The 91,625-nt window shown below is 40.9% G+C and carries 79 protein-coding genes, 2 tRNA genes and 3 pseudogenes; 45 read left to right on the forward strand and 39 right to left on the reverse strand.

Annotated features, from left to right (window positions below; translation table 11 throughout):
* Window positions 1–295, reverse strand: a 295-nt coding sequence (locus tag RMX89_RS13615; protein WP_416211979.1) for a hypothetical protein, incomplete at its 3' end; no start/stop codon positions are given.
* A gap of 673 nt (window positions 296–968) precedes the next feature.
* Here RMX89_RS13615 and RMX89_RS13620 point away from each other — a divergent pair.
* Window positions 969–1,607 (forward strand): MotA/TolQ/ExbB proton channel family protein, encoded by a 639-nt coding sequence (locus RMX89_RS13620; RefSeq protein ID WP_416211980.1) that lies wholly within the window; start codon window positions 969–971, stop codon window positions 1,605–1,607.
* Window positions 1,567–1,971 (forward strand): biopolymer transporter ExbD, encoded by a 405-nt coding sequence (locus RMX89_RS13625; protein ID WP_322689302.1) that lies wholly within the window; start codon window positions 1,567–1,569, stop codon window positions 1,969–1,971. Before RMX89_RS13620 ends, RMX89_RS13625 begins: the two co-directional genes overlap by 41 nt.
* Before the next feature lie 171 nt (window positions 1,972–2,142).
* Here RMX89_RS13625 and RMX89_RS13630 read toward each other — a convergent pair whose 3' ends face one another.
* From RMX89_RS13630 to RMX89_RS13655, 6 genes and pseudogenes are all read right to left on the reverse strand, one after another.
* Window positions 2,143–3,576, reverse strand: coding sequence for a vWA domain-containing protein (locus RMX89_RS13630; RefSeq protein ID WP_322689303.1), 1,434 nt, complete (start codon window positions 3,574–3,576; stop codon window positions 2,143–2,145).
* Between the two features lie 315 nt (window positions 3,577–3,891).
* Window positions 3,892–4,077: a hypothetical protein gene (locus RMX89_RS13635; protein ID WP_322689304.1), complete on the reverse strand. Its 186-nt coding sequence runs from the start codon at window positions 4,075–4,077 to the stop codon at window positions 3,892–3,894.
* Window positions 4,078–4,184: 107 nt separating this feature from the next.
* Window positions 4,185–4,253, reverse strand: a tRNA-Lys gene (locus RMX89_RS13640).
* A gap of 32 nt (window positions 4,254–4,285) precedes the next feature.
* Complete coding sequence (locus RMX89_RS13645; protein ID WP_322689305.1) at window positions 4,286–5,008, reverse strand: hypothetical protein; 723 nt, start codon at window positions 5,006–5,008, stop codon at window positions 4,286–4,288.
* Between the two features lie 472 nt (window positions 5,009–5,480).
* Window positions 5,481–5,677, reverse strand: a pseudogene (locus RMX89_RS13650) (hypothetical protein).
* Window positions 5,678–6,187: 510 nt separating this feature from the next.
* Complete coding sequence (locus RMX89_RS13655; protein ID WP_322689306.1) at window positions 6,188–10,930, reverse strand: GAF domain-containing protein; 4,743 nt, start codon at window positions 10,928–10,930, stop codon at window positions 6,188–6,190.
* A 289-nt stretch (window positions 10,931–11,219) separates the two neighbouring features.
* Here RMX89_RS13655 and RMX89_RS13660 point away from each other — a divergent pair, with 289 nt between their 5' ends.
* The 4 genes from RMX89_RS13660 to RMX89_RS13675 all read left to right on the forward strand — a co-directional run bounded on the left by RMX89_RS13660 (window position 11,220) and on the right by RMX89_RS13675 (window position 16,087).
* Window positions 11,220–11,543, forward strand: a complete 324-nt coding sequence (locus RMX89_RS13660; protein ID WP_322683656.1) for a YnfA family protein — start codon at window positions 11,220–11,222, stop codon at window positions 11,541–11,543.
* Between the two features lie 805 nt (window positions 11,544–12,348).
* Complete coding sequence (locus tag RMX89_RS13665) at window positions 12,349–13,746, forward strand: ammonium transporter (RefSeq protein ID WP_416211981.1); 1,398 nt, start codon at window positions 12,349–12,351, stop codon at window positions 13,744–13,746.
* 178 nt (window positions 13,747–13,924) lie between these two features.
* Entirely contained in the window at window positions 13,925–14,782 is an 858-nt protein-coding gene (locus RMX89_RS13670) for an SGNH/GDSL hydrolase family protein (RefSeq protein ID WP_322689308.1), read from the forward strand.
* A gap of 96 nt (window positions 14,783–14,878) precedes the next feature.
* Window positions 14,879–16,087 (forward strand): 4-hydroxy-3-methylbut-2-enyl diphosphate reductase, encoded by a 1,209-nt coding sequence (locus tag RMX89_RS13675; RefSeq protein WP_322670167.1) that lies wholly within the window; start codon window positions 14,879–14,881, stop codon window positions 16,085–16,087.
* 279 nt (window positions 16,088–16,366) lie between these two features.
* Here the strand turns inward: RMX89_RS13675 and RMX89_RS13680 are convergent, their stop codons facing one another.
* Together RMX89_RS13680 and RMX89_RS13685 are read right to left on the reverse strand one after the other, a co-directional pair.
* Window positions 16,367–16,519: a lmo0937 family membrane protein gene (locus RMX89_RS13680; RefSeq protein ID WP_322670168.1), complete on the reverse strand. Its 153-nt coding sequence runs from the start codon at window positions 16,517–16,519 to the stop codon at window positions 16,367–16,369.
* Window positions 16,520–16,690: 171 nt separating this feature from the next.
* Complete coding sequence (locus RMX89_RS13685; protein ID WP_322689309.1) at window positions 16,691–16,870, reverse strand: hypothetical protein; 180 nt, start codon at window positions 16,868–16,870, stop codon at window positions 16,691–16,693.
* A 359-nt stretch (window positions 16,871–17,229) separates the two neighbouring features.
* Here RMX89_RS13685 and RMX89_RS13690 point away from each other — a divergent pair, with 359 nt between their 5' ends.
* The 3 genes from RMX89_RS13690 to RMX89_RS13700 all read left to right on the forward strand — a co-directional run bounded on the left by RMX89_RS13690 (window position 17,230) and on the right by RMX89_RS13700 (window position 18,964).
* Window positions 17,230–18,213, forward strand: a complete 984-nt coding sequence (locus RMX89_RS13690; RefSeq protein WP_322689310.1) for a VOC family protein — start codon at window positions 17,230–17,232, stop codon at window positions 18,211–18,213.
* Window positions 18,214–18,275: 62 nt separating this feature from the next.
* Complete coding sequence (locus tag RMX89_RS13695) at window positions 18,276–18,581, forward strand: hypothetical protein (RefSeq protein WP_322689311.1); 306 nt, start codon at window positions 18,276–18,278, stop codon at window positions 18,579–18,581.
* A complete protein-coding gene (locus RMX89_RS13700; protein ID WP_322689312.1) occupies window positions 18,581–18,964 on the forward strand; it encodes a type II toxin-antitoxin system VapC family toxin in 384 nt (127 codons plus the stop codon). The genes RMX89_RS13695 and RMX89_RS13700 overlap by 1 nt, the downstream gene beginning before the upstream one ends.
* Before the next feature lie 10 nt (window positions 18,965–18,974).
* Here the strand turns inward: RMX89_RS13700 and RMX89_RS13705 are convergent, their stop codons facing one another.
* Both RMX89_RS13705 and RMX89_RS13710 read right to left on the reverse strand, forming a co-directional pair.
* Window positions 18,975–19,541 carry a DoxX family protein gene (locus tag RMX89_RS13705; protein ID WP_322689313.1) on the reverse strand — a complete coding sequence of 189 codons (567 nt, stop codon included), beginning with the start codon at window positions 19,539–19,541 and terminating at the stop codon, window positions 18,975–18,977.
* Complete coding sequence (locus tag RMX89_RS13710) at window positions 19,538–20,467, reverse strand: SMP-30/gluconolactonase/LRE family protein (RefSeq protein WP_322689314.1); 930 nt, start codon at window positions 20,465–20,467, stop codon at window positions 19,538–19,540. Before RMX89_RS13710 ends, RMX89_RS13705 begins: the two co-directional genes overlap by 4 nt.
* A 605-nt stretch (window positions 20,468–21,072) precedes the next feature.
* On the opposite strand from RMX89_RS13710, the gene RMX89_RS13715 reads away from it, so the two are divergent.
* Both RMX89_RS13715 and RMX89_RS13720 read left to right on the forward strand, forming a co-directional pair.
* Window positions 21,073–22,647 (forward strand): GMC family oxidoreductase, encoded by a 1,575-nt coding sequence (locus RMX89_RS13715; protein ID WP_322689315.1) that lies wholly within the window; start codon window positions 21,073–21,075, stop codon window positions 22,645–22,647.
* A gap of 209 nt (window positions 22,648–22,856) precedes the next feature.
* Window positions 22,857–23,204: a hypothetical protein gene (locus RMX89_RS13720; protein WP_322670176.1), complete on the forward strand. Its 348-nt coding sequence runs from the start codon at window positions 22,857–22,859 to the stop codon at window positions 23,202–23,204.
* Window positions 23,205–23,373: 169 nt separating this feature from the next.
* Here RMX89_RS13720 and RMX89_RS13725 read toward each other — a convergent pair whose 3' ends face one another.
* Window positions 23,374–26,337, reverse strand: coding sequence for a calcium-binding protein (locus RMX89_RS13725; protein ID WP_322689316.1), 2,964 nt, complete (start codon window positions 26,335–26,337; stop codon window positions 23,374–23,376).
* Window positions 26,338–26,923: 586 nt separating this feature from the next.
* Between RMX89_RS13725 and ggt the strand changes: the two genes are divergently transcribed.
* Window positions 26,924–28,687, forward strand: a complete 1,764-nt coding sequence (gene ggt, locus RMX89_RS13730) for a gamma-glutamyltransferase (RefSeq protein WP_322670178.1) — start codon at window positions 26,924–26,926, stop codon at window positions 28,685–28,687.
* A 47-nt stretch (window positions 28,688–28,734) separates the two neighbouring features.
* Here the strand turns inward: ggt and RMX89_RS13735 are convergent, their stop codons facing one another.
* Window positions 28,735–28,998 carry a hypothetical protein gene (locus tag RMX89_RS13735; RefSeq protein ID WP_292785151.1) on the reverse strand — a complete coding sequence of 88 codons (264 nt, stop codon included), beginning with the start codon at window positions 28,996–28,998 and terminating at the stop codon, window positions 28,735–28,737.
* 514 nt (window positions 28,999–29,512) lie between these two features.
* Entirely contained in the window at window positions 29,513–30,112 is a 600-nt protein-coding gene (locus RMX89_RS13740; protein ID WP_322689317.1) for a DUF1802 family protein, read from the reverse strand.
* A 71-nt stretch (window positions 30,113–30,183) separates the two neighbouring features.
* Here RMX89_RS13740 and RMX89_RS13745 point away from each other — a divergent pair.
* From RMX89_RS13745 to RMX89_RS13775, 7 genes and pseudogenes are all read left to right on the forward strand, one after another.
* Window positions 30,184–30,698: pseudogene (locus RMX89_RS13745) on the forward strand (aldo/keto reductase); the annotation flags it as partial.
* Window positions 30,699–31,340: 642 nt separating this feature from the next.
* The gene (locus RMX89_RS13750; protein WP_322689318.1) at window positions 31,341–32,060 is read left to right on the forward strand and encodes a hypothetical protein; all 720 of its coding nucleotides are present in this window, start codon (window positions 31,341–31,343) and stop codon (window positions 32,058–32,060) included.
* 21 nt (window positions 32,061–32,081) lie between these two features.
* Window positions 32,082–32,204 carry a hypothetical protein gene (locus tag RMX89_RS13755; RefSeq protein WP_322689319.1) on the forward strand — a complete coding sequence of 41 codons (123 nt, stop codon included), beginning with the start codon at window positions 32,082–32,084 and terminating at the stop codon, window positions 32,202–32,204.
* A gap of 76 nt (window positions 32,205–32,280) precedes the next feature.
* The gene (locus RMX89_RS13760; protein WP_322689320.1) at window positions 32,281–33,309 is read left to right on the forward strand and encodes a hypothetical protein; all 1,029 of its coding nucleotides are present in this window, start codon (window positions 32,281–32,283) and stop codon (window positions 33,307–33,309) included.
* Window positions 33,306–35,072: an ATP-binding protein gene (locus tag RMX89_RS13765; RefSeq protein ID WP_322683670.1), complete on the forward strand. Its 1,767-nt coding sequence runs from the start codon at window positions 33,306–33,308 to the stop codon at window positions 35,070–35,072. The genes RMX89_RS13760 and RMX89_RS13765 overlap by 4 nt, the downstream gene beginning before the upstream one ends.
* An 8-nt stretch (window positions 35,073–35,080) precedes the next feature.
* Window positions 35,081–36,262 (forward strand): exonuclease SbcCD subunit D, encoded by a 1,182-nt coding sequence (locus tag RMX89_RS13770; RefSeq protein WP_322689321.1) that lies wholly within the window; start codon window positions 35,081–35,083, stop codon window positions 36,260–36,262.
* Window positions 36,249–39,275 carry an SMC family ATPase gene (locus tag RMX89_RS13775; protein ID WP_322689322.1) on the forward strand — a complete coding sequence of 1,009 codons (3,027 nt, stop codon included), beginning with the start codon at window positions 36,249–36,251 and terminating at the stop codon, window positions 39,273–39,275. Before RMX89_RS13770 ends, RMX89_RS13775 begins: the two co-directional genes overlap by 14 nt.
* 107 nt (window positions 39,276–39,382) lie before the next feature.
* Here RMX89_RS13775 and RMX89_RS13780 read toward each other — a convergent pair whose 3' ends face one another.
* Window positions 39,383–40,318, reverse strand: a complete 936-nt coding sequence (locus tag RMX89_RS13780) for an alpha/beta fold hydrolase (RefSeq protein ID WP_322689323.1) — start codon at window positions 40,316–40,318, stop codon at window positions 39,383–39,385.
* A gap of 127 nt (window positions 40,319–40,445) precedes the next feature.
* On the opposite strand from RMX89_RS13780, the gene RMX89_RS13785 reads away from it, so the two are divergent.
* The 7 genes from RMX89_RS13785 (at window position 40,446) to RMX89_RS13815 (ending at window position 46,250) form a co-directional block, all read left to right on the forward strand.
* Complete coding sequence (locus tag RMX89_RS13785) at window positions 40,446–41,327, forward strand: shikimate dehydrogenase (protein ID WP_322689324.1); 882 nt, start codon at window positions 40,446–40,448, stop codon at window positions 41,325–41,327.
* A 335-nt stretch (window positions 41,328–41,662) separates the two neighbouring features.
* Window positions 41,663–41,911 carry a helix-turn-helix transcriptional regulator gene (locus tag RMX89_RS13790; protein ID WP_322689325.1) on the forward strand — a complete coding sequence of 83 codons (249 nt, stop codon included), beginning with the start codon at window positions 41,663–41,665 and terminating at the stop codon, window positions 41,909–41,911.
* Between the two features lie 272 nt (window positions 41,912–42,183).
* Window positions 42,184–43,365: a hypothetical protein gene (locus RMX89_RS13795; protein WP_322675642.1), complete on the forward strand. Its 1,182-nt coding sequence runs from the start codon at window positions 42,184–42,186 to the stop codon at window positions 43,363–43,365.
* Window positions 43,366–43,958: 593 nt separating this feature from the next.
* Complete coding sequence (locus RMX89_RS13800; protein WP_322689326.1) at window positions 43,959–44,207, forward strand: hypothetical protein; 249 nt, start codon at window positions 43,959–43,961, stop codon at window positions 44,205–44,207.
* 140 nt (window positions 44,208–44,347) lie between these two features.
* A complete protein-coding gene (locus RMX89_RS13805; protein WP_322674866.1) occupies window positions 44,348–44,500 on the forward strand; it encodes a hypothetical protein in 153 nt (50 codons plus the stop codon).
* Between the two features lie 121 nt (window positions 44,501–44,621).
* Window positions 44,622–44,828: a hypothetical protein gene (locus tag RMX89_RS13810; protein WP_322689327.1), complete on the forward strand. Its 207-nt coding sequence runs from the start codon at window positions 44,622–44,624 to the stop codon at window positions 44,826–44,828.
* A 351-nt stretch (window positions 44,829–45,179) separates the two neighbouring features.
* Complete coding sequence (locus RMX89_RS13815; RefSeq protein ID WP_322689328.1) at window positions 45,180–46,250, forward strand: NADH:flavin oxidoreductase/NADH oxidase; 1,071 nt, start codon at window positions 45,180–45,182, stop codon at window positions 46,248–46,250.
* 291 nt (window positions 46,251–46,541) lie between these two features.
* Here RMX89_RS13815 and RMX89_RS13820 read toward each other — a convergent pair whose 3' ends face one another.
* Window positions 46,542–47,969, reverse strand: a complete 1,428-nt coding sequence (locus RMX89_RS13820) for a DUF2252 domain-containing protein (protein ID WP_322689329.1) — start codon at window positions 47,967–47,969, stop codon at window positions 46,542–46,544.
* A 132-nt stretch (window positions 47,970–48,101) separates the two neighbouring features.
* Between RMX89_RS13820 and RMX89_RS13825 the strand changes: the two genes are divergently transcribed.
* Window positions 48,102–48,782: a RibD family protein gene (locus tag RMX89_RS13825; protein WP_322689330.1), complete on the forward strand. Its 681-nt coding sequence runs from the start codon at window positions 48,102–48,104 to the stop codon at window positions 48,780–48,782.
* 116 nt (window positions 48,783–48,898) lie between these two features.
* Here the strand turns inward: RMX89_RS13825 and RMX89_RS13830 are convergent, their stop codons facing one another.
* The 3 genes from RMX89_RS13830 to RMX89_RS13840 form a co-directional block, all read right to left on the reverse strand.
* Window positions 48,899–49,249, reverse strand: a complete 351-nt coding sequence (locus RMX89_RS13830; RefSeq protein ID WP_322674861.1) for a histidine triad nucleotide-binding protein — start codon at window positions 49,247–49,249, stop codon at window positions 48,899–48,901.
* A 277-nt stretch (window positions 49,250–49,526) separates the two neighbouring features.
* Window positions 49,527–49,600, reverse strand: a tRNA-Pro gene (locus RMX89_RS13835).
* Window positions 49,601–49,650: 50 nt separating this feature from the next.
* On the reverse strand, window positions 49,651–50,016 hold the full coding sequence (locus RMX89_RS13840; protein WP_322674860.1) for a DUF1818 family protein: 366 nt from the start codon (window positions 50,014–50,016) through the stop codon (window positions 49,651–49,653).
* 709 nt (window positions 50,017–50,725) lie between these two features.
* Between RMX89_RS13840 and RMX89_RS13845 the strand changes: the two genes are divergently transcribed.
* The 3 genes from RMX89_RS13845 to RMX89_RS13855 all read left to right on the forward strand — a co-directional run bounded on the left by RMX89_RS13845 (window position 50,726) and on the right by RMX89_RS13855 (window position 53,901).
* The gene (locus RMX89_RS13845; protein WP_322689331.1) at window positions 50,726–51,967 is read left to right on the forward strand and encodes an aminoglycoside phosphotransferase family protein; all 1,242 of its coding nucleotides are present in this window, start codon (window positions 50,726–50,728) and stop codon (window positions 51,965–51,967) included.
* Between the two features lie 101 nt (window positions 51,968–52,068).
* A complete protein-coding gene (locus tag RMX89_RS13850) occupies window positions 52,069–53,157 on the forward strand; it encodes a T3SS effector HopA1 family protein (RefSeq protein WP_322689332.1) in 1,089 nt (362 codons plus the stop codon).
* 162 nt (window positions 53,158–53,319) lie between these two features.
* Entirely contained in the window at window positions 53,320–53,901 is a 582-nt protein-coding gene (locus RMX89_RS13855; RefSeq protein ID WP_322689333.1) for a hypothetical protein, read from the forward strand.
* A gap of 292 nt (window positions 53,902–54,193) precedes the next feature.
* On the opposite strand, the gene xth is transcribed toward RMX89_RS13855, so the two are convergent.
* Complete coding sequence (xth, locus tag RMX89_RS13860) at window positions 54,194–54,976, reverse strand: exodeoxyribonuclease III (RefSeq protein WP_322689334.1); 783 nt, start codon at window positions 54,974–54,976, stop codon at window positions 54,194–54,196.
* A gap of 457 nt (window positions 54,977–55,433) precedes the next feature.
* Here xth and RMX89_RS13865 point away from each other — a divergent pair, with 457 nt between their 5' ends.
* From RMX89_RS13865 to RMX89_RS13875, 3 genes are all read left to right on the forward strand, one after another.
* On the forward strand, window positions 55,434–56,504 hold the full coding sequence (locus RMX89_RS13865; protein ID WP_322689335.1) for a glycosyltransferase family 4 protein: 1,071 nt from the start codon (window positions 55,434–55,436) through the stop codon (window positions 56,502–56,504).
* Between the two features lie 55 nt (window positions 56,505–56,559).
* Window positions 56,560–56,745, forward strand: coding sequence for a hypothetical protein (locus RMX89_RS13870; RefSeq protein ID WP_104909358.1), 186 nt, complete (start codon window positions 56,560–56,562; stop codon window positions 56,743–56,745).
* Window positions 56,746–56,856: 111 nt separating this feature from the next.
* On the forward strand, window positions 56,857–57,879 hold the full coding sequence (locus RMX89_RS13875) for a zinc-dependent alcohol dehydrogenase (protein ID WP_322689353.1): 1,023 nt from the start codon (window positions 56,857–56,859) through the stop codon (window positions 57,877–57,879).
* Here the strand turns inward: RMX89_RS13875 and RMX89_RS13880 are convergent.
* Both RMX89_RS13880 and RMX89_RS13885 read right to left on the reverse strand, forming a co-directional pair.
* Window positions 57,876–58,313, reverse strand: a complete 438-nt coding sequence (locus tag RMX89_RS13880; protein ID WP_322689336.1) for a hypothetical protein — start codon at window positions 58,311–58,313, stop codon at window positions 57,876–57,878. The genes RMX89_RS13875 and RMX89_RS13880 overlap by 4 nt on opposite strands.
* Complete coding sequence (locus RMX89_RS13885) at window positions 58,294–58,746, reverse strand: Panacea domain-containing protein (RefSeq protein ID WP_322674854.1); 453 nt, start codon at window positions 58,744–58,746, stop codon at window positions 58,294–58,296. Before RMX89_RS13885 ends, RMX89_RS13880 begins: the two co-directional genes overlap by 20 nt.
* Window positions 58,747–58,913: 167 nt before the next feature.
* Here RMX89_RS13885 and RMX89_RS13890 point away from each other — a divergent pair, with 167 nt between their 5' ends.
* On the forward strand, window positions 58,914–59,678 hold the full coding sequence (locus RMX89_RS13890) for an ABC transporter ATP-binding protein (protein ID WP_322689337.1): 765 nt from the start codon (window positions 58,914–58,916) through the stop codon (window positions 59,676–59,678).
* A 65-nt stretch (window positions 59,679–59,743) separates the two neighbouring features.
* Here the strand turns inward: RMX89_RS13890 and RMX89_RS13895 are convergent, their stop codons facing one another.
* A complete protein-coding gene (locus tag RMX89_RS13895) occupies window positions 59,744–60,274 on the reverse strand; it encodes an orange carotenoid protein N-terminal domain-containing protein (RefSeq protein ID WP_322674852.1) in 531 nt (176 codons plus the stop codon).
* A 216-nt stretch (window positions 60,275–60,490) separates the two neighbouring features.
* Here RMX89_RS13895 and RMX89_RS13900 point away from each other — a divergent pair, with 216 nt between their 5' ends.
* On the forward strand, window positions 60,491–60,868 hold the full coding sequence (locus RMX89_RS13900; protein ID WP_322674851.1) for a hypothetical protein: 378 nt from the start codon (window positions 60,491–60,493) through the stop codon (window positions 60,866–60,868).
* Between the two features lie 145 nt (window positions 60,869–61,013).
* Here RMX89_RS13900 and RMX89_RS13905 read toward each other — a convergent pair whose 3' ends face one another.
* Together RMX89_RS13905 and queG are read right to left on the reverse strand one after the other, a co-directional pair.
* Complete coding sequence (locus RMX89_RS13905; RefSeq protein WP_322674850.1) at window positions 61,014–61,649, reverse strand: HAD-IA family hydrolase; 636 nt, start codon at window positions 61,647–61,649, stop codon at window positions 61,014–61,016.
* Entirely contained in the window at window positions 61,624–62,598 is a 975-nt protein-coding gene (gene queG / locus RMX89_RS13910) for a tRNA epoxyqueuosine(34) reductase QueG (protein ID WP_322689338.1), read from the reverse strand. Before queG ends, RMX89_RS13905 begins: the two co-directional genes overlap by 26 nt.
* A 238-nt stretch (window positions 62,599–62,836) precedes the next feature.
* Here queG and RMX89_RS13915 point away from each other — a divergent pair, with 238 nt between their 5' ends.
* Window positions 62,837–63,268 (forward strand): ketosteroid isomerase family protein, encoded by a 432-nt coding sequence (locus tag RMX89_RS13915; protein WP_322674848.1) that lies wholly within the window; start codon window positions 62,837–62,839, stop codon window positions 63,266–63,268.
* 281 nt (window positions 63,269–63,549) lie between these two features.
* Here RMX89_RS13915 and RMX89_RS13920 read toward each other — a convergent pair whose 3' ends face one another.
* The 3 genes from RMX89_RS13920 to RMX89_RS13930 all read right to left on the reverse strand — a co-directional run bounded on the left by RMX89_RS13920 (window position 63,550) and on the right by RMX89_RS13930 (window position 66,536).
* Window positions 63,550–63,975 (reverse strand): anti-sigma regulatory factor, encoded by a 426-nt coding sequence (locus RMX89_RS13920; RefSeq protein ID WP_322689339.1) that lies wholly within the window; start codon window positions 63,973–63,975, stop codon window positions 63,550–63,552.
* 3 nt (window positions 63,976–63,978) lie between these two features.
* Window positions 63,979–65,652 carry a SpoIIE family protein phosphatase gene (locus RMX89_RS13925; RefSeq protein ID WP_322683687.1) on the reverse strand — a complete coding sequence of 558 codons (1,674 nt, stop codon included), beginning with the start codon at window positions 65,650–65,652 and terminating at the stop codon, window positions 63,979–63,981.
* 164 nt (window positions 65,653–65,816) lie between these two features.
* Window positions 65,817–66,536: a response regulator transcription factor gene (locus RMX89_RS13930; protein ID WP_322674845.1), complete on the reverse strand. Its 720-nt coding sequence runs from the start codon at window positions 66,534–66,536 to the stop codon at window positions 65,817–65,819.
* Window positions 66,537–66,960: 424 nt separating this feature from the next.
* On the opposite strand from RMX89_RS13930, the gene RMX89_RS13935 reads away from it, so the two are divergent.
* Both RMX89_RS13935 and ftsE read left to right on the forward strand, forming a co-directional pair.
* Complete coding sequence (locus RMX89_RS13935) at window positions 66,961–67,716, forward strand: WecB/TagA/CpsF family glycosyltransferase (protein ID WP_322689340.1); 756 nt, start codon at window positions 66,961–66,963, stop codon at window positions 67,714–67,716.
* A gap of 173 nt (window positions 67,717–67,889) precedes the next feature.
* Window positions 67,890–68,636: a cell division ATP-binding protein FtsE gene (ftsE, locus tag RMX89_RS13940; RefSeq protein WP_322689341.1), complete on the forward strand. Its 747-nt coding sequence runs from the start codon at window positions 67,890–67,892 to the stop codon at window positions 68,634–68,636.
* Between the two features lie 116 nt (window positions 68,637–68,752).
* Here ftsE and RMX89_RS13945 read toward each other — a convergent pair whose 3' ends face one another.
* Together RMX89_RS13945 and RMX89_RS13950 are read right to left on the reverse strand one after the other, a co-directional pair.
* Entirely contained in the window at window positions 68,753–69,526 is a 774-nt protein-coding gene (locus tag RMX89_RS13945) for an armadillo-type fold-containing protein (RefSeq protein ID WP_322674842.1), read from the reverse strand.
* Window positions 69,527–69,712: 186 nt separating this feature from the next.
* A complete protein-coding gene (locus tag RMX89_RS13950; protein WP_322689342.1) occupies window positions 69,713–70,297 on the reverse strand; it encodes a hypothetical protein in 585 nt (194 codons plus the stop codon).
* A gap of 613 nt (window positions 70,298–70,910) precedes the next feature.
* Here RMX89_RS13950 and RMX89_RS13955 point away from each other — a divergent pair.
* The gene (locus RMX89_RS13955; protein ID WP_322689343.1) at window positions 70,911–71,807 is read left to right on the forward strand and encodes an alpha/beta hydrolase; all 897 of its coding nucleotides are present in this window, start codon (window positions 70,911–70,913) and stop codon (window positions 71,805–71,807) included.
* A 126-nt stretch (window positions 71,808–71,933) separates the two neighbouring features.
* On the opposite strand, the gene RMX89_RS13960 is transcribed toward RMX89_RS13955, so the two are convergent.
* Window positions 71,934–72,467: a DUF4330 domain-containing protein gene (locus RMX89_RS13960; RefSeq protein WP_322674839.1), complete on the reverse strand. Its 534-nt coding sequence runs from the start codon at window positions 72,465–72,467 to the stop codon at window positions 71,934–71,936.
* A gap of 486 nt (window positions 72,468–72,953) precedes the next feature.
* Here RMX89_RS13960 and RMX89_RS13965 point away from each other — a divergent pair, with 486 nt between their 5' ends.
* Entirely contained in the window at window positions 72,954–73,817 is an 864-nt protein-coding gene (locus RMX89_RS13965) for a M48 family metallopeptidase (RefSeq protein WP_322689344.1), read from the forward strand.
* A 177-nt stretch (window positions 73,818–73,994) separates the two neighbouring features.
* On the opposite strand, the gene RMX89_RS13970 is transcribed toward RMX89_RS13965, so the two are convergent.
* On the reverse strand, window positions 73,995–74,750 hold the full coding sequence (locus RMX89_RS13970) for a metallophosphoesterase family protein (RefSeq protein ID WP_322683693.1): 756 nt from the start codon (window positions 74,748–74,750) through the stop codon (window positions 73,995–73,997).
* 270 nt (window positions 74,751–75,020) lie between these two features.
* Between RMX89_RS13970 and RMX89_RS13975 the strand changes: the two genes are divergently transcribed.
* Window positions 75,021–75,305: a DUF2470 domain-containing protein gene (locus RMX89_RS13975; protein WP_322674836.1), complete on the forward strand. Its 285-nt coding sequence runs from the start codon at window positions 75,021–75,023 to the stop codon at window positions 75,303–75,305.
* A gap of 465 nt (window positions 75,306–75,770) precedes the next feature.
* Here the strand turns inward: RMX89_RS13975 and RMX89_RS13980 are convergent, their stop codons facing one another.
* Window positions 75,771–78,212, reverse strand: coding sequence for a hypothetical protein (locus RMX89_RS13980; protein ID WP_322689345.1), 2,442 nt, complete (start codon window positions 78,210–78,212; stop codon window positions 75,771–75,773).
* 470 nt (window positions 78,213–78,682) lie between these two features.
* On the opposite strand from RMX89_RS13980, the gene RMX89_RS13985 reads away from it, so the two are divergent.
* The 3 genes from RMX89_RS13985 to RMX89_RS13995 all read left to right on the forward strand — a co-directional run bounded on the left by RMX89_RS13985 (window position 78,683) and on the right by RMX89_RS13995 (window position 83,992).
* Entirely contained in the window at window positions 78,683–79,852 is a 1,170-nt protein-coding gene (locus tag RMX89_RS13985) for a glycosyltransferase family 4 protein (RefSeq protein ID WP_322689346.1), read from the forward strand.
* A 62-nt stretch (window positions 79,853–79,914) separates the two neighbouring features.
* Window positions 79,915–81,060 (forward strand): glycosyltransferase, encoded by a 1,146-nt coding sequence (locus tag RMX89_RS13990; RefSeq protein WP_322689347.1) that lies wholly within the window; start codon window positions 79,915–79,917, stop codon window positions 81,058–81,060.
* Window positions 81,061–81,865: 805 nt separating this feature from the next.
* Complete coding sequence (locus RMX89_RS13995) at window positions 81,866–83,992, forward strand: bluetail domain-containing putative surface protein (protein ID WP_322689348.1); 2,127 nt, start codon at window positions 81,866–81,868, stop codon at window positions 83,990–83,992.
* A gap of 22 nt (window positions 83,993–84,014) precedes the next feature.
* On the opposite strand, the gene RMX89_RS14000 is transcribed toward RMX89_RS13995, so the two are convergent.
* Both RMX89_RS14000 and RMX89_RS14005 read right to left on the reverse strand, forming a co-directional pair.
* Window positions 84,015–84,386, reverse strand: a complete 372-nt coding sequence (locus tag RMX89_RS14000; RefSeq protein ID WP_322674831.1) for a hypothetical protein — start codon at window positions 84,384–84,386, stop codon at window positions 84,015–84,017.
* Between the two features lie 516 nt (window positions 84,387–84,902).
* Window positions 84,903–85,172 carry a hypothetical protein gene (locus RMX89_RS14005; RefSeq protein WP_069069307.1) on the reverse strand — a complete coding sequence of 90 codons (270 nt, stop codon included), beginning with the start codon at window positions 85,170–85,172 and terminating at the stop codon, window positions 84,903–84,905.
* A gap of 844 nt (window positions 85,173–86,016) precedes the next feature.
* On the opposite strand from RMX89_RS14005, the gene RMX89_RS14010 reads away from it, so the two are divergent.
* Window positions 86,017–87,315 carry a sodium:proton antiporter gene (locus RMX89_RS14010; protein WP_322674830.1) on the forward strand — a complete coding sequence of 433 codons (1,299 nt, stop codon included), beginning with the start codon at window positions 86,017–86,019 and terminating at the stop codon, window positions 87,313–87,315.
* Window positions 87,316–87,454: 139 nt separating this feature from the next.
* Here RMX89_RS14010 and RMX89_RS14015 read toward each other — a convergent pair whose 3' ends face one another.
* The 4 genes and pseudogenes from RMX89_RS14015 to RMX89_RS14030 all read right to left on the reverse strand — a co-directional run.
* Window positions 87,455–87,844 carry a hypothetical protein gene (locus RMX89_RS14015; protein WP_322689349.1) on the reverse strand — a complete coding sequence of 130 codons (390 nt, stop codon included), beginning with the start codon at window positions 87,842–87,844 and terminating at the stop codon, window positions 87,455–87,457.
* Between the two features lie 381 nt (window positions 87,845–88,225).
* Window positions 88,226–89,332: a saccharopine dehydrogenase family protein gene (locus tag RMX89_RS14020; protein ID WP_322689350.1), complete on the reverse strand. Its 1,107-nt coding sequence runs from the start codon at window positions 89,330–89,332 to the stop codon at window positions 88,226–88,228.
* A 123-nt stretch (window positions 89,333–89,455) separates the two neighbouring features.
* Window positions 89,456–90,964 carry a C-3',4' desaturase CrtD gene (gene crtD / locus RMX89_RS14025; RefSeq protein ID WP_322689351.1) on the reverse strand — a complete coding sequence of 503 codons (1,509 nt, stop codon included), beginning with the start codon at window positions 90,962–90,964 and terminating at the stop codon, window positions 89,456–89,458.
* A 424-nt stretch (window positions 90,965–91,388) separates the two neighbouring features.
* Window positions 91,389–91,625, reverse strand: a pseudogene (locus RMX89_RS14030) (hypothetical protein); the annotation flags it as partial.

A 91,625-nucleotide genomic window follows, 5' to 3' on the forward strand; every position in this document is an offset into this window, starting at 1 on the left:
TAGCTATCCCTAAATCAGATGTTGCTAAGTTAGCTATCCCTAAATTAGCTATCCCTAAATCAGATGTTGCTAAGTTAGCTATCCCTAAATTAGCTATCCCCAAATCAGATGTTGCTAAGTTAGCTATCCCTAAATTAGCTATCCCCAAATCAGATGTTGCTAAGTTAGCTATCCCAAACTCAGATGTTGCTAAGTTAGCTGTCGCTAAACCACCTATGATGTCATTGCATTCTTTATCATCTAAATCGGTCATCGAGATTTCGGAATCCAGTTTGTAGATATTAATTTCAGCCATTTGGAAATGTTCTCCTAAGTTTTGTCTGCAAACTACAAAATTTCTAATTTTGAGTTGCTAGCGACTAATGCGATTGATATCTCTCTTTTATGCAAAGACTAAGGTTGTATGTAACATTTCTTCACAAAACTGATTTTGCAGACCGATGAATCATGTAACACTAGCCAGTAGGGTGTGTTAGCGACAGCATAACGCACCATCATCAAGGGTTTGTGCGTTACGAACTGTGTTCTAACACACCCTACAATACCTAATTTTGTTCAAAAATCAAATATGATTCCTATAGATATATGCATAAGCTTGGCAGTTTCTAGGACTTAGGCACTTTACACATTAACTATTATGTGAAGAGTTAGCCTGTTAAACTAAAAGTCTTACCCTGCCTCGTTCCCAGGCTGTGCCTAGGAATGCAATCAAGGTGGGCTACTACCTACTTGTTTGATGAGAGGCAGAGCCTGGTAACGAGAGGTAATTCACAGTTGGCTGTCTTTGTCAATGCATAAGTTCTATAGACTTCACCGAACTTTAGAATATGTATAATTTGAACAAATATTGACAAATTATCTCAACAGCATGGTATTTTATTGATAATTGTTCTTGAGTTATTTGCATAAATTTAAAGGGACTAGATGGAACTAGGTGGAATACGTGAATTGTTTGAAGCAGGCGGTGCATGTGGCCTCTGCTCTTCTGCTCAATTTTGGCATTAGCTTTAGCTGCCGAGCGTACAATCTTTTGGTGGAAAATTTATAAACGTCAACAGCGTGTAGCACGAGATGTTTTGAATTTGTACCGTTTAAATAATGTAGTTGGGGCTATAGAAAAACTACGAAAAAATATTGATTTACCCATAGCCCGCATTTTTATTTTTACTTTAGAACTTGAGAACCCGAATCCAGAAGAGTTTCGTTTGGCATTGGAAACTGAAGCCAAAGTTGAGATGTCCTTGCTTAAGCGTTTTAATCATATTTTTGACACAATTGTTGGACTTGCACCTTTACTTGGTCTTCAGGGAACAATATTTGGGTTGATGACAACTTTTGCATCTTTAAATATTGGTAATCTTGGTGCTACCAATAAAGCTGGTTTGACGGCAGGTATTAGTGAAGATTTAATAGCTACTTCATTCGGATTGTTAGTAGGTATTATGACACTCACATTTGCCAGTATTTTTCGAGGCTTATACCAGCGTGAAATAGAACGTATTGAGGAGTATGGCGGACACTTAGAACTAATCTACCTTCGTCGTTTTCAACCAACAGAAAAAGCTTATGAAGTTACCCAAAGAACCGAATATTCCGGCACAAATTAACATTGTGCCATTACTTGATGTAGTTTTCACTCTTTTGACGTTTTTTGTTATCTCGACTTTGTTTTTAACTAATTCCGAAGGGCTGCCAGTAAATTTACCTAAAGCTAGCACTGGACAACAATCACAAACCCCACAGAAAATTACAATTACGATCGATTCACAAGGACAAGTAAGCTTAAATCGCCAACCAACTACTTTTGATGCTTTGACAGAAAAAATACGTACTTTAGTTGGCAGTAATCAAAATGTATTAGTAGTGATTAATGCCGATAAAAAAGCATATATGGGGCTGACGGTAAGTGTAATGGATAAGGTGCGAAAAGTTCCTGGTACAAAGCTGGCGATCGCGACTCAAAGGCAATAAAGCTCTTTGTGTTGCCAAAATCCCAACAGGTAAACTCAAACTGAGAAGAGTTTTTCGAGTTTTCAAATATTTCTTATTTAGTTGCTTGGCTTGAAAAAAGTACAAGTAGGTAACATTGAAAAAATTCAATGCTTACTATTTATGATAATAAGCATTGTCATACTTTAGAACCTACTTATCATCCCGCACAGGCAACGGCATATCCAAAATCTCCATCAACAAATCCAGGCGAGAGGGACGCGTCAGGAGTGGGACGATGTTCGGCAAACTGTAGTAGTCACCCGCGAAAGTGAACGTATCTACAGGTGCTTGCTGCTGCTTCAGTTGGCTCTCCACCCAGTTGTAATGAGTACCTACACGGACAATCACCACATTGGGCATTATCGCCAACTCCCGGCAGTAGTTCTTGTAAACTTCACCGAAGTAAGGAGCCGCATTTTCGCCCTCATCCGTCACCAAAATTATCTGGTCAACTACCTGCTTCTTCTTCCGCATTGCTTCCAATGCACAACCGATGCTAGTACCACCGCCTGCCTTGATGTGCTGGAAGGCACGCTCCCAATCGCTCAACTCCTTGCCCTTTGCTGTAACAGCGTAAGGAATGGTGTTGAAGGCGTAGACAAACAGTTCTGCCTTAGTGATACCAGAAATTAGGGCAGCGAGTTGCAAACCCGTCGCGATCGCATTTTCCATTGAACCAGACTTGTCCACTAGTAAAGCAGTTGGACGAGCGATCGCACCACGCCGCTTTACCTGTTCGTTTGTCACCTTTTCCAGTTGAGCAACCGTGTCTGCGTCAAAATCTCCTACGTCTGCGGCAACCTGTGCTTTGAATGCTGAGACACGCCCACTCTTAGACGCTGCTTCTAGTTTGGAATCAATCAACTTCTTGACTTCTGGATGATCCATTGCACCTCTAGTCTGGAGAGACTTGAGGTTGTTGATCGCTTCTTGTGGAGACATGCTGTTGATTAACGCCACCAAGACAACTGGTGTGAGTTGCTTAATTGCACCAACTGCGATCGTGTATGGAATTTTGAACTCCACAATCAGCCGTGCCTGTTCTGCGGCATTTTCTGCCTTAGCAAGCTGCTTCAGCACATTTGCCAAGGAACCCTCTGGAGGAGTATTGCCAAATAGAATCGCATTTGCCCGCTCATTTGGCTTGATGTGCAGTGAAGCGTATAAGTGCTTCATTGCTTTACGACCTCTGAGCGCAGCGCGATCGAACAGAGCCGGATTGCTCTCCCGTGCTTTTAGGTAACGCCGTACCGCAGTCCGAGCGGAACGAGGCAGTTTATTCTGCTGCTGTTTCATGAAGTCCACCACACGAGCCACTTGATAGGGAGGAAATTCTTGCAGCATCATAAATCCAGCATCTCGGTGTTCAGTCAAATTGCTAGTTAACAAATGAGCAACAAATACCTCCTTGTGGTCGCGGACATCACCATAACGCTGATACCAAACTGCCAAGTGTCCGTAGAAGATGGGATCGAGTTCAACAATTAACTGATGAATTTCTGCGACTTGCTCAAGTTTGCGGTGAGGAGTTGTCAGCAAACTGTTGAGCATTTCCAAACGCAGGTCACGTTCTGCGGTGTTCATTATGAACCTCCTCTAAGAATTTTGGATTTTGGATTTACGATTTTGGATTGCAATCAAAAATCCAAAATCTAAAATCTAAAATTGAAGGAGGCAGATGTTGCACGCGGGGCGATAAAGTCACCGCGCAAGTTGTAGAAGCATTGGATATAACTTATGCAGAGTTATGTAAGCTTCCGCGATCGGGGCGCGGCAACAACTGCCAAGTAAAAGGGACTGGGGATTAGGGATTGGGGACTGGGTAATGAGCGGAAAATTATCGAATTTGCTCTTACTCCCTAAAAGTAGTAGCTGCGTAGGCTGCCATCATATCTGCCGCTATTGCGACAGCACTTTTTGAAAGCAGCGACCAGAACCACAAAGACAAAGGTCATTGTTACCAAGCTTTTCCTGTAGTTCCTTATCGCCATGAACAAGGCGATCGCCACGTTTAACAGCTTTTTCAGATGGGTAGCCACGACGACGTTTGCTCGATGGTTCAAAAGCAGAAATCGTCAAATTCATCGAAATCTTCAGGCTCGATGTTGAAAGAATTAATCTTTTTCATCGTTCTCACCTCCATATTTAAATGAAATAAAATCGCTTCGTGCAAGTCGAAAAAGCTGTTGATTCACACACGGGATTTGAACCCGTAGTTGCTTGATTAAAAGTCAAGTGCCTTACCATTCGGCTAGTATGTAAGCTTTTTCAGTTAGGGCACGAAGTGAAAATTTTAGGTTTTAGAAAGTTGATTTAAAATAAATCGAATTTCTTTCTTGTTACACTGCTTTTTACTAACAGCGTAAATCATTCGACCTGTATATGCCACAGAACGATGAATTATACCTTTGACAGCATCCCTCACATAATGAATGGGTGGCGATGGCAAATCTTCAAAGGTAATTAAATACCAAATTTCGTTTAGCTTCTGGTATTGATGATAATTATCAATGATGACAATATCAGTTTGTTCCTGCTTTTGCTTCTGCTTTCGAGGTATTTTCTCGGCTGCACAAAGAATTCCAGTTTCAGGATGGATATAGAAGCGATCGCGATGGCTTACATCTAGCTGATTTCGATACCCTTGATAAGGCTTGCTATAAAAACCACCATCAATTATTTCTACATGGCGTTCAACGTAGTCCCACACATGATCGATAACATGCCGTCCTGCCATTGTACTGGGATCTAATCGTTGACACAGTTGGCTGTAAACCTCATTCCAAGGCTGTCCGACTTTTGAGCGTAAAAACCGACGCAGGGGGCCGAGATGATCTGAAAGATACTTGGATTTATTTATTGGTTTAATCAGGTAAGAATTCAACAATCCATCCTGAATTGCATCCTGGGTGATTTTGTATAATTGCTTCTTAAAGCCAGTCACCTTTTTGAGGCTAATTCTCCTCCCACCGCGAGGACGCTCAATCACAATCTCGCTCAAACGATGTTCGCTCATATCTCACATTCTTTAAATGCAGTTGTGCTAATTGAGTTGTTATTAAACATGAGTTAGCTAACATCATTGAACTCACCTCCGTATTGAGTAAAGGTTATAGATAAATACGATTTAAATAATTGAAATTCCGCGCAAGTTAGCAAAGCAGTTTTCACGATTGCCTTTACCAGTTTGGCTACGCTCCCATTAGCGGGAGCGGCAGGAATCGAACCTGCATTCCGTTGCCGGAGTGTGTGTAGACTTCACAAGTTAGGGCGCAGAATTGAGTCTTAAATCATTCCGTGCAAGTTCAAAAAGCTTTTTACAGCTACGGCCGCTCTTACCAAATATTGGCAGTGGGCACGCACGCTAAATCTACCAGAGACTTAGAAATCATGCTTCGCTTAGTCCGATCGCTCGAACTTTACTACCTTAGGGCCGTTATGAATGTGTATGTATGCTTCTTCTGTTAGGGCACGGATGACTCTGAAATTTAACCATAGACAGCTTCAGGACGGACGATCAGATCGCCGGACGGCGATCGATTACGTAAGCAGAGAGGCGATCGCTATTTACATCTAGATGTCGAGCAAGGCGCTCCTTCACTGCCAGATCGTTCATCCCTGCTGCAATTCCCAATTGGGTTTTTGGCACATCAACAGAACGTCCTTCAAATCGAATATGAACCATTACAATCACCTCTTGTTTTAATTACGAATTGATATTAGTGGATCTGATCGGGATTGAACCGATACCCTCCCTGTGAGAGTTACACTCACACCTCGTGCGAGTTGAAAAAGCTGTGGTTACACCGCAGGAATCGCACCTGCAACTTATCGTTTTAGAGACGATCGCTCTACTATTGAGCTAGTATGTAAGCTTTTTCTGTCAGGGCACAAGTGACATCTGGGAACTCTACCGTTAGAGCTACAGACCCAAGGAAAGCATTATTGCAATGCTTTTGAGGAGGCTTTTTTTTGCATACTACAAACGTAATACATAATTTGCATAATGTCAAGTGTCGGGATGAATCGGGCAATTGTCTTTGATGTAGTGTCCTTGATGTAGTGTCATCGAAACCATTGCCCGACAGCATCAACCATTTTTCACCATTTGGCACGAGCGCGGCGGAACCAATACCTTCTTTCATAACAGTCTTTTAACTCAACACCACAATCTTGGTTTTTATATCAAGTCCGGTTAATCACTTATGATTACCGCATCTGTGCAAAAATCCCAAAAGCCCCTTTCCCCCTGCTCCCTGCTCCCTGCTCCCTGCCCCCTGCCCCCTGCCTCCTTCACGACTTTGTTTTTAATTAAAAAGTATTGAATACAGTTGACAAATTCTTCTAATTCTAAAATTAAATTAGTAGTACCTCTAAAGTCTCGATCGCTAGCTAATTGTTCTAGTTTGTCAGTTGCTAAGTACATAGCTGTAGCTCCAATGTTGGCACTAGCACCTTTAAGGTGATGAGTTTCTCGTGCTATTTGCCCAAAGTCATCAGCTGCGATCGCTGCTTTAATTATCTCTAAACGGGGTTTAATATCTTCAATGGATATTTGCAATAAATTTAATTCAAATTCTCGATCGTTTCCTGATATCTGATGCAAGTGTTCCCAATCAATTGCTAAGTCAGTGGAAACTGTCTGTTCATACACACCTGCCTCTTGCTGGGAAACGATCGCACCTGTCCAATATTCTAAAGTCTGTGCCAATTTTTCTTTAAATACTGGCTTACTCAAATAGTCGTCCATTCCGGCATTTAGACAAGTTTCTTCGTCTTCTTTCATCACATTAGCTGTCATCGCAATCACTACAGGACGATGACCCAATGCAAAAGCATCCTCTTGCCAACGATGAATTTCTTTTGTGGTTTCCAAACCGTCGAGAATTGGCATTTGGCAATCCATTAAAATCAAATCGTAAGGAATTTTTTCTAAAAGCTGCAAAACTTCCTTTCCATTAGCAACGACATCAGCTTTATAGCCCAAACTCTGGAGTTGCTTTAGTGCTACTTTCTGATTCACCAAATTATCTTCGGCTAAGAGAATTCTTAACTTGGATTTAGTAGAAGGATTAGAGGGACAGGAAGTAAGAATACTTGAAGTTTCTGTACTCGGAATTTCTTCTGTAGCCTCTAGCTTTCTGCCTCTACACCCTTGTTCTGATTCCGGCTGAGTTTCTAAAATGGCATCAAGGAGTCGTGATGGCTTAATGGGTTTGAATAAATAAGTAGCAAATCCGATTTTGAGCGCCTGTTGTACTTCATCCCGTTGATTAGTAGAGGCGAGCAGAATCAAAGGAATCTTAGCAATTGCAGAATTGGCTGGAATTTGTTCTTTTATTGTCATGCTATTTGTTTGGGGTATTTGCATATCAACCAAGGCAACATGATATGATTTTCCCTGCTCGCTAGCTTGCTGAATAACTTTAACGGCCGCAGCAATACTGTCAGCTCGATCTACCTCCATTCCCCAATGAGTAGCTTGATCGGCGATGATTTTATAATTAGTAGTGTTGTTATCCACTACCAATAAGCGGCGATTTTGCAAAAGTCCGCGCTCGCATTTTGGCTCAACAGGCTCAACTTGTTTGGTAAAAAGCAACTCAAACCAAAACTTAGATCCTTTGTCCATCTGACTTTCTACCCCGATCGCTCCTCCCATCAAGGTTACAAGTTGTTTACAGATGGCTAATCCTAAACCTGTACCACCATACTTGCGAGTGGTCGAAGCATCCACTTGGGTAAATGGTGTAAAGAGTTTGCGTTGGTCTTCAGGGCTAATGCCAAGACCTGTATCTGTAATTGCAAAATGGATAGTGGCTGTAGTCAAAGAAAGCGATCGCAATTCGGCTTGTACTAATATTTCGCCAGCGCTGGTAAATTTGATCGCGTTGCTGATTAAGTTCATCAAAATTTGCCGCAGCCTACCAGTATCTCCTTTGAGTTGAGTGGGGACGTTGCGATCGATTATTGCAGCAATTTCTAATCCCTTGTTATGGGCTGAAGGAGCCAATAATTCCACCACGTCTTCTACACAAGTGGATAGATCAAAATCGAGAGTTTCGAGAGCCATCTCTCCAGCCTCAAGTTTGGAAAGATCCAAAATCTCGTTGATTAAACTTAAAAGAGCGTCTCCACTACTCCGAATTATTTCAATAAAATCTCGCTGTTCTTCGTCTAAAGGAGTATCTAACACCAAACTAGTCATCCCCAATACAGCATTCATCGGAGTGCGAATTTCATGACTGATATTTGCCAAAAAGGCACTTTTCGTCTGAGAAGCTAATTCGGCTTGGCGACGGGCAATTTCAAGTTCTTGTCGCTGACGAGTTTCTGCTGCTAATAGTTGGGCTTGGGTTAAAGCAATACCTACTTGGTCGGCTATTTGCCGCAAAAGATCGGTTTCAAAACTAGACCAGTGGTGGGAATCGTCACACTGATGAACTATGAACAAACCGCTAAGTTCTTCTTTAACAAGAATAGGTACAACCAAATTGACTTTGACCCCAAACTGTTGCATTAATTCCAGATGGCTTTGTTCAACTTCCAAAAGATCCAAGTTATCCAGTCCGAAAACCTTGCCTTGACGGTACTGCTGTAAATAGTACTGTTGGAGATATTCTGCTTCAAAGTAGGGGGCGGCGTTGTTTTGCTCTTTGATTGCTGGTAAGCCAGAAACTACTGCTTCAACAACGGTGTTTGCAGTAGTTTCTGGCATCAGCTGATAGATTAAAACTCGGTCAGTCTGGAGAATCTTTTGTACCTCTTCGACAGTGATTTGGAGAATTTCTTCGATGTCCAAAGATTGACGAATCTTCAGGGTGATTTCGGTAAATAGTTGCGATCGCAAATTTTGGCGTTGTATTTCTTCTTCAGCCTGTTTACGTTGGATAAATTGCCCTACTTGCTCGCCGATAGAATTCATCGTTTTTACTAAATCTTCGTCAAGGGGCTGGATTTCACGGTTGAAGCAGGTAATCACACCGAGGATTTTATTACCACTGCGGATCGGAAAACCAAAAGCTGCGTGTAGTCCTACTTGAGCAGCTATTTTGAAGTTAGGGAAATTAATATCTTTAGCGATATCAGCGATCCAAACTGATTCAGAACTAGCCCAAACCCTTCCAGGTAGTCCAATTCCGGGTGCAAAGGTGGTTTGCCGCTTCAGTATTTCAAACTCTTGCATTTCAATGGATGCTTTATGCCAGATATCGAGAAAATGCAGCACATTTGCTTGCTCATCTACCATCCAAATTTCACCCAAATCCCATGCCAAACTCTCACAGATTCCTTGCAATATTTGGCGAGTAGCTTCGCTAATTGTGGCGGACTCTGCTAGAACGCGGGTTGCAGCATATTGTGCTGTCAGATGCTTTTGTGTGCGTTTGGCATCGGTAATGTCAATGCCAGTAGCAACTATGTATTCAACACAGCCCTGATAGTCTTTTAAGATGGTATTCGACCAGGCAATCAGCCGCCGACTACCATCTTTCATTACCCAATAATTTTCATAATTATTGGAAAGTTGACCAGATCGTAACTGGTCAAAAACTGTTTTAACTGCCTCCACCTCTTCAGGAAGTAGTAACAAGTTCCAGCTATACCTACCCCTCACCTCATCAAAGGAGTAACCCGTTATTTGCTCACAGGCTTGATTGAAACGAACGATTTGCCCTTGAGAATCGAGAACTATTACCAAGGCTCCGACTGTATCAAGGACTGCTGAGATAAAGTTGCGTTCTTGATTTAAGGTTTCTTCTGTCCTCTTCCGCTCAATAACCTCACGATAGATCGAGTAGTAGACTACAGCAAGAACGATAAAACTTAGGCAAATAGCGATCGCCAATGTGAAAATTGTGTTCCGAGTCCAAGTCTTTGCTGCTTGTGACTGCTGTCGGATTCGTCCCCTGTCCTCGTTTTCCATCTCAGCGATCGCTTTGCGGATATCATCCATGAGATTTTGTCGATCGTTTTTCAGCAGTACTTGCAACGCTGCCTCTAATCCCTTATTCTGGCGCAAATCGATAGTCTGTTTTAGTTCAGTAAGTTTAGCTGTTATCAGAAATTCAAGCGTTGCAATCTGCTTTTGTTGGTTCGGTTGAGTTGCTGTTAAATTCTTCAGCTTGGCAATTTCTCGATCGACGTTACTAAGTGCTGTTTGATACGATTTTAGATAAAGTTTTTCTCCAGTGAAGATGTAACTACGTTGCCCAATTTCAGCATCCTTTACCTGGGACAGTATTTCCTCTTGGCTGTTAAGTTTTTTATAAGTATTTTTTACGATACTGCGATTAAAATTACTAAATACTCTTGTATTTTGATCGGAAACCACCCCAATCAGAACTAAAATTAGTGACGACAAACCAAAACTTGCTGCAATCTTTTTGAAAAATTGCTTGCGTACCCTCTGTACCTGGTTGCTTTTCTTGCTAACAAGTACCAAACTTGCTAAATTTCGGCGCAATTCCAGTTGCTTTATGACTTGACGACCTAAAGTTCGTAATGCCTCTATTTGTTCTGGATTAAGTTTTCGCGGTACGTAGTCAATTACACACAGGGTTCCGAGGACGTATCCTTCAGGGTTAGTTAAAGGTACACCAGCATAAAACCGAATATTTGGGTCAGATGTCACCAGTGGATTTGTTGCAAACCGTTCGTCATCTTTTGCATCAGGCACTACCAAAACATCAGACTGGAGAATGGCATGGGCACAGAATGCGAAATCTCGGTGCGTTTCTGAGACATCCAAACCGATTTTTGACTTGAACCATTGGCGATTTGTATCAATTAAGCTAATTAAGGCAATAGGAGTCTGACAAATATACGAGGCTAAACGAGTCAGATCGTCAAAGGTGGCTTCCGATGGCGTATCGAGAATCTTATACTGCAAAACTGCATCGATTCTCTGGGCTTCGTTATCAGGTAATGGTGCTTTCATCCTTGAGCCTTATCTACATTCTGGGGAGTGGGGAAATGAGGGGACAAGTGGGATCGGGAAGACAAGGGAGACAAGGGGACAAGGGGACAAGGAGACAAGGGGGAATTATTGAACAAGTCTCTCCCAAGTCTCCCTGCTCTTCCTTGTCTACTTTGTCTCTTCTCCATGCTCCATGCCCAATGCCCCATACCCAATTTGGTCAATAAACTTACCTTAATTAATGACAATAGTTTACTTAAAACCGTTAGCGTAATTTTACTGACTTATATGTTGTTAAATAATCGATCAAATGCTTAAGTCTCTGCTGTATTTTTTGTGGGCTGGTTTATTTGAAATTGGGGGTGGCTACTTAATCTGGTTGTGGTTGCGCGAAGGTAAGCCGGTCTGGTGGGGCATATTGGGGGGAATTGCTTTAGCTTTCTATGGGATTCTTGCAACTTTCCAATCGGCAAATTTTGGCAGAGTCTATGCAGCTTATGGCGGCGTATTTATCGCAATGGCAATGCTTTGGGGTTGGAAGGTAGATGGGGTAACTCCAGACCGCTACGACTTAATTGGAGTATGTTTAGCTTTAGTGAGTGTTTTAATTATCATGTTTGCTCCCAGAAGTTAAGTAAAATTTCTAGATTATTTTGAACTTTTATATAGGACTCATATTTGATTGCGTGAAAAAAACTCAGTACAGCTTTATTCCTTCTTCCCAGTCCCCAGTCCCCAGTCCCTAGTCCCTACGATTAATTCAGAAATCAAATCAGATTGCTATAGTGTTCCCTGTTAAACAACTAATAATCTCACGCAAAATTGCAAAAGTTTTTTCGCAACTAACCTGTTAGAAGCAGGCATCTAGATATCTACGTGTTTATGAGGGAAATATAAAGAGAACTCATGATGCAGCATTTTGCAACTAGATGAGGTATAGTTCTCCCTAACCCTTACGCTACTTGCTTCTCTCTTCTCTAAGATGACGATCGCACGCACGAGTAGGGTATTTCTGTACCTCATATTGGCGTAGCCTCTGTCTTTGACACCCTGTTCGCGATCGCACGAGAAGTTAAAATTTGCTGCATATTTGGGCAAATTATCGGAAAATACTGACAATAATTTACAATACTCGTCACATATCACAATTATTTTGGTTTGTAACAGTAAGTAACTAAAAATTCGTAATTTTGTCCGGCTTGAATAAAATACTATTCTTCTATTCTTTAAAAAAAAAGATGCAATGTAATGATTGCGTGTTTATACGCTAATTTAAGTCTTGGCAACTACAATCAGGTATATATTTTTGTTAACATTTCAAGAAAATTCAAGTTAAGTAACTTTCAAGACAAAAATGTGTCAATAAAAGTAATCAAATGTAGTTAAGGATACAAATTCTTGGTGTTTAGGAAGAAAAAAAAGTGTTGAAGAAAGTTGTGATGATTGGAGCTATCACCCTACTATTTTTAGGAGGGCCGTTGATGGGCAATGCTTTTGCCCAAACCCCAACTGCTGCCCCACCTACTGCTGATACTGGAGACACAGCATTTATGCTGATTTCAGCAGCACTTGTGCTGCTAATGACACCAGGATTGGCGTTTTTCTATGGTGGATTTGTGCGATCGCGCAACATCCTAAACACATTGATGATGAGCTTTGTGTTAATGGCAATCGTCGGAGTTACCTGGATTCTGTGGGGCTATAGTCTTGCCTTTGCGCCAGGTTTACCATTTATCGGTGGATTGCAATGGCTGGGTTTGAATGGTGTCGGATTAGAGATAACCGATTATCTCAAAGGGTCAAACCCGCCAGAAGTCGTTTCTTATGCCGGCACAATACCCCATCAGGCATTCATGATTTACCAAGCCATGTTTGCCATTATCACCCCAGCCTTAATTTCTGGGGCGATCGCAGAGCGGATGAGTTTCCGCGCCTATTCGCTGTTTGTCCTCCTGTGGTCAACCTTTGTTTACGCTCCCCTAGCCCACATGGTATGGGCGAAAGGTGGATTTTTAGGTTTGTACGGTGGATTGGGTGCCCTAGACTTTGCAGGTGGCACAGTAGTTCATATTAGTTCTGGCGTTTCAGCCTTGGTAGCTGCGATCGTCCTTGGCCCTCGGAAAACCCATCCCGATCGTCTTAGCCCGCCCCACAACGTTCCTTTTATTTTGCTGGGTGCTGGCTTGTTGTGGTTTGGTTGGTTCGGTTTCAACGCTGGGAGTGCCCTATCTGCTGCCAGTGGAACTTCTGGTAATGTAATAACAAATTTAGCAACAACAGCCTTTGTTGCTACCAATACAGCGGCGGCGGCGGCGGCTTTAATGTGGCTAATTTTGGAAAGCGTTTTACGAGGTAAACCAACCGCCGTGGGAGCAGCTACAGGAGCTGTTGCTGGTTTGGTGGGTATCACCCCCGCCGCCGGATTTGTCCCTCCGTTATCAGCGATTTTAATTGGTTTTATCACCGCCTTAGTTTGCTTCTACGCGATCAGTTTCAAGCACAAACTAGAAATTGACGATGCTTTAGATACTTATCCCGTGCATGGGGTTGGTGGTACAGTAGGGGCGATTTTGACGGCTATCTTTGCCACGACTCAAGTCAACGGAGGAGGTAAAGATGGAGTACTGCGTGGTAATTTGGGCGAATTGGGAGTTGAACTAGTAGCAATTGTCGTTGCCTATGTAATCGCAGGTGTTGGTACATGGATTATTCTCAAAGTTATCGATGCTACAGTCGGGCTGCGAGTCAAAGAGGAAGCTGAATTGCAAGGTATGGATATCAACGAACACGGCGAAGAAGGTTACAACTCCGAGTTTGGCGATCGTCCTACTCAATAGAGAGTGCTGAGTTAGAAGTTGGGAGTTAGGGGTTAGGAGTTTAGAGTTTGGAGGAAAGAACTTTCTGTTTGCTTCCCCAATCCCCAATCCCCAATCCCCAATCCCCAATTTAAGATTGTGTAATTTGCGATCGCTAGCGTTAAAATTTGATTCAAATAATTGGTAAATTTCGCTAGTCGTGTCTACATCTCTTAAAACCTTTCCTATCTGGGCATTTTTCTCGCTGTTAACCAACGGCATCCTAATGTTGGCGGTCATTCTGCTCATTTGGCAACAGCAGAGATTGGCCGCTTTTTTTGGGATAATCGCATCCCCACAGCCAATCAACCTGAATAATTCACCGCAAATTGCTACACCTGATTTAGGTCGCCGTCACCAACTCACTTATCAAGAGTGGATAGATATCCTCAACCAAGAAGCCAAGGTCGCTGCTGACCAACATCCTCCGCATTTAACCATCCTGGCGGGAGATTCTCTGAGTTTGTGGTTTCCCCCTGAGTTATTACCCGAAGGTAAAAATTGGCTCAATCAAGGAATTTCTGGCGAAACCAGCAATGGACTCTTAAAAAGATTAAAAATATTTGACCGCACCCAGCCAGAGGTGATTTTTGTAATGATTGGCATTAATGACTTAATTCGGGGCATGAGCAATGCAGAAATTTTAGATAATCAGCAGCAAATTATCAATTATTTACGAAAGACTCATCCCACAGCGCAAATCGTTGTCCAATCGATTTTGCCACATGGGGCAGAAGAAGCAACTTGGAAAGGACGAGATAAACTATTGGCTGTTGCCAACAGTCGCATTCGGGAGTTGAATCAGCAAATACAAAGCATATCTACCAAAAAAGGTGTCAAATACCTCGATTTACATCCCCTGTTTACCAACAAGCAAGGAAATCTCCGCCGCGAATTTACTACTGATGGCTTACACTTAAGTCCTGAAGGCTATATGGTTTGGCGTTCTGCATTGCAGATTTATAGCGAGATTGAATTAAAACCCCAGCGTCAACGTCCTGCGAGAGAAAAAGGCTAAAGCCCAAAAAGAAGTAATATCTTTGAAGACAACTCTGTATCAATCGCGTCTAGGCGCGAGAAAATAAGAAATAGTGAGTTTAAGTAGACAAATCTAATGGATACAAAAGCTTTTAAGCGCAACCTCCAACATTCAGAAAATTACAATCGCAAGGGCTTTGGTCATCAAGCAGAAGTTGCCACGCAGTTGCAATCTGAGTATCAGAGTAACTTGATTCAGGAAATTCGCGATCGCAATTACACTCTGCAACGGGGTGATGTAACAATCCGACTAGCACAAGCCTTTGGCTTTTGCTGGGGTGTAGAACGTGCTGTGGCCATGGCCTATGAAACTCGTCAGCATTTCCCCACAGAACACATCTGGATTACTAACGAGATTATCCACAACCCTTCTGTAAATAAGCGGATGCAGGAGATGGAAGTAGAATTCATCCCCATTCAAGAAAAGAATAAAGACTTTTCTGTTGTTGGAATTGGTGATGTGGTCATATTACCCGCTTTTGGGGCTAGCGTTCAAGAAATGCAGATACTTCACGATAAAGGCTGCAAAATTGTTGATACAACTTGTCCTTGGGTATCTAAAGTTTGGAATACAGTAGAAAAACACAAAAAAATCGATTATACATCAATAATTCACGGTAAATATAAGCACGAAGAAACAGTTGCAACTAGTTCCTTCGCTGGCAAGTATTTAATTGTGTTAAATTTGCAAGAAGCAGAATATGTTGCTGACTATATTATCAATGGTGGCAACCGTGAAGAATTTCTGACAAAATTTGCTAAAGCTTGTTCGGCAGGATTTGACCCCGATCGCGATTTAGAAAGAGTTGGCATTGCTAACCAAACTACCATGCTTAAAGGCGAAACTGAGCAAATCGGCAAGCTTTTTGAGCGGACTATGTTACAGAAGTATGGCCCCACTGAGTTAAATCAGCATTTCCAAAGCTTCAACACCATTTGTGATGCCACTCAAGAACGGCAAGATGCCATGTTGGAATTAGTGGAACATAATTTAGATTTGATGGTAGTAATTGGTGGGTTTAATTCCTCGAATACTACTCAGTTGCAACAAATTGCCTTTGAGCGAGGAATTCCTTCTTACCATATTGATACTGTTGAACGCCTTAAATCAGTATCTTCTATTGAACATCGGCAATTAAATGGGCAGTTAATAACTACAGATAACTGGTTGCCTGATGGGGAAATTGTTGTAGGCATTACTTCTGGTGCTTCTACGCCTGATAAGGTAGTAGAAGATGTAATTGAGAAGATTTTTAGATTAAAAGCAACGGCAGCACTAGTTTAAAAGTTCTCAGAGGGACTTTCAAATAAAAACATCCAACTACTTATGAGGTGGGCAGCATTCGACTGAACAAAGCCAAAGTCTTGCCCGCCTTACAAAAGTATTTTTGCTGTATTATGCAGACTGCAATAATCCCGAATTCTTACTTTTGAATTCCTCTTTAATTGTTTGCAATTGCCAAGATAATGAGTGAGGTACAAGAACTGCATCCTTAACCTCTCTTTGCAAGCGAGGAAAGGACTATAATGTACCTTCACTACGATGAGGAAATACTATATTTATTCACACATCACGCGTTTTGAAAAAATTATAGATAGCAAGGCCAATAGCTAAAAGCAACACTGCATGAATGAGATTTCCGGCAATATGAAGTGCTAGTCCTAATGCCCAAAAAGCAACCAGTATAACAACAATACCCCAAAGTATACTCAACATATTATTTGTTCTGAATTAAATCAGTTTTAATTTGTTCAAATATTTTACTCCCTAGCTTCACTTTTCTCTATTTGCCTGAAGAAAGATTATTTTGAGTGATGGCGCACAGTTATTGGCTATGCTTAATCTTTCGTTACTATTTAATTAGATAAAGGTAGCGGTTTTGAACTGTTAGTTAGCTGCCCCCATCACTATCTCAAGCAACAGGATTGCTTTATAGTCGGAGTCTGTGCGAGTTGCGCCATAATTGCCACTAATCAACCGCAACCGTCGTGCGATCGCCTGCAAGCTAGCAATTATTGAGTCACGTCCCAAAACGGCAACAAACCAGGGAATACCAGCAGCAGGCATCCAAAATTGACAGTAACTTTTGTAGGCATTTTCAATTAACTAATCTGTGGTTTTAATTTCCCCGTTTCCAACAAGCGGCAAGTTTTCTTTAACTAGCTATTTTGGTGATTCTGGCATGACTTTAGAGATTTGCAAGAATTAACGCTTCTAGCCATTGGGATAATAAATATCTCTACCGAAAGAACTATAAAAATTTCATCACGATTTCATTATTGGATGAAATCTTTAAAGGATAAATTCAGTTGCATGTCTTTCTTCAGCTAGAGATAAATTTTATAATATTTTTTATATTGATTTATGCAAGACTCATATTGAATTTTTGCAAAGCTAGTACATAATAAGTACAAAGTCTGTTGAATATGTCTAGTCAAACCGATGTACAAGTACAAAGAATTAGAGCTATTGGCTTAACAGTGACAAACTGCGTAGGCGTAGCCCGTCGTAGACATCGCTCTTTGGATTTCTATACACAAGCACTTGCTTTTGAACTAGTTTCTGACATGACTGTTGAAGGACAGGATTACAGCGACTTAGAAGGTGTGACTGGGGCAAAAATTCGCATTGTCACTTTGCGATTAGGTGATGAATTTATCGAGTTGATGGAGTATCTTAATATTCAGGGTAAATCCATCCCCAGCGATTCACAAAGTAATGATTTGTGGTTTCAACATCTGGCGATTGTAGTGAGTGATATGGATCGTGCTTATGCTCACTTGCGTTCATTTCCCATTGAACCAATTTCAGTTGCTCCCCAGACAATACCACCTGAGAATAAAGCATCTGGTAGTGTCCGCGCTTTTAAGTTTAAAGACCCTGATGGTCATAATTTAGAGTTAATTTGGTTTCCGCCTGATAAAGGACAAGATAAGTGGCATCAAAACAGCCATCGCTTGTTTTTGGGAATCGATCATAGTGCAATTGCAATTTCCAATACCGAGCAGAGTCTACACTTTTATCGCGACCTTTTGGGAATGCAAATTGATAGTCGCAGTCTCAACTGGGGTGCAACCCAATCTCGCTTGGATAATTTACCAGGAGCCGAAGTCAAAATTACAGCACTACGACCTGTTCAAGATGGTATGGGAATTGAACTGTTAGACTATATTGTGCCTGAAAAAGGCCGCCCAATGCCGAGTAACTGGAAAAGTTGCGATATTGCACATATCCAAATTGAATTAGTTGTAAATAATCTTGAGCAGTTAGTGGATAAGCTACGGCGTAACGGGGTTGAATTTGTATCGTCGCGGATTGTACAGTTTGCAGATAGTACAAGTCCTTATCGGCAAGGTTGTTTAGTTAAAGATCCTGACGGACACGCAATCTTGCTAATTGCGGAATCTTGATGTGGGAAGCGGTAGGTCGTTGATTGGCTATAATGCTTGTAGTGAGTAGGACATAAATAAAAATGTCAGAAAAAACTTTCGATATTGCTTACTTATCTGATAATTTACTTGAGTTATTATCAGATATCCAAAATAATGTTGAAATTACGCTAACTCGTCAAGGGGTTCCTTGGGCAAAGGTTTTACCTCTGTCTCAAGCAGAGTCTATAGTTGAAAAAGCAAGTTTAAATCATGGCTCGATGGTGATGATTAGTGAAGATATCTTAGAACCCAGAGTTGCAGGTTTTTGGCAAGGACAGGTTAAGATTTCTGATAATTTTGATGAAACTTCCGAAGAGGTGATTGCTGCTTTTTATGGGGAAGATTAATGAGTTTTCTGCTAGATACTCATATCCTGCTATGGTTTTTAGAAAATGATTCTAAGTTGTCAAATCAGGTACGAGAGATAATTACTAATCCTGAAAATTTAATTTTTGTCAGTGCTATTAGTGCTTGGGAAATTTCGATTAAACAGTCTTTAGGAAAGTTAATAGCTCCTAGTAATTTAGAGGAGGCTTTGCACTTTAGTCGATTAGAAGTTTTAGCGATTACGTTGGCACATGGAATAAAGGTTGCTGATTTGCCAATGTATCATAAAGATCCTTTTGACCGGATGTTAATTGCTCAGGCTTTGGTAGAAGGTCTAACGATAATTACTGTAGATCAAAAGTTTAAATTTTATGATGTGGCGTTGTTAATAACTGAATCATAAATATGATGATTCACCTTCCAAAAATCAAAGTATCCAGCGAATAAGCACCAGGGCCTAAAACCGCGATCGCAATTAGCATAACGCAATACATAAAAGCCTTTTCCCAACTTGGGGGTTCACCTTGTCCTAAAGCACCTTGATATTGTTCTTGAGGAATTAAGTATGGATCTTGAGCTACAAAAGGCTTACTTCCAGAGATGTGCAAATATATCGCAAAAATCATTGAGCAAAGAATGGGCAAAGTTGCTAAGAGTGTGAGGAATCCAATAATCAGAAAAATTCCGCCACCTAACATTGATGCAGCTGATAAAAAGCAAAGAAAGACAGGCATTTTTAGAGACTCAGCCCACCGTCGAAGATGCGTTATTTTGGGATAGCCGTGTAATATAAACAACCAGCCAAGGCTAACTCTGAGAAGTAAAAGTGCCAATCCTGGGAATCCGTCAGGATACACCGGAGAAAGTGAACTTAACAAGTGTGGACTTAGCTGTGGGAAATTAAATGCAGCTAGGAAAAAAGCGAGTTCCTTCGGAATAGCTTTGCTTAACGCTACACCCAACCCAAATTGATAAATCATAATTGTACACCACGGGTATTTAGGTCAATAACATATAACGAATGACCGGCTGTGATAAATAAGCGTTTACGAAGTGTCCCTGAAAGGGAATCGCCTTCTTTACCACCGAAAGTCAGGTTAGCTGATGTCTCCGGTACAAAAATTTTTCCTAAGCGAGTTCCATCGGGGGCGTATATCTGCACGCTATCTTGAGAGGTAGTAAAAACATTGCCATATTCGTCAACCCGCAGTCCATCCGGTTGTCCTGGCTCAATGACTGCAAATACACGCCCATTCTTTACATAGCGCTTGCCTACAACCTCATAGACGCGAATATGATGAGGCCCCCCAGGAATATTAAACGCGGCTGTATCTGAAACATATAAAAGGCTTTCGTCTGGACTGAAAGCCAACCCATTAGGGCGCACCATGTCTGTTACTACAGGATAAATCTCAGCAGTTACCGGGTCAAAGCGATATACGTAACTTCCAGGTTGTTCCTGTTCGCCGCCGTAACCTTGGTTTGGCTCGGTAATCCCATAAGGCGGATCGGTGAACCAAATTGTGCCGTCGCTTTTGACTACCAAATCATTTGGACTGTTCAGGCGTTTGTTTTGGTAGCGATCGACTAAAACCTTCCATTCACCGTCTTGTTCGCATCGGATAATAGCACGCAAACCAGAGGAACACGCAACCAGACGACCTTCCAAGTCTCGATAATTACCGCTTTGGTAATCAGATGGATCTCGTAAGACAGTCACATTGTCAGTGGGACTCCACCGCAACAGGCGATTGCCGTGAGCATCACTCCATACAACACTGTCATCTTCATGGAAGTATACAGGCCCCTCGCTATGGACTGCACCGTTGGCAAGCTTTTGAAGTGAGGCTCCTGGGCGTACAATAGCACGCAGGCGATCGTCATAAATCTCAATGGCTTCAGGCATAGAAATCTTCTGTTATTTAACTTGGCTACTGACGATAAATAGCAGGTCTAAATTAATACTAAAATACTGTAAATGTATATTTAATATCGTGTAACAAAATGAATGTAAAATTTCTAGCTATTTTCATCACTTACTAAATACAAAATTGAAGTTAGTTATTACAAAATCAATTCTATTTTCTTACTCTCAAATAACATTGCACCATAGATATAGATCGCACCAAAACAGACTATTTTTGTTAACAGCAAAAGTATTTGTATTAAAAACTAAATATTTTTTCAGACAATCAAATTGCTGGTTTAACAAAAAATGTCAAGTTAAATTTATTTGTTAATTTTCTCAAGAGATTATATGGTTAATTCACATAATATAAAGAAAAAATGAAATTAAAATGAAATATTAACCTGTCTTTAGACATAAATAAATATTAACCCATTAGAAAGAAGCAAGATTGTAGTTAAAGCTTTAGTCTAAGCATAAGAATCTGTCTTTAGAGCTATTTAAATTTTGATAAAACTTATAAATTAACTTAAAATATTGCCAAATTACTTTGTAGCATCAAAAAAATTAAATCGTAATTAATATAAAATTACTAATTATCAATTATGACTAGTATCACAGAACATTACGACATCATTATTATCGGTACAGGAGCCGGTGGAGGTACATTAGCCCACCGCCTTGCACCCACAGGTAAAAAAATTCTAGTACTGGAAAGAGGCGACTTTTTACCGAGAGAGAAGGCTAACTGGAATCCAGAGGAAGTCTATCAAAAACATCGTTACCATACACATGAAGAATGGTATGACAAAGAAGGTAAAGCCTTTCAACCTCAGACAGGCTACTGGGTTGGTGGCAATACCAAACTCTACGGTGCAGCCCTAATTCGATTCCGGGAGCGAGATTTTGAAAGGGTAATTCATAAAGGAGGAATTTCTCCAGAATGGCCTTTGAAGTATCAAGACTTTGAGCCATACTACACCCAAGCAGAAAAGCTGTATGACGTGCATGGACAGGAAGGAGAAGACCCCACCGAACCACCTCGCAGCGAACCATATCCCTATCCGCCAGTGAGTCATGAGCCAGATATGCAGTCCCTTGCTGATGGCATTCGGGAACTAGGTTATTACCCATTTCATTTACCACTAGGATTAAAGCTCAATGAAAGCGATCGCACCAAGAGTCCCTGCATTCGCTGCGATACTTTTGACGGATACCCTTGTCTCGTACACGCAAAAGCCGATGCCGATGTCAACGCCATTCGTCCGGCTCGTGAAAAATATGCCAATGTTACTCTTTTAACTAATACTAAAGTCTTGCGGCTGCATACCAGTGAGTCGGGACGAGAAGTGACGAAGGTAGAAACTGAAATTGCAGGAGAGCAACATTGGTTCACAAGCGATATTGTGGTTGTTGCCTGTGGTTCTGTCAACTCAGCGGCTTTGCTGTTACGCTCTGCTAATGACAAACATCCCAACGGATTAGCAAATAGTTCCGATCAAGTGGGGCGGAATTTCATGAAACAGTTGGAAACAGCGATCGTTTCCATACATCTAGAGGTGAATCACGCCAACTTTCAAAAAACGATCGCTGTCAATGATTTTTACTGGGGAGAGCCGGATTTCCCTTATCCGATGGGCATGGTGCAGAATACAGGTAATGTCCTAGCTGATATGATTCCCGGAGAAGCACCGCCACTGATGGCTCCATTTGTCAAGCTGATTCCTCATTTTGAGCGTCATTTGCTGGCCGAGCGATCGGTTGGCTGGTGGTTGCAAACAGAGGATTTACCAGACCCGAATAATCGGATTCGGGTGGTAGGCGACAAGATTCATGTTGACTATACATTGAATAATATTGAAGCAAGCGATCGCTTAATTCACCGATGGACATCTGTACTCAAGTCAATCCCTGGTTCTGCTAAACACGTCTTGCCATTTAGCATTTATCCCCGCACTCATATACCAGAACAAGCAGTTGCTCATCAATGCGGTAGTTGTCGATTTGGCACAGATCCTAAAACCTCAGTACTGGATCTCAATTGCCGTACTCATGATGTCGAGAATCTTTATGTTGTAGATAGTAGTTTCTTTCCGTCAAATTCGGGAGTTAACCCCACGCTCACGATTATGGCAAATGCTTTGCGCGTTGGCGATCTGCTTACAGCAACGCTTCCCTAACGCATAGCTGAACGATTGTAGGACTTACGCACTGAAGCCTGAAACCTAGATCCCCCCTAGCCCCCCTTAAAAAGGGGGGAACTTCTAAAGCCCCCTTTTTAAGGGGGTTGGGGGATCTGAGTGCGTAAGTCCTGGATTGAAGTAGAAAGCTAGTACACCTGAGCAAGAACTAGTTTCATGCTGATTATAGTTTCAAGGAGAAACAGATTATGAACGAAGAACACTCTACTTCTAACCAAGAACATGAAAATCAAACGCCCCCAAATACTCATCCTATTGCAACAGGATTGGGAGCAGCTGGAGGCGGAATTGCCGGAGCCGCACTAGGCCGCTCAATTGGTGGTAAGGTTGGTGCTGCAATTGGTGGCGTTGCAGGTGCGATCGCACTTGGAGTTGCAGCCAATGAACTGGCAGGATACACCGAGCAATTCATTGAAGAACTCCAGCCGACAGTAAGCTTAGGATTAGGAGCCGATCGCAAACCAATTGAATTACCTAGTCACTATAGTTGGGAAGAACTACAAGCACTATCAAAACCTCAAGGGGAAAAAATCTAGAACCGCAAAGTTTGCTAGAGAATGAGTTCGACAAGCCCTTTTTTGACCTCTCCCCCAACCCCTCTTGGACACCCAGAGGAAAGCCAAAACCCTAATTATCTCGTTGCTCCTCCCTTTCCCCGTGGGAGAGGTTCATCGAACTCACGTTCAATTACATCGAGGATAACGATTAAACAACCACAAAATTATTGTTCGTTAGTGACAACCCAGGAGATAATCCGGCAAATTGTACCTGAGTAAATGCGCCTGCACTACCATCAGAGTCAAAGAACAATGCACCTGTAGTGGAGTTATAAATAAATCGCTGGCTACTAGTAGTTGCGGATTCTCCAAGTGTAAACTGACTTGCTTTAAGTACACCTGCTGATAAACCGCCACCAAAACCAGCAGCCGACACCTGAATTATTTCATTCGGTTCATTAACGGCACCGAAATCACGTATCAAATCGAGACCTTCATCGAAACTATTGAAAACAAAGGTATCAGTACCACCTTCTCCAAAGAGGCGATCGTTACCCTTGCCACCGATGAGGATACCATCGCCACTGCCACCTGTGAGAGTATCATCACCATTACCACCTATGACGGTGTTATTACCAGTCGCACCAGAGGCGATCAGGGAATCATTACCATCGCCCCCATCTAATATGTTGGCATTTGAACTGCTGACATCTAATGTATCGTTACCAACACCACCGTTGAGGGTGTTATTACCTGAGGTATAAGAGGCGATCAGGGAATCATTACCGTCGCCCCCATCTAATAGATTATTGCCTGTTGAACTGCTAACATTTAATGTATCGTCACCAACACCACCGTTGAGAGTGTTATTGCCAGATACGCTACCCTGAACGTAATTTCCGAATTCATCTTGAATGTAACTCAAGACCTTTAAAGAATCGTTACCATCGCCTCCATTGAGGAGGTGATCCCCTGTTGAAAGACTAATATCTAAGAAATCTTCACCAGCGCCGCCATCTATTGTATCGTTACCATTGCCTGAGCGGAGCGTATCATTACCAGTGCTTCCGACTAGATAATCATCGTAGTTTGTACCTGTGATATTTAATTGTTCGATATTCTTGTAACTAAACACTGTTGTGTCCGGCGTTGTTGAAATTACTACAGTGTTATTAGTAGGGTTGAAAGTCGAAGTAATTCCGGTGGTAGCACTGCTATAACTCAAAGACAAAAAGTCGTTACCTGTTCCCCCGTCTACTGTTTGAGTTACTAACGTCGATAGGGAGCCGAAATTAAAGGAATCATCGCCATTGCCACCATTGAGGATATTATTGCCAGTGCCACCATCGAGAGTATCATTGCCATCGCCCCCATTGAGAGTATCATTGCCATCACCACCCCTCAAAATGTCATTGCCACTTAAGCCTTCAATAATGTCATCACCCCCTTGACCATTAATGACATCATTGGAATTGTCAAATCCACTAACATTGTTGTCTAGGTCGTTTAGGAAGGTGACTGTATTTTTTTTAAAGACAGTGTTTTGGGTGAAGTTGGCATCGAAGACATCAAAGCTGTCAGCGATCGCAGTTTGCCCAGAAAACAGAATATTGCCCAAATCTACAGTCGCTCCAGTAGATTTGGTGAGGTTATCCAAGTTTTCCAGAGCAAAGTTTTCCAGGATGAATCTGGTATCACCATACCCTTGAAAGCTGATTTCTAAACTTGTGCCATTCTGGGTAAGAAGCAAATTTTTGGCAGTGAAACCACTATTGTCCTGGAATATCAAAGTATCGACTTCGGCAATGACTGCTGCTGTCGGGTTTATTCCTTCACCTACTCCAGTAAAATCGGCGATTATATAAGTGCCAGTATTAATCGGGTCTGTGCTTCTTACGCCATTCGTGTTGTCTCCGATTAAGCCTTTGTAAATAAATTTATCCTTACCACCGCCGCCTGTGAGGCTATCTTTACCACCACCGCCTGTAAGGCTATCATCGCCATTACCACCGTTGAGGGTGTTATTACCAGTGGCACCAGAGGCTGTTAGAGTATCATTGCCATCGCCCCCAGAAAGCAGGTTCTTGCCAGATGACCGAGAACTGAAGTAGGAGTCCAAATATTGGTAAATATAGCCAGAAATGTCTAGAAAATCATTGCCATCGGCTCCAAAAAGCAGGTTATCGCCTGACGATCCACTAGCGCTCAAGGTATCATCACCAGCACCACCTTTGAGGGTGTTATCGCCTTCTGAGCCAGAGATAGACGCTGAATACTCCCCACTGCTTCCACTCCCAGAGATGGAGAGAGAATCATTGCCGTCGCCTCCATCTAAGAGGTTATCGCCAAATGAACCGCTAGCATTTAAAGTATCATCACCAGCACCACCGTTGAGGGTATTATTGCCTAAAGAGCGATCGTCGTAGTCTGGTGCGTAGGAATAGTACTTGTAGCTGCCAGAGGCGAAGAGAAAATCATTGCCATCGCCACCATTAAACAGATTATTGCTTGAGGGAGAGTCAGCATACAGAGTATCGTCACCAACACCACCGTTGAGGGTATTATTGCCTGCACCACCCCTCAAAATATCATTGCCACTTAAGCCTTGAATAATGTCATCACCCCCTTGACCATTGATGACATCATTTGAATTGTCAAATCCACTAACATTGTTGTCTAGGTCGTTTAGGAAGGTGACTGTATTTTTTTTAAAGACAGTGCTTTGAGTGGAGTTAGCATCGAAGACATCAAAGCTGTCGGTGATGGTAGTTTGCCCATAAAACAGAATATTGCCCAAATCTACAGTGGCTCCAGTAGATTTGCTGAGGTTATCAAGGTTGGACAGGGCAAAATTTTCCAGGATAAATCCGGTATTACCAAACCCTTGAAAGTTGATTGACAAACTTGTGCCATTCTGGGTGAGGAGCAAGTTTTGAGCAGTGAAGCCACTGTAGTTCTGGAAACTTAGGATATCTACTTCGGCAATGACTGCTGCTGTGGGGTTTATTCCTTTACCTACTCCACCGAAATCGGGGATCGTATTAATGTAGTTTGAGCCGCCGTAAAGAAATATATCGTTGCCACCGCCACCAGTTAGAGTGTCGTAGTTATCGTAGTAATCTAAAGTGCCCTGTAGGGTGTCGTTACCGCTGGTTCCAATGATAATTGCCATAAGTTTTTCCTACCTGGATCGATTTTTGGAGTAACTTTAGTTGTCAATAATCGAGTTAATGCTGTTTGATGGCACAAATAATCTGCCAAAAGTTGAAGCTTTCGGCATATCTTATTCAGTCTTTAGATAGAGCCGCAAATTGTTCATTAAAGACTTCCTTTTTAATTCACTGGCAAACATTACTATCCGAGTATTAAGGACTATCTAAGTCTTAAGCACTGTACAAAATTTAGTTGGTTTGTCAACGCATAAGTCTTACTAGTTTCAAAATAGGTAGGGGACACTTGAGACAGCACAAAACAGGAAATCTTTATAAATTCGTTATCAGCGTAGCTTGCCGCCGTAGGCCTCGCCTTTGAAAATTCTATCTGGAAATAGGAAACATCAAAATAACCCAACAATAACTAAATACCGAATATTTACTTAGATGTCTATCTTTTAAAAAAATCTTTGCATACTCTTCATATTCATAATCGTTCAAATAATGGGGGTAGGAAAGTGATGTCTACGGCCGCAAGCTACGCAAACAATGGTAATCAAAATCTGATAAATTAAGTACACCAAGATGCTATATATATAATACTTTATGAGTAATGGTATAAAAAAGCTTGCTGTTGCTAAACCCAAGCGAGTTGCGATCGCAATCTTTTCTTTCACCGTCCTCTTTTACAGCCAAGTTGCATCAGCTGCCTTAACTTTACCCCTACGCAGCAAGAAGGGGATGGTGGTTTCAGCCCATCCCCTAGCAAGTGAAGCGGGAATTTTGATGTTACGCAAAGGGGGTAATGCAGTGGATGCAGCTGTAGCCACAACCTTTGCTCTTTCTGTAGTTGAGCCTTTTTCAGCCGGAATCGGTGGCGGCGGATTTTTATTGATGCACTCTGAGAAAACTGGCGAGATGAAAGCGTTAGATTTCCGCGAACGCGCACCCCTAAAAGCCACAAAAAATATGTATCTAGATGCAGCAGGAAAGGTGCGTCCGAATGCAAGTATTAATGGTTATTTGGCAGTAGCGACACCAGGAACGGTGGCGGGACTTTATGAGGTGCATCGCCGCTATGGTAAGCTTTCTTGGCAAGAGGTAATGAAACCTGCGATCGCACTCGCTAAAGATGGCTTTATTCTTGGCAATGTGCTAACCGAAAGGCTGAACCAGCGCCAGGAAGCAATTCTCAAGAATCCCGCAGCGCGAGAAATTTTCACTCGCAATGGTGAATTTTATCAACCAAGGGAAAAACTGGTGCAGCGCGATTTGGCACGCACTTTAACAGCAATTGCCGAAAATCCCCAAAGTTTTTACACCGGAAGTATTGCTCGGGCGATCGCTTCTGATATGGTAAAAAATGGTGGTTTAATTTCTCTCGAAGACCTGAAAGCCTACAAACCAATCTGGCGCACTCCTGTTTGTGGCAACTTCCGCAAAGCTAAAATCTGCTCAATGCCACCACCATCATCAGGAGGCGTTCACCTATTGCAGATTTTAAATATTATCGGTGACACCGATCTAAAATCTTTGGGATGGCATCATCCAGACGCGATACATTTAATGGTAGAGGCAATGAAAATTGCTTATAGCGATCGCTCAAAATATTTAGGCGATCCTGATTTTGTCAAAGTCCCTGTACAAGAACTGCTCAGTCCAGCTTACGCCAAAAAACGCCGTCAAGAAATTAATATGCAAATGGCTCGACCCTCCACCGAAGTCAAGCCAGGAGATTTAAATTCAAAATGTCTGCGTCTTCCTTCATCCCCTTGTCTTCCGCACGAATCTCTCCAAACCACTCATCTGAATGTTGTGGATGAACAACACAACGCCGTCAGTCTGACTTTCACCATTAATCTCAGTTTTGGTGCTGGTGTGGTGACACCGGGAACTGGAATTATTCTCAACAATGAGATGGATGATTTTGCCGCTGCGCCAGGAGTGCCTAATGCTTTTGGTTTAGTTGGTAACGATGCCAACAGCATTGCACCCCGCAAAACTCCTCTATCCAGTATGACTCCCACAATTGTCACAGAAAATGGTCATTTTCGGATGGCGGCGGGTGCGCCTGGTGGTAGCACCATCATCACCCAGGTTTTGCAAGTAATCCTGAATGTGCTGGAATACAACATGGATGTTGGTGCGGCTATTTCTGTTCCACGCATACATCATCAATGGCTGCCAGATGAGTTGCGCGTTGAATCTTGGGGCTTGGATGCTTTGACTTTGCAAGACTTACGCCGTCGGGGGCACAAAATTAAGGAAACTACTCCTTGGGGTAATGGTAACGCGATCGCTATTACATCTGATGGAATTTTAGAAGGAGCCGCCGATCCTCGCGGCGAAGGTTCCCCCAGAGGTTTGTGAGGAAGACGCGGGGACACAAAAAATAACTAATGACAAATGACAAATGACTATTGATTTTGGATTGTTGACTCTGCGTAGCTGCTGCTGCCAAACTCGTTTGCCCGTGCGCTAGGTACTAGTGTCCAACCTGCTTTCAAAAGTTTTTGATAAGTTGCCCAACCTTTAGAGCCACCTGGTATTTGATAATCTGGGACTGCAAAATGTCCAAAAGCTGTGTAAGGACGCCAAGGTTGATTGGGTTCTGTCTGCAAATACAAAATTTTCTCTCCATCGCCACCAGACTTAGATAACCAGCACATTTGTCGATGCATTGCAAACTCCTTTGCTTTTAGCTAATGATGCATAATAGCTTATCTTTGTCAAGCTAATTATCACCCTTGGGGATAATTTTTGCCTAGTACTTTAGACAAAATGTAATTAAGTTCTATCCACTGCGAGATAATTACTTAATAACTTATAGCCTGGAAGACAGCTGCTAACGGGACATAAAGATAAACAGCCTTGGCTCACCTTGTTTATTGGGTGAGATTTTTCTCATGTTATCCGCGTTTTTTGCGATCGTGTGTAACAATCACTACTATTTTGGCTGAGGCTCGGAATCAGACTATTTGTTTTTCTGTTGAGATATATAAGCGCAGATTCTAGAAGTTAGTTATAAAGTTTCGTTGATTAAACACTCTGAGCAAACAATATAAAATCTATTTTGATGTTGGTTGTATACAATCGTCTGTTCGATCGCGAGAAGCAATTTCGTATTTATCTATAAGCTAAATTTAAATCCCCGGCTTTTAAACAAGTCGGGGATTTGAGCAACAAGTTAGTTGATTAGAAAGATGGAGCATACAACTTATCGCCGACAATCTCGCGAATTGTCTCTACTAATTGGCTGTATGCAAAGTTAGATAAAACTGGTTGTGCTGTTTGTAACTGAATTTCTCGCTCTAAATCAATCCATGACTTGCAGCCAGCGTATTTGGCGTAATAGGGAATTTCTTGCTCAAGGGGTAGTTTATATGTCCGTAGGAGGAGGATATAAAGGGGCTGACGTGCTTTCCATTTGAGGCGATCGCTAATAAAATGCTCGTTCCAAATATGGAAGGGAAGTAAGTTGTTGACAATAGATTCGTCACTACAGGGCAAAATATCTGTAATTTCAGCCCAACTACCAATGCGAACTGTTTCAGGATGCCAGCCTGATGTTACTGGATAGACGTTATTGGCATATTCAGCTTTCAGCATGAAAGCTTGTTGATGTTCATAAGTAGGATAAAGCAGAATTTGCTTGTGAGCAACTTGGAAATGTCCATTTCGTTCGTGGATACCGCCTTTGCGGAGCAACATAATTGTTTTGCCACTTTCCAAGGCATTTATGGCAACTGCCCATTCTTTGAGAGCATGAAAAGTTGTAGTCAATTCCATCGGCATCTACTGTAACTCTGATTTAATTTGAAGCTAAGACTGATAAAGTGTGAACCTATCCAAGGCAATAAATTAGGAAAGCGATCGGTGTTTCCAATTTTTCTGGCGTCCAGTTAGCAAAAACAGCAAGTTATAGACGTATTGATAGTTTACAACCACCCTATTCTTTATTCTGGAGACAGGTAGAACAAGATGCATTGCCCTATTGTATCGAAAACAATATTTCTATCCTTGCTTATTCGCCTTTAGCACAGGAGTTATTAACAGGAAGATTTGCTCTCGGTCATAAATTTGACCCAACAGATAACCGTGCTAAAAATAAACTGTTTCAAGGCGAAACTTTGAACTTGCCCAACAAGCGCTAGAAAAACTGCGTCCCATAACTCTTCTTAATAATTGTACCCTTGTTCAGTTAGCTTTAGCCTGATTAATTGCTCAACCTCAAACAAACGCACAGACGCGTCATAGCGGCTTGTCGCCAAATGCATTAGCCGCCCAAATCAAGCTTTCTACAGCCGAATTGCCAGAAATTGATGCCATTGGCAGTATTATCACCGATCGTCTGGATGACAATCAGATTATGTGGAATTGATGACAATGTAGTTTGGTTGCGATGCTTAATCTATCTAAGATCCCTTTAACTTTCTTCAAAGGAGGGTCAGGGATCAAATTTATGGCTCTAGATTGCAAAATCTAACAAAACGTCAACTTTCGTAAACCAAGGGTTGCAACTCACAAATGTAAGTGATAGTTTAGATAGCAGGACACCAAACAAAATAAACCAAACAAAAGGGTCAATGACTTAGTGTCCCCTCGTCATCAGCCCAAGCAAATTTCAGCATATCAAATGTGATAAAAGTGGCAAAAAAGCCTAATGTAGAAGGCAAAGCCAAATCCTAAAGCGGAAAAACGCAAGAATGCTGAGTTTGTTAGTTTTTTTAGTCCACCCTAGTTATTAACCTTCAGTTAGTTAATCAGTTTAAAATTTGAAATCTGTAAACTCGATAAAACCTGGTCAACCTCGACCAGGTTTTTGGCATTTTATTGTAATATGATTTTCTCAGTACGGCAGAGATTATGGGTGGGGCTTTGTTGGGTTGAGCGACAGATAAACCCAACCTACATCAGTATAATTTTTAGTCTTAGCTGAACTGTATTAAAGCGTATTGGACTCTAGCTAATTTTCCAGCAGCGAATAAAATAAGACAGCAACATATCCTGCGAGGAAAATTTGATGAAAAATTATCGCTTTTTAAATAAGATTACTACAGCTATGATTGTAGCTGCCCTTTCTTTTTCTTGTAAATCTTCTGTTAGTAAAAATGCAGAACAGGCAAAAGTAACTGAGAAATCGAAGCCACAACAAAATCTTATCTATGGCGATTTAATTATTAAAGAACAATCAGATTATCTGATGATTCCTGTTAGTCTTGCAGAACAAAATGAAGATAAAGGAGTTGATTTAAACCTTTCACGTTCTTATGAAAAGGAAAGAAATAATCAATTGTATAACATCATCTTTTATCAAAAGCAAGGTGGTGAAGCTCATCTTTTATTAAATAAAAAAGCCATTGTCGCTTCCTTCGATTTATTGGAAGTAAAAGCGGCTAACAAGCCTACTACAAGAGTTTGGTTATATAAAATCATTGACCAAGATACAAATATAGATAAAAAACTTAATAGCGAAGATGCTACTATTGCCTATCTTTCAGATTTATCAGGTAAGAACCTCCAGCAAATTACCCCAAATAATACTCGAATCATCAGTTGGGTTGTTGTTCCAGGTCAAAATGCAATTTTTTTAAAAATTATTAAAGACTCGGATAATGATAAAAAGTTTACAAAAGAAGATAAAACAAATTTTGTGAGGGTTAACCTCGATAAAATCGGTATGGGAACTGAGATTATTAGTGACCAAATAGAGCAAGAAATTAAATTTTACGTTTTTAAATAATTAAATAAGTGTATTTTAAACTTGACAGGGCAAATTTTAGCTGGTAATGAACCGCTAAAATTCCTTTGCTCTTTAGCGATCGCCTTTTCTACAGGTGGATTCGTTCATATTTTGATAGCCATCAACAAAAATTGCCAAAACTAATCCATAAACTTGACAATTATTCGTAGATTACGAGTAACATTGAAAACATATAATTTACGACACAAAACACAAGGTAATGTCTGAGGAGAACTATGTAAGTAACTTCTGGCGCTCGCATAATTTTCGCTTGGAGCCTTGGGGGAATGACTATGAGCCGCCAATTCAAATCAGTGATGAACTTTCGCTCTCTGAAAGCGATGTTAACCCGACAGTAGAGACTGAGAATTGGGAATGTTTTCAGTCGCCTGAACCGCGATCGCTACCTAATCGCCTTATCTTTATTGATGGGCGTCGTCGCCTGGATGCTGGACTCGTTGGTGGCAATGGCAACACCATAATATACGGTGTGTTTGGAACAATTGCTGTGGGTGCGGTGGTAGTAGATAAAACTATTCCCAAGGCGAGTTGCATTGAAATTGATGTTCGTCGAGTTTTGGGTTTTGGCGGTGAGCAAGAGGCTGTATCAACATCCATCCCTTGTCCTTTAGGAAGTAAAGCAGAATTACTCTACAAAGCAATTAAAAGCAATCAACCAAATACTCCTGAAGCTCGAAGTGCAATTGTTCAAAATGCCATGCTAGCCGCAGAAGAACAGCTAGTAAGCAAACTAGATATAAAAGATACGAATACTTTGGTAATTCAAGATGGAGCATTACGATATGAATCTCCAACTTTTACCTTGGGCTACATTAAGACAATGCATAAACAATACTTGTCTGAAAAATATGCTGCCCTTCTATGGAAATTATTACCAGGACAACGCACGCCTATTTTTAATATTAAAGATAGATTGCAATACTCATGGTATTTAAAATCTGGTAATTATCAACATTCCCCACAACAACTCGGCTACCACGATTTACATGGTATTGTGCGCCTGGAATTATCTAGCAAAATTGACATTGAAAAAGCTCAAGAAATAGCCAATCAAACTTGCTATTTAATTCCCAATTATGCTTCCCATCCATCACGAGATCCGCGCGCGCCACAAAACCTCGCACCTGTTAGCGCTTTGGAACGGGAATTAGGCAGAAGAATGGGTGATGCAATACTAATTAAGCGGCGGCTGCAATGTTTTCTGGCATCTTTTGGAGGTAATAAATGATATCTTCTGAACCAATCGGTTTTGTACTTGGTACTCAAGAAGCTACTCCTTTGGAATTTTGGATTGCAGTGGATGTCAAAAAAGTTTTACGGCTAGATGATGTTGTAGAGGTGCAAACTCAACGTCCTGATGGTGCGGGAATTGTGCGTTTTTACGGTGTGGTAGACTATGTTCGCACTCAATACGAAGGAGCGCAGTTTGATACTGATACTTTTTTAGTTGCCAAAGAAGGTATTTTACCAATAAATATTTCTTACACTGCTCACGTCCAAGTCACAAGAATTGAGCCAGAAGAGTATTTACCTCCACAACCGGGCGATCCGGTTCGCCTAGCTGTAGATAAGCAGTTAGCATCGGCATTATATTTTGACAGCATGGATACCCCAATTCCGGCTGGTATTATGAATAACGGCAATGCGGCTTATTTTAACTACTCATTTATCAATGGTGAAAAAGGCGCTCATGTAAATATCTCTGGTGTTTCTGGTGTGGCTACTAAAACATCTTACGCTTTGTTTTTACTATATTCAATTTTCAATTCTCCGGCTTTAGGTTCTTACAAAGCTAATACGAAAGCACTGATTTTCAATGTTAAGGGTGAAGATTTATTCTTTTTAGACAAGCTGAATCAAATTTATGGTAATTCAGGAAAAGAAAAAGATAAAAATAAATATGAAATTTTAAAATTGCCAGTACAACCTTTTAAAAGTGCAAGTTTTCGGGCTGCGCCAAAAAGAGATTCTCGGACTGTTGACTCTGACTTAGAACAGCGTTCTGAAGGGATATCAGTTTATTTGTGGAGTATTCGGGAACTGTGCCGCGATCGCCTGTTTCGGTTTTTGTTTACTGGTGAAGATTTAGACCGAGGAAATTTATCCTATTTAGTGACGACGGTAGAAGAACGATTAGCACGGGTAGCAGAAGAAAATGACCAGAACGATCGCAACAGTCGGCGCAAAGTCCAAGCTCATTTAGAAGTAGAAGCCTTTGGAGAAGAGAATAAAACAAAGATTAAGACATTTAGAGAATTAATTGACTTTTTAGAAGACAAACTGCTTAACGATGAAGATAGAGAAGAAAATAGGCGTTGGTTAGGACGAAATGTCCCAGCTACAGCAGAAGCAATGATTCGGCGTTTGTACGGTATCAGTAGTGAAGTTAGCCATTTAATTCGCGGTGATTTATCACCAGATGAAGTTGCTAAATACCAACTCAATCCAATAGCTTCAGATGCTCAACTGACTGTCACTGATATCCACAAACTCAGTGCCCGTGCTCAAAAATTTGTTGTGGGTGTTTTACTACAAAAGCTATTTTTTCAAAAAGAGAAGCAAGGAAGAGAACCTGTTGTTTTTATTGTCCTTGATGAGTTGAACAAATACGCGCCTCGTGATGGACGTAGCCCGATTAAAGATTTACTGGTAGACATTGCAGAACGCGGGCGATCGCTAGGAATTATTTTAATTGGTGCCCAGCAAACAGCCTCAGAAGTCGAACGGCGCGTTGTGGGACAAGCGGCTATTCGTGTTGTCGGGAGATTAGATTCAGCAGAAGCAGAACGTCCAGAATACAACTTTCTGACGGGTTCTTGTCGCAAGCGAGCTTTATTTCTAAAATCTGGCACAATGTTTGTGCATCAACCAGAAGTCCCCGCCCCAATTTTAGTTAACTTCCCCTTCCCCGCTTACGCCACTCGCAAAGAAGAAGTGTTTTTAAGCCAAGCAGAAATTACCAGCATCGAAGCTGATATTGACCGTTTTTAGGAGGAATTGTGCGTTTAATTCATACATCTGACTGGCATTTGGGGCGTCACCTCAAAGGCAAGGATCGTACCCCGGAAATTGAATTTGCTCTTCAGGAACTTTTACGACAAGCCAAAGAATTAGAAGTTGATGCGGTGTTAATCGCAGGCGATATTTTTGAAACTCCTAATCCTCCATCTGATGCTGAACGAGTTGCGTATCAGTTTTTTGAGGGGTTGCGAAATGCCAAAATCCCAGCAATTGCGATCGCAGGTAATCACGATTCTGCTTCCCGCTTTGATGGGATCGCTAATCTCTTGTCTTTAGCTGGCGTGCAGATTTTAGGGAAACCTCGTCGCGTCAACCAAGGAGGTTTGATTACCCAAAAAACGCTCAATGGCAAATTGCGTGTAGCTGCAATGCCTTTTGCTTCAGAACGGCGACTATTGACAGTTGAAAATCTCTGGACAATGGATGAATTGCAGCAAATACAGCACTACAGAGACAGGGTAGACTACTTGCTCAAAAATTTAGCTGGCGGCTTTCAAGATGATAGCGTTAATATCCTCATGGCTCACCTGACTATCGATGGTGCTAGGTTAGCTAACTCCGAAGCCCGTCATCACACCAAAGAAACCTACGCCTTGGCTGGACAAAGCCTACCCGCTGAAGCTCAGTATATAGCTCTCGGACACATCCATAAATCTCAAGAAATTCCAATTGCAGCTCCTACTTACTATTCAGGTTCTTTGATTCAAGTGGACTTTGGCGAAGCTGAAGAAGATAAGGGATTTTATCTGATTGATGTTGAACTTGGTTCTCCCGCCAAAAAACCAGAGTTTATATCTATCCCCTGTCAAAAACCTTTGAACATAGTCGAATGTGAATTGAGCAATTATGAAGAAAAACTAGAACCACAACGCAATCACCCAGGCTATCTGAAGGTAATTATCAACTTGCAAACACCTCAAATGGGGTTAGCTGACAAAATTCGGAAAATTTGTGGCGATAAAGTGCTGCAAATTGAGCCACGTTTTCCAGAAGTGGAATCAAAGCAAGAAAAATCTGTAAATCGCGAAGAGTTCGATCCAGTGGAAGAATTTAAACGCTACTTCCAAGAAGAATTAAACACAACGCCTCCTCTTGCCGTTGTAGCAAAATTTGAAGAACTATACAAGGAAATTAAGGAAAACCAAGATGCGACCGCTTGAACTGACTTTAGAAGGTTTTACCAGTTTTCGCAATCAGACAAAGATTAACTTTGAGAAGTTGGAAGTATTCGCTATTACTGGCCCAACAGGCGCAGGCAAATCATCTTTACTCGATGCGATGACTTTAGCATTATATGGGAAAGTAGCAAGAAAAACTCAACCCAAAGAATTATTGAGTCAGGGGAGTTTAAAATTACAGGTATCATTTCGCTTTTTAGTAAATGAAACGGAGTTTTTAGTCTTTCGCTCATGGTTATATCGTACTAGAACGTCCCAGCTTACTTTTAAGTTAGAAAAGCGGATAAATGGCGAGTTTCAACCTTTTGGAGAACAAAAGGAAGCAGAGATTAATGCCGTTATCGAGAAAGTTTTAGGAATGAATTTTGAAACTTTTACAAAAGTTATTTTGCTTCCTCAAGGTCAATTTGATGAGTTCCTCAAAGGTAAAAGTACTGAACGGCGTCAGATTTTAAGCAATCTGGTTGGATACGAAAAAATTTTTCCAGATATGTGTACGCAGGCTGGGAAGCAAGCTAACTTTCTTGAAGGTGAATGTAACGTAATTCAAGAACAGCTAAAAAATCTGGATTTCTCATTAGATTTAGAACTGAATTCTCAACGACGCGATCGCTCTGAGTTTCTCTCACAAGAATTACTTAGATTACATGAAGCAGTTACCAAAGCACAAACAGGTTTAGCCGCAGAAAAAGAATTATTACAACGTCTGAAAGCTTTAGCAGATTGGCAAGAGCAACTTGAGGAATTAAATAAACAAGCTATAAACATAAGTAAATTAAAACAGCAATTAGAACAAGCGCGAGTTGGCGATCGCTTATCAGCCATCTGGACATCAGTCAATTTGGCTCGCAATCGATATGACAAAACTCATGCTGATGTTGAGATTGCTGCCAAAGCTTTGATTGAGAAACAATCAGCTTTTAAAATTCAAGAAGATAAATTCAATCAAGCACAAGCCTACCACACTGAAATTGCACCTCAGCTAAAACAGCGAGAAGAAGCTCTTACTACTGCCAAAATATATGAACAACAGCGTCGTCAAATTAACAATGAAGTAAAGAGGGTAGAAGAAGTATTAGCAGATAAAGTCAAGCTTTTAACTGAGGCTGATAAAGCTGTCAAAAAAGCTGAAGCTGAATTAATGCAAAAAAATCAGATATTGACTAGAGTTAATAATGAAATGTCTCTATATTCCTCTGGTGGTGAGAGATTAGAGCAGCTTAATCAAGTTACACCTCTACTAATTAAATGGGAAGGAGTTCAAAAGCAAGTTGAAAGCGATCGCACCAAACTACAACAAATTACTCAAGAGTTAATCACCACTGAGTCTGATTATCTGTCTGCTATTTTAAATTTCCAAAAATCTGAAGCAGAATGCGAGCAATCTCGTGTTGAATTAGATACTGCTAGACAAAACAATTATGCTGCGGCTTTACGTGCATTGCTACATACTAACGATGATTGTCCAGTTTGTGGTGGAGTTTGTCCAGAAGCCCACTTATTACCACAACTAGAATCTTCTGATAATATCGAAACGCTAGAAAAACGTGATCGCGCTGCTGAACAAATCCGTCAAAAAGCTGCTGATACTAAAACTAAAGTTGAAACAATCAGGGATAATCTAAAAAAACAAGAAATTGAATGTCGTCAAATATTAGCAAAAAAAGAAGCCGATCTGAAGGCAGAAACACAACAAATTATTGTTATCTTAAAAACAGACAAATGGAAAGTTAAAGTACTTGAACAGGAACGCCAAGCATTACATGAAAGTGACGCTAAGTATCAACAATGTTTAAGAAATAAAGAGAAAACAGTTACAGAAGTTCAAGTAAGCGAACAAAATTTAAAGTCTGCAACAAGTAATTTATCAGATAAGCAAACCCAACATCAAGATGCAGCACATGAAGTAGAACGTCAAAAAACACAACTTCAGGAAATATCAGACAAACTATCCAAACTTACTGGAAGTGAGTCTTACGATCATTTATTCCAAAAGCTAGAACGAGATAAACAAGAGTTAGAGCATCGTATTCAGCATCAAACCCATAACTATCAAACTGCTCGCGATGAATTTCGGCAAGCTCAACAAAGTGATGTCAAAGCAAGAAAAGACTTTGATTTAGCTTCTACTGAAAAACAACACCTAGAAACTGAATGGCAGACTAGTTTACTATCTGTAAACTTTACAGAAAAAATGTTTCAACAATCTAAAGTAGATCCAGAATTACAAAATCAATGGCAGCAAAAAATTGAAGATTACAAGACTAATAAAATTGAGTTGCAAACTAACGTTCAGCGAGAAACTGATGCAATTGGTGACAGAACTACTAAGGCAGAAATAATTGCACAGTATGAAAAAATTGTAGCTGATGCTGGAGAAAAATATAAACAAGCACAAGATGAATACAACGATTTAAAACTTGTGATTGCTAAAGCTGAAGAACAGCAAGAGCAAGTAGAGAAATTGCAAGCACAACTATCTAGCAAACAACAAGAGCTAGGAATATATAAAATTTTATCCAAAGAGTTGAGATCGGATCGATTTCAAGACTATATTCTCCAGCATTTTGAGCGAGAATTAGTAGAACAAGCAACAGTATTTCTGCTCGAACTTACAGAACAGCGATATGCATTGAAATACGAAAAAAAAGACTATAAAGTAGAAGATAACTGGAGTGGTGGCGAATCGAGACGAGTGCAAACACTATCTGGTGGTGAAACCTTTGCTACTTCTTTATCACTGGCTCTGGCACTTTCAGAAAAGTTGTCTAGAGGAGCTAAGTTAGGCAGTCTGTTTATAGATGAGGGATTTGGAACATTAGATGCCGAAACTCTGCAAAGTGTCTCAAATATTCTACTGTCTTTGGGAAAACAAGAGAGACTGGTTGGCGTAATTACTCATGTTCCCGCTTTGGGAGAGGAGTTAGGAACACAAATCAAAGTAGAAAAGTTTTTAGAAGGCTCGCGGATTGTTGTAACAGGGATTTCAGCTTAATGGTAGTTTTCTTTTTTATCTAACTATCTTTTTGATAGAAAAATTTACAAGTAGAGACGCAATTTATTGCGTCTCTCAACATCATTTTCTAATGAGATTTAATCTCCCTAGTCAATAGACAAAACCCAATCGTGTAAAAGTTGGTTTACTTTATCGGGTACTTCGTCGTGGGGACAATGACCTGCTGTTAAAAAATGCTCTGTCAATTCCGGGCAATATTGACGAAACTTTCGAGAACGTTCTCTAGCATTCATCCACGGATCGGCTTCTCCCCATAACATCAACAGAGAACAAGTTAATTGCTTTAATAGTACATCAACTTTTTCCCCTTGAGGACTGCTAAAAACTGAAACAAATACATCCAACGCACCCGGATCAAAAGCAGGACGAGAAATTTCTTCTACCAATTGATCTGTAACTGCACTTTTATCAAGATATACCTTTTCTAAGGTTTGGCGAATTACCCAACGTTGTCGCACGTATTGAAATAACACAAACTGAGCTAAAGGTTGTTGAAAAATCCATTTAACTGAGTCACCCAGAAGTTTCTCTAAAGAAGAGGGTTTTTTGGGTGGCTGAATTTCGCTTTGCAAAGCTTCCGGTTCTGATGTCGACTGGCTTTCGCTAAAAGGGCCGGCACTATTGAGCAACACTAATCCAGCCGCACTGTCAGGACGTTGGGCTGCAACACATAAGCAAGCATAACCACCAAGAGAATTACCTGCTAATACTGCTTTTTGACCAATCACTTCGCTGATAAAATCATGGAGTTGGTCGCGCCACAAGTCGCCACTATACTGCAATTTTGGTTTTGCCGATCGCCCGAATCCCAAAAGGTCGATCGCAAATACTTCAAAATCTTGACACAATCCTGTGATATTCTTGCGCCAGTGGTCTGTGGAAGCACCAAATCCATGTACCAAAAGCAAAGGCGGACGTTGCGTTTGTTTCTCTCCCGCACGCACGTAGTAAACGTTGTGCCCGCGCCACTGCCAATATTTGCCAGGAATTGGAGTTGTAGAGGAGGCTGTAGTTGCCTGCATGATTTAAAGAAATGTTAAGGAGCTTTTAATAATTGTAGGCTACCTGAGGGGATTGGGGCAGGGGAGCAGGGGAGCAGGGGAGCAGGGGGGCAGGGGAGAATAACTACTGACAAATGACTAATGACAAATGACAAAAAAAATTACAGGCAAAACTAAGCTACTAGGGGTAATTGGGCATCCGGTGGAGCATTCGCTGTCGCCAGTGATGCATAATGCAGCGATCGCACAATTAGGATTAGATTACGTTTATCTGCCTTTTGGGATTGAACCACAGAATTTAGAGGTGGGGATCGCAGGTTTTGCTGCTGTTGGGGTTGTCGGCTTTAGTGTGACAATACCTCACAAACAAGCAATCATTCCCTTACTCTCAGAAATTACACCTTTGGCTCAAACTATTGGAGCCGTGAATACTGTTAGCCGCCAAAATAACAAATGGGTAGGCACAAATACAGATATAGAAGGATTTATCGCCCCTTTGCAGACAACATATAAACAAGATTGGAGTCAGAAAGTAGCGGTAATTTTAGGCAATGGTGGTGCAGCAAGAGCTGTTGTCGCAGGTTGTACTCAGTTAGGTTTTGCCCAAATTCATGTTGTTGGGCGCAATATGCAGAAATTAGAAGAATTCCGCAATAGTTGGAGCAATTCACCCCTTGCTGAGAAATTCCAGGTTCATCAATGGGAGAAATTACCAGAACTAATTCCCCAAGCAAATCTGCTGGTAAATACAACTCCGATTGGGATGTATCCCAAAGTTGATGAATCGCCTTTGAATGCAGAAGAAATCGCGAATTTACCAACGGGTGCGATCGCTTACGATTTAATATATATTCCTAAACCAACGCAATTTCTCCAGCAAGCACAAAAACAAGGCACAATTGCGATCGATGGATTAGAAATGCTAGTTCAACAAGGGGTAGCAGCATTAAAAATCTGGTTGCAGCAGGAAACTTTGCCTGTAGAAGTGATGCGTCAAGCATTACAAAATCACCTGGGTTTGGGAAAATGAAACGTTCTATAGAACTCCTACTTGCTTATTTCGGTGCGTAATTGATTCCTTAAAAATCAATACAGTTCAAAATGAGCAACAAAATCCAGATGTAGAGACGCGATTTATCGCGTCTTAAAAGACCAATTATCTACACCAACAACCCTTAACCCAAGCGTATTGCCTTAAAAATCTCATTAGGAAATACGTATCTACGGACGTGTAATTACTTGGTTAGCAAATCAAGAAAGTATAAAAACTCTAGTATATTTTCGCCTATCAATTCAGCATTAGCCCCAATAGGATGTAGCAGAATACATATCACTCGCCAGATTAACAGGTGCGTTCTTAGCTAAATGACTATTAAGAAACCTTTGCTAATCAAGCAACCGGAAGTTGGAAAGCTCATCCGTGAACTTCGTGGCATAACTGATCTTACCCAAGAACAGTTTGCAGCATCTTTAGGTATAAATTATTCGACGGGAAACCTTTGGGAGAAAGGATATACCAATCCTTCATCTCTAGCTATGCAAAAGATTCAGGGGATGTTAAAGGAGATGGGTGAGCTGGGGCAGAAAGTATCGGTGAAGTATTTGTCGAATTAGAAAGCAGCCAGAGAGGCTTAATTGAAGTTACTTTCCCCCAATTAACAGGTTATCGCTACGACATAACCACAAACAATTCAATTCTAATTTTAGCGATGTTTGCAGATATGCATATTTTGCGGATTACTCAACCTTTGAGTTTGAGTTTACCGTAGCCAATATTTTCTTCAATTTTCAGACGAGTTTAGCTTAAAAACGCGCAAAAACTCCCAAAATTTTTTTCTTAATTGAACAGCCAATATTTTTCAGTCAACCTTATCTAGGACTGTACAATGTTTGATTACTCTACCCCCGCTTTAGCTACATATCTTAATATTTCCTCGCCAAGAGCAGCTTGCACTAACGGCAGTAAAGTTGCGGTCATCAATACTGAAGGTGTATGGGAAGTAGAAAGTAATGGGACGAAAAAACTAATCCCAAACTCTAATTATGATGCTCGTGACATAGTAGCAATTGACGGCAAAACTTATGTCTTAGCTGTTCCAACAGGACTAGTAAAAATCAAAACTGACGGAACTAAGCAAAAAATAGTTAGCAACAAAGCTAATTCAAAGACACGGGTAAAATTTTTGCAAGATTGGATTATTTACCAGTCTGCAAATACTCTATCAATTTATGACAAAAACCTCAACTTTAAAGCCAAACAGAGTTATGGCGTAACTGAGGTAATGGATTTTGAGTATAAAAACGGCTATCTCTACACTAGTGGCTACCAGCAACAAAAGAGGTTAGGTATTCCCGTTCAGATAGCTTTTCTTTACCGAATGGTTTTCGATGGAGCAAAAATATTTGCTTTGGCAAATTTAGCAGGAAATAACCAAGGCAAACTTTGGGGCTACAATTCTGCCGATCTTGCTCACGACATGGCAGACACAAGACTTAACCGATTACATATTGTTGAAGACAAGCTTTATGTCCTTGGTTCAGTTTATGGGGGTAACTCAATCTACAGGTGGAATGGCAAAGACTTATTAACAAAGACTTTGATTACCACAGACAGCTATACCAATGCTGCACAAACCCGTGATGAGACAAAGGTTTATATAGGAACTGTTAATCTGACTAATTTTACTGTCGAGCGTGGACAGCTAAGTATTCCAAGAAAGCCTACAACTGCCGGGATGGGAGACGGCAGTAGCAATTTCCCTAAAACTATTTACTCAGATGGCAGTAAAATTTTTGTGGGTTCTTCTGCTGCTTATGCGATCGCCAATAGAGATAATCAAACCTTCATGGGTAAACCCATCTCGCCTTACCGTGGAGATGCATCTCTTTTAGTTGTCTCCAAAAACCTAATGACTCGCCACGCTTGGGTAACACCGGGAAATGGTGAAGTATTGCTATTTACTGATAAGTTTGCAGTAATCAAAACAGATAATAAAAAAAATGACTTGGCTACAAATGTAGGAACTGCCCAAACTTTACCAACAAATACTTATTTCGTTAGGTTTTAATAGAGCAACTAGATTGTAGAGAATATCGTTGCTCAATTCTTTTTTGCAGAAAACTGTCAGCCAATACAGTTCAGATAAACCCAAAACCCGGATGTAGAGACGCGATTTATCGCGTCTGGAAAGACCAATTATCTACACCAAGACCCCTTAAACTAAGCGTATTGAACTATACGCAAGATTAATTATTAGTTTTTTGTTGGCGTAGAGTTTACGCCAACAAGTTAGTTTTTTATCCAAAGTCTAATACGTACTTTATATCTTAACGATAATTGCATAGCAGGCTATTAAGCTAAAAGTTTTACCCTGTCTCATCTAACTCTTATTCGATGCAGGATATATTATTTTAACCATTGAGGACAAGTATAGTTCTTGTCCTTTATTTTTTTGAGAAAGTTTTCGCCACAGACTGCATTTTATTCAAGGTAATATCAATAAATTTTAATAGCCTCTTGTTTTTTAGCACAATTTATGTAAATCTCATAACTGTATAATACGGTAAAACGATGTACTTATCGTATTATACCGAAAAATTAGGTGGGTTAGCCAATAAACTCAAAATTTAGTGCCAAGTAAACTTTTTAGGAGATGTAATCGTGAATACATATCAATCGGAGTCAGGCAATAGTTCGACTTCGCAACTGAATTTAGAGACTGATGTTCTAGTCATAAGCGGCGATCCATCAGCAACTTGGGCAACTTGGAATGCTGCTGCTCAAGGGGTAAGAGTGATACTCGTAGATAAAGGCTACTACGGTACCAGTAGAGCAACAGCATCTTCTGGTACTGGTTGCCTCGTAGATGACGAAGGGCGTCCTAGTCGTCGCACTATAAGAAGCTCATGATTATATGCGCTTGATACGTAATCTCCCCAGCTTCAAAGAGAGATTGAGGGTGAGGACATTTGATTTATACAAGAAGTCTATTCTGTAAGCTGCTAGTCAGGCAACTTTGCTGATTTCTAACCCTGGATTTGCATTTAATTTTGAGTAGACAAATTGGTAGCGATCGCGCTCATACACTTGCCTTTTTTCAACGGATTACTACCCTCACAGGACGCGATACCATCGACAATATCCGTAATGAAAAGTTACTTAAATATGCACAAGTTAGAGATTTTCTTAACAAGCAGTATTAAGAGCGAATACTACCTGTATTTTAAAGATAGCGAAAGAATGAAGAATGACAATTTTGTTACTTTGTCTTTCCTAAATTAGGAGTTACTAAACTTAAACTTGAACATTCGTGGAGGTCAAATCATGTTTTCTGGAAAAATCGAAAAAGAATTATTTAGTGAAGAAATTTGGTCAATTTGGCAAACAACTAAATTACCAGACCATCTACAGCTATTAGCGGATCGAGAACTAGGAAAACGCGATATCTGGGAATTGCAGTCTCAAAAGCCTGACGATCGGTCGATTTCTCCAAATCTCTATGATGACTCTAGTCATTCAACAAATATTTAACAAAAGAGGTAGTTCTTGCGTAAGGCAGGATAGCATAGCGGTAGCGAGTCCGCCCACTCTGTAAGAGTTGCAAGCTAGCAAGAGCGTCTTTTAGAGAGCGTTGGCTGGAAGAATACTGCCCTACACAAGAACTACTGCGATACCTACGGCGGTAAATTCGGCTCTGAGAGTAAGGGTTTAAGTCTCCCAGCAAATTCAAAATTTGCTGGGAAACTATCAAGTGGTGGGTCTAAATTCCCCACTGATTGCATTCTGAATTTTGACTTCTCTATTTAATTAATGCAAAATCGAATTCATGCTGCAAATCCCTTCCCAATTTATTTTACGTAGCAAGAGAAGGAATCAAGATTAATGGCACATCTATTTGAACCATTCAAGATTCGTGAAGTTGTTTTTCGCAACCGCATCGCCGTTTCACCGATGTGTCAATATTCCAGTACAAATGGATATGCTAATGATTGGCACGTTATCCATTTAGCTTCTCGCGCAGTTGGCGGTGCAGGTATAGTGTTCACAGAGGCGGCAGCTGTAGAGCCGCGTGGACGCATTAGCCCGCAAGATTTGGGAATTTGGTCGGATTCACATATCGAAACTTTAGCCAAGACTGTGGCATTAATTCATAACTTTGGTGCTGTTTCAGGTATTCAACTTGCTCATGCGGGTAGAAAGGCCAGCACTGCCAAACCGAGTAAGGGAGGGAAAGCATTAGATGAATCTCAGGAAGGTTGGCGTCCCTTAGTTTCGAGTAGTGCGATCGCTTTTAGCCAAGATAGCCCAGTTCCAGAAGCTCTCAGTCTTGAGGGAATTCAAGAAATTATTGACGCCTTTGTTCAAGCAACCAAACGTTCTCTCCAAGCTGGTTTCAAGGTAGTGGAAATCCATGCTGCCCACGGTTATCTACTGCACCAATTTCTTTCACCTCTTTCTAACCACCGTCAAGATGATTATGGTGGCAGCTTTGAAAACCGGACTCGTCTGCTCAGAGAGGTAGTTCAAGCAGTCCGAGAGGTTTGGCCTCAAACACATCCACTCTGGGTACGCATCTCCGCCACTGATTGGGTAGATAATGATGGCTGGGACATTGAGCAAAGTATTGCTTTAAGTGACAAACTCAAGTCTTTAGGAGTCGATCTCATCGATACTTCATCAGGCGGTACTATACCGGGCGTTCATATCCCAATTAAACCTGGTTATCAGACTCAGTTTGCCGAACGCATCCGCCGCGAAGCTAATATTCATACAGGAGCCGTGGGCTTAATTACATCCCCTGAACAAGCTGACGAGATTATTCGTACAGAAGTCGCTGATATAGTCCTGTTAGGACGCGAACTACTCCGCAATCCTTACTGGCCACATCTGGCAGCCAAACAACTGGGACACGATAAACTTTGGCCTGTTCAATACGATCGCGCTTGGCTGTAAGCTTTCCTCGTTCCCATGCTCTGTAGATTGGTGACAACTTAAAGTAATAGACTTGTTGGCATTTGTCGGGAAAAGGGTAAGGGGAAAAGGGGAAAGGAACAATAAAAAACATGAGTCCCTTTTCCCGCCTCTTGCAAAAATGACTTTTGCAAGAGACTCCATGAGCGGAACTCACAAGGAACAATAAAAATATCTCTTCCCCAGTCCCCAGTCCCCAGTCCCCAGTCCCTATTTTTAAGGCAGGTCTGATGTACATATCAGGTGAATTGATTAGAGCAATTATTTGATGTTCTAGTAGAGTTTTACCCCTTGTTTATAAGCATCTATAAAACTCCTGTAGTCATATTCGACTTGAGTTGCATAGTCCACAGCAAAGTTAAAAATTTCGTCTTTGAATACAGCTTTATTACCACTCACAATATCAGTTACTTCTTTGTCAACGCTGACAGGAATAATCGCAGCATCATAGTCTCGATCGGAGATTGCATGGTTTTTGGCAACCACCTTCCCTGCGTACCCCATCGCATCCATGAATTTTGACTTACTGGTTAACAACTTATAGTCAAAGTCCACTTGGTAGGGTGATTTTTCACGCACCAAAAAGGGAATGCTACTGACAGTAGTATAACCAACCAAGGGATCGAGATTGGATAACATCGCTGTCGTAGTGATTGTCACCCTTGCCCCTTCTTGATTTCCGTAGACTGAACTCGGCAGCAGACCTGGAGCTGCGATCGCCACTGCGCTACTGCCTTCCTGTTTCATCTCCAAAATGCGATCGTCGTCGGTTGCTGAACTTGGCCCCTCAATCAGCAAGTAATATCGGTACTTCCCAAGACTACCAACACCTGAACCTAATTTAAGCCGAATGTCCTTGAGAGTATAGTAACTGTCGTTGTAGCGCTTACTGATAGGAATTGAGGCGATATAGCTGCTCATAGCCCCAGCAATATCAGAATAGGTGCTGCTGGATACAGACTGGAGTTTTGAGGCTGTCTTGAAGACGCGATTATTACTGTTATTTAGCACTGTATACTTTTTTAAAAGCTTAGAACGCCTCTTATCTGATGCCTTTTGAATCAAATCTTTGACCACACCGTTCGTATTGCTGGATTCTAAACGGTATGACAGTTCATCATTGCTTCCCTTAAAGTCGTTCATCTTATTGAGGTAAGCATCCAAGAAATTTCGCACAACATCCTCAGCATCAGTTGAGTTAAGACCATTGTTTTTAGCTACCAACAAAATAGAGATTGCCATCCGTCGCAAGTCCCAAACGTAAGGGCCAAGATAGCCTTCATCAAAGTCGGTGGTGTCAAAAACGTTGTTGTCTTTGCTATCTCTTATCGCTCCAAGATTTTGCAGATGCATATCTCCTTCTAACCAGATGGCTGAGGTTGAAGAGTTTACAAATCGTGAACTTGGTAAAGTCTGCATATCACGATAAAAAATGTGAGCCGTCCCCCGATAAAAAGTGAAAAAGCTATCTTTAGCTGTCATCTTTTGCATTTTCGTTGCCAGTTCTTGAGGCAATTGAGAAGCAAAGGGATGATTATATTGGTAAATTTCATTCACTACCCAAGTCGAACGGGGAGTTGCAGCTTGAACTGGAGATGCAAACCCCAAAATTAAAATTAAGACAAATACGACGATTGCAGATATGTGGTTAGGCATGATAGTTTCTAAGGCGTAAAAAAACTCTTGTGTAGAGAGAATCATTCAACAACAGTTTTTTACCACCTTGAGCCATACTTAACAAAGTGATTTAAAGCACAATGCAACAACTATTCACTCTCAAGTATGGAGAGGATTCAAAAAGGTAAAATTATAAAGAATCGTTACAACATAATCATGTCAACCATCCAAACAACTGTGGTTCTTGCGATGACGGCCGATGGAAAAATTAGTGCCGTAGATCCGAAAGCGCCTCGTGAACCCAATGTAGTCGATCAAGCACACTTGGAGTATCAAGTCTCCCTTGCCGATTTAGTGCTAGTAGGAGCAGGGACAATTCGGGCTGAGGGGGGAACCTTTACAATTAGCGATCGCGAACTGTTGGCAGCACGTGAGGTTCGCGGCCAGTCTCCTCAGCCGATTACTTGTGTTGTTTCAGGTTCCCTTAACTTATCGCCGGACTTGCCTTTTTTGAGTCAGGACATTGAGCGATGGATATTTACCACACGGACTGCTTTAGAGCGCAGTTCTGATACAACAACTTTGCAAAAACTGGCTGAATTAATTGATTTGGGAGATACAGACCTAGACTGGGATCGGGCCTACACCTTGATGGCAGAGCGGGGTATTCGCAAAGTCGTTGCTTTGGGAGGTGGCTCTTTAACAGCTGCTCTAGTTCAGGCAGGGCGAATTGACGATTGGTGGCTGACCATTTGGCCGCTCATTTTTGGGGGAAAGCACGCCCCTAGCCCAGTGGAAGGAGAGGGTTTTCTTCCCTATGCTGCTCCTCATCTAGAACTTATAGAAACTCGTCAGGTTGGAAGCGATCTGTTTTTACACTACCGCACAGTCAAGTGAAAACGCGCTGCCAGAATTCAGTACTACGATCCTTGATACTAGAAAGCAGGGGCAAAGGGGTGCTTTTGCCCACAATTTGACTCAGTTTGTACCTTTTACCCTACCCCTGCCTCTAATCAACCAGGAGGCCAATTTAACTGCCGTCCTCCCAAGATATGCAAATGTAAGTGATCGACTGTTTGACCGCCGTCATCACCAGCATTGATGACAACTCGATAACCATTTTTTAATCCAGCTTCTTCTGCAACACGTTTAGCAGTTAACAAAAGATGCCCCAACACAGCATGATCCTCAGATTCAGCCTCAGCTAGTGTCGCAATGGGTTTTTTGGGAATGATGAGGATGTGAACGGGTGCTTGGGGATGGATGTCTTTGAATGCTAGGGCTAAATCATCCTCATAAACAATATCAGCGGGAATTTCCCGACGAATGATTTTGCTGAAAATCGTTTCTGTAGTTTCACTCATGCCAATCTACCTACTAATCTGCTAGAGATTTTATATTAAGTCCGCCTAATTACTTATCATTGACAAAATTTGATTGTGCGGGTAATACCATTTTGGATTTTAGATTTTGGATAGTGAAACATCCATTGGATAAGTGTTTCAGTTTTCCATCTGTCGCAATCATTTTTCAAATTGGTATAACATCCCTATTTACTGTTCGGTTAGGTTTTTTCAGGAAAAAGCTATGAAAAAACCTGCTAATCTTTGAAAAAGACTAGCAGGTATGGCTTATCATCAATCGGAGCGGCGGGATTCGAACCCACGACCTCCACTACCCCAAAGTGGCGCGCTACCAAGCTGCGCTACGCCCCGGTCAGAATTCCTATCATATAACAAAACTGTAGGATTATCAAGAGGCAATTTTAAAAAACCTTAAGCATCCCACTAGCTTGCAGTAAATCTGGAACAGCAGAAGCATTCCATTTACCTTCTACACATCGCCCTGTATTCAAGATGAAGCGCAGACTGTAATCATCAGGATAGCCTTCCACTTCCATCCATAATAAATCGCTTTCGGCTTCACAAGTAATTTTTTCCTCTTCCATCAATTCAGTTGCGAGTTGCTTCATGGTGTCTGCTAGCTGTGCTAGTAGACGACAAAAATCATTTAACTCGGCTTCGGTTAATTCAATCGCCCAATCATCTGTACCAACTAAACCTTTAAACTCAGGTGTATCGGGGTTCCAGCCAATACGCCAACCCAATCCGGTTTTAACAACGCGTTCCATTCAAAGTAGGCTTGTGCATTCTCAGGTTAAAGTTTTAAAAGTTATCCGCCAACTGGTAATCACAAATCATACTTGAAAAATGCCGTGTTTCAAGCTTGACAAAAGTACACTTACATAAGATACGCTCATGTAGGCTTTGTTTGCGATCGCCCATAGTCATCTACAATTTGTAGGTGACGAAAATAACGTGAAAATAAGCTTTCCAGACATCAATTCTGAAAATTAAATCAAAAAATAATTACTAATTGCTAAAAAACTCCGGTTTTTTTGGCTTTGTGATGATAAATAAAAGTAATACTATTGAATCACGTGCTTCGTACCGCGAAGGATTACTGAAATTCTTCGCTGCTGTCTAGATGACTACTAAACATCAAACAACATCTGCTACCAATCAGTTTTTTGCTGGGGATGCTTCTTTGCTACAAAAAAAGGCTCTACCACAAAACTTACTCTAGATGTATCTAAGTAACTATGCTGATAAAGTGTAAAGATGTCACGGTATCTGGCAGCCAATTTTAAAGGAATCGCAAAGGACTTGGTGCCAATTTGGCAAGTTTTTCTCCAAAATATGAGATATTAGTAGATTGTAGAAATCTTTATTCTTATTCACATCTCTCTTTTTGCATTAGTTCCTATCTACTAAAACTCTTAAGACCAAGCAAATTTGACACGATAAGTTTAAGTAATTTAATGAAGTAGGAAATAATACATGGTATTATCACTGTCTTCTCATAACGTTATCCAGTATCTGCAAGACGCGGGTCTGTGTAGCTCAGAAGATGGCCCATCAGACAAATCTGAGTTGCCAGGAAGTAGTCAGAACAATTTCAATTTACTAGTGACTTTAGCAGATAATCACCAACTGCTGATTAAACAAGAACGTAACGTTAACAACAATGACGGCGCGCCTCATGAATTGTTTCAGGAGTGGCTGTTTCACCAGTTGTTACAACAGTTTCCAGTTCTAGGTAATACTTCAGCAATTGCGCCATTGGTAGTGCATTTTGACGAAGAAAATTCAATTCTTGTCCGTAGCTACTTGAATGAATATCTAGAGCTTGCAGAATTATACCACAACAATGAGATTTTTCCACAAGAAATTGCTTCTGCCATCGGCATAACTTTGGCGGGACTGCATCGCGCCACCTACAATCGCCGAGAATATCAGGATTTTATGGCAACTGCTCCCCAAGGAGAGTTTCGCTACGGGTTTTACAATCCAGCGCAAGGGGTAGGGTCGATTGGACCGGAGATTTTTGCGACCGTTCCCACGGATGCACTAAAATTCTATGTTCTTTATCAACAGTACGAGAGTTTGTCATCTGCGATCGCAGATTTGGCATATAGCTGGAATCCTTGTTGTTTAACTCATAACGACCTGAAATTGAACAACATTTTGGTTCATTCCAGATGGGAGCAATTAGACAATTGTCTTATACGACTAATTGACTGGGAAGCTTGTTCTTGGGGAGACCCAGCCTTTGATTTAGGAACTTTACTGGCAAGCTATTTAGGAATTTGGCTTAAGAGTCTGGTAGTAGACCCCACCATTGAGTTAGAAGAATCTCTACATTTGGCGTTAACACCGTTAGAGATTTTACAACCTTCAATTATTGCCTTAATTAGGGCTTATATAAATGCTTTCCCAATGATTTTGGAATACCGCAGTGACTTTATTTCGCGGGTTATCCAGTTTGCGGGGCTGGCATTAATTCATCAAATTCAGGAGATGATTACCTGCCGTAAACATTTTAATAATGTTGAACTCTGTATGCTGCAAGTAGCTAAAAGTTTACTTGTAATGCCAGAGCAAGCTCTACTGACCATCTTTGGAATCTCAGAGTCAGAAATCCTGAATCCTGTGGCAAAGATTCATAAATTTCCTCAGCCTGTGAAAGAGCAGCAGTTACTTCGGATTTATTACGAGAAAACTCGGCTACGTGGTTGTTAGTAGTAGGGAGTAGAAAAATTTGAATCAGAACACACAATTCTGAATTCTGAATTCTGACTCCTGAATTCTATTTTATTAAAGTTTGATTTCTGAATGGATTAATGCTAAATTCCTCTATCAATCAATCGTTAAATTCTCTATTTGATATTGCTCAGAATATCCAGATTGAGTCTAATTTTTGTATTTACCATCCCAATTATCAACCCTTCGCTCTGCCGACTAAAATAGCCGATAGATTTCAGCAAAATTCCGTAGATTTACAACAGAAGTATCTCACTCTCCTGCTGCGAAATTTTCTCTATGGAATCTATTACAATGGCTCCCTGCAAAGTACTTTGGCAGTCAATACTGATAATACTAATCAACCGCAAAAGCATAATTTAGCAGATAATTCTATTTTGGAAATTGACTGGGACTTTTACGAGCAACTGCACGCCAGTAATCACGGCATAGGTTACTTTGACCCTCGATGGCAGGTGTTGCGGAAAGAACCTGATGGGACTATGGCTGTGACTAAAGGCGGTTTAACACTTTATGTTGAGCCAGATTGTCATCTAGAATCCAGTAAGAAATCTACCAAAGTGGGTGATATGGTAGCAATCTGGATGCCCAAAAATCGACTGCAAAATGGCTATTACTTAGCAGTTAGCAATGTTGGACAGGAACGGCAAAGCAACCCAGACGCCGATTTAGGAGCAGGGCGAATCTACTTTAACTTTACGGCATTTGGTGCGATCGCTCTCATGGAAAGCTTGACGCTGCAACTAAATACAGCCTCGATTCCCTTTAGTTTTCAGGTTCTCCACAACCCTTCTGCATACGGACGCTATGATTCGGGGCTACTTTACTTTGAACTCCCTGACTATCCAGCAATCCGCACAATCCTTCAGACTGTTTATATCGAAAATCAATTCCATTTCCAGCCCGAAATTCCTTTGTTTACCAAATTTTTAGCTCCAGGATTAGGTTTAGCCGAAGAACCAACCCAAAAATTTGCGGCACAAGAAAGTTTTGGGATGAACCGTTGCCAAATCGTTGCAAATGCTTTGTTGGAAGCTTGGCAAAAAGGTAAAAATGCGATGGAGGAACGGATGAGGGTTATTGACCAACATTTTGCGCGGCATCTAATAGATTTGCAGCGTCCTTATCTCAATCCTAGTTCTAAGGATATATACAAGCCGTTAAATTGATGGGGAGTAGGGAGTGGGAAGAACTACAAGTTTCAGGACAGATGTGGTTTAAATTAAGATTTATGAATGATAGGACTTACGTATTAAAGCCTGAAATTTAGATCCCGCCAAGCCCCCCTTAAAGTTTAAAATTGATTAGTTTAAATTAACCAATTTTAAGCTATGAATCATTTAATTAACGAACTTTTTGTAAAGATAAAGTCTGACGACGAACGTGTACGTAGTAATGCAATTACTGACATATCATTCATCTTAGAAATTAATTCTTGGCAGTTACCACTAGAAAAAAGAATGAGTAGATATCATGGTTTAATAAAACATGAGTTAATAAATATAAATTTAGCGGATAACGAAGAGGCAGAAATTGTAGAATTCCTACAAAGAGAGATTATTTATTCAAATAAATTAAAGAGTAGTTTATTATTTACAATTGGTAAAGCTTCATCAAAGACCGGGCTTATACTACTACTAGACATTATTCAAAATTACTCTTCTGAATTTAATGCAAATGAGTCCTATCAAACTTTAGTTTCTTTAGAGAGGTTATTGTTCTGGGATTATCATGGATTATCTGATGAAGAAAAAAGAAACATTATTTCTCAAACAAATCCTACACCTTTTATAGAGAGTAAATTAGCATGGGCATTGAATAATCCTAATTCACCCCACTCATCTGAGTTGCAGCATAATGCCGAACGTTTACTAGGCGGTTTAAGTCAATTACTGAAAAAAACTAATGAATAAACAGCACGATATAGAGTTATCGTTAATTTTTATAACTCGTTAAGATACCGCTATCATTCCAATCAACTAACTCCACACGCCCTACAGCAACCTTTGATACTTGTAAATAAGTCTTTGATAGGACTTACGCAAAATTATGAAAAAACGAACCGCCTTCTCTGCGAGAGGCTTCCGCCAACGCACAGAGTCTCGCAGAGAAGAAATAAGAGTTTCAGAGAAATATTGCGTAAGTCATATTTGATACTCGTTAATGAGCATCAAAACTCCACTCTTTTTTGTCCCAATGCCCAATTCAAAATTCCACAATTACCGGCACATGGTCGCTGGGTTGAGTTAACTTTCTCGGTGCGACATCAATAATGCAACTTGTAGCACGCTCATAGAGGATGGGCGTGAGATAGTGATGGTCAATCCGCCAACCTAAGTTGCGACGAAAAGCGGCGGAGCGATAATCCCACCAACTATAATTTCCACCTTCTGTGGTGAATTTGCGAAAAGCATCGGCAAATCCAAGTTTCAGAATATCCCGTAAGGCTTGGCGCTCTGTTTCTGTTGCCATAATGTGATTTTCTGTACTCACTTGCTCGTGAATATCCTTATCTTCCAAGGCGATATTGAAGTCGCCGCACACACAAATTGCAGATTCTGACAGCACGAGCAATCGCAAATACTCATGTAGCGCTGTTAACCAGCGTAGTTTGTATTCGTATTTCTCCGTTCCTACCGCCGCGCCATTAGGAACATATAAGTTCACAATCCGCACACCATCAATTACACCAGTAATCACGCGCTTTTGCTCGTCCCATTCGTGGTGTAAATCTGGCAAAATCGCCCTAAACCCGCTACTGACATTTACGAGTGGCTGGCGGCTAATCAGGGCTACACCATTATAAGATTTTTGTCCTGACATATAAAGGTTATACCCTAACTGCTCAAAAGGCGATCGCGGAAATTCAGCATCCACAACTTTGGTTTCTTGCAAGCAGAGAACATCAACGGGATTTAGGGTTAACCAATCGATAACCTGTTCAAGGCGAGTGCGAATTGAGTTGACGTTCCAAGTAGCGATTTTCATTAGTTAATTATCAGAATTTTTGTAAATTACTAATTACAAATTATGTAATTATTGTACAATTACTTAATATTTATATTTACTGTTATCTTTTCCAATTACCTTTAAATGAAGCTTTAATGGCTTGATCCCATTGAATATTTTAGTATTGTCAGCTACTAAATATTCAATTTTGTAAGTTCTGTTACAAAACATTCTACCTCTTTATGATCCCCAAGACAGATGCAACAAATAATAGATTAGCTATACGGTTAGAAGTGTAGCTCAGACTTGACTTTTGCCGATAGTCAGTTAGATTTGTTGGCAGAAAATTTGCGGTACGGTTAACCGTTATTGGGCTTTTGATAGGCTGTTAAGTAAATTTAAATGTCAAAAGAGTAAGTACAAATGCTCTTTACTCATAAAATAATGACCTAGATCATTATTGAGGACAATTTCATAGACTGAACCAGAAAAACTTATGAAAATCGCTCAGGTTGCCCCCTTATGGGAAAGGGTTCCACCTCCTAATTATGGAGGAATAGAATTGGTAGTGAGTCGCTTGACTGATGAACTTGTTCGTCGCGGTCATGAGGTAACTTTATTTGCCTCTGGTGATTCTCAAACTTTGGCTCATTTAGAAGCAGTTTATCCACGTGCATTACGCTTAGACCCAAATGTGAAAGAGTATGCAGTGTACGAAATGCTAGAACTAAGCCAAGTTTACCAGCGTGCCGAGCAATTCGATATCATCCATTCTCATGTAGGGATTTCGGCGTTACCTTTAGCGAGTTTGATAACAGCAACTGCTACAGTCCACACCCTGCACAATAATTTTACAACTGACAACCGTCACGCATTTAGCTACTACCAAAAGCAACCATACATCAGCATTAGTAATTCGCAGCGTCAAATCGATCTTAATTATGTTGGCACGGTTTATAACGGAATTGAGCTAGCAGATTACCCATTTGTAGCTCAACCCTTAGAACCTCCATATTTAGCATTTTTAGGCCGTTTTTCGCCAGATAAAGGCCCGCACCATGCGATCGCCATTGCTAAACAAAGTGGTTGGCGCTTGAAGATGGCAGGAAAGGTGGATGCAGAAAACTCGGAGTTTTTTGAACAAGAGATTGTCCCTCACATAGATGGTGAGCAAATCGAATATCTCGGTGAAATTAACCACGCCCAAAAAACTGAACTTCTGGGTAATGCTGCGATAACTCTTTTCCCCATCAGCTGGCAAGAACCTTTTGGCTTAGTAATGATTGAATCAATGGCAGTTGGTACGCCAGTAATTGCCATGAATTTCGGCTCCGTACCTGAAGTTATTGCCCACGGTAAAACAGGTTTTATCTGCAATAGCTACGCAGAAATGGCAGCAGTGATTCCACTAGCATTGGAACTCAATCGTCAAACCTGTCGAAAACATGTAGAAAACAACTTTAGCGTTAGCCAAATGGTTAACGGATATGAAGCTGTTTACAGACAAATTATAAAAGACCGCATAGAATCGAATGGCCGCATTCATGCAGCTAACATTCAGTTTTAATCAACTGCTTTTTTGACTTAGTTTAAAACAACAATTTTTTAAGGAGGACATTGGTATGAGTACGAGAGCCAACACTTGCCCATGCTGCGGTGGTTCCCTCCTGCGTCATGCCCGTCATGGTGAACTATATTGGTTTTGCCTGTCATGCCGACAAGAAGTACCGCTGTTAACTGCTACTCGCCTGCCTAATGTGGAAACCCGGAACACCGGTGTGGTTCCCCAGCCAGCGGTGAATACCTAGTTTTTCAATCAATATATAAAACCTACTAAAAATCAATACTGATTTCGTTTAAACCTATCAATAAGCGCCAACTGGTAAAATCGGATGGAGCTAATTAATAGGTTTAAAATTTTGTTAGCAGCGTTACTTTATGGTCAAGAAGATTTACGCCTAGAGGAAGTTTCTGACCCTACTCCGGCGGCTGGAGAGGTTGTAATCCAAGTGGGGGCTGCAACAACTTGCGGTACAGATTTGAAAGTCTGGCGGCGTGGTGGTCATGCCAGGATGCTGATACCGCCAACCCTGTTTGGTCACGAAGCGGCTGGGCGAATTGTTGCTATGGGTGCAGGAGTGACAAATTGGCAAGTAGGCGATCGCATCGTCGCTAATAATTCTGCTCCATGCACGAATTGCTTTTTTTGTCAACGTCAAGAATATTCTTTATGTCCAAATTTGACCTGGAATAATGGGACTTTTGCCCAATACTTGAAAATTCCTGCACCGATAGTAGAACATAATTTGTTGCAGATTCCCGATGAGTTGCCGTGGGAATTGGCAGCCATGACGGAACCTTTGGCTTGTGTATTGCATGGTGTAGCGCGTTCTAATATTAAGCCCAAAGATAAAGTAGTCGTCTTGGGAGATGGGGCAATCGGGCTGATGTTTGTGGCGGCGTTGAGTGAGACAACTGAGGTTTTGCTGTGGGGAGGTAATAACCACAGACTAGAAATTGGTCAGAAATTGGGTGCAACCCAGACCTTTAATTATCATCAAATCCCGGATATTCCCAGTGTAGTGAAAGAACTGACCCAAGGATGGGGCGCAGATGTAGTAATTGAAGCTACTGGTGTCCCAAGTGTTTGGGAAACTGCGATCGCTTGTGCCCGTCCTGGTGCAACAGTCAACTTATTCGGTGGATGTCCACGGGATACCAGCATTACCGTCAGTACAGAACAGCTACACTATAGCGAACTTACCCTCAAAGGCGTGTTTCATAATACACCAGAGTATGTGCGATCGGCTCTTGCACTCATAGCTAGTCGTAAAATTCCCTTTGAGTTACTTATTAGCGAACAACGACCATTAAAAGATTTAGAACAGGTGTTTTCTGATATGAAGGCGCGTAAAGTAATTAAGGTGGCGATGATTCCTTAGTATTTTGCAGGGTACAGCAGATGATCTGGATCTAGCCAAACAATGTAGAAAATCTCGTCAATAAAGAACCCATGAACCCTACCATGTTCATTTGAGGAGATGGAAAACTGATATGGTATGTCAACTAATTGTTCTTCATTTGGCAAACCAAATGCCCTCTCGCTGGTATCTTCCCACTTGATGGGATGACACCTGAGCGTACTGCTACGATTTACTAACAACTCTTGAGCCGTTAGGCTAGATAGAGCTTTTAACCGATCAAGCAAGGTCAGCCAGTAGATTATTTCTTTTTGGCTACAAGAAAATTTGCTGTTACTGTCCTGATAATATTTAAACGAAAAGCTGATGCCTTGAGTTGGCTTCAGCTTTGTTGCTCTAATACCTGATGTGCCGTCTTTGGCAATCTCAGTCTTCTTAATCCTTTTCTTCGACACGAGATCCGTAATACTCCTTCATCCACTGTTTCTGAATAACTTCGTTGGAAGCTTCATCAAGTGGTAGATTTCCTCTAGCCAAATTCCAGGGTGTCTCGGCATGAGTCATCTGCTCTAGTTCATAACCATCACAAGCAAAGTATTCGTGTGCAACCTCATCTAGAAACTCTTGAACCTCTTGGGGTAATTCTGGGTTAACATCTTCTAAAATTGGTTGCCATCCAAAAAGCCTATACTTCTGGTACAACGCAGGTATCACAGGGCCATGTATCCAGGCTTGAAAATCCTCTGGGAATAGAGGAGTGTCATTGAGTGCAAGATGCCAAGCCTGAGCGTAGTACACAAGCTTTTGCAGCTTTAGATTACTGATAAAAGAGCCTGTTTCATTTGCTAACCAGATAAAGTAATCTGCTACGTTAAAACATGACAACACTACAACCACCCCCTTCAGTATGCTAGATAATAGTTAGCTTTTATTTGCTCTAATACATCACCTTACAGAGTTATCACAGCAAGAGCTAGGAAGAATTTTTCTGCTTCTTATAGTCTAATTGAGCGATCGCTAGAATTGCGTCTCTACCACCTAATAACTAAATCCTTATGGCAAACACTATTTCAATTACCGATTCTCTAGTTCCTAATCCCGTCCCGAAATCAACAATTATTCGTTTGGAGAATATCTTTAAAATATATGGCAGTGGCGAAACTGAAGTCAAAGCACTTAACGATGTTAATTTAACTATCAACGAAGGCGAATATTGTTCAATTATGGGGCCATCTGGTTCAGGTAAATCCACAGCTATGAATATTATCGGTTGTCTAGACAGACCCACAGGTGGACATTATTACTTAGATAATATTGATGTGGCGCAAATGGATGATAAATCCTTGGCACACATCCGTAATAAAAAGCTGGGGTTTGTCTTCCAGCAATTCCATTTATTACCCCAACTCACAGCATTAGAAAATGTGATGTTGCCAATGGTCTATGCTAGTGTGAATCCGAAAGAAAGAAGCGATCGCGCAACAGAAGCCTTGACGCGAGTTGGTTTAGCAAATCGCCTCAACAACAAACCAACTCAACTATCTGGTGGACAACAACAAAGAGTAGCGATCGCCCGGGCGATCGTCAATCGTCCCGTAGTACTCCTCGCCGATGAACCCACAGGCGCACTTGATTCGCGCACAACCCAAGAAGTTTTAGATATTTTTGGCGAACTCAATGCCAGTGGAATTACAGTTGTCATGGTAACTCATGAACCAGAAGTTGCCCGTCAAACTCATCGCATCGTTTGGTTCCGTGATGGTCAAGTAGTACACTCTAACCTTACTCCAGCCGACTTGAGTCAGTTAGCTGTCTCGTAGGTTCTTAAAGTCCGCCTGTGCGGACTTTAGTTTGTGTAACCGCGATTTCTAATCGCCAAAGCTGATTACAAACTTGACGTTTTTCCAGTTTCTGCTTGCGTTGCGATCGGCTTAACATCGGTGTAACCCAATTCACCAGATATTGTCCGAAACACTGAAATTTGCTCTTCAAATTCTAATTTTTCAATTTGCGAAAGCAAATCATTAATTTCTTTAGTTGGCTGGTAGGTGCTTGGCAAATCAACCACTTTATCTCCCATAGCTACCGCCCAAGCATACCAAACTAACAGTTGATTGTTCTCTTTTATTGCCCCATAAGCACGGGAATACTCTGTGTCCTTACGGTTGACTATATCCCGCATAATTGCCAGTTGCTCCTCATCTGACAACTTAAAATAGTCTTCTGATAAAATTGGTGATAGTTCTGGTTCAGCAGCAGCAGGAGCGGCTGGAGTCACAGAGTCTCCCATTTTTTTATAAACTAAATAGAACCAGGCTAGTTTAGCATCGGTGTCTAAGGCGTTAAACGCATCTACCAAGTTTTGAGTTTCATTGCTCTGGGCTTGAGAAATATTTTTATCGTAACTTGCAGTCATAAATTTGTTTCCAAAGAAATTTTACAGGCCAAACTAAGGGTTACCAAAATTTAAGCATCAGATTCTACTACCAATAGAAAGAGTTAAATTAATTAAAAATTGTCGATTTAATCTACCTTTTAATAGAGGTAAAAGTCTCCCCCAAGAAGCGATGAAGCAGCACATTACTTTGCTATAATTTTCCCAGCAATAAAAAATTTACCTAAGGTTTTAATTATGCCTGATGAAGAAGTGAAGCCAAATTTAAATGAAGCTTCCACCCAGGATGCCCAATTAGCTGCTGATAGCATAGCTAGTGGTGAAGAAGAAGCGCCAACGGTGGATTTTGATGCTGATTATGCAGCTGCACAAAAATTCAGCGTGAGTGAAGTTGACCGCACAGGTAAAGGTGCAGCAGCAGCCGAAGCAGCCACTGCACCTAACCAGAAAACCTCTCAGCCACAACAAACAAAAACTCAAACGCAGTCAACTGGTAATCCTGATGATTTTCTAGAGTCAGCAAAGGAAGTTGGCAATTCTCCGGCTGAGGGTGTAACTAATGTTAGTGATGATTTAGTAGAACAAGCTTTGGAAAAGGGTGAACGGAAAAATTAGTTTTTCGTGATATCTTGCTATTTTGTAAGATGGGCAATGTCACAAAATAAAAGAATTGAAACTATCGCCATTGGGAGACATTGCCCACTCTACTTTTTTGCTCAATTGTCAATTTTTAAAATTATCACTATCGATTTTTGACTATTTAACGACTGTTCATCACTTCTAGTAGTTCGCTAGGTTGCTGAATTAAATAATCTGGATTTTGCTTGGCTAGTACTTCCGGTGAATTAAAGCCCCAAGTGACTGCAATCACTTGGATATTTGCTTTTTTTGATGCTTCTATATCTCTGGTTTCATCTCCAACATAAATAACCTCTTGAGGTTTGAGTTGCTTTTGCCTCAAAACATTATTTATAATAGTTGTCTTGCCAAAAATTGTAATTCCTGAGTAGATAAAATCAAATAGGTGATTTAAATCATTGATTGTGAGGAATTGCGTAACATTTTCTTTAGAATTAGAAGTGATAATACCCAGTTTATATCCTTGATTTTGGAGTTCTGTTAATGCTTCCTTAATACCCAGAATTGGCTTTAATTCTGGTATTTTATTTTTTAATTCCCCTTTAACTTGTTTAACTAGAAAAGGGATCTTAAATAGAGAAACTCCTGAGTACTTAATGATTTCCCTAGATGTTAAGCCTTTGAGAAAGGCTAATTGTTCTGGGCTTATTTGTTTATAACCAAAGTCTATAGCTAAACGATTAGCAATACTTACAAGGGCATCTACTGTATCAGCAATTGTGCCATCAAAATCAAAAATAATTACTTTCTGGGTCATTCTTCTGCTTGGATGCGTCAAGATTAGCTAGGGCGTTGCGTCGTAACATTTCTGGCTTAATCCGCCGCAAGGCAGATGCTGGAAATCGTTTATCCCACTCCCGATCTGAGATTTGGGCTAATTCTAGCAGGTGGGGAGCAATATTCACTGGATTTGGCTGAAACTCTTCAATATCAGTTGTTTGGGAAAAACGTTGATTCCAAGGACAAACATCTTGGCAAATATCGCAACCAGCAACCCAACCTTGCAAATGAGGTGCGATCGCCTCTGGCAATTCCTTGTCACGATTTTCAATGGTATGATAAGCAATGCAGCGATTAGCATCGACAACAAAAGGTTGAGTAATTGCACCTGTGGGACAAGCCTGAAGACAACGAGTACAGCTACCGCAGTGTTCTGTGTGTGGGCGATCGCTCTCTAATTCTAAATTGGTCAACACTTCTCCCAAAAATACCCAAGAGCCATATTCCCGTGTAATCACATTACCATTCTTGGCAATCCAACCAATTCCGGCAAGTTGAGCCAACACTTTATCTTGCACCGGGCCAGTATCTGCATAATAAAGAGCCAATACGCCTGGATCGAGTGATTTTAGCCATATAGATAGCTGCTTGAGTTTTCTATGCATCACCTTGTGATAATCCCTTCCCCAACCATAACGGGAAATTTTGGCGTATTCCTTACTTTCAGCACGTTGATGTGGTGTGTAGTAATTCAGCGCTACACACACTAGCGATCGCACCTCTGGCATCACTAAGCGGATATCCTGACGCTTTGGATTAGCCATCCATTTCATATCAGCGTGATAACCTAGTTCAATCCATGCTTGCAACCTCTGCGCTTCTGTGGCATTTACCCGATCTACAGCAGTAATTCCAACTTTGTGAAAGCCCAACTCGCTGGCTTTTTCTTTCACCAGACTGCTGCTCGTTACAGAATACTGATTCATTTTTTTTATCTGGATTTTGCCCAAATAAAGGCGTTTTAATTATATATGATGTAGCTATTACCTTTAATTAAGATTTATTAAATGCTCATATGTAGCCTGTCTTAAACTGCATAGTAGTTCAAAACTTCCATCGTTAGGAAGATTTATTAATATGTAGCAATCTATTTCAATAGCAGCTTTTTTTTTACTTATTTTTGTATTGAAATTAATATTCAGATACCATAATACAGGTAATTTTATGACCTCTGCTGAATTTATATCGCCAGCGCAGTTTAAAGAAGAATTCCAGATTGAAGGAATTACAGAACCAAGTGTACTGCGTTATTTTGAAACCTTAAATGCAGGAGAATTTGAGGCAACTGCTGCCTTATTTGCGATAGATGGTGTGATGCGTCCGCCATTTGAATCTGATATTGTCGGGACAGATGCGATCGCAGCCTACTTAAAACAAGAAGGTCAAAACATCAAAGCTTATCCGAACACAGGAATAGCCGAGACTTTAGAAAATGGAGATATCCAAGTCCAGGTAACAGGCAAAGCCCAAACTTCCTGGTGTAGTGTCAATGTCTTGTGGCTATTTATCCTCAACCAACAACGGCAAATTTCTTATACTAGAATCAAACTTTTAGCTTCCCCGAAAGAGTTACTTACTTTACGTCGTGAAAAGTAAATAGCGAATAACTAAAAAGAGCAAAATTTGAAACCAATATTTATCACCTACTCACACAGTATTCATGGCTTTCTCCTAACTCCTGAGTTTTGAATTTTGAATTCTTCCTCATAAATGCATGACTTGAAAAATAGTAATACCAATTTAAAAAAAGAATGCAATAGATATATACGGACATACCTTTGTTATGTCTGGCTTTCTTAATGCATGAATTTTGTTAGCGTCGGCGGCAAGCGAGTCCGTGAGCGTCATCTTGAATTTTGAATTGGTATAACTTTTGTCTATCGGACTAATTCAGGTAAAGTAGCTTCTAACTTCAGACAGTTGGCACCATTAACCTGCAACTTGTAATCTACTTTATCCATGAGACGATTCATAATCAGCCAACCATAACCACCTTCTTGCTTTTCCAGCGGGTTTGGAGCGTAGTAGTTAGACATGTCAAAGCCTTCGCCGTAGTCCCAAATTTCTAAGGCAAAATCCCGGTTTTTCACTTCTAAACGCAGTAATATGGGTAAATTTGGTTGATCCTTGTGGGCATGACGGACTGCATTAGAATAGGCTTCTACTAAAGCCAGTCTCAAACGACTTGATTGCCGCGACCAATCCACAGATTCCCCTAGCTGAATTTTCAAACATCCCAACAACCAGTTTTCAACAATATTGAGAAAATTCAAATCGCTTGGTACATGAAGCTCACTTTTCATGACTTATAAAATCTCCAGTGAAAGTATAGTTTGATCGTCTTCTTGAACGTGATTATCTGCCTGGATGCGAGCTAGTAAATGGTTAAGAGAAAGTGGTTGTTCCTCTTGTTGTAAGAGTTGCCAAAGACCATCTTGATTCAGCATCGAACGGTTTAATGACTCAACCCCAACCTCAGTTTTTACTGTTGAATCAGGATTATTTGATACCATTGCTTCTGTAATTCCATCGCTGGCTAGTAACAATGTGTCTCCAGCAGCGAGAACCAAGCGACCAGACTGTGCCTGCCACTTAGGCAAAATCCCCAAAGGAACGCTGCGAACTTTCAGGTAATTGGGATTTTCGGCTAAAGCACCTTGGCGTGACCATAATATTGGGTAAATATGACCGGCATTGGTGTAGACCAGTTCTTTTGTGCTTGGGGTATAACAAGCTAACACAAGAGTGACAAAATAATTGTTGCTAATTAAATCTTCACTGAGAGCGTGGTTGAGGTTCTGCATAACCACATTCGGCTCTGCTGGTGTCTCTTGAGATAATTCTCGGCGTAAAACTGAAATAATACTAGCCATAAATAAAGCTGCTGGGACGCCCTTGCCAGAAACGTCACCCACTGCCAACCACAAGTCGCCTTTAGGATGGACAAAAACTTCAAAAAAATCGCCTCCTACTTCACGCGCCGGATAGCAGCAAGCTTGTACCTTCACACCTTTAATGTCAGGTAAGCTTTGGCGTAGCAGGTTGTATTGAATTTGGCGAGCCACCTCTAACTCAGTGTGAATCTGCTGTTGCTTTTCTTGGAGGCGTTGGTAGAGTTTTGCCTGGGAGAGGGCTAAGGCTGCTTGTTCGGCAACACCTGCAATTAGTTGGATGTCTTCGTCTTCCCAAGGGCGATCGCGTCCCCATTGGTGGAGGGTTAGCACAGCCAACAGATGCTGATGGTAGCTAAGTGGCACAACTAGGTGATGACCAGGATTACCGTTATATATATCTTGAGCGAGTTGATAATGACGGGTTTCCAGCACTTTTTCGATTAAAACACTGGAGTCGAAAAAGGAATCTAATACATCAGATTTCGGATCGCGGTAGAAAAACTCGTCTTGTGTAAGGCGATCGCCCTCCACTGGTTTGAGCAAGCAACTGGTAGCTTCAAATGTTTCTCCAATAGTTGCGACAATTTTTTGCAGCATACTATCGTAGTCTAAAGATTCCCGAATCGCTGTTGTTACCGCATTAAACAAAGATTCTCGCCGTAGGGATCGACGTAATTCTTGGGTGCGCTTCTTAACTAGGCGATATGTATCAGTAGCTTGCTCAACTAAACTTCTCAGCCGTTCTGGATTCCAGGGTTTGGTAATGTACTTGAATACCTGACCGGAGTTAATCGCATCTACCAAATCTTCGACATCAGTAAAACCAGTTAACAAAATCCGAATCGTGTCTGGAAAGCGCTCTACGGTGCGACTAAAAAATTCAGTCCCATTCATTTCTGGCATTCTTTGGTCAGAAATAATTACCGCCATTTCGCCAAATTGATCCAAGGTTTCCAAAGCACCAAAGGCATGATTGGCTTTATATACTTGAAAATCTCGCCTAAAAGTGCGGTAGAGTAAATCTAGGTTATCTGGCTCATCATCTACCACCATGAGCTTAAGTTTGTCCGTACCAATCTCAGCCATATTTGACTTTTGTTTTTATATATTTGAATGGCGAGATAACATGATGTTTATCCCACCTAATAAATAAGAGAAAATTAGAGAAGCCATTCACTTTGAAAATATAACTTTTCAGGCGTTGTAAGTTTCCCTTGATTATTCTCAATCGATCCACACCAAAATTAAATTTATCCAACTAACCCAGAACGCAAGGCGCGGACTGCTGCTTGGGTACGGTCATCGGCACATAGCTTATTCAAAATATTGCGAACGTGAGTTTTAACAGTGCCAACTGTGATGTAAAGTCTTTCCGCAATTACTGCATTACTACAACCTTCGACAATCAACTGTAACACTTCCAATTCCCTTTCTGTCAGGGTGTAAGGTTGAATTTCTTCCAGATTCTCAAAAGAATCAGGGTTAGGAGCAATAGTCTTGGAATCGACCAAAGCCGATTCCAACTTTTGAGGATTTTGTTGCGCTTGTTGTAATACAATCCGAGCGATCGCTGGATCGATCCAGGCGTTGCCATTGTAAGTTACTCGTACTGCTTCCAGCAAATTATCAAATTTGATATCTTTCATACAGTAAGAGTCTGCACCAGCGGCAAAAGCTGCCAACACCGCTTCTTTGTTATCCCGCAACGTCAAAATTAACACTTTTGTAAGTAGCTGCTGGCCATTAGTAGTAGATTTTACCTCCCGTGTTAACTCAATGCCATCCTTATCTGGTAAACCAATATCGACAATGGCAATATCTGGTTGTAGCATTTTTAACATTTTTAGACCCTCAGCAGCATTAGCAGCTTCACCTACAACTTCAATTTCATCCTTTTGCTGTAGTGCTGTACGAATACCCACACGAGTTAGGTCATGGTCTTCAATCAGAGCGATACGAATTTTACTCATAGCCAACTTCAGCCCGTTACACTATAACCATAAAGTCGAGTTTCGTGACATACTCCCACACTAGCTGCAAGCAGTATAGTGGGAGCTTCTATTCCCGGAACCAGAGTTGCGAGTTGAGCGTTTTATACTGAGTGAATATTACACTTTAACAATAAAAGTTGGACTGGTTCAGCCCAAGTACAAGCGCCCAAGATTAATAGACAAAGGAGTGAAATTAATTATGTGTTATCTAAAACCCTTATATATTACGTAGCAGGGCTGCGTATATACATTCTTGTTCACTATTATGTCTATTTAGTTTAATTATGCTTACTCTCGTTGCAGGGCAAAGGGGAATCTCTTTTGCCTAAGTTCTAATATAAAAAAATTTGATAAACTTAACATTCATGCAAAATCTGGTGTGAGTATTACTTAAGAATAGGCTATGTCTAACGGCAATCAAGCATTTTCAGTGTTGGGAATACCAGTTCATGTGATGGCTGACTATCCAGGCTGGTTGTTAGAATGCCTGCACACAGGCAGAGGAACTCATGTCGTAACGCTCAATGCAGAAATGACTATGCAGGCAGAGCGAAATCAATTATTAGCTCAGGTGATTAAAAATGCTGAACTGGTGATTCCAGATGGAGCTGGGGTTGTTCTGTATTTACGATGGCTGTTATGGCAAAAAGTGCAGCGTTTTCCAGGGATTGAATTAGCAGAAAAACTTTTGCAAGCACTTGGGCAACAAAAGACAGGGACAAAAATATTTTTCTATGGAGGAGCGCCTGGAGTAGCAGCAAATGCGGCAGATTTTTGGCAGCAGCAAATTCCAGGTTTGAATATAGTCGGCACTCACTCAGGCTACCATTCTCCAGAAGAAGAAGCACAATTGCGACAAACTCTGGCTCAATTGCAGCCACAAGTGATTTTTGTTGGTTTGGGAGTGCCGCGTCAAGAGTTATGGATTGCCGAAAACCGCCATTTGTGTCCCCAAGCAATTTGGATTGGCGTTGGTGGCAGTTTTGATATTTGGTCGGGAACTAAAACTCGCGCTCCCGCTTGGTTAGGAAATAATAATTTGGAATGGTTGTATCGCCTTTATCAAGAACCTTGGCGCTGGCGGCGGATGTTGGCTTTGCCAGCGTTTGCGGTGAAAGCGTGTGTTTATCGTTTGACAGCCAAGGGTGCAATTAGTTAACAGTGCTGAGTGCTGAGTGTTCTTACTTAGTTAGTATTAAAGTCTTGAAAAAATTTTAAATTTTCTTTGTTGAAATTTAAATTCCCAGGCAAAACCTGGGAATCCTTATTTTGGGGAGAATGTCACATCTAAGCAGCAAATTGTTTGGTTGTGGGTATGAGGAAAGTTTAACAATGCCAGTATTAACAACTCAAGTTAAGAAAGACTTTTCTGTTCATGGAGAGGACAGTGAAACTCAACAGCACGGTAGCAATACTACTACAAAGGTACAATTGCAATCTGTAACCAAGACTTATGCTAACGGCACTCACGCCTTATTGAATGCAAACCTTGAGGTCAAAAAGGGAGAATTTCTGTTTATCACGGGGCCAAGTGGTTCTGGAAAATCAACGCTCTTGAAACTGCTGTATGGCCAGGAGTTGCCTACACAGGGAGAAGTAATTGTTGATGAATGTAATGTAGCGGATTTGCGGGGCGATCGCTTGTCATTATTGCGGCGACGAATTGGTATTGTGTTTCAAGACTACAAATTGATTACCCAACGAACAGTAGCAGAAAATGTCACTTTTGTGCTGCAAGCTCAAGGGTATACCCGTAAAGAAATTCAACGACGTTTAGAACCAACCTTAAAGCTAGTAGGTTTGCTGAGTAAAGCTGACTGTTTTCCAGATCAACTGTCTGGAGGAGAACAGCAACGGGTGAGTATTGCCCGTGCGATCGTTGGTACACCACCCCTACTGTTGGCCGATGAGCCGACTGGAAATCTCGATCCAGATAATTCCTGGCAAGTAATCCAGATTCTCCAGAAGTTAAATTCCTTTGGGGCTACGGTGATTGTTACCACCCACGATGAACAATTGGTACGGCGCTGCAATCATCCGATAGTGCAAGTTCGCAATGGAACGTTGTCTCGAAAATAAGTGTTGGGCATGGGGCATTGGGCATTGGGCATTGGGCATTGGGCATTGGGCATTAATTAGGACTAGTCGTTTAACCAAGGACAAATGACAAATGACAAATGACAAATGACAAATAACTAATAAACGTGATGTTTGACTTTTGATGATACGGGTACGAAAGGTACTGGTGTTTTGAGGGGTAGTACTTGTAGGCGATCGCAGGCTTGTAAACTCTTAAAAGCTGCCTCTCGCACTACAACTTCTTCCTCTCGACTGAGTAGGAGTTGCAAGCATTGGACAATATCTTGCTGCACTGAAGAGTCAACTCGCTTACGGCTGATGAATTTACTTAGTTGACCTAGAGCAATCAACCGCTTCAATGGATCTTTTTCTGTTAAATTCATCAACAAGCGATCGAGGTGGTCTTCTTCTCGATTTTCATAGAAGTTGACAATTTGCCATACCAATAAAATTAAAGTTAACAGGGTTCCCACAGCTTGCGCGATCGCACCAGCAGCAATCCAGTGACTGTGAGAGTCGACCCATATTGCCGCTGCCATGTAAGTGCTGACAGTAGCAATACCGCCACTGATAACTGCTAAAACTAACCGACGATTTGAACTATTTAAGAACTTACGTATTTTAGACCAGCGCAATTGCCAGTCCCACTCTTGCATTGAGTAAACCAATACCATTACTCCAATGCCGATAAAAAGAGCCAGTAGCAGTTTCCAGTTCCACAACAACATGGCAATGATAATTGTCAGGAACCCAAGAAAGCCCCCAGGGCCAGAGAAACGTTTAAATGTTTGCTGCTTTATGGCTCCCTTTGTCTTGAATTTTGGAAGCGACCAGTTCCAGTTGGGGATTTGGTTGATCAATTGCTGCCAAGAAGACGAAGCCTGTGCCACAGTGTTTACCTACTTGATTATGAAATTACCTATTGTATAAGTTTTACTATGGATGAAGAAAGAATGAAGGCTCAAATCACAAAATGCCCGATTTTATAGACAGATAGTAGACTAATACAGCACAGCGCCAATTAACATACCATTTTCAATCGCTCAGAGCAAGGGCATTTTGTACGTAAGTCTTAATTAAAGACAAAAACGAAAGTTATCAAGGGTGAATTGCCCATCAAAAGTACAAAAGGTAACGCTGTGAATGTTATTCACATTTATAGATAATAAGGTATTGGGGGAAATTGCCGAATCGGAATTGGCAAGATTAGAGCCTGGTAGTGCAGTTTGAGCGAGTAGTTGCCGATCGCGATCGTAAGCGGAAAGCACTAGCCGTTGCGAACTAGTGACAAAGGCGCTAACCGAGTTCACGGGATGCAAGAAAGTAGCTTCTAAAAATCCGCTTTTGGGCGCTCCCATTAAGACTATTAGCCCTGAATAGGTTGGAAATGCTGGATTTGATGGCTGTATTGCTAGACAATTGTGAAAAATGACTCCCCAACGTTCATATTGGCGCTCTACTGCTTCAAAACACTTCAAGTCTTCTAGGTCTAAACAAATACAAGTAGGTACAGTAAGTCTGGCAGTATCAAGAGCTGGTTCGACCTCTCCCCGCCTAGCTGAAGCTTTAATTTCGTTTTGTATATTCAAGTTGTCAAGCGCAAATTTAGCATCTTCAATCGTTGGTAGTTTATTTGATTGAAGAGTAGCCTGCTTTACCATGACATCCCGCCTTACTATTACTTAGATAAAAATCAGATTAGTTGATACATCAAAAGCTGTAATTTATACATATATAAGTAGAATTAACAGCTTATTAAAATAAGCGTTTTAACTATTTTTGACGTGTTGACGCTCAAAATTATTTATCGGTTTTTTGATAGACTACCATAAAAACTTATGCTGGATTCACGCTGGAGCGATCCTCGCTACCATGAAAAACCCTTATAAAACAGTAATTTCAACGTTCCGTTACTTTATTTTTATGAAAAAAAGCACCAAATCTTTACAAGTAATTCAGTAATTTTATATCTACTTAATCTGACGCTAGCGAGAAGTCTGAGAGTGATTGGTTCGCTGATAATAACAATGAGTGGGGAGTTTGAACTAGACACATGAACAGTGCTGAGTGAAAAGACTGCCTACAAAGGACGTTGCTCTTACTAAGTACACAAATATTAAGTGCTTTTTAATTTACTCAGCACTGAATGCGGTAAACATCTAGGGTGACTAAAGGGGAGGCGGAGAAATTATCGAATCTTCTCTTCGTGCGCCTGCGCCCCAGGTATCGTGTCTTACTTGTGCCAACGAATCACTACAGTCAACAAAAAAACTTATGCTTCAACCACTAGGATTTGAACAACGCTCTATAAATACCTCACTAGGTAGAATGGTATATTATACTGCTGCTGGAGCGCCTTGGGAGGATAATGTGACTGCCAAAGACGATCGCGAAACTTTGGTATTCTTGCACGGCTTTGGTGGTGGATCTTCTGCTTATGAGTGGTCGAAAGTTTATCCGGCTTTTGCGGCTGAATATCGGGTCATTGCGCCAGATTTGCTCGGTTGGGGTAGGTCTGAACATCCAGCACGGAGTTATAAAATTGAGGATTATTTGATTACGATTCGGGAGTTTTTCGAGCAGACTTGTACTGGGCCAGTAACAGCGATCGCTTCTTCTTTGACCGCAGCATTTACAATTCAGGTAGCAGCAAATCATCCTGATTTATTTAAGTCTTTAATTCTTACTACCCCCGCCGGACTTTCTGACTTTGGCGAAGACTACTCTAGGAGTTTTTTTGCCCAGTTAGTTAGCGTTCCCATTGTCGATCGTTTACTTTACAGCACTGGAATTGCTACTAGTGGTGGTATTCGCAGCTTTTTAGAACAACGGCAATTTGCTCAATCCAATCGAGTTTACGAAGAAATTGTAGATGCTTATCTAGAATCTGCCCAACAACCTAATGCTGAGTATGCAGCACTGTCCTTTGTACGTGGCGATTTGTGCTTTGATTTATCCCTTTACATTCAACAATTAGTCACTCCCACTGCGATTATTTGGGGACAAAAGTCGCAATTTACAGGTCCCTCAATTGGTCGCCGCCTTGCTGAAATCAATCCCTTAGCGATCCGATTTTTTCAACAGTTGGAAGATGTCGGATTGACACCACAGTTAGAATTGCCAGCAGTGACAATTGGGTTAATTCGCAAATTTTTGCCTTTGCTTAATTAACATGAGTAGTAGAGACGCAAAATTGGACTGGGCTTTCGCCTTGCTTTCCTAACGCGTCTCTACATTCTTTTTCAGCAGATGTTTAATAAGATTTCTAGAGAAAATATTATCAACAAAAGTGATATACTATTTGTCTTTCAATCTGATATCAATGACAGTTGCATTGAAGTTGTAGTTAAAGCCTTCTAACTCAAATGGCATCCCAATTTTCACTTTACTGTTACCCAAAACTGGCCCGCTTTCAGTAACTTGGGCTTTACCATCTAAAGTCAAAAGAAAATCTGCACTATAATTGTTTCTTTTTGGATCTGGCAGTTCTTTAACAGTACCATCCGGTTGGAAGACATTGATTGTTCTAGGTAGCTGTTGAATAGATTTAATTTCAATCTGTCCGTATGGCTGATTGCGGATAATCACATTGGTTTTTCCACCCTTTTTTAAACCATTGTCGATTAATTTTTCCGGGTCGCGTACATTCAAACCACGAACTACTAAGTCTACTTCTATGGGTACTGTTTTCGCACCAACTTGGGCAACAGAACCAGAAGTGCCAGGAAAAATAAAGATGCCAAAGATAACTAGCAAAATTACCAGTAAAGCACCTAAATCTAGGAGATTGATTTTGCCAAACAAGCGACCTTTTGAATCTAAAATAGCCATAAAAAGTTTTCCGAGTTAATAACGAAGTAATGGATTGTAGCTAGAAAGTTTACGATGGAAACAGTAATTTCCCCTATTTGGTAATAACTCAAAGTATTCAAGGGTTGCAGTTATGCGACAGTTTATCACGAGTTCGTAATTTCCGAAGAGTCGGCAGCTAACCCTGAAAATTTTACCTGTTATAGCAGATTTCAAGGAAAGTAAGGTACACAAGCTCGCGTCTGTTACCCATATATAAAGCGTGTTTGACTCTTGAATTCTGAATTCTGCTGTAATACTTACGCACCTAGAAAGTAAAATCTAGTGTTTAGGGCTATCTCTAGAGAGAATCTCTAGCCTCCCGCAGTTCGGTCGATTTGAGTCAAGATTATCTGTATAACAACTCCTTTGATATTGAGTTAAGAATGCAACTTAGAATACTCTAAATCCGTCTCATAATTTGTCCCCTCATTTTATGTTCTTCCAAAATAATCTTCAAAGCGTATTATGTTCAATTGGAAAGGTTTTGCTGCAAATTACCGTGTATGGCGGCGTCGCTGGTTTTATCCCCTAATTTCAGTGGTAGTCGCCCTGAGTCTGTGCCTGAGTACACCCTTGCCTGGAAGAACTTTAGATTTCTTACCTCTTTTACTCCAAGGAGTTCAGGCATTTCAGCTTTCTAATATATCCCCTAATCAAGAAGTTGATCTTGGTAAGCAGATTAATCAGGAATTGGTCGGCAGTCAAGTCCGACTTTACCGCAATCCCGAAGTGAATCGTTATGTAGAACAAGTTGGTCGGCGTTTAGCAGCGAATAGCGATCGCCCCGATCTCCCCTATACTTTTCAGATAGTTGAGGATGACGCTATTAACGCCTTTGCGACCTTGGGCGGCTATGTATATGTCCACACGGGTTTGCTGAAAACCGCAGACAATGAAGCGGAACTCGCAAGTGTACTCGCCCATGAAATCGGTCATATTGGCGGGAAACACGTAGTCAAGCAGATGCAGCAAAAAGCCCTCGAAAGCGGTCTATTAACGGCGGCTGGCTTAGATCGAAATTCCGCAGTGCAAATTGGTGTACAGTTAGCGCGAGACTTACCACGCAGTCGTAAAAACGAATTTGAGGCCGATCAAAGAGGACTACGAACTTTGACACGTACTGGTTATGCCCAGTCAGCAATGGTCTCTTTTATGCAAAAGCTGCTGAAAAAGGGTGGTTCCAGTCCGACATTTTTGAGTACACACCCCGGAACCAGCGATCGCATTGATGCCCTCAGACGTGCAATTAACTCTCAACCTAGTAATGGAAAATCTGGCTTGGATAATGCTAGTTATAAAGCAAATATTCGACCATTAGCGAAGTCTTAAGGAAATTGGGAAAGAGGAGATAGAAGTCAGGAGGCAGGAGGCAGAAGGCAGGAGTTAGGAGGCAGGAGGCAGTATTTCGACTACGCTCAACAACCAGGCAGGGGGCAGAAGTTCTTTAATTTTGAATTTTAAATTTTGAATTTTTAATTGATTTCTCCCCCTCATTTCAAATATTCCTCAATTCCTATTGCGGCGATCGACTTTAATTTTGGCTGGATCGACTGTACTTACAACCTCTTCTAAAGGCAGGGTACGGATATAGTTTTTAAAGATATTAACTTGATAAACCAACTGATTTGTCACATCTAGTCCAGTCAACCAGCCACTGCGGGGATGATAAGCGCCAGTATCTATGTCTAGCCATCCCTTTCCTTGTGCCAGTTTACCAGGAGAAACACCCGGCAGGGTAAAGGTAATGGTGTGACCGATGATAATTTGTTTATCTGGAAAGTAGGGTTTTTCAATACTGTGAAATTCCTCTCGTATCCAGCACAGTTCATCGGCAGTTTGTTCTGTCACAGATTTGGAAGGGTCAACACCAGCATGAGTTAACCAAATATCTCCCAAGTCAATGTATGTAGGCAAAGCTTTTAACCAATCCAGATGGTCATCAGGAATGGGAGCCTCTTGGTAACTGGCCACGGTAGCTTGCCCTCCCCCAAACAGCCATGCTTGCATGGTCGAGGAGGAAGTCCTTTCATTCGTCAGAATGCTTAATAACATCTGCTCATGATTTCCCAACAAACATGGGTAGTTATTTTGTTTGACAAAATTAACTACTTGTGCGCTATGAGGGCCGCGATCGATTAAGTCTCCCAGAAAATAGACTCGATCTTCTGACGTGGGGGCGATCGCCTCCAACAGTGTCATTAAACCTTCATAGTGTCCATGCACATCCCCAATTACAATTCGTCTGGGGCTAATTTCGCTCATTGTCTCTTAGCTGCAATAGTTTTGGCTAATACTTCTGCTACAGTTTACGCTGTCTGGTTTCCGCAATGAAAGGTAAAAATACTGGATAATGCTTATTTTAATTTAATTTTTGTACCAGTAATAAACTTAACTTATCAAATATATACAACAGCAATTGTTTTTCAGATATAACTTATAATAACGATGGCGTAAGACTAGCTTTTTCTGCTAATTTAAACTACTTAGCCGAGAATTTAGGCTCTTGCCATATTCATCATTTTTAAGTTCACAATGTCTAATGGTTTTTCTGCTGAAATTAGTTCGCGCATCTGCAAGCACATGAATGACGATCATGCTGATGCTGTAGTTATTTATGCTAAAGCTTTTGGTGGTGTCACAGATGCGAATGCAGCCGAAATGCTGTCAATTGATGCACAGGGTATGGATTTAACAGCGCAAGTAAATGGGGAAACTGTACCAGTTCGCATTCAATTCGATCGTGTTTTAGTAGATGCGGAAGATGCTCATCAAACTTTGATTGCAATGGTGAAGCAGGCGCGGGTTCAGACTAAATAAGAAATGACAAAATAATTGACACTAAATCTGCGATACATTTAATCGCATATTTTTGTATATACGAATCCGATTTGATTTCTGAACTGATTTGCGTAGGTAGGCAATAGGCAAGGGGAAAGAAAGCTTCCTAGTTGTACTGAGTTTTTTCAGAAATAAAATACTAGTTCTATAGCAATACTGAATCATTTGTGAAAAACAAAATCCCCGACTCTGTAAAAGTTGTCGGGAATCTGTGGCTTGGTTAAGCTTAGAGGATGTTTTAAAAGTCATGATTAATGTATCAAATATTTCTTTACCCCACCCTAACCCTCCCCGATATATTGGGGAGGAAACCGGATTTTCTTGTTTCCCACCTTTATAAGGGGGGATTAAGGGGGGTAAGAATTCGATTAAAGTCACAGCTAACTACTTTTAAAACATCCTTTTAGAGTCAAAGCTGTGTTATATCGTAATTAGTGTAAATACTCACCCCGCCAGCCGATACATAATCACTTTTCCTTTCCAATTTTCTTCTACAAATACTAGATGCTCACCATTGGAACGCCGAAAAGCGCGAATACCGTAGGGTATATCAATCCAGCCACTTTCGCTGCCAACTTCTGGGCCTGGTTTTAACTGTTGTACTTGCGCTCCGGTTTTGGCATTGTAGACATATACCTCTGCGGTTTTGACTGTCACGGCAAATACATAGTCTTCCGTGACACTGATTGCTGCTGTAGACACTTCACGCTTCCCGGTGCTGTCGTAGGGAATTACAATCCGCCATTTAGGAGTACGATTTCCTTTACTCCAATTGTCAAAACGGGCAATCTCAGATCCAGCAACTCCAGCATCGTCACTAAATGCAGGGCGATCTACCGTAAAACCTGACAAATACATACTATCTGTTTCAGGGAAATATTCGATCCGGCGCAAGTCGTTAAATATTTTGGGAGTAGTTTGCTTTTCCATCGAACTATAGCTGTAGATGGGGTTGCCTTTAGGATCTATTCCCTGTAAAGAATAATGTCGAATGCCATCTTCTGTTCGCAAAGCTTTCCAAACATCTCCTTTGCTGTCTACCCACCAGCCACCGAGATAAGGATAATCTTTACTGCGATCGTATTCGTTCTTTTCAAATTTGCCATTACCGTTGCGATCGCGCCAGATCCATTCTCCTTTTTCTGGTTGATGCGGTGGCCAATTTCCGGTGATAAATGGTTTATCTGCGCTATTAGTACCAACAAACATGCCGGCGGGGATAGCAACTTTACCATCAGTGGCTGAATTAAAACGATATATTTGCAGAAAGCTGTTATACATATCTGTGAGGAACAAAAACGGCTTCCCTTGAATGCGGCGAACAAAGGTTCCATCTGGAGATGTATGCAGACGTGGATCTTGAGGATATTTGAAAGCATTTAAGGTGTAGGCTTTGTAATTCCATTGCTTACCAGCAGCCTGATTGTAATCCATCAGATAGTGTTCTTGTTTGGTGAATAAATCGACACCATCAGTTTTAGGATCGGCATCTGCATTATCGACGAATATCAATCCCAGCGATCGCCACATTAGTTTTCCCGATGGCGAAAATTTCCGCAAATCTGTTCCTGATTTGTTGAAACCATTACTATTTATATAGATATTGCCGGAAGCATCTGTACCGACTCCGGTAAGTCCGTAAAGTTTCAAATCTCGAACTTCACCAGGAACTCCTGCATAGATACCGCCTTTAGTGCCAAAACTACTCACCTGCACTGGCCGATCTTTGATCTCATAAGTCAACATTTGCTGACGCGGGCCATTTTCTGCTACTAACAGCTTACCTTGATGATTAATAGCGATCGCAGTTGGTTCGACGATATCTGCAATCTGTTGGGGCAATTGCTTTCCACTTTGGGAATAATGTAAAATTTTTGCAGGTTTACTACCATTTTTGCTTTGAATAATCCACAGATTTTTTTGTGAATCGATAGTTATTGCTCCCGGATTAGCAACGGCAAAGCTGCGAAGTTTCTTCATCGTATCAGTATCATAAACACGAATCTGGTTAGCAGCAGAATCACTTACATACAACTCGCTTCCCACAGTTGCTAATCCAGTAACTTCACTTTTAGTACTGGTAATCAACATACTTTTATCCCAACCACGCCCATTCGGAAACGGCGCGGGTTTTCCTGATAAATCATAGCGTCTAACGCTATACCAAGTTGTTCCTTCTGGTGGATAATCTTCTTTTGTATCGCCCCTCGAACCTTGAGTCATGGCAATGTAAACATATTTACTATTTGCGGTTACAGCTTTGCCACCGCCACGACTCCAGCCGTGAGTATCCCCAAGGGCAGCAATAACCTTACCATCTTTATATATTCCTGCCTCCATTGCCGCCTCATCCCAATGACTGTTGGTATAAACTGTGCCATCAGGAGCAACATACATGCCCTCAATATTGTTTTGTACCCGCAGATTTCCACTACCAATAGTGTTACCTATCCACGATGTTTTGTAGTTCAGCGCGGCTGTTTCAGTATTGTTTTGTACCCGCAGATTTTCACTGCCAATAGTATTACTTATTGGCGACATTTTGTGTGTAAGTATGGGTATTTCAGTATTGTTTTTTACCCACACATGTTCGCTGACAATAGTATTATTTGTTGATGAGATTTTATGTTTAAGCGGGTGTATTTCAGTATTATTTTGTACCCGAATATTTTCGCTGCCAATAGTATTATGTGTAAGCGTGCGTGTTCCAGTTGTTGCCCAGTCTGTTGTAATTCCAAGGGTAGTAACAATAACTCCAATAGTCAGACTGAGTAAAAAGTTGAAAGTTTTATTTCTTTGTAAATATTTAGTATTAGATAGTTTTTTGATGTACTGATTGAGATAATGACGGAGTTTTTTGAACTGCGTCAGTAATTTATTTGTCATATAATTTTCAGGTTTTAATTATTTATATACAATCATTGTTTATGAAATCCGTAAAAAAATACAACTATTTTTAAGTGGTTAATATCCGGTCTACGTTTGGGTTGCAACAAAAATGGATATAGTCGAGTAAAGGTATTAATATTTACTTATTTTTACATCATAATAGTAAGCATTAATACAAAAATCTTCTATGTTTCTTGCTTTATACCAGCTTTGCTTCCTCCCTATATAGCATTCACATTTCTGAATTGATAGGTATCATATATAGCTATATCAGTGTTATCTGGTTAATAAAAACACAGGTTTAAATCCTTGTTGACGTTGATATATAAATAGTTTATAAATTGATTTTATATACAAAAATTATTATTGGTAATGTGTACTCATAAATTCTATTGATTCAGGTTTAGATACAGATGTAAAAGCGCAGAGATATGCGCTTGTTTTAGTATATTTATAGGCGATACATAGTGGAAAATAAACTAGAAAACTTTACTTCATCATCTGCATCTATTCTCACTCTGGGATTAGGCTGGTTTCCCAAAAGTCCCGGAGGATTAGAAAGGTATATTTATGAACTAACTCATAAATTAGCAGCAAATCAAGACCAGATTGAATTATGTGGAATTGGTCTACCAGAGGCTGAGATAAATTCGCCCATTAAGCTGACTAACTTGGCGAGTCCCGATAGTGCTATTTGGCAAAGATTATGGTCAATTCGCACGAATTTCCAGAAAACAAGAACTAGCAAACCAGATGCTATTAATTTGCACTTTGCATTATACAGCTTTCCTCTTTTAGATATTTTGCCAAAGGGAGTACCAGTTACTTTTAACTTTCATGGCCCTTGGGCTTCTGAAAGTCAGCAAGAGGTAGTTAATAAAAATCTCAGTCTTTTAATCAAGCACTGGTTAATAGAAAAAAACACTTATAATCGTTGCGATCGCTTCATTGTTTTGAGCAAAGCATTTGGGAAAATTTTACACGATAAATATCAAGTATCGTGGAGCAAAATTCATGTTATTCCCGGTGGAGTTGATATTAACTGGTTTCAACCAAATTTATCACCCCAAGAGGCTTGTGCAAAGCTAGGTTGGCCTACTAATCGCCGGATTATATTTACATCACGCCGCTTAGTGCATCGAACGGGAGTTGACAAATTATTGCAAGCTCTAGCTATAATTAAGCCCAGAATACCAGATGTTTGGCTAGCGATCGCAGGTCGCGGTCACATTCAAGCTGCACTACAACAACAGGCTACAGAATTAGGACTAGAAGACAACGTTAAATTTTTAGGTTTTCTTCCTGATGAACAATTACCTATAGCTTATCAAGCTGCTGAATTGACTATTATGCCTAGCCAATCTTTTGAAGGATTTGGATTAGTAATAGTTGAGTCTCTAGCCTGTGGTACTCCTGTTTTATGTACTCCAGTTGGGGGAATGCCAGAAATTTTATCAGAATTTTCACCCGATTTAATTACTACTTCAACAGAAGCATCAGCCATTGCTGAAAAATTAGAGCAAGTGCTTTTGGGTAATCTCCCCATACCTTCACAATCGGCCTGTCGCCACTATGCTACCACACACTACGACTGGAATCAAATTGCCCAGCAAGTACGGAATGTTTTATTAACTTAAACAAGTAAGTTTAATAAATACTAGGGGCACTACACGGGTCAAATTAGATAAAAAGAGGTTGAATGAGAATTCTTTTTTTGGATCAAAGCGGTAAACCAGGTGGTGCCGAATTATGTTTAATAGATATTGCTAAACCTTATGGCGATCGCGCTTTAGTAGGTTTATTTGCAGATGGCCCATTTAAACATTTACTACAACAAAATTATATCCCAGTAGAAGTCCTCGCAACTCAAGCAATCCAAGTTCGCAAAGAAAGCAGTTTGCTACAAGGATTCAACAGTTTGAGACAACTTGCACCTTTAATTACTAAGGTAGTTAAAAAAGCGCGTGAATACGATTTAATCTATGCCAACACCCAAAAAGCATTAGTTGTCGGTGCGTTGGCAAGTTTTTTCAGTCGTCGCCCTCTGGTTTATCATTTACATGATATTCTTTCCAAAGAACATTTTAGCCCAACTAATCTTCGTATTGCTGTTAACCTAGCTAATCGTTTTGCATTATTAGTAATTGCTAATTCCCAAGCTAGTCAATCTGCCTTTGTACAAGCAGGAGGACGCCCAGACATCATCGAAGTTGTTTATAACGGCTTTAATCCCAAAAATTATCAAACTGATGAGTCTGACATTCAGAAACTACAGCAAAAGTTAGGATTAGAAGGGAAATTTGTCGTTGGACACTTTAGCCGTCTTGCACCTTGGAAAGGGCAACATATTTTAATTGATGCCCTTGCTAAATGTCCGCATAATGTAATAGCAATTTTAGTGGGTGATGCACTGTTTGGCGAACAAGATTATGTCCAAAAGTTGCACCAACAAGTTCGTGAACTGGAATTAGAAAATAGAGTCAAGTTTTTAGGATTTCGTTCTGATATTCCCCAGTTAATGGCAGTTTGTAACTTGGTGACACATACCTCTACTTCACCAGAACCTTTTGGTAGAGTGATTGTAGAGGCAATGCTATGTGAAAAACCTGTAGTTGCAGCCAAAGCTGGAGGTGCAATGGAATTAGTAGAACATGGACTTAATGGTTTTTTAGTCACACCAGGAAAACCCCAGGAACTTGCACAAGTAATTAGCACTTGTTTACACGAGACGAAAATAACTGCAAATATAGCTAAGAATGCCAGGATTACTGCTAGTGAGCGTTTTAATGTTGCAGTTATTAATCAGCAAATTGCCCAACTGCTATCTGATATCATGTCCGCTTAAATAGATATAATACCCGTGCTAACCCCACCCAGCTAAAGCGTAGCTTTTACTCCCTTGCTCGCTTGCAAAGGCGTGCTTTTATGATTGACAATTAGACGGGCATAATAATATTAAAAATTAGTACAGCCTTGTACAAGTTTGTAGCGAATCGAATTTTAAAACTTTGCCTTAGTGTGCGAATATTTACACCAAGTTGCTGTATTTAGCAATGCTCTATATCATATAAATAGTGTAATTCAGAACACTGACTAGAAAAAATTCTATCTTATATTGTCATTTTTATAAATGATACAACAGAAATACATTTAACAATCTCCTGCGACTTTCAACTACCCACATTTAGTAGATATAGCAATCCGATTTGATTTCTGAATTAATCGTAGGGACTAGGGACTGGGGACTGGGAAGAAGGAATAAAGGTGTACTGAGTTTTTTTCAAAAATCAAATATGAGTCCTATAAAAAGATTTTGCTAACTATAGCGCTGTATCATGAAAATACATCGCAATACACAACACCCAAGGCAAACGCATCTAAATTACTCTCGATCGCAACCAAGGTTAAGAACCAACGACAAAATCAGCATTTCTCATTTGGTTTAGTTTCCAAGACTCAAAGCAATATCTACGACAGGCTGTGACGCTCCTGCGTCGCTAACGCTACGCTATCAGTGACGCTAAATTTATGTCAATAAGCGGGGATTAATGCGACTATTTTTGAGCCGATTGAGAATAAAATCCTTTTGTTGACATGATGCGTTTGCCCTGACACAAGACCGAATCAAACAGATAAGGAACACAAATATTATGCCTTCAACTACAACTTACACTTACGATGCTGCTGGCAATGTGATATCTGAGAAGATAGACAACAACAGTGATGGGATAATAGACTCAGTTATTACCTACCGCTATAACCAGACATCCTTTAGCGAAGACAACAATGGCGACGGCATAGTTGATTATGCCGAAACCTCTACTTATGATGCCAACGGCAACAAAACATCTGAAAGCCAGGACTACAGCGGCGATGGCATAGTTGATTATGTCTATACCTCTACTTATGATGCCAACGGCAAGTTGACATCGTATAGCGGTGACATCAACAACGATGGCATAGTTGATTTTGTCTCAACCTATACTTATAATGCCAAGGGCAAGCGGACATCCTCTAGCTCTGACATCAACAACGATGGCATAGTTGATACAGTCGAAACCTCTACTTATGATGCCAACGGCAAGTTGACATCCTTTAGCAATGACTCCAACGGCGACGGCATAGTTGATTTTGTCTCAACCTCTACTTATGATGCCAACGGCAACCGGACATTCTTTAGCGAAGACTCCAACGGCGACGGCATAGTTAATATAGTCGAAACCTTTACTTATGATGCCAACGGCAAGTTAACATCCAAAAGCGGTGACTACAACGGTGACGGCATAGTTGATTATGTCGAAACCTCTACTTATGATGCCAACGGCAAGTTGACATCTACGGAAAGCTTCAACGGCGACGGCATAGTTGGTAGAGTCTTAAGCTATACTTATGATGCCAACGGCAACCAGACATCCTTTAGCCGTGACTCCAACGGCGACGGCATAGTTGATAGAGTCGAAACCTATACTTATGATGCCAACGGCAACCGGACATCCTTTAGCGAAGACTACGACGGCGACGGCATAGTTGATAATGGCTACACCTCTACTTATGATGCCAACGGCAAGTTGACATCCAAAAGCTATGACAACAGCGGCGACGGCATAGTTGATTATGTCGAAACCTATGATGCCAACGGCAACCAGACATCCTATAGCCGTGACGACAATGGCGACGGCATATTTGATTATGTCTCAACCTCTACTTATGATGCCAACGGCAACTTGACATTCTCTAGCGAAGACAACAATGGCGACGGCATAGTTGATTTTGTCACAATTGATAATACTTATGATGCCAACGGCAAGTTGACATCTTCTAGGCGTGACAACAGCGGCGACGGCATAGTTGATTATGTCTCAACCTATACTTATGGACGCACATCCGCCAGTTATGACTTCAACAACGATAGTGTAACTGATGCAGTTGGCATCTACAGCTACGATTTGAGCGGCAAGCTGATTTCACAGAAAATTGACAACAATAATGATGGTATCTTTGATCGAGTGACTGCCCTAAGTTACGACGCTAACAACAGACTAGCTGCACAGCTAGCTGACCTCAACAATGATGGCATCGCTGAGGAGATTACCACTTACAACTACGATGCCAATGGCAAAGTAACTAGCGCAGATATTGACAGCAACAGTGATGGCACTACTGATGCAGTTGCCACTTATCTGTATGATGCCAATGGTCAACTTCTCAGCAAGACCACCACAGAAGGAACTGTGCCAAACCAAAGCTTAAATGGTGGCAATGGTGCAGACACGCTCACTGGTGCGGCTGGTAACGATCAAATTAAAGGCAAAAACGGTAACGATCAACTCCTTGGATTAGCCGGAAATGACAAACTAGTTGGTGGTAACGGTAATGACATCCTTAACGGTGGCGCTGGGCGTGATACCCTCACAGGCAGTTGTGGCGCTGATAAATTTGTGTTCAATAGTCTGAGTGATTCGCTGCTGTCTGGCTTTGATAAAATTACTGATTTGAAAATCGATGAAGATAAAATAGATGGGCTGTATGCAGTTGACGCTACTAATTTAGTTCAACTTGGCACTGTTGCGAGTCTAAATCTTTCCGATGTACAGCAGATATTGAGTGCAACTGCTTTTGTGGCTAAAGGTGCGGCAACTTTTACCCTTGGTACAGAGAATAAGGGGCAGACTTTTTTGGCACTCAATGATAACACTAATGGATTCTCTGCCCTCACGGATGCTGTGATTGAAATTAGTGGCTACAAAGGTAACTTAGCCTCCTTAGCAGTTGTCTAATCATACTACGGTTCAGGTGTGACTATAAACCAACTAATTCACGAGATTCAAAATCAGAAAGTTGTTGAGCGATCGCTAATCTTGCTTCCAACTTAGCTACACTAAACTGGTTACGCAGATATTCCAAATGGGCGATGGCATTTGCTTTCTCGACAGTTAATCGAATTTGGGTGTCTATTGCCTTTTGATATTCCTGATTCACAAGCAACACCTCAAAGCGACGAGCCTTGCGTTGAGCATCATTCTTCAAATCCATCTCAAAGGCAGCGGTGCGGTCTGCATTGCCTTCAAATCGGTTAACTTGGTGCTGCACTGCCATCAACTGAGAATCTATTTCATTAGCCCGTTGGGCAGCTTGTGCGATCGCAGCTGGATAATGACTCAGTTGCATCATTTAATAATTTTCCTCTCAGGTCAATAATGTAGTGTTTAAGTATAAGACCAACCCTTGAATTTATTTACCAAAAGGCTGTCACAGAGCAGTTTTACACTTAACTCAGCTTGGTGGAAGCTATATATATATTATAGTCCAAATGTATTGAATTAGGTGAGAAAAAGCGATGCCTGAAGTGCAGGTATGCCAATTATTTTCCTCTAATTATTTACAATCATTTTCCTAATTTTTCGCTAAAATAAAGTTAAAATAAACTCTCAAAAATTTTTATCTTTACTCTGTATGAGCTAATTTTTTAAGTTTTTGAAATTAGCTTTAGACAAAGGAGTAAAAATGAATATCGATCGTCATTAATTTCTAGAGATGTCTTTTGAATAACACTATTAATTTTGCCTTTTAAGATTAAGTCCGCCCATATACCCATGACTTATTTAGCCGTCAGACTGAAGTCTGCGGCTAATAAAGTAAGCCTGCATAAGCAGGCTAATTATTTTCTGCTAAATTCTACACTTTAGCTCAAGCTGCTTCCCGCAGTTGTGGTTGTGACGGCACACTCACCTCTGGAAATGAAAGCGAGAGTTGTTCGGCTTGAGGTACTGCCGCTTGCTGCAAAACTTGAACTTCAATATTCACGCTGACCAAATAACTACCTGTATCAGCACCAACTGCTTCGGCAATGAGTTTAGCAATGTCTGGGCGTTTGGCAGTCAGCGGGTCACGTAAAATACACCGATCCCATTCATGCTTGGCAGTCGGATTGAGGTTGAGAATATAATGCTTCATCATCGAACTAACCCTTGAATCCATCTTCCAGAAGGTTTTCACAGAGCCATTATGCATTTGGCTAGGCTTTGTGGACGCTATATCTATTATAGTATATTTGTACTAAATTGGGCGATATCTGAGTCAGAAAGTAGGAAATATATCATGTCTAGCTAATTGCTATATTCCCTAATCTATGCGGAAAGCTCAAAAATCCCTTCGCTCTTTGGTCTTACAACAGTTTTCATCTATTTGAACCACACTTGTCGTAGGGGCGCAAGGCCCATTGGTGTCAACTTAACTCGAAACCCGCTTGGTGACAACGTTTTGCTCTCACCCCCAGCCCCTCTCCCATCCGTGAGAGGGAAACTAGACATTCAATTCCCCTTGTCCTTTGGGAAAAGGGATTAGGGGATGAGGGTGTAAGGGATTTGCAAAACGCCTGTCTGATATAGTTTTCGGCTTAAGTTTACACCAATGAAGGCTTTATGCCCTTAGCGCGGGACACGATTAAGCCGTTCCACATTTAACTTGCATAATTAGCGTAGGCTTTTCGGTCTATGCCACAAGAGTTATATAAATAAATTAGATGTCGTTTAGCTTATAAATCATTCGTAAAAGCGTATAGGTGTGTCTTAGCTATATTCCCGTGCTACATCCAATTAGTTAAAGGACTTCTAACAAATAATCAAAGCGCAATGTCTAGGATGGGTAAAGCCAACGCCAAATTTATCTATTCCTTTCTTCTCTAATTTAGTGATGTCTCTAAATTCTTAATCCCAGAAAATCTGCCTATAGGTAAATTCTAATACAAAGGTATTGCAACTAAGCTTACAAAGCAACACCTTATATTTATGTAAATCGCTATATGGTAGATATCTATATTATTGACCTATTTGTAATTGGTCTACTTTTACTGATGGTAACTTTAGGGTCGGGTTGGATTACTCGCTTACCCCTTTCTTTTGCCATCATCTACCTAGTGGTTGGTATTTTTTTAGGCCCTTATGGCTTAGGGCTGATTGAATTACGTCGAGATGACGTTTTTAATACCGAACTGCTGGAGAAAATAACAGAACTTGTCGTGATTATTTCTGTGTTTAGCTGCGGCTTAAGAATTGTTCGGCCTCTAAAATTAGGGGTTTGGGATATTACAGTGCGATTGATTGTATTTCTGATGCCAATTTCAATTTTTGCTCTGGCTGTTGTGGGTAAATTCTTTTTAGGAATGAATTGGGGAGAAGCAATTTTATTAGGAGCAATTCTTGCACCTACAGATCCAGTATTAGCATCAGAAGTACAATTGACCAGTGCAAATGACCAAGATGAGTTGAGATTTGGTTTAACCTCTGAAGGTGGATTAAATGATGCTTTAGCTTTTCCCTTTGTTTATTTTGGTCTTCATGCTTTAAAAGATGACAACTGGGGTAACTGGTTTAAACAGTGGATTACAGTTGATTTGATCTGGGCGATCGCATCTGGCATTATTATGGGAATTATTGTTGCCAAATCTATAGTTTGGATTGAACAAAAAATTCAAAAACGCCGTCCTGCCGATAAGTTAATGGAAGACTTTACTGCTATCAGTACAATTCTCATAACTTATTCCTTAACAGAAATGGTTAATGGCTATGGATTTTTGGCGGTATTTGTTGCTGGCTTAGTTGTCCAACGCAGTTACAAAAATTCTGAAAAACCGATAGAACAATTAGAATTTGTTGAGCAAATCGAAAAACTACTGGAAGTTGGGACAATTTTACTATTGGGTTCAATATTATTATTGAAACCAATACTCAATTATGCTATGCAATCTGTGTTAGTAATAGTTTTGTTATTCTTGATCGTCAGACCTTTAGGAGTTTGGATTAGCACAATAGGTAAACGTCCTCTAGATTCACGCCGCCGAACCTTCCACCCAGGAACTCGGTTGTTATTTGGATGGTTTGGGATTCGCGGTGTTGGTTCTTTATATTATCTAGCTTATGCCTTTGGTCATGGTTTGAAAGGTGAGGCAGCCGAACAAATTGCTTGGATAACTTACACTACTATTGTAGCCTCGGTAATTGTGCATGGCATTAGTGCAACTCCATTAATGAAGTGGTATGAGCGCAATTTTGCTAACAATAAAAATACTACTCCTCCCACCACAATAGATGAATTTGAGTGAAAATATTTCTTGTATGTAGCGACTTTCAAGACAGTCGCTACAATTTAATTTTCTGAATTTGCTTCAAACCGGAGAGGCGTTTTGATTCTTAAATTCTAATTTCTTTGTAATAAAGCGGTTCAGGTTCAGTCTATATTCCCTATTTTCCTGTCACTTTTTCAATAACTTCTTTCGCTTTTTCACCAAAACTTTCTGGGGGATTTTGTTTTTGTTCAGCCTTCAAATTTCTTTCGTAAGTCTTCTCTATAGTATTAAGATTTTTTGAATCTTTTATTGCTTGCTCATAAGCTTCTTGTCGTTCTTCTTCTTGAATACCAACACCTGGGTCAAATTCGTTAGCACGATTAATTTTTTCTTCAGAATTTGGTTTATACTCTGGAGGTATTAGTTTTAATTCTTCAAGAGTAGTTGCGTGACTAGTTTGCTGAACAAAAATGAAAGAACCTGACAAGCTGATGAAAACCATCAAGCCAACAACCAAAAAGCTTGAACGTAATGCTTGTTTTAAACTTAATAGAATTTTTTGCATGAAAAAAATCTCCTAATCTTTTTGTTATGAGGCTTTTGAGGTAGAAGATAGATTGAATATCTTAGGCTCACAGGCATCCTAAGTGTTTAGGTACAGTTCTTTCTTCTACCTCAAGGTATATTAATTTTTAGCTAGGGTAATCTTATTCACAAGACTAAAATCCCCTACTTCTCTAAAATGTCGGGGATCTCGTTGTTCTCAAATGATTTAGTAGGAGGACAAAATTGTGCCACCTTACCCGTGTACTTTTTTAAAATGATAATCCCTATAGTCAAAGATTGTCGTGCTTACTAACAATACCATCTAGAACTCAACTTTTGGACTAATAGTTCAAATCGACTCAAGTAGACTGATATTTTTACTTTCCGATCGGATAGACACTTATGACCAACTATGATTAATTTTTATTCCTCGGCTTTGCATTACCTCTTCAAATAAATTTGTTGGTAATGCTTCTTCTACAGGAAAAACTCCAGGTTTTTTGAGTTTACCTTCTAGCAATAATTGGGCAATACTACCTGTGCCACAACCAGAAGCCACAGCAGTATTTTCATGCACGACAGTTGAGCAATAAACGGCTGTTTCACCATTTTTCTGCCCTGTAACCTCAGAACGAACTGCTACTCCAATTCCACTAAAATTATTAGTGACATCTGTCATTGAATGGCTGACATGAGACAGAAATTCAATCATGTAACGACGCTGCATTAACCACTTGGGGAAAATGTGTGCCGCAATCCAAGTTAGATGATTATAAAAATCTGGAACGGAACCAAACTTAGTAATTACAGTTTTCACTGATGGGAAAGCATGGGGCAGTGTAAAGGTTTCTGGCATATCAAACCAGTAAACTCCGGTGCGTCCATAGGGAGGTGGAAACTCAACTATTTCCCTTTCACTATAAGGCTTGACTATTTTCCATTTTCCATCTATCCAAGTCTCAAAAGGATACTGCAACCCTAAAAAAGTTGTTCGCATTACTGTAATGCCAGCACCACCAGAACCAGAAACTAAATAACTTAAATGGATGTTTTCTGGTCGCTCAAATTGTTCAATTCCCTGACGTACCATGCTGTTAGAAATACCAGGAAAAATGCCAGTATTAATAATTGCTGTCACGCCAGCAGCAGCAGCTTTTTCATGATAATTCAGAGCTTTGCTGGTATAAGACCGATGGTCGCTAACATCTAGATAATTAACGCCTTCAGCAATACAGGTTTCGAGAACATTAGTATCTCGATAGTGAAATGGCCCGGCACAATGGATGACTAAATTAGAGTTTGCGATCGCATCTCGCAATTTGTCAACTTCTGCCAAGTCCAATACCAAAAACTGCACTTGTCCTCCTGAAGACAAGCTTACAGCCTTCCCAAACTCCGCAGAACGTCCAGTAATCGTAATTTGAGCCTGCGTATGGGTAGCGAGATCCTGAGCAACACTGCTACCAATCCGCCCTCGTCCACCAAGAATTAAAACGCTGTCTGTCATTACTCCAGCATTCGCAACACTAACTTAATTTGACCAGTTTTGTGTCCTGTTTGCCATCGGTTATAAGTATGACTTACCTTTCAATCAAGGCAGAGTTTTCAATTATAGTTAAATCTGCCTTCTTCACGCCTCAATTTGCCTAACTACTGTTAGCGCTGAATAACTCACCCCAGCAGTACCTTCCCCTGGATGGGTGGAGTCACCAACTAACCACAAATTCTGGATTGGTGTCCGATTGGCGAACCCAAAGGGGCCAAAGGTGGGAATCCTTTGACCGATGCCACCAACTATACCGCGATCGCGGGCTGTAAAATGGGCAAAGGTGCGCGGTGTTGCGGCTTCTTGATGAATAATAGTTTCTGGTTTGAGATAGAAATATTGGGCAAGACGAGCGATCGCTTCTTCGGTAAACTTTTCTTTTAGTCCTTCATAATCATCAGTCTGCCACCACTGTGCGGGATCGACAAATGAAGAAGCAATAATTGTCGCTTTCCCCTCCGGTGCGCGGCCATCTCCAGGATGACTGACGGAAACAAATAGGGAATTATTCTCGCCAATAGGCCCATCAGCATCGTACAGAAATTGTAAGTGCGGAGGACACCCATGTGGAATTGCGCTGGCATCTACACCCAAATACACCACAAAAGCACCCGATGCTTGGGGCAATTTTTCCACCCGATTTTTATATCCAGATGGCGCTTGTTCTCCCAACAACTGCACCAAATTTTGCACGGTGACGTTGCTAACTATGTGGTCGGCTGCTTCTGTCCAAACTTCGCCAGTTTTCTGATTTCTAATAACAATAGCAGTAGCTTTACCGTTTTCTACTTTGATTTGTTCTACTGTGTGGTGCATCAAAAGTTTGCCGCCGTCTCTCTCTAAGGATTGTACCAAGCGATCGCTTAATACTTGCATACTTCCCTGGAGGTGAAACAATCCTTGGGGCAGTTGGGATACACTTAAGGCTGTGGCTGCATAAAGTAATGCTGTATTCTCTGCATCTACCTGGGAGTATAGCTTCAGTTGCAAATCTAAAAAAGTCCTCAATCGCTGGTCATTTCCCAGTCCGCACAACCGTAAAGCATCTCCTACCGTAAACAAGGTGAAGGGTACGGTAATTAATGTACTCGGACGCACCGCCTGAGTTAGCTGCCACAAATCCCATAAATTACGCGGCGGTAATACCGGGTCGCGTCCTTGAAATTCCCAACTAGCAGCAAATAAAGTTGCCATCAACTGCCAAAACGGTTCGCTACCAGGAAACTGTTTTTGTCGTTCCTCTTGCCATTTCTCTTTGTCACGCCAAACATTAATCGGTGTACTTTCCCCAGGTAAATACACTGCACAAGCAGGATCGCAAGGCGTTGCTTCCGGTAAATCTATGTCCAATTCTGAGAAAATGCGGTGGTGAATTCCCCCTGGTTCCAATCCCGCCACCTGAGTTGCTCCCACATCAAAGGTAAATCCTTGGCGTTTAAACGTCGAAGCACAGCCTCCTGGTACGAGGGCTTGATCCAAAATTAAGACACTGTAACCTCTATGAGCTAATAATGCTCCAGCAGTCAGTCCACCTATTCCCGCACCAATAACGACGACATGAGAGTTACTTTTGTCAAGAGAAATGCTGGACATTGATTATTTTCTTTAAAATTCTTAATACTTTTACTTATAATTTTACCTTAATCTCAAATTTGAATGGGGTCGAAGGGTGCTAGTGTACACAAGTCATCGAATTACCCCCTTAATCCCCCCGATATATTGGGGGAAACCGGAAAATCTGGTTCCCTCCCCTTTATAAGGGGAGGGTTAGGGTGGGGTAAATTTACCCCTAAATGCAAGTGAGTAGACTGTTTCAAACTTGTGTATACACCATAGCCTTACTAAGGAGAGGAACAGATTTTGCGTAGCATAACCTTTCTTAAGGTATCTCAGGGGTTGTACGATAAATCTTAAATGGCCTCATCAAAAATTTGTATGTACACGGGGGTTAAGGGGGATCTAAAAGTGCCTATATTCACAGCAAAACACTTTTCAAACAACCTCTTAATTTGACACGCTACCCTAAACCCAAAAAATTTGAAATCAACGGCAATAGATTGCTGCATTGTTCAACCAACTTTGTAGCACTGGGTAAACTAGAAATTGTTCCTTTTAAAATCTTTATAGCCGTTTTCGCCGCCTTTTGCATCGCCCCCTCTTGAGGATTTTTCCCAGCTTCTGCTAAAGCTTTCACTTGTTCTAATAGACATGTCCTTAAAACAAAAGTTATGGAAAAATGATACAGAAATAAAAA

The organism is Nostoc sp. DedSLP04 (genome assembly GCF_034530775.1).
Taxonomy (GTDB): domain Bacteria; phylum Cyanobacteriota; class Cyanobacteriia; order Cyanobacteriales; family Nostocaceae; genus Nostoc.

Bases quoted from the DNA above. Each gene is read 5' to 3' on its own strand.
- RMX89_RS13740 (WP_322689317.1), bottom strand. From the start codon at position 30,112: ATGCCGATGGAATTGACTACAACTTTTCATGCTCTCAAAGAATGGGCA.
- RMX89_RS13955 (WP_322689343.1), top strand. From the start codon at position 70,911: ATGCTTCAACCACTAGGATTTGAACAACGCTCTATAAATACCTCACTA.
- RMX89_RS13895 (WP_322674852.1), bottom strand. From the start codon at position 60,274: ATGACTGCAAGTTACGATAAAAATATTTCTCAAGCCCAGAGCAATGAA.
- RMX89_RS13625 (WP_322689302.1), top strand. From the start codon at position 1,567: ATGAAGTTACCCAAAGAACCGAATATTCCGGCACAAATTAACATTGTG.
- RMX89_RS13855 (WP_322689333.1), top strand. From the start codon at position 53,320: ATGAATCATTTAATTAACGAACTTTTTGTAAAGATAAAGTCTGACGAC.
- RMX89_RS13665 (WP_416211981.1), top strand. From the start codon at position 12,349: ATGATTGGAGCTATCACCCTACTATTTTTAGGAGGGCCGTTGATGGGC.
- RMX89_RS13675 (WP_322670167.1), top strand. From the start codon at position 14,879: ATGGATACAAAAGCTTTTAAGCGCAACCTCCAACATTCAGAAAATTAC.
- RMX89_RS13725 (WP_322689316.1), bottom strand. From the start codon at position 26,337: ATGGCAATTATCATTGGAACCAGCGGTAACGACACCCTACAGGGCACT.
- RMX89_RS13845 (WP_322689331.1), top strand. From the start codon at position 50,726: ATGGTATTATCACTGTCTTCTCATAACGTTATCCAGTATCTGCAAGAC.
- RMX89_RS13815 (WP_322689328.1), top strand. From the start codon at position 45,180: ATGGCACATCTATTTGAACCATTCAAGATTCGTGAAGTTGTTTTTCGC.
- RMX89_RS14005 (WP_069069307.1), bottom strand. From the start codon at position 85,172: ATGATGAAGCATTATATTCTCAACCTCAATCCGACTGCCAAGCATGAA.
- RMX89_RS13830 (WP_322674861.1), bottom strand. From the start codon at position 49,249: ATGAGTGAAACTACAGAAACGATTTTCAGCAAAATCATTCGTCGGGAA.
- RMX89_RS13710 (WP_322689314.1), bottom strand. From the start codon at position 20,467: ATGCCTGAAGCCATTGAGATTTATGACGATCGCCTGCGTGCTATTGTA.
- RMX89_RS13765 (WP_322683670.1), top strand. From the start codon at position 33,306: ATGATATCTTCTGAACCAATCGGTTTTGTACTTGGTACTCAAGAAGCT.
- ftsE (WP_322689341.1), top strand. From the start codon at position 67,890: ATGCCAGTATTAACAACTCAAGTTAAGAAAGACTTTTCTGTTCATGGA.
- RMX89_RS13980 (WP_322689345.1), bottom strand. From the start codon at position 78,212: ATGACAAATAAATTACTGACGCAGTTCAAAAAACTCCGTCATTATCTC.
- RMX89_RS13695 (WP_322689311.1), top strand. From the start codon at position 18,276: ATGTCAGAAAAAACTTTCGATATTGCTTACTTATCTGATAATTTACTT.
- RMX89_RS13655 (WP_322689306.1), bottom strand. From the start codon at position 10,930: ATGAAAGCACCATTACCTGATAACGAAGCCCAGAGAATCGATGCAGTT.
- RMX89_RS13820 (WP_322689329.1), bottom strand. From the start codon at position 47,969: ATGATTCTCTCTACACAAGAGTTTTTTTACGCCTTAGAAACTATCATG.
- RMX89_RS13925 (WP_322683687.1), bottom strand. From the start codon at position 65,652: ATGGCTGAGATTGGTACGGACAAACTTAAGCTCATGGTGGTAGATGAT.
- RMX89_RS13920 (WP_322689339.1), bottom strand. From the start codon at position 63,975: ATGAAAAGTGAGCTTCATGTACCAAGCGATTTGAATTTTCTCAATATT.
- RMX89_RS13760 (WP_322689320.1), top strand. From the start codon at position 32,281: ATGTCTGAGGAGAACTATGTAAGTAACTTCTGGCGCTCGCATAATTTT.
- RMX89_RS13810 (WP_322689327.1), top strand. From the start codon at position 44,622: ATGTTTTCTGGAAAAATCGAAAAAGAATTATTTAGTGAAGAAATTTGG.
- RMX89_RS13750 (WP_322689318.1), top strand. From the start codon at position 31,341: ATGAAAAATTATCGCTTTTTAAATAAGATTACTACAGCTATGATTGTA.
- RMX89_RS13960 (WP_322674839.1), bottom strand. From the start codon at position 72,467: ATGGCTATTTTAGATTCAAAAGGTCGCTTGTTTGGCAAAATCAATCTC.
- RMX89_RS13950 (WP_322689342.1), bottom strand. From the start codon at position 70,297: ATGGTAAAGCAGGCTACTCTTCAATCAAATAAACTACCAACGATTGAA.
- RMX89_RS13965 (WP_322689344.1), top strand. From the start codon at position 72,954: ATGTTCAATTGGAAAGGTTTTGCTGCAAATTACCGTGTATGGCGGCGT.
- RMX89_RS13715 (WP_322689315.1), top strand. From the start codon at position 21,073: ATGACTAGTATCACAGAACATTACGACATCATTATTATCGGTACAGGA.
- RMX89_RS13890 (WP_322689337.1), top strand. From the start codon at position 58,914: ATGGCAAACACTATTTCAATTACCGATTCTCTAGTTCCTAATCCCGTC.
- queG (WP_322689338.1), bottom strand. From the start codon at position 62,598: ATGAATCAGTATTCTGTAACGAGCAGCAGTCTGGTGAAAGAAAAAGCC.
- RMX89_RS13840 (WP_322674860.1), bottom strand. From the start codon at position 50,016: ATGGAACGCGTTGTTAAAACCGGATTGGGTTGGCGTATTGGCTGGAAC.
- RMX89_RS14020 (WP_322689350.1), bottom strand. From the start codon at position 89,332: ATGACAGACAGCGTTTTAATTCTTGGTGGACGAGGGCGGATTGGTAGC.
- RMX89_RS13870 (WP_104909358.1), top strand. From the start codon at position 56,560: ATGAGTACGAGAGCCAACACTTGCCCATGCTGCGGTGGTTCCCTCCTG.
- RMX89_RS13850 (WP_322689332.1), top strand. From the start codon at position 52,069: ATGCTAAATTCCTCTATCAATCAATCGTTAAATTCTCTATTTGATATT.
- RMX89_RS13735 (WP_292785151.1), bottom strand. From the start codon at position 28,998: ATGCATCGACAAATGTGCTGGTTATCTAAGTCTGGTGGCGATGGAGAG.
- RMX89_RS13705 (WP_322689313.1), bottom strand. From the start codon at position 19,541: ATGATTTATCAATTTGGGTTGGGTGTAGCGTTAAGCAAAGCTATTCCG.
- RMX89_RS13900 (WP_322674851.1), top strand. From the start codon at position 60,491: ATGCCTGATGAAGAAGTGAAGCCAAATTTAAATGAAGCTTCCACCCAG.
- RMX89_RS13660 (WP_322683656.1), top strand. From the start codon at position 11,220: ATGCTTAAGTCTCTGCTGTATTTTTTGTGGGCTGGTTTATTTGAAATT.
- RMX89_RS13990 (WP_322689347.1), top strand. From the start codon at position 79,915: ATGAGAATTCTTTTTTTGGATCAAAGCGGTAAACCAGGTGGTGCCGAA.
- RMX89_RS13680 (WP_322670168.1), bottom strand. From the start codon at position 16,519: ATGTTGAGTATACTTTGGGGTATTGTTGTTATACTGGTTGCTTTTTGG.
- RMX89_RS13790 (WP_322689325.1), top strand. From the start codon at position 41,663: ATGACTATTAAGAAACCTTTGCTAATCAAGCAACCGGAAGTTGGAAAG.
- RMX89_RS13620 (WP_416211980.1), top strand. From the start codon at position 969: ATGTGGCCTCTGCTCTTCTGCTCAATTTTGGCATTAGCTTTAGCTGCC.
- RMX89_RS14015 (WP_322689349.1), bottom strand. From the start codon at position 87,844: ATGCAAAAAATTCTATTAAGTTTAAAACAAGCATTACGTTCAAGCTTT.
- RMX89_RS13685 (WP_322689309.1), bottom strand. From the start codon at position 16,870: ATGCCTGCTGCTGGTATTCCCTGGTTTGTTGCCGTTTTGGGACGTGAC.
- RMX89_RS13935 (WP_322689340.1), top strand. From the start codon at position 66,961: ATGTCTAACGGCAATCAAGCATTTTCAGTGTTGGGAATACCAGTTCAT.
- RMX89_RS13970 (WP_322683693.1), bottom strand. From the start codon at position 74,750: ATGAGCGAAATTAGCCCCAGACGAATTGTAATTGGGGATGTGCATGGA.
- RMX89_RS13780 (WP_322689323.1), bottom strand. From the start codon at position 40,318: ATGCAGGCAACTACAGCCTCCTCTACAACTCCAATTCCTGGCAAATAT.
- crtD (WP_322689351.1), bottom strand. From the start codon at position 90,964: ATGTCCAGCATTTCTCTTGACAAAAGTAACTCTCATGTCGTCGTTATT.
- RMX89_RS13795 (WP_322675642.1), top strand. From the start codon at position 42,184: ATGTTTGATTACTCTACCCCCGCTTTAGCTACATATCTTAATATTTCC.
- RMX89_RS13630 (WP_322689303.1), bottom strand. From the start codon at position 3,576: ATGAACACCGCAGAACGTGACCTGCGTTTGGAAATGCTCAACAGTTTG.
- xth (WP_322689334.1), bottom strand. From the start codon at position 54,976: ATGAAAATCGCTACTTGGAACGTCAACTCAATTCGCACTCGCCTTGAA.
- RMX89_RS13645 (WP_322689305.1), bottom strand. From the start codon at position 5,008: ATGAGCGAACATCGTTTGAGCGAGATTGTGATTGAGCGTCCTCGCGGT.
- RMX89_RS13930 (WP_322674845.1), bottom strand. From the start codon at position 66,536: ATGAGTAAAATTCGTATCGCTCTGATTGAAGACCATGACCTAACTCGT.
- RMX89_RS13785 (WP_322689324.1), top strand. From the start codon at position 40,446: ATGACAAAAAAAATTACAGGCAAAACTAAGCTACTAGGGGTAATTGGG.
- RMX89_RS13720 (WP_322670176.1), top strand. From the start codon at position 22,857: ATGAACGAAGAACACTCTACTTCTAACCAAGAACATGAAAATCAAACG.
- RMX89_RS13915 (WP_322674848.1), top strand. From the start codon at position 62,837: ATGACCTCTGCTGAATTTATATCGCCAGCGCAGTTTAAAGAAGAATTC.
- ggt (WP_322670178.1), top strand. From the start codon at position 26,924: ATGAGTAATGGTATAAAAAAGCTTGCTGTTGCTAAACCCAAGCGAGTT.
- RMX89_RS13635 (WP_322689304.1), bottom strand. From the start codon at position 4,077: ATGAATTTGACGATTTCTGCTTTTGAACCATCGAGCAAACGTCGTCGT.
- RMX89_RS13975 (WP_322674836.1), top strand. From the start codon at position 75,021: ATGTCTAATGGTTTTTCTGCTGAAATTAGTTCGCGCATCTGCAAGCAC.
- RMX89_RS13690 (WP_322689310.1), top strand. From the start codon at position 17,230: ATGTCTAGTCAAACCGATGTACAAGTACAAAGAATTAGAGCTATTGGC.
- RMX89_RS13905 (WP_322674850.1), bottom strand. From the start codon at position 61,649: ATGACCCAGAAAGTAATTATTTTTGATTTTGATGGCACAATTGCTGAT.
- RMX89_RS13825 (WP_322689330.1), top strand. From the start codon at position 48,102: ATGTCAACCATCCAAACAACTGTGGTTCTTGCGATGACGGCCGATGGA.
- RMX89_RS13865 (WP_322689335.1), top strand. From the start codon at position 55,434: ATGAAAATCGCTCAGGTTGCCCCCTTATGGGAAAGGGTTCCACCTCCT.
- RMX89_RS13995 (WP_322689348.1), top strand. From the start codon at position 81,866: ATGCCTTCAACTACAACTTACACTTACGATGCTGCTGGCAATGTGATA.
- RMX89_RS13700 (WP_322689312.1), top strand. From the start codon at position 18,581: ATGAGTTTTCTGCTAGATACTCATATCCTGCTATGGTTTTTAGAAAAT.
- RMX89_RS14000 (WP_322674831.1), bottom strand. From the start codon at position 84,386: ATGATGCAACTGAGTCATTATCCAGCTGCGATCGCACAAGCTGCCCAA.
- RMX89_RS14010 (WP_322674830.1), top strand. From the start codon at position 86,017: ATGGTAGATATCTATATTATTGACCTATTTGTAATTGGTCTACTTTTA.
- RMX89_RS13775 (WP_322689322.1), top strand. From the start codon at position 36,249: ATGCGACCGCTTGAACTGACTTTAGAAGGTTTTACCAGTTTTCGCAAT.